General features: G+C 62.0%; 99 protein-coding genes, 1 tRNA gene and 4 pseudogenes (2 of these 104 running past the window's edge). 47 read left to right on the forward strand and 57 right to left on the reverse strand.

The features are described 5' to 3' along the window. On the reverse strand, nt 1-14 hold the start of the coding sequence (locus tag C8C99_RS07515) for a hypothetical protein (RefSeq protein ID WP_108625386.1). The gene continues 856 nt to the left of window position 1, outside the view; the window shows 14 of its 870 coding nt (coding positions 1-14); its start codon is at nt 12-14; its stop codon lies off the left edge, out of view. A gap of 299 nt (nt 15-313) precedes the next feature. Here C8C99_RS07515 and C8C99_RS07520 point away from each other — a divergent pair, with 299 nt between their 5' ends. Next, nucleotides 314-547, forward strand: a complete 234-nt coding sequence (locus tag C8C99_RS07520) for a hypothetical protein (RefSeq protein WP_124511455.1) — start codon at nt 314-316, stop codon at nt 545-547. Nucleotides 548-647: 100 nt separating this feature from the next. Beyond that, nucleotides 648-923, forward strand: coding sequence for an H-NS family nucleoid-associated regulatory protein (locus C8C99_RS07525; protein WP_108625388.1), 276 nt, complete (start codon nt 648-650; stop codon nt 921-923). Between the two features lie 755 nt (nt 924-1,678). Here C8C99_RS07525 and C8C99_RS07530 read toward each other — a convergent pair. The 4 genes from C8C99_RS07530 to C8C99_RS07545 form a co-directional block, all read right to left on the reverse strand. Next, nucleotides 1,679-2,653: a phage capsid protein gene (locus C8C99_RS07530; RefSeq protein WP_199226353.1), complete on the reverse strand. Its 975-nt coding sequence runs from the start codon at nt 2,651-2,653 to the stop codon at nt 1,679-1,681. A gap of 134 nt (nt 2,654-2,787) precedes the next feature. Continuing rightward, complete coding sequence (locus C8C99_RS07535) at nt 2,788-3,801, reverse strand: YqaJ viral recombinase family protein (protein ID WP_056419666.1); 1,014 nt, start codon at nt 3,799-3,801, stop codon at nt 2,788-2,790. Between the two features lie 165 nt (nt 3,802-3,966). Then, nucleotides 3,967-4,980 (reverse strand): DUF932 domain-containing protein, encoded by a 1,014-nt coding sequence (locus C8C99_RS07540; protein WP_108625389.1) that lies wholly within the window; start codon nt 4,978-4,980, stop codon nt 3,967-3,969. A 220-nt stretch (nt 4,981-5,200) separates the two neighbouring features. Further along, nucleotides 5,201-5,530 (reverse strand): hypothetical protein, encoded by a 330-nt coding sequence (locus C8C99_RS07545; protein ID WP_108625390.1) that lies wholly within the window; start codon nt 5,528-5,530, stop codon nt 5,201-5,203. A gap of 405 nt (nt 5,531-5,935) precedes the next feature. Between C8C99_RS07545 and C8C99_RS07550 the strand changes: the two genes are divergently transcribed. Beyond that, entirely contained in the window at nt 5,936-6,316 is a 381-nt protein-coding gene (locus C8C99_RS07550) for a hypothetical protein (protein ID WP_056419673.1), read from the forward strand. Nucleotides 6,317-6,429: 113 nt separating this feature from the next. On the opposite strand, the gene C8C99_RS07555 is transcribed toward C8C99_RS07550, so the two are convergent. After that, nucleotides 6,430-6,774 carry an H-NS family nucleoid-associated regulatory protein gene (locus C8C99_RS07555; RefSeq protein WP_158274163.1) on the reverse strand — a complete coding sequence of 115 codons (345 nt, stop codon included), beginning with the start codon at nt 6,772-6,774 and terminating at the stop codon, nt 6,430-6,432. Nucleotides 6,775-6,877: 103 nt separating this feature from the next. Next, entirely contained in the window at nt 6,878-7,894 is a 1,017-nt protein-coding gene (locus tag C8C99_RS07560) for a DNA-binding protein (protein ID WP_082493261.1), read from the reverse strand. 240 nt (nt 7,895-8,134) lie between these two features. Between C8C99_RS07560 and C8C99_RS07565 the strand changes: the two genes are divergently transcribed. The 3 genes from C8C99_RS07565 to C8C99_RS07575 all read left to right on the forward strand — a co-directional run bounded on the left by C8C99_RS07565 (nt 8,135) and on the right by C8C99_RS07575 (nt 9,756). Beyond that, the gene (locus C8C99_RS07565; RefSeq protein WP_056419922.1) at nt 8,135-8,533 is read left to right on the forward strand and encodes a YkvA family protein; all 399 of its coding nucleotides are present in this window, start codon (nt 8,135-8,137) and stop codon (nt 8,531-8,533) included. A gap of 225 nt (nt 8,534-8,758) precedes the next feature. Continuing rightward, entirely contained in the window at nt 8,759-9,130 is a 372-nt protein-coding gene (locus tag C8C99_RS07570; protein ID WP_056419676.1) for a DUF4148 domain-containing protein, read from the forward strand. 98 nt (nt 9,131-9,228) lie between these two features. Next, the gene (locus tag C8C99_RS07575) at nt 9,229-9,756 is read left to right on the forward strand and encodes a DUF4148 domain-containing protein (protein ID WP_056419680.1); all 528 of its coding nucleotides are present in this window, start codon (nt 9,229-9,231) and stop codon (nt 9,754-9,756) included. A 534-nt stretch (nt 9,757-10,290) separates the two neighbouring features. Here C8C99_RS07575 and C8C99_RS07585 read toward each other — a convergent pair. From C8C99_RS07585 to C8C99_RS07620, 7 genes are all read right to left on the reverse strand, one after another. Next, nucleotides 10,291-11,223, reverse strand: coding sequence for a cation diffusion facilitator family transporter (locus tag C8C99_RS07585; RefSeq protein WP_056419686.1), 933 nt, complete (start codon nt 11,221-11,223; stop codon nt 10,291-10,293). A 429-nt stretch (nt 11,224-11,652) separates the two neighbouring features. Beyond that, the gene (locus C8C99_RS07595) at nt 11,653-12,033 is read right to left on the reverse strand and encodes a hypothetical protein (RefSeq protein WP_056419692.1); all 381 of its coding nucleotides are present in this window, start codon (nt 12,031-12,033) and stop codon (nt 11,653-11,655) included. 60 nt (nt 12,034-12,093) lie between these two features. Continuing rightward, nucleotides 12,094-15,279, reverse strand: a complete 3,186-nt coding sequence (locus tag C8C99_RS07600) for a CusA/CzcA family heavy metal efflux RND transporter (protein WP_056419696.1) — start codon at nt 15,277-15,279, stop codon at nt 12,094-12,096. Nucleotides 15,280-15,294: 15 nt separating this feature from the next. Beyond that, a complete protein-coding gene (locus C8C99_RS07605) occupies nt 15,295-16,905 on the reverse strand; it encodes an efflux RND transporter periplasmic adaptor subunit (RefSeq protein WP_056419698.1) in 1,611 nt (536 codons plus the stop codon). A 2-nt stretch (nt 16,906-16,907) separates the two neighbouring features. After that, nucleotides 16,908-18,263 (reverse strand): TolC family protein, encoded by a 1,356-nt coding sequence (locus C8C99_RS07610; protein ID WP_056419702.1) that lies wholly within the window; start codon nt 18,261-18,263, stop codon nt 16,908-16,910. Between the two features lie 157 nt (nt 18,264-18,420). Further along, the gene (gene czcI / locus C8C99_RS07615) at nt 18,421-18,780 is read right to left on the reverse strand and encodes a cation efflux protein, CzcI family (RefSeq protein ID WP_056419705.1); all 360 of its coding nucleotides are present in this window, start codon (nt 18,778-18,780) and stop codon (nt 18,421-18,423) included. A 42-nt stretch (nt 18,781-18,822) separates the two neighbouring features. Beyond that, the gene (locus C8C99_RS07620) at nt 18,823-19,161 is read right to left on the reverse strand and encodes a DUF4148 domain-containing protein (RefSeq protein ID WP_056419708.1); all 339 of its coding nucleotides are present in this window, start codon (nt 19,159-19,161) and stop codon (nt 18,823-18,825) included. A gap of 157 nt (nt 19,162-19,318) precedes the next feature. Between C8C99_RS07620 and C8C99_RS07625 the strand changes: the two genes are divergently transcribed. Continuing rightward, complete coding sequence (locus C8C99_RS07625; RefSeq protein WP_056419925.1) at nt 19,319-20,005, forward strand: heavy metal response regulator transcription factor; 687 nt, start codon at nt 19,319-19,321, stop codon at nt 20,003-20,005. Beyond that, entirely contained in the window at nt 20,002-21,339 is a 1,338-nt protein-coding gene (locus C8C99_RS07630; RefSeq protein WP_082493263.1) for a heavy metal sensor histidine kinase, read from the forward strand. The genes C8C99_RS07625 and C8C99_RS07630 overlap by 4 nt, the downstream gene beginning before the upstream one ends. A gap of 3 nt (nt 21,340-21,342) precedes the next feature. Here the strand turns inward: C8C99_RS07630 and cadR are convergent, their stop codons facing one another. Together cadR and C8C99_RS23910 are read right to left on the reverse strand one after the other, a co-directional pair. Then, nucleotides 21,343-21,834: a Cd(II)/Pb(II)-responsive transcriptional regulator gene (gene cadR, locus C8C99_RS07635; protein WP_056419711.1), complete on the reverse strand. Its 492-nt coding sequence runs from the start codon at nt 21,832-21,834 to the stop codon at nt 21,343-21,345. Between the two features lie 90 nt (nt 21,835-21,924). Then, on the reverse strand, nt 21,925-22,062 hold the full coding sequence (locus tag C8C99_RS23910) for a hypothetical protein (RefSeq protein WP_158274164.1): 138 nt from the start codon (nt 22,060-22,062) through the stop codon (nt 21,925-21,927). A gap of 1 nt (nt 22,063) precedes the next feature. Between C8C99_RS23910 and C8C99_RS07640 the strand changes: the two genes are divergently transcribed. Further along, nucleotides 22,064-24,448, forward strand: a complete 2,385-nt coding sequence (locus C8C99_RS07640; RefSeq protein ID WP_056419714.1) for a heavy metal translocating P-type ATPase — start codon at nt 22,064-22,066, stop codon at nt 24,446-24,448. A 23-nt stretch (nt 24,449-24,471) separates the two neighbouring features. Here C8C99_RS07640 and C8C99_RS07645 read toward each other — a convergent pair whose 3' ends face one another. Continuing rightward, nucleotides 24,472-25,128 carry a thioredoxin domain-containing protein gene (locus C8C99_RS07645; protein WP_108625392.1) on the reverse strand — a complete coding sequence of 219 codons (657 nt, stop codon included), beginning with the start codon at nt 25,126-25,128 and terminating at the stop codon, nt 24,472-24,474. Next, complete coding sequence (locus tag C8C99_RS07650; protein ID WP_056419932.1) at nt 25,125-25,541, reverse strand: disulfide bond formation protein B; 417 nt, start codon at nt 25,539-25,541, stop codon at nt 25,125-25,127. The genes C8C99_RS07645 and C8C99_RS07650 overlap by 4 nt, the downstream gene beginning before the upstream one ends. Nucleotides 25,542-26,371: 830 nt before the next feature. Between C8C99_RS07650 and istA the strand changes: the two genes are divergently transcribed. The 3 genes and pseudogenes from istA to C8C99_RS24410 all read left to right on the forward strand — a co-directional run. After that, on the forward strand, nt 26,372-27,898 hold the full coding sequence (gene istA, locus C8C99_RS07655) for an IS21 family transposase (protein WP_108625393.1): 1,527 nt from the start codon (nt 26,372-26,374) through the stop codon (nt 27,896-27,898). After that, the gene (gene istB, locus C8C99_RS07660; protein WP_108625308.1) at nt 27,888-28,691 is read left to right on the forward strand and encodes an IS21-like element ISThsp10 family helper ATPase IstB; all 804 of its coding nucleotides are present in this window, start codon (nt 27,888-27,890) and stop codon (nt 28,689-28,691) included. Before istA ends, istB begins: the two co-directional genes overlap by 11 nt. A gap of 228 nt (nt 28,692-28,919) precedes the next feature. Beyond that, a pseudogene (locus C8C99_RS24410) lies at nt 28,920-29,111 on the forward strand (hypothetical protein); the annotation flags it as partial. 298 nt (nt 29,112-29,409) lie between these two features. Here the strand turns inward: C8C99_RS24410 and C8C99_RS24415 are convergent. From C8C99_RS24415 to C8C99_RS07690, 5 genes are all read right to left on the reverse strand, one after another. Continuing rightward, nucleotides 29,410-29,946, reverse strand: coding sequence for an MFS transporter (locus tag C8C99_RS24415; RefSeq protein WP_124514002.1), 537 nt, complete (start codon nt 29,944-29,946; stop codon nt 29,410-29,412). After that, the gene (locus C8C99_RS23825) at nt 29,928-30,428 is read right to left on the reverse strand and encodes a hypothetical protein (RefSeq protein ID WP_124514001.1); all 501 of its coding nucleotides are present in this window, start codon (nt 30,426-30,428) and stop codon (nt 29,928-29,930) included. Before C8C99_RS23825 ends, C8C99_RS24415 begins: the two co-directional genes overlap by 19 nt. Before the next feature lie 62 nt (nt 30,429-30,490). Continuing rightward, nucleotides 30,491-31,231: an SDR family NAD(P)-dependent oxidoreductase gene (locus C8C99_RS07680; RefSeq protein ID WP_056419724.1), complete on the reverse strand. Its 741-nt coding sequence runs from the start codon at nt 31,229-31,231 to the stop codon at nt 30,491-30,493. 169 nt (nt 31,232-31,400) lie between these two features. Further along, complete coding sequence (locus C8C99_RS07685) at nt 31,401-31,973, reverse strand: flavodoxin family protein (protein WP_056419935.1); 573 nt, start codon at nt 31,971-31,973, stop codon at nt 31,401-31,403. A gap of 14 nt (nt 31,974-31,987) precedes the next feature. Further along, nucleotides 31,988-32,872: an NmrA/HSCARG family protein gene (locus tag C8C99_RS07690; protein ID WP_056419726.1), complete on the reverse strand. Its 885-nt coding sequence runs from the start codon at nt 32,870-32,872 to the stop codon at nt 31,988-31,990. Between the two features lie 159 nt (nt 32,873-33,031). Here C8C99_RS07690 and C8C99_RS07695 point away from each other — a divergent pair, with 159 nt between their 5' ends. Continuing rightward, nucleotides 33,032-33,937, forward strand: coding sequence for a LysR family transcriptional regulator (locus tag C8C99_RS07695; protein ID WP_082493268.1), 906 nt, complete (start codon nt 33,032-33,034; stop codon nt 33,935-33,937). A 21-nt stretch (nt 33,938-33,958) separates the two neighbouring features. Here C8C99_RS07695 and C8C99_RS07700 read toward each other — a convergent pair. From C8C99_RS07700 to C8C99_RS07715, 4 genes and pseudogenes are all read right to left on the reverse strand, one after another. Then, nucleotides 33,959-34,426: pseudogene (locus C8C99_RS07700) on the reverse strand (IS3 family transposase); the annotation flags it as partial. A gap of 344 nt (nt 34,427-34,770) precedes the next feature. Continuing rightward, a complete protein-coding gene (locus tag C8C99_RS07705; protein WP_124514000.1) occupies nt 34,771-35,439 on the reverse strand; it encodes a hypothetical protein in 669 nt (222 codons plus the stop codon). Further along, entirely contained in the window at nt 35,436-36,563 is a 1,128-nt protein-coding gene (locus C8C99_RS07710) for a hypothetical protein (protein ID WP_056419734.1), read from the reverse strand. The genes C8C99_RS07705 and C8C99_RS07710 overlap by 4 nt, the downstream gene beginning before the upstream one ends. Further along, nucleotides 36,556-37,521: a hypothetical protein gene (locus tag C8C99_RS07715; protein WP_233247172.1), complete on the reverse strand. Its 966-nt coding sequence runs from the start codon at nt 37,519-37,521 to the stop codon at nt 36,556-36,558. The genes C8C99_RS07710 and C8C99_RS07715 overlap by 8 nt, the downstream gene beginning before the upstream one ends. Before the next feature lie 474 nt (nt 37,522-37,995). Between C8C99_RS07715 and C8C99_RS07720 the strand changes: the two genes are divergently transcribed. From C8C99_RS07720 to C8C99_RS07760, 12 genes and pseudogenes are all read left to right on the forward strand, one after another. Beyond that, the gene (locus C8C99_RS07720) at nt 37,996-39,102 is read left to right on the forward strand and encodes an IS5 family transposase (RefSeq protein WP_108625398.1); all 1,107 of its coding nucleotides are present in this window, start codon (nt 37,996-37,998) and stop codon (nt 39,100-39,102) included. Between the two features lie 257 nt (nt 39,103-39,359). Continuing rightward, nucleotides 39,360-39,557: a hypothetical protein gene (locus C8C99_RS24030; RefSeq protein WP_199226355.1), complete on the forward strand. Its 198-nt coding sequence runs from the start codon at nt 39,360-39,362 to the stop codon at nt 39,555-39,557. 586 nt (nt 39,558-40,143) lie between these two features. Next, nucleotides 40,144-40,839, forward strand: coding sequence for a MobA/MobL family protein (locus tag C8C99_RS07730; RefSeq protein ID WP_082493271.1), 696 nt, complete (start codon nt 40,144-40,146; stop codon nt 40,837-40,839). Nucleotides 40,840-41,150: 311 nt separating this feature from the next. Continuing rightward, a complete protein-coding gene (locus C8C99_RS07735) occupies nt 41,151-42,557 on the forward strand; it encodes an integrase arm-type DNA-binding domain-containing protein (protein WP_124513999.1) in 1,407 nt (468 codons plus the stop codon). A 3-nt stretch (nt 42,558-42,560) separates the two neighbouring features. Further along, nucleotides 42,561-43,694, forward strand: a complete 1,134-nt coding sequence (locus C8C99_RS23830) for a hypothetical protein (protein ID WP_146186019.1) — start codon at nt 42,561-42,563, stop codon at nt 43,692-43,694. Between the two features lie 312 nt (nt 43,695-44,006). Beyond that, nucleotides 44,007-44,300 carry a hypothetical protein gene (locus C8C99_RS07740; RefSeq protein ID WP_056419743.1) on the forward strand — a complete coding sequence of 98 codons (294 nt, stop codon included), beginning with the start codon at nt 44,007-44,009 and terminating at the stop codon, nt 44,298-44,300. 509 nt (nt 44,301-44,809) lie between these two features. After that, nucleotides 44,810-45,037, forward strand: coding sequence for an AlpA family transcriptional regulator (locus C8C99_RS07745; RefSeq protein ID WP_082493275.1), 228 nt, complete (start codon nt 44,810-44,812; stop codon nt 45,035-45,037). A gap of 2 nt (nt 45,038-45,039) precedes the next feature. Next, nucleotides 45,040-45,366 carry a hypothetical protein gene (locus tag C8C99_RS23835; RefSeq protein ID WP_146186020.1) on the forward strand — a complete coding sequence of 109 codons (327 nt, stop codon included), beginning with the start codon at nt 45,040-45,042 and terminating at the stop codon, nt 45,364-45,366. Beyond that, nucleotides 45,363-46,634 carry a DUF3987 domain-containing protein gene (locus C8C99_RS07750; RefSeq protein ID WP_082493278.1) on the forward strand — a complete coding sequence of 424 codons (1,272 nt, stop codon included), beginning with the start codon at nt 45,363-45,365 and terminating at the stop codon, nt 46,632-46,634. Before C8C99_RS23835 ends, C8C99_RS07750 begins: the two co-directional genes overlap by 4 nt. Nucleotides 46,635-47,431: 797 nt before the next feature. Then, a pseudogene (locus C8C99_RS24420) lies at nt 47,432-47,482 on the forward strand (hypothetical protein); the annotation flags it as partial. 82 nt (nt 47,483-47,564) lie between these two features. Next, nucleotides 47,565-47,738, forward strand: a complete 174-nt coding sequence (locus C8C99_RS24425) for a S24 family peptidase (protein WP_326938737.1) — start codon at nt 47,565-47,567, stop codon at nt 47,736-47,738. Nucleotides 47,739-47,743: 5 nt separating this feature from the next. Further along, nucleotides 47,744-49,115, forward strand: a pseudogene (locus tag C8C99_RS07760) (Y-family DNA polymerase). A gap of 60 nt (nt 49,116-49,175) precedes the next feature. Here C8C99_RS07760 and C8C99_RS07765 read toward each other — a convergent pair. Both C8C99_RS07765 and C8C99_RS07770 read right to left on the reverse strand, forming a co-directional pair. After that, the gene (locus C8C99_RS07765; RefSeq protein ID WP_233247174.1) at nt 49,176-50,468 is read right to left on the reverse strand and encodes an integrase; all 1,293 of its coding nucleotides are present in this window, start codon (nt 50,466-50,468) and stop codon (nt 49,176-49,178) included. A 358-nt stretch (nt 50,469-50,826) separates the two neighbouring features. Beyond that, nucleotides 50,827-51,891 (reverse strand): AI-2E family transporter, encoded by a 1,065-nt coding sequence (locus C8C99_RS07770; protein WP_108625400.1) that lies wholly within the window; start codon nt 51,889-51,891, stop codon nt 50,827-50,829. Between the two features lie 245 nt (nt 51,892-52,136). Here C8C99_RS07770 and C8C99_RS07775 point away from each other — a divergent pair, with 245 nt between their 5' ends. The 5 genes from C8C99_RS07775 to C8C99_RS07795 all read left to right on the forward strand — a co-directional run bounded on the left by C8C99_RS07775 (nt 52,137) and on the right by C8C99_RS07795 (nt 59,741). Next, on the forward strand, nt 52,137-55,016 hold the full coding sequence (locus C8C99_RS07775) for a 2-oxoglutarate dehydrogenase E1 component (RefSeq protein ID WP_056645209.1): 2,880 nt from the start codon (nt 52,137-52,139) through the stop codon (nt 55,014-55,016). A gap of 51 nt (nt 55,017-55,067) precedes the next feature. Then, complete coding sequence (odhB, locus tag C8C99_RS07780) at nt 55,068-56,342, forward strand: 2-oxoglutarate dehydrogenase complex dihydrolipoyllysine-residue succinyltransferase (protein WP_056645207.1); 1,275 nt, start codon at nt 55,068-55,070, stop codon at nt 56,340-56,342. A gap of 90 nt (nt 56,343-56,432) precedes the next feature. Next, entirely contained in the window at nt 56,433-57,860 is a 1,428-nt protein-coding gene (gene lpdA, locus C8C99_RS07785; RefSeq protein WP_056645205.1) for a dihydrolipoyl dehydrogenase, read from the forward strand. Between the two features lie 82 nt (nt 57,861-57,942). Further along, nucleotides 57,943-59,040, forward strand: a complete 1,098-nt coding sequence (zapE, locus tag C8C99_RS07790; RefSeq protein ID WP_108625401.1) for a cell division protein ZapE — start codon at nt 57,943-57,945, stop codon at nt 59,038-59,040. Further along, nucleotides 59,037-59,741, forward strand: a complete 705-nt coding sequence (locus C8C99_RS07795) for a hypothetical protein (RefSeq protein ID WP_108625402.1) — start codon at nt 59,037-59,039, stop codon at nt 59,739-59,741. Before zapE ends, C8C99_RS07795 begins: the two co-directional genes overlap by 4 nt. Nucleotides 59,742-59,871: 130 nt before the next feature. On the opposite strand, the gene C8C99_RS07800 is transcribed toward C8C99_RS07795, so the two are convergent. After that, on the reverse strand, nt 59,872-60,678 hold the full coding sequence (locus C8C99_RS07800; RefSeq protein ID WP_056645199.1) for a PP2C family serine/threonine-protein phosphatase: 807 nt from the start codon (nt 60,676-60,678) through the stop codon (nt 59,872-59,874). A 107-nt stretch (nt 60,679-60,785) separates the two neighbouring features. Between C8C99_RS07800 and C8C99_RS07805 the strand changes: the two genes are divergently transcribed. Both C8C99_RS07805 and C8C99_RS07810 read left to right on the forward strand, forming a co-directional pair. Beyond that, a complete protein-coding gene (locus tag C8C99_RS07805; protein ID WP_108625403.1) occupies nt 60,786-60,989 on the forward strand; it encodes a YdcH family protein in 204 nt (67 codons plus the stop codon). Beyond that, nucleotides 60,989-63,061 (forward strand): ATP-dependent DNA helicase, encoded by a 2,073-nt coding sequence (locus C8C99_RS07810; protein WP_108625404.1) that lies wholly within the window; start codon nt 60,989-60,991, stop codon nt 63,059-63,061. Before C8C99_RS07805 ends, C8C99_RS07810 begins: the two co-directional genes overlap by 1 nt. Here the strand turns inward: C8C99_RS07810 and C8C99_RS07815 are convergent. Continuing rightward, nucleotides 63,024-63,821 (reverse strand): outer membrane protein assembly factor BamD, encoded by a 798-nt coding sequence (locus tag C8C99_RS07815; RefSeq protein ID WP_056645196.1) that lies wholly within the window; start codon nt 63,819-63,821, stop codon nt 63,024-63,026. The two genes, C8C99_RS07810 and C8C99_RS07815, sit on opposite strands and share 38 nt — an antisense overlap. 208 nt (nt 63,822-64,029) lie before the next feature. Between C8C99_RS07815 and dnaE the strand changes: the two genes are divergently transcribed. From dnaE to clpA, 3 genes are all read left to right on the forward strand, one after another. Beyond that, nucleotides 64,030-67,563 carry a DNA polymerase III subunit alpha gene (dnaE, locus tag C8C99_RS07820; protein WP_056645944.1) on the forward strand — a complete coding sequence of 1,178 codons (3,534 nt, stop codon included), beginning with the start codon at nt 64,030-64,032 and terminating at the stop codon, nt 67,561-67,563. A 97-nt stretch (nt 67,564-67,660) separates the two neighbouring features. After that, nucleotides 67,661-68,029 carry an ATP-dependent Clp protease adapter ClpS gene (clpS, locus tag C8C99_RS07825; protein ID WP_056645192.1) on the forward strand — a complete coding sequence of 123 codons (369 nt, stop codon included), beginning with the start codon at nt 67,661-67,663 and terminating at the stop codon, nt 68,027-68,029. 57 nt (nt 68,030-68,086) lie between these two features. Next, nucleotides 68,087-70,435: an ATP-dependent Clp protease ATP-binding subunit ClpA gene (gene clpA, locus C8C99_RS07830; RefSeq protein ID WP_056645190.1), complete on the forward strand. Its 2,349-nt coding sequence runs from the start codon at nt 68,087-68,089 to the stop codon at nt 70,433-70,435. 147 nt (nt 70,436-70,582) lie between these two features. On the opposite strand, the gene C8C99_RS07835 is transcribed toward clpA, so the two are convergent. Beyond that, on the reverse strand, nt 70,583-72,757 hold the full coding sequence (locus C8C99_RS07835) for an AsmA family protein (RefSeq protein ID WP_108625405.1): 2,175 nt from the start codon (nt 72,755-72,757) through the stop codon (nt 70,583-70,585). A gap of 183 nt (nt 72,758-72,940) precedes the next feature. Here C8C99_RS07835 and C8C99_RS07840 point away from each other — a divergent pair, with 183 nt between their 5' ends. Further along, nucleotides 72,941-73,849 carry a pseudouridine synthase gene (locus C8C99_RS07840; protein ID WP_056645186.1) on the forward strand — a complete coding sequence of 303 codons (909 nt, stop codon included), beginning with the start codon at nt 72,941-72,943 and terminating at the stop codon, nt 73,847-73,849. Between the two features lie 198 nt (nt 73,850-74,047). Continuing rightward, on the forward strand, nt 74,048-76,096 hold the full coding sequence (locus C8C99_RS07845) for a Cache 3/Cache 2 fusion domain-containing protein (RefSeq protein WP_108625406.1): 2,049 nt from the start codon (nt 74,048-74,050) through the stop codon (nt 76,094-76,096). Between the two features lie 71 nt (nt 76,097-76,167). Here the strand turns inward: C8C99_RS07845 and C8C99_RS07850 are convergent. The 7 genes from C8C99_RS07850 to gabT form a co-directional block, all read right to left on the reverse strand. Further along, nucleotides 76,168-76,241, reverse strand: a tRNA-Gly gene (locus C8C99_RS07850). Nucleotides 76,242-76,418: 177 nt separating this feature from the next. Beyond that, complete coding sequence (locus C8C99_RS07855) at nt 76,419-77,909, reverse strand: NAD-dependent succinate-semialdehyde dehydrogenase (RefSeq protein WP_108625407.1); 1,491 nt, start codon at nt 77,907-77,909, stop codon at nt 76,419-76,421. A 190-nt stretch (nt 77,910-78,099) separates the two neighbouring features. After that, a complete protein-coding gene (locus tag C8C99_RS07860; protein ID WP_108625408.1) occupies nt 78,100-78,918 on the reverse strand; it encodes an ABC transporter permease in 819 nt (272 codons plus the stop codon). A gap of 32 nt (nt 78,919-78,950) precedes the next feature. Continuing rightward, entirely contained in the window at nt 78,951-80,210 is a 1,260-nt protein-coding gene (locus tag C8C99_RS07865; protein WP_108627076.1) for an ABC transporter permease, read from the reverse strand. 94 nt (nt 80,211-80,304) lie between these two features. Next, on the reverse strand, nt 80,305-81,339 hold the full coding sequence (locus tag C8C99_RS07870; RefSeq protein WP_108625409.1) for an ABC transporter substrate-binding protein: 1,035 nt from the start codon (nt 81,337-81,339) through the stop codon (nt 80,305-80,307). A gap of 52 nt (nt 81,340-81,391) precedes the next feature. Then, complete coding sequence (locus C8C99_RS07875) at nt 81,392-82,501, reverse strand: ABC transporter ATP-binding protein (protein ID WP_108625410.1); 1,110 nt, start codon at nt 82,499-82,501, stop codon at nt 81,392-81,394. A 29-nt stretch (nt 82,502-82,530) separates the two neighbouring features. Continuing rightward, complete coding sequence (gene gabT / locus C8C99_RS07880) at nt 82,531-83,823, reverse strand: 4-aminobutyrate--2-oxoglutarate transaminase (protein WP_108625411.1); 1,293 nt, start codon at nt 83,821-83,823, stop codon at nt 82,531-82,533. Between the two features lie 202 nt (nt 83,824-84,025). Between gabT and C8C99_RS07885 the strand changes: the two genes are divergently transcribed. Then, nucleotides 84,026-85,462, forward strand: coding sequence for a PLP-dependent aminotransferase family protein (locus C8C99_RS07885; RefSeq protein ID WP_108627077.1), 1,437 nt, complete (start codon nt 84,026-84,028; stop codon nt 85,460-85,462). A 114-nt stretch (nt 85,463-85,576) separates the two neighbouring features. Here C8C99_RS07885 and C8C99_RS07890 read toward each other — a convergent pair whose 3' ends face one another. From C8C99_RS07890 to C8C99_RS07930, 9 genes are all read right to left on the reverse strand, one after another. Continuing rightward, on the reverse strand, nt 85,577-86,251 hold the full coding sequence (locus tag C8C99_RS07890; protein ID WP_108625412.1) for a GntR family transcriptional regulator: 675 nt from the start codon (nt 86,249-86,251) through the stop codon (nt 85,577-85,579). Between the two features lie 65 nt (nt 86,252-86,316). Then, nucleotides 86,317-87,336 carry a TRAP transporter substrate-binding protein gene (locus tag C8C99_RS07895; RefSeq protein WP_056644204.1) on the reverse strand — a complete coding sequence of 340 codons (1,020 nt, stop codon included), beginning with the start codon at nt 87,334-87,336 and terminating at the stop codon, nt 86,317-86,319. A gap of 60 nt (nt 87,337-87,396) precedes the next feature. Continuing rightward, nucleotides 87,397-88,662, reverse strand: coding sequence for a TRAP transporter large permease (locus C8C99_RS07900; RefSeq protein ID WP_060985884.1), 1,266 nt, complete (start codon nt 88,660-88,662; stop codon nt 87,397-87,399). 38 nt (nt 88,663-88,700) lie between these two features. Next, the gene (locus C8C99_RS07905) at nt 88,701-89,336 is read right to left on the reverse strand and encodes a TRAP transporter small permease (RefSeq protein WP_056644208.1); all 636 of its coding nucleotides are present in this window, start codon (nt 89,334-89,336) and stop codon (nt 88,701-88,703) included. 150 nt (nt 89,337-89,486) lie between these two features. Then, complete coding sequence (locus C8C99_RS07910; protein ID WP_233247175.1) at nt 89,487-90,842, reverse strand: FAD/NAD(P)-binding oxidoreductase; 1,356 nt, start codon at nt 90,840-90,842, stop codon at nt 89,487-89,489. Next, nucleotides 90,839-91,099 (reverse strand): 2Fe-2S iron-sulfur cluster-binding protein, encoded by a 261-nt coding sequence (locus tag C8C99_RS07915; RefSeq protein ID WP_199226504.1) that lies wholly within the window; start codon nt 91,097-91,099, stop codon nt 90,839-90,841. Before C8C99_RS07915 ends, C8C99_RS07910 begins: the two co-directional genes overlap by 4 nt. 20 nt (nt 91,100-91,119) lie before the next feature. Further along, a complete protein-coding gene (locus C8C99_RS07920; RefSeq protein ID WP_056644214.1) occupies nt 91,120-92,235 on the reverse strand; it encodes an FAD-binding oxidoreductase in 1,116 nt (371 codons plus the stop codon). 27 nt (nt 92,236-92,262) lie between these two features. Beyond that, entirely contained in the window at nt 92,263-93,198 is a 936-nt protein-coding gene (locus tag C8C99_RS07925) for a 4-hydroxyproline epimerase (RefSeq protein ID WP_056644216.1), read from the reverse strand. A 40-nt stretch (nt 93,199-93,238) separates the two neighbouring features. Beyond that, on the reverse strand, nt 93,239-94,156 hold the full coding sequence (locus C8C99_RS07930; protein ID WP_056644218.1) for a dihydrodipicolinate synthase family protein: 918 nt from the start codon (nt 94,154-94,156) through the stop codon (nt 93,239-93,241). Nucleotides 94,157-94,445: 289 nt separating this feature from the next. On the opposite strand from C8C99_RS07930, the gene alaS reads away from it, so the two are divergent. Next, on the forward strand, nt 94,446-97,073 hold the full coding sequence (gene alaS / locus C8C99_RS07935) for an alanine--tRNA ligase (RefSeq protein ID WP_056644221.1): 2,628 nt from the start codon (nt 94,446-94,448) through the stop codon (nt 97,071-97,073). Between the two features lie 101 nt (nt 97,074-97,174). Next, a complete protein-coding gene (locus tag C8C99_RS07940; RefSeq protein ID WP_056644223.1) occupies nt 97,175-100,156 on the forward strand; it encodes an HD domain-containing phosphohydrolase in 2,982 nt (993 codons plus the stop codon). A gap of 131 nt (nt 100,157-100,287) precedes the next feature. Here the strand turns inward: C8C99_RS07940 and C8C99_RS07945 are convergent, their stop codons facing one another. The 5 genes from C8C99_RS07945 to C8C99_RS07965 form a co-directional block, all read right to left on the reverse strand. After that, nucleotides 100,288-101,343 (reverse strand): GGDEF domain-containing protein, encoded by a 1,056-nt coding sequence (locus tag C8C99_RS07945; protein WP_056644224.1) that lies wholly within the window; start codon nt 101,341-101,343, stop codon nt 100,288-100,290. 38 nt (nt 101,344-101,381) lie between these two features. Then, nucleotides 101,382-102,155 (reverse strand): tRNA (guanosine(46)-N7)-methyltransferase TrmB, encoded by a 774-nt coding sequence (gene trmB / locus C8C99_RS07950; RefSeq protein ID WP_056644226.1) that lies wholly within the window; start codon nt 102,153-102,155, stop codon nt 101,382-101,384. Then, the gene (gene gluQRS / locus C8C99_RS07955) at nt 102,152-103,165 is read right to left on the reverse strand and encodes a tRNA glutamyl-Q(34) synthetase GluQRS (RefSeq protein WP_056644228.1); all 1,014 of its coding nucleotides are present in this window, start codon (nt 103,163-103,165) and stop codon (nt 102,152-102,154) included. The genes trmB and gluQRS overlap by 4 nt, the downstream gene beginning before the upstream one ends. Further along, complete coding sequence (locus C8C99_RS07960) at nt 103,162-104,295, reverse strand: NAD(P)/FAD-dependent oxidoreductase (RefSeq protein WP_108625413.1); 1,134 nt, start codon at nt 104,293-104,295, stop codon at nt 103,162-103,164. The genes gluQRS and C8C99_RS07960 overlap by 4 nt, the downstream gene beginning before the upstream one ends. 96 nt (nt 104,296-104,391) lie before the next feature. Next, the gene (locus C8C99_RS07965; protein ID WP_056644234.1) at nt 104,392-105,330 is read right to left on the reverse strand and encodes a LysR family transcriptional regulator; all 939 of its coding nucleotides are present in this window, start codon (nt 105,328-105,330) and stop codon (nt 104,392-104,394) included. A gap of 104 nt (nt 105,331-105,434) precedes the next feature. Between C8C99_RS07965 and C8C99_RS07970 the strand changes: the two genes are divergently transcribed. From C8C99_RS07970 to C8C99_RS07990, 5 genes are all read left to right on the forward strand, one after another. Beyond that, a complete protein-coding gene (locus C8C99_RS07970) occupies nt 105,435-106,136 on the forward strand; it encodes a pirin family protein (protein ID WP_108625414.1) in 702 nt (233 codons plus the stop codon). Between the two features lie 40 nt (nt 106,137-106,176). Beyond that, complete coding sequence (locus C8C99_RS07975) at nt 106,177-106,590, forward strand: DoxX family protein (protein WP_056644238.1); 414 nt, start codon at nt 106,177-106,179, stop codon at nt 106,588-106,590. Nucleotides 106,591-106,722: 132 nt separating this feature from the next. Beyond that, the gene (locus C8C99_RS07980; RefSeq protein WP_108625415.1) at nt 106,723-107,277 is read left to right on the forward strand and encodes a flavodoxin family protein; all 555 of its coding nucleotides are present in this window, start codon (nt 106,723-106,725) and stop codon (nt 107,275-107,277) included. A gap of 59 nt (nt 107,278-107,336) precedes the next feature. Next, entirely contained in the window at nt 107,337-107,744 is a 408-nt protein-coding gene (locus tag C8C99_RS07985; protein ID WP_056644241.1) for an OsmC family protein, read from the forward strand. Further along, entirely contained in the window at nt 107,741-108,634 is an 894-nt protein-coding gene (locus C8C99_RS07990; RefSeq protein ID WP_108625416.1) for a pirin family protein, read from the forward strand. Before C8C99_RS07985 ends, C8C99_RS07990 begins: the two co-directional genes overlap by 4 nt. A gap of 60 nt (nt 108,635-108,694) precedes the next feature. Here C8C99_RS07990 and C8C99_RS07995 read toward each other — a convergent pair whose 3' ends face one another. The 4 genes from C8C99_RS07995 to C8C99_RS08010 form a co-directional block, all read right to left on the reverse strand. Then, nucleotides 108,695-109,471 carry a sulfurtransferase gene (locus tag C8C99_RS07995; protein WP_108627079.1) on the reverse strand — a complete coding sequence of 259 codons (777 nt, stop codon included), beginning with the start codon at nt 109,469-109,471 and terminating at the stop codon, nt 108,695-108,697. A gap of 85 nt (nt 109,472-109,556) precedes the next feature. Further along, nucleotides 109,557-110,411, reverse strand: a complete 855-nt coding sequence (locus C8C99_RS08000) for a MinD/ParA family protein (protein ID WP_015013942.1) — start codon at nt 110,409-110,411, stop codon at nt 109,557-109,559. A gap of 10 nt (nt 110,412-110,421) precedes the next feature. After that, nucleotides 110,422-111,195 carry a GGDEF domain-containing protein gene (locus tag C8C99_RS08005; RefSeq protein ID WP_108627080.1) on the reverse strand — a complete coding sequence of 258 codons (774 nt, stop codon included), beginning with the start codon at nt 111,193-111,195 and terminating at the stop codon, nt 110,422-110,424. Nucleotides 111,196-111,286: 91 nt separating this feature from the next. Beyond that, nucleotides 111,287-112,975, reverse strand: coding sequence for a SulP family inorganic anion transporter (locus tag C8C99_RS08010; RefSeq protein WP_108625417.1), 1,689 nt, complete (start codon nt 112,973-112,975; stop codon nt 111,287-111,289). Between the two features lie 170 nt (nt 112,976-113,145). On the opposite strand from C8C99_RS08010, the gene C8C99_RS08015 reads away from it, so the two are divergent. Then, nucleotides 113,146-113,637 (forward strand): BON domain-containing protein, encoded by a 492-nt coding sequence (locus C8C99_RS08015; protein ID WP_108625418.1) that lies wholly within the window; start codon nt 113,146-113,148, stop codon nt 113,635-113,637. Between the two features lie 56 nt (nt 113,638-113,693). Further along, nucleotides 113,694-114,795, forward strand: the 5' portion of a protein-coding gene (locus C8C99_RS08020) for a PLP-dependent transferase (RefSeq protein ID WP_056644252.1). It continues 137 nt past the right edge of the window; 1,102 of the gene's 1,239 nt are visible here — the first part of the coding sequence; the start codon lies at nt 113,694-113,696; its stop codon lies beyond the right edge, outside the window.

The following is a 114,795-nucleotide window of genomic DNA, read 5'->3' on the forward strand; positions in this document are numbered from 1 at the left end:
GGCGCAAGCCGCACCCTTCTTCTCATGGACTGCATAAAACTCCCTCTCTGTTAGTAAATGATATGTGATGCAAATGCATCAATTGAACGCCAACCAAAGACCATCGGTTGACCGATTGCTGAACGGGCAGGGATGGGGAAGTGGCTGCGAGATCTTTGCCGCAGCTCAGCCGCTACCGTGTGAGATGTTCCATATGGAGCGAGAACATCCCTGCCCGTGACCAGCTTCCCCCGTGGACCTGCACAAACTCCGTTGCCTTGGTACGATCCCAAGCGCACGCAACGAAGACCCCCACCAAGAACAGATCCCCTGAGTGAAGAACCTGAGCGCCTCCATCTCGATGAACCCGTCCACCGCCAGGAACTGCTGCGGCTACTGCCGGGCCACCAGCTACCACCGCGTGCTCGCACGCGATGACGCCGGAGTCATGCGCTACACCGAAGCCCTGCGTTGCACCGGTTGCGGCCGGGAATACGCCAACCTGCAGGTATGGCGCCAGGGCGACACCCAAGACGCCACGACTCCCCCCGTTGCAACTGCCAACTGAGCATTCCTGGGCTCCGGTTCGCGTAGAGTGCTTCCTGTGTCTAAAAGGTCCTCCTTGGACCCAATCACAACACCCCAGCACTCACTCCCAACGCACCCCCATGCCCAGCTACGCCGAACTCCTCGCCCAGAAAAAACTCCTCGACGAACAAATCGCCAACGCCAAGAAGGCCGAGTCCGAACAGGCCCTCCAAACCGTCCTGCAACTCGTTCAGGAATTCGGCTTCACGGCCCAACAGGTCTTCCCCTGGAAGCCCCAGCCCAAGAAGGTCGCTGCCAAGTACCGGGACCCCGACACCGGTGCCACCTGGTCCGGCCGAGGTAAGCCGCCCCAGTGGATTGCAGGCAAGGACCGCACGCCCTTTGTGATTGCCTGATCGGTACGGAATGGGAGCCAGCCAGTGCGGATGCACTGTCTGAGCTCCCGCCAGATCACTGGGGGCTCTGGCCTTTGCCGGGAGACAGTGCGATCGCTGAGAGGACCATCCCGCAGTCCAGGTTGCCCTCCAATGTACGCGCCGACCAAACAGCCCTAAACTCCGCAACCCGCACAGCCGCCTCATGGTGTGGATAGGCACCAGGAACCAGACGCTGGTTGTGCCCCAGTCCCCATCCAGGATGCACCCGGGTGTCCAAGACCAAGAGGCCAGAAGCCTCAGTGCACACTGCGTTGCCTGATCCTTCCCCCACCGGTCTCCAAGGCCCCTCCACCCCGACCACTAGCATCCATTGAGGCGGCGGGGAAGGCGGGCGAGGAGCTCCCCGCACCTCCCTGGCAATCGACTGCCACAGCAGCAGCACCAGGCCACCCCGGTGAACCGCGTCGTGACACAGCGCTAACAAGTCCGATGGTCCCTGCTCCCAAACCAGTTGAGCATGAAGCCCCGGCAGAAGCCGCTGCGCATGGCGCAACACCCCGGCCGCACTGGTCGCAGTAGGTACTGCCACCCGCTGGCCGGTGAGCAGGGCCACTGCCTGCTGCAGTACCACCGCCCCCGTGCGATGCGGTGGTGCTCTATGCCTCACCAGAATCCCCGGCAGCACCTTGGCGCCTGGTGCTGAATCCAGCCCACTGCGATAGCAAGGCACAGTCTCCATCACCAACCCCACCGCATAGCGCCGAACGAGCCCCTCAGGCAACCGCATGGGAAGCCCCTGGATCACCCGTTGCATTGGCGCGCATTCCGAGTGCTTCCTGCTTGCGATGCAGCTTGCCCCGCAGCGAGATCGGCGCAGGTGCTTGCGCTGCTCCACTATCTCCATCCGTATCGGAATCTGGATAGAACTCCTCGACGACCTCCACCCCTTCCTCTTCCGACTCCTCGAACTCCCCCAGCGCCAAACCCTGCCGTGCCGCTTCATCCAGTGCTGCCTGATCCAGCCCCAACGCCGCCTGCTGCTCCCGCTCCTGCCGTGCCAAAGCGACGACCTGGGCCAGGTTGCTTCCCGCTCTCAGCGTCAGATCCACGTAGTAGATCGGCGTGCGATGCGACAGCGTCGTGGACTTGCCCCGCAGCCGAAGCTCCAAGGGCAACCCGGCCAGCAACCCACCCGACACCGCAAACAGATACCGCAGCCGGGTCGACAGTGTCCGGATGCTGTTGAACCCCGTGGTTCGGAACACAAAGCTGCCCAACTCGTCGCCAGTCATACCCTCCATACCCGCTTCGGTACTCCCCTCAGCCTCTACCCGCACATGCAGTCGCCCATACGGCTTGCAGTTCCCGTCCTGCGCGAGCGCACACACCGCGGGCGAAGGACAGGGCAGGGACTGCATCCCTGACAGGGTCACCCGCTTGCAGCTTTCTCCATCTCCAACACACAGAGGTCGTCCCGTGGCCCGATCAAACATTGTGTAGTTCGCCCTGAGGCTCAGGTCCGGATTGTCAAACAGCAGCCGCACCGGAATGCTGCGCAGCTTGGCCCCCGGCTCCTTGCGCAACTGGGCATCCACCGGATGTGGCACCCACCCCTCCTTGTTCTGGACCTGGCTGGTCAGGGTGAACTCATCGTCCTTCTCCGGAAGACGGCGTCCCGCCTTCTCCACCACCCGCCCAATCGCAATGCGCCCGATCACGGGCGGTGTCAAAGCCAAACCTTTGAGCATGTGAATCTCCTTGTTGATTGTGAAAACACCCCCTAAAGCACAACGGGCCTCACCGTCACCGATGAAGCCCGTCAGGGGATGCGTTTATGAAAATGAATTGAATGAACCTGGACTCCGATATCCCCGGCCCACCTTCAGGTCTGCACCAAAAACCTCCGACTCCCCGGCTTCGGTACCGTGTAAGCCTTCACGATCTCCGGCTGCTCCTTGGCAAGCCGCGCCGTATCGAGCTGCGTCCCATCCCGGCTGCGTTTGAAACTCACCTCACCGTTCTCAAACACCGCCCGGCTCGAATCCCCCATACGCTGCTGAATCGTCTGCTTGAGCTGCGCTTCCAGGGCCGTGTTGGTCGCCAGCACCTCCCGCACCGCCAGCAGGTCAGAAAACACCGCCCCCATCACCAGGTCATGTTTGAGATTCAAGGTAAAGCCGGTGTCCCGGGGATACAGCGCCCGCAAAGCCCGGTCTGCCGAATCCGACCCATCGGCCGGAGGCGCCTGGCCCCGCTCCACATAACCCCAGAACTCCCGCTCCAGGGTGATGAGCTGAGCAATCAGCTCCTCATCCCGCTCGATGCGAAAGATCTGCAGCTCCTGGCCCCCGAGCAACACCGCCACGTCCGCAGCCTGTTTGCCCGTCACGGCCAACTGGTGCTGCACCTGCAACTGCACATACTCCGGCACCCCATCCCGCCAAAGCCAGGCCCCTTGAATGCCTGCGGTCTTGCACTCAAGCAACTGGACATCGGGTGCCCCAAGGACCTCCCGGTCGATATTGGCAAGCATCCATGGGTGCTCGGGATGCTGCAGCACCGCATTGATACGCCGCACCCGTTTGCCCGTACGGCGGGTGTAGTGCGCCGCCACAATGGGCTCTAGAAGAGCACCCCAGTACATCGGACTCAGATCGTCTGCACCCCCATCACCCGGCGGGACAGTGGGAGCACGACCGGTCTTCTCCATCCACAACTCCAGCATCGACTGGTAGGGATTGAGCCCCACCGCCGCCGCAGCATCCGAACTGCCAATGCCTCCTTTGCGGACCTGCAACCACTGATCGCGATCCAGGTCTTGGGTCTTGACCAGCCGAAGGGCAGGGCGGGGTTTGGTGGGAGATGAACCCACCGGTGAAACAACAGGTTGAACCATGCTGACTCCTTGAATGTGAAAAAAACGAATACCAGCACCGCCCCCAGAAAAACAAAGACCCCGGTCCACTGAAGGAGCCGGGGTCTATGCCGTTAAGGGCGATGGAGGTGAATGGATAAGGCGCGAGACAAAAAACAGGATGTGCCGCCAGAACGGCAGGCACCATCACGACGCCAACTGCAAGGCCTGCTCCAGAGCCCGCTGCTTGAGCGTGGCGCCCTGACCAAACCAGGCACTGTCCAGGCGGTATTCCTGACTGCGCGCCCGGCGCTCGTGGTCCACGAACTCGGTGATGGCGCACAAGAGGCCCCAGGCCGTGCCCTTGGCGGCAGCCAATTCCGCACCCCGGCCCTGGCCCTCGTACATGGCCTGCACCTTCTTGAGGGCGCGCTCATTGGTGAGACCTGCAGACGCATCGGCATGCCCATCCGTCTGGCACAGCACCTTGAGGAAGTAGTTCATGGACTCATGGCTCTTGACCCTGCGCTCAGACAAGGTCTTCATGCGGTACATGAAACCATCCCATTGCGAGACGGCAATGCCCAACTGCTTCTTGACCGCCTGCGCATCAAAGCTGGTGCTGTGGGGCACCTTGATCGCGCTCGATGTTCCGGACAGGGCAATGGAGAGGGTGTTGTTGCAGACCACACGCACGGTGGTGGGGGTGGCCGTGGTAGCCAAGGTCCCATCGCAGGACGTGGCCAACAGCAGATAGCCATTGACCACATCGTTGCCCTTGAGGGCTGAGGACTTGCCAGTGCGGGCCAGGGCCCAGAACTTGCGCCCAGCCTTCAGGACTCCGGCAGTCTCCAGCTCATAACCAGAGACTTCCGTCAGATCCCGATAGAACTCCAACACCTGCTTGGGCTGCACGACCTGGTAGCGGGCACTGACCACTGACAGGGGTGCCTTGGTATCACTGCGATAAAGCACCTTCTGATCGGTGAACTCCATGGGTTCGCCATAGAGGTCCGAGACAGAAGACGCAGCACTGGACCCGGAACCGGAACCAGCACCCGCCTGTGTAGCCATGTAGCGCACAGGGGTCTCTTGGATGGTCCAGTCCATGCCTGCTTCACGGGCCCAGACATCGATGGGTTGTTTGGCGGGCAGTTGCTGACCCAGGTTATGCCAGGGGGTCTCACCGACATAGGCCATGGTTTGAACGAGATGTGCCATTGAAATACTCCTTGTAGAAATGGAAGAGAGAACAAGAAAACAAAAAACCGACAACACGAAAACCACCCGCCCACGGCTGCGCCACTGCGCGACTCCAAAGAGCACACAGCTGGAACAAGGAACCGGGGCAGGGGAGTGAGAAAGGGAGAGGGAGAGAGAAACGGAAAGCCAAAGAAGCGCGAGGTCGAGGAACCAGTAGGACGACTACCGCCCATGCACCTCAGTCGCGCGGAGGACCAAAGGTGTGACCGCACTCCAGACAGCGGTAGTTGTCCAGGCAGTTCTGATCGACGGCTTCACCGATCTTGCTGCCGACCTCACAACCGATGGCGCCGCCAACCAGGCCACCGAGGGCGGCACCGGCGAGACCGCCCAGGACGGATCCTGCAGGACCGGCGAATGCGCCGAAAGTAGCGCCCAGTCGGGCACCGCGCAGCGCACTCGCTGCACCGCTGGCAGCTCCTGCGATAGCGCCGACAGCACAGCCGGCATTGCGACCGAGGTCGCGGGATTCCAATCGTGGGGATTGGCATTGGGGACAGGTGAGCATGGAAATCTCCTTGAAAGAACATGCGGGTGAAAGAACCAGAAAACCAAGATAGACAGACCAACAGGCAGCCCCAAAAAGCAAAAGCCCCGGGTGCGTGAACACACGGGGCTGAGAGGGCGCGAGATCGCAAAACCGAGAACCAGAAAGACAGAGAACTCCGACCAGGACGGCATAAAGCCCGGCAACTCGAGATGAGCTTGCCGGGCTTTATGGGCGTTGTGCGACTGCCAAGGGGCAGACGGTGGTCAGGTCACTGGGGTGATATGTGACTGAAGAAATTTAGGATCGGGTACCCGAATTGCATTGAGTCCCACGGGGCACAACCGGAAAGATGTCCGATATGTTTGCATCTGCCCCCCATCTTCTGAAGCAGAATCGTGGCCTCATCAACCCGTGGAGAAACGTATGAAACCAGAACTTGCCGGCTCTGTCAAAGTGACTTACTTACGGCGTGATCGAGATGAAGACGGGGAACTGATAGAGCTCAAGGAAGGGGAGGAGCAATACAGGGGTGAGACGTGTACAGACGTTGTTGATGCCTCCGACTTCGTTTGGGAGAGCGGTGCGGGGCCGCACCTTGACGAGGACGGTACATGGTCGGGTTCCGCGTTGTTCAAAGCGTATTGCGACGGCTATTGCGTCACCTGTGAGATCAATATCGCCACCAAGGATCGTCTGCCCAAAAAGCTCACATTGAACGTCGAGAGTGAAGCGCTGGTCGACTTTGTTTGGGTCGACCAACTCACCGTTGCGTTGGTCCCTACGTCTGGTGTCGGTGCGTTTTAGAAACTCGTCGAGTAGTGACGTCGGGTGAGGCTCCGCGATCGTGCTGGAAACTGGGGTGATCTCGGTTTTTGTGCCGGATCGGAAGGTTATGGAGAAATCTCTTTTTAGAACAACTACTTAGCGTTGCGCAAAGGTGTTCCGCGAGTTCGAAATTCTTCCAGCGTTTTCCCGCGCGCGATGGCTTCGTTCAACCAAGAGGGTCGCCGCCCCTTTCCTGCCCAAGTATTCCCAACTGCATCCTCGTACAGGACAGGTTTGCCGGCTGGGGGTCTCCCGGTCTCTGAGGTCAAAGATTGAATCTTTCTTGCGTTGGCAGTGGTTGCTTCGAACAGATCGGCTGGCTCCAATTCGAACTTGGCGATTACCTCTTTCAACAGTGGAATGATTTCCTCGGCTTCACGGACTTCGCTCATCGCCTCTTCAAGGCGTTTCTTCATTTGAGTGAGTGTCTTGGGCACTGGGATCTCCATAACGGAAGCTTGGACGCAACTTTCTCCATTGTGATGGGGAGCGCCGATGAGAGATAGACCGCCTCTGGCAGTCTTCAACACAGTCTTGCGGTCATGCGTTGGTGTGGCTTTGCGGCGCCTGCAACGTATCCAGGCGGCGCATCAGATCCGCCGTCAGCTGCTGGCGCGCCGCGTCAGCCGCGCTTGTTGCTGCGAGTTGCCGCTCCAGCTCCAGATTGCGCTGAGTGGCCTGAAGCAGATCCGCCTGCAGACGGGCGAGGTCTTGCTCTCGACTCAAGGCCTTCGCAGTCAAATCTTCAAGTTGCTGGGGTACTTCGGCAAGGCCGAGGGCAGTTTGCTGCGCCGCCTGCAGCTGCGTTTCCAGGCTCTGGAGTTGCGACCTGGCCTGACCCAACTCCCGCGCGAGTGCCTGGTTCTGCTGGTGGTCGTTGCGCATCTGCTGCTGATTGGCCGAGACAGCCGCATTGGCCTTAGTCAGTTCCGTCTGCAGGTACTGCAGTTGCTGCTCGTGCTGGCGTAGCTCGCGCTCGCGCTGCTCCTTGGACGCTTCGCGGAAATGCTCCAGAGCCTCCCTGGCATGGGTGTGCTTCTCTTCCAGGGACTGGCTGTGTGCTTGGGCACTCTCAAGCCGGGTCTGCAGCTGGGTCGTTTGCTCGACCAGTTGGGCCTGCTCGATCGCCTTGAGGGCCAACTCCCTGTTGGCGTGCTCGAGGGATTCGCGTTCCCTGGCCAACTCCAGTTGGGTCTGCTCCAGCTGCCGCCTGGCCGCGGCTGTTTCGCTCTTGGAGGTCTCCAGGCTGGCCTTGTACTGCGCTTCCTTGGCGTTGAACTCCTCCATCAGTGCAACGACCCTCGCATTGGCATCAAACTCCAACCTGGTGGACAGGCGGCCTACCAATTCCGCGAGCTCATCGCTGATGCTGATTTTCGGTGCCGTAGCGGCGGCTTCCTCGTCCTCGATTTCCTTGAGGTACCTGTGGATGGTCACCTTGGAGCCGGTATTGCCCAACTCGACGCGCACCGCATCGATGGACGGGTACTTGCCTTGGCTGATCAGCCTATCCCTGGCTCGCAGCACCTCAGACTTGTAGATTCCGGCTCTGGCCATGGCATCCTCCGATTTTTTCGTACCGTATTACATACCATGATATTACATACTGGGTGTGGCAATGAAAAATTGGGATTTCACGAAAAATTCAGACTAGTTAATAAGGGTTTATCTGTTGTGATCACTTCAAAGCCCGCAAAAATGGGGGGGCCGCAGCATGTAACGCGATGGGAGGGGTGGTTTTTCAGTTGCGCGGTCGCGCGTTAAAAATCAGACATGGGGCCGTGGCATGCTATCGATATGAGCATCACATGCGATCTAAGAACCTGGGCAAGGCGGATCAAACGCGATGGAGTGACGCTGTGGTTTGCAGGAAAGAATCCACGCACCCCCTGGTACGCAAAGGCCCTTGGAGTGTTTGTCGTGGCGTACGCGCTCAGCCCGATCGACCTGATTCCGGATTTCATACCAGTGCTGGGGTACTTGGATGATGTATTGCTGCTCCCCGGCCTGATATGGGTCGCTATCAAACTTTTGCCGGCGGACGTCCTGGCTGAATGCAGAACACAAGCCGATGAGTGGATGGCTTCCAAAGCAGCAAAGCCGACCAGCAAAGTCGGCGCAGTCGTTGTTGTACTACTGTGGCTCGCTGCCTGCTTGGGCGCCTGGTATTGGTGGAAGTCGGGCATGACTGGCTGAGGGACGGACTTGCGCGAATCGCCTCGGGAAGGCGCTTGTCCGCCGCAGGCTTTGCGGCATAGGCCTTTGTGAACCTCCGTGGCTACGCTTAGACACAGTGCTGTCAAAACTGTAATGCTGCGGTCAGCGGCATGTGGGTGCCGGATTTCTAGACTTGTCTCCGAGGTGCAAGAAGGTTGTGCCTCCTGAATTCCCACCCGGGCGTTCAGTGCTCAAGGAGACCCCATGAAAGCTCGTTTCGCCCTCATCGCATTCAGCCTGGCAGCCACTGCTACGGCGTCTTTCGCTTCGACCGCGTTTCACACCAGTCCTAGCCAGGAAGAAGGTGCCACTTTCGTGCCATCTCACCTGGGCCGCACCGTCAGCCGTGAAGACGTCCAGCAAAACGTGCTCGTTGCGCAGCAAAACGGTTCGTTGCACTGGATCAGCCGCGGCTACCCCGCCACCTATCCACTGGTCAAAGCACCGGTGTCAAACAAGAGCAGGCAACAGGTTCTGGATGAACTTCAAGCTGCTCAAAAGGGCCCCGCCACTACGAATGGCGTGCGCGACCTGGGCGGCGAGATCGGCTGGGTCGAAGCCCACCAGGCGCCGTGACCGGCTGAGGGCCCTCGGGCCTGGCACACGCAATGCAATCGACTCCGCCCATCCAAGGCACAAATTTTCGCTTCCAACCATTGACCTTAAGGACCAACATGAAACTCAAGACCACCCTCATCATCCTCGCGCTGAGCGCAGCCCCTGCATTCGCTTTCGATGCCAGCCATGGCGCCCAGTCCAAGACACGCGAGGAGGTCAAAGCCGAGCTCTCGCAAGCCCTGCGCAGCGGCGACATCATGGCCGGCGGGGAAATCGGCGCCAAAGTCAGTGAGCTCAACTCCGGTGGCTACCAGTTGAAGACCCCGGTGCTGGGCAAGACCCGGGACCAGGTGCGCGCGGAACTGGAGCAGGCTGTTCGCAGCGGTGACATGCTTGCCGCCGGGGAATCCGGATCACGGCTCAATGAACTGCAGCCCAACCTGTATCCGTCCAAGATGGCGCAAGCAGGCAAGACACGCGAGCAGGTCAAGGAGGAACTGGCAGAGGCTATCCACACCGGGGACCTGATGGCCGCCGGCGAGGACGGCCGCAAGCTCAATGAAATCTACCCTGGCCAATACCACCAGCACCACGCGGGCTCGACGGCCGCGCAATCGGGCCACTCCAATGGCCGCGATCTCTGAACATCAGATCCAGAGCCCAGTCGCGCTGGGCTGGCCCGCCCTCACGCTCCGTGGTGGTGGGCACCAGCGCCGTTCACTCGTGCACACCGGGTGCGACCGGTGAGGTATCTGAATCGGCCGACTTGAGCTCGCCTGTGCTCTAGTTCATCTCACGTTTGACGAGGGCTGCCGAGCAATCCCAAACCTTGACGTAGACCGGCTCTCCAGCAACCACGGCTACATCTGCAGGCAGACGCGCAACGGTCCAGCGCGACCGACCCACCTCTCTCCACTGAACAATGGCGAACCGCTCTTGCGCACGATCTAACTGATCGGCCTTGCACCGGCGCTTGTAGAACGCCAGGTCCTGAGCAGTGGCTTCAACCCTGCTGACTTTGCCCACGCGCCAACCCTCCGCCCACGGTAGGGAGTTTTCATACACGGGGGTGGCGCAGCCGGCGGCGAGCATGGCCACGACACACAGCGCTGGCAGGCGCCACCTGTTTGCCCAGCGCTGTGCAAAGCAGGAACGGAGGGTGGTCGTCCACGCGGAAATCACACGGGTGCTTTCCAGTGATCCGCACCAGCATTCGAAGTGCCGGCGGCAGCCGTACCGCAGGCTTGGGTTTCCAACTGAATGGTGGTGTGGGTGATCTCGAATTGCTTCGCCAGCAACTGGTTGACGGCGGCCAGCATGGTGCCAGGGTCTGCCGCTTGCGGGTTGTACACGACGTGAGCGCTCAGGCTGGTCTTGGCGCTGCTGACCGCCCAGACATGCAGTTCATGCAAGGACACCACCCCTGGCAGGTCCAGGAGCGCACGCTTGAGCTGAGGCAGATCGATGCCTTCGGGGACGCCTTCGAGCAGGATGTTGAGCGTCTCTTTCAGGAGGATCCAGGTGCGCGGCAGCACCCACAAGCCGATGGCCACGGCAATGACGGTGTCGACCCAGTTCCACCCTGTGAACAGAATGACCAGCGCCCCCACGATGACCCCAATCGAGCCGAGCAGGTCGCTCCAGACTTCAAGGTAGGCTCCTTTGACGTTGAGGCTGGAATCCTTGCCTGAGGACAGAAGGCGCATGCTCACGAGGTTGACGATCGTGCCCAGTACAGCGATCACCAGCACCCCAGTGGTCTGGACTGCCGGCGGGTTGCTCCAGCGTTGCCACGCCTCATAAAGGATGTACGCCGCAACGCCAAACAGGAGTAAGGCATTGAACGCGGCGGCCAGGATCTCAAATCGGTGGTAGCCAAAGGTGCGCCGGTCGTCGACATCCCGGCGCCCGACCCGAATGGCCGCCAGCGCAATGGCCAGCGCCGCCACGTCGGTGAACATGTGTGCGGCATCGGACAGCAGAGCCAGGCTGTTGAGCATGACGCCGCCAATGACCTCTGCCAGCATGAAACCGCCGGTGAGCATCAGCGCGTAGCGCAAAGCCTTTTCGTTTCCTGCCGCTGGCAAAGCGTGGTCGGAACCTTTTCCCATGGTCTGTCTCCTCAGATTCAGTCTGGTGATGTCATCGACCGCGTTCAGTCCGCGGTCCTCGTCCGGCCTTGGCGCTCAGTGACGTCGCCGGTGCCGAGGCTTACCCGTGGTCCGGCACTTCAAGCGCGTTATTTGCCGGTCCCTCAGTCTCTTGGCCAGTCGCCGGCTGTACTTGGTTCGAACGTCCATCGGGGGATGGCGCTTGAGCCACATGTGCCGCAGCCGCCAGAACACAAACACAGAGACCAACAAGCTGATCCAGATCCAGAACAGCTTGGCGAAAAGCCCACCCTGGGCCGCCTGCATTGACATGGATCGCTCCTTTTTGCCTCTAAGGGCAAGGACATGCACAGCGCCGAGGGGCGGTACGGACCCGCCACTGCGGTGTCGTTCGCATGGACTGGAGCGATGCTTCGGGCGGCGTTGGTGTTACTTCAGCGTGAAGCGGACCGAGGCGACCGACTTGCCGGCCTTCGAGACGGCGACCACGGCTTTGGTACCGGCGGGGACCTTGAAGCTACCCGCGGCTTCCAACTTGCCCTCACCGGCTTGGAGTTGAACCTCCTGCTTCTCGCTGCCGGCCAGCAGGGTGACCTTGGCGGTCATCCCCGCCACGGCAACGGGTTTTCCGTGGTCGCGCATGAAGAGCTGCAGCTTGTCGGCACTGGCGACGAATTCGTACTCGACGTCCTTGGCTTCCGCCACAGCACCACCATGCATCGGCTTGACGTCGTGGCCGTGGTTGTCAGCCGCGATGGCTGCGCCAGAGATCGATACCGTGAGGGCGAGAAAGAGGTGGGAGAGTTTCATGGCAGTTCCTTTGGGGTTGGAGAAATGGGAAGGTCCCGCGATCAGCGGGACCGCCTTTGACTACACAGGCTTCGGTGCGTCCGGGTGGGAGGGCTCGGCAGACACGTCCTCGGCTTCTTCATCGGGCCTGTGGGCCAGCCGGTAAAGAATCGGCAGCACGAGCAGCGTGAGCAGCGTGGATGAAAGAATTCCACCGATCACCACGGTGGCCAGAGGACGCTGGACTTCCGCGCCGGTGCCTGTGGCGATGGCCATGGGAATGAATCCCAGCGAGGCCACCAGGGCGGTCATCAGCACCGGGCGCAAGCGGGTCAGGGCGCCATCCCTGATCGCTTCGTCCAGGCCGACACCGCCTTCCCTCAGGCTGCGGATGTAGGAAATCATCACCAGGCCGTTGAGCACTGCCACCCCAGAGAGCGCGATGAAGCCAACGGCCGCGGAGATGGACATCGGAATGTCCCGAAGCCACAGCGCCAGGATGCCCCCTGTCAATGCGAATGGGATGCCGGTGAAGACCAGCAAACCGTCCTTGGCATTGCCGAACATCGCGAACAGCAGCACGAAGACCAGCAGCAGGGAGACCGGTACAACGATCTGCAGGCGCTTGGTGGCTGACTGCAGGTTCTCAAAGGTGCCACCCCAGCTCGTCCAGTAGCCGGTGGGGATCTTGATCTGCGCCAGGCCTTGCTCGGCCTCTGCAACGAACGAGCCCACATCCCGTCCGCGCACGTTGGTGCTCACGACAATGCGGCGCTTGCCGTTCTCTCGGCTGACCTGGTTGGGGCCGGGTGCCAGCTCGAACGATGCGACCTCACCCAATGGGATGAAATTCGTCTTGGCTTCCGTGCCACCGGCAGACCGCGGCAACGGTATGGGTAGCCGCTTCATGCCTTCCAGGTCATTGCGAAGCGCCTCAGGCAGGCGAACCAGGATGTCGAACCGGCGGTCCCCCTCGAACATGGTGCCGGCCTCACGACCACCGATGGCCGTGGCCACGGTGTCCTGGATGTCGGCAACGTTCAGCCCGTAGCGCGCTGCCTTCTGGCGGTCGATGTTCACCGTGAGCATCGGAAGGCCCGTCGTCTGCTCGACCTTGACCTCGGAGGAGCCCTGGATCTTTTGCAGCATGGCGGAGACTTCTTCAGCGGACTTGTTCAACACGTCCATGTCGTCACCGAAAATCTTCACGGCCACGTCACTGCGCACCCCTGAGATCAGCTCGTTGAATCGCAGCTGAATGGGCTGGGAGAACTCGTAGTTGTTGCCGGGGATCTTGCCAATGACTTCCTGGATCGCCGCGAGCAGCTCATCACGGGTCTTTCGAGGCTCGGGCCATTCATCCATCGGCTTGAGCATGATGTACCCGTCCGAAATGTTCGGCGGCATGGGGTCCGAAGCAATCTCCGCAGTACCGGTTCTGGCGAAGATGCGCTCGATTTCGGGGAACTTCGCTTTCAGCGTCTTTTCGATCTGCTGCTGCATCGCCACCGACTGGGAAAGGCTGGTGCCCGGAATGCGCAGTGCCTGGATCGCGAAGTCGCCTTCATTGAGGTTGGGTACAAACTCGCTGCCCATGCGGGTCGCGATCAGTCCGCACAGGACCACGGCAACCGCGGCAATGGTGAGAACCAGCGTTTTGGCGCCCATCACGCGATCAAGCATGGGGCCGTACAGGCGCTTGGCGTGGCCCAGCAAAAAGTTCTCCTTCTCGCTGACCCGATTGCCGATGAAGAGGGCCACAGCTGCCGGGATGAAGGTCACAGAAAGGATCATCGCGCCCACCAAAGCGGCAACCACCGTGAAGGCCATGGGGTGGAACATCTTCCCTTCCACGCCCGTCAGCGCGAAGATGGGCAGGTACACCACCATGATGATGAGCTGTCCGAACAGCAATGGGCGGCGCGACTCCTGGGATGCCAGGAACACTTCATGAAAGCGCTCGGCCCGCGTCAACGGCCGGCCGTGGTGCGCCTGCGCATGGGCGAGCCGCCGAACGCAGTTCTCCACGATCACCACAGCTCCGTCAATGATGATGCCGAAGTCCAGGGCCCCCAGGCTCATCAGGTTGGCACTCACCTTGTAGTGGACCATCCCGGTGAACGTGAAGAGCATCGACAAGGGGATGACCATTGCCGTGATGACTGCGGCCCGGATATTGCCCAGAAAGAGGAACAGGATCACGATCACCAGTACCGCGCCTTCCAGCAAGTTCTTCTTGACGGTATTGATGGCCTTGTCGACGAGCACGGTGCGGTCATAGACCGTCACCGCGTGCACGCCCTCTGGGAGGCTCTTGTTGACCTCCAGCATCTTCTTGTCCACTGCCTGCGAGACGGTCCGGCTGTTTTCTCCGATCAGCATGAACACCGTGCCGAGAACCACCTCGCGCCCGTTGTCGGTTGCGGCACCCGTTCGCAGCTCCCGGCCAATGCCCACGTCGGCCACGTCGCGCACGCGCACAGGAACACCGTTGGCACTGCTGAGGATCACGTTGCCGATGTCCTCCAGCGACTTGACCTGTCCAGGGGCGCGAATCAGGTACTGCTCGCCGCGCTTTTCGATATACCCAGCGCCCACGTTGCCGTTGTTGCGGTCCAGTGCCGTGACGACGTCTTGCAGCGTCACGCCCAGCGAGGCCAGTCGTTCCGGGATGGGGGCGATCTGGTACTCCTTGGCAAAGCCGCCAATGGAGTTGATTTCGGTCACGCCAGGAACGTTTCGCAGCTGCGGCTTGATGATCCAGTCCTGGATCTCGCGCAGGTCGGTCGGGGTGTAGGGACTGCCATCGGGCTTCTTGGCCCCATCCTTGGTTTCGACGGTCCACAGATAGATCTCGCCCAAACCGGTTGAGATGGGCCCCAGGGCTGGCGTGATGCCGGCGGGCAGCCGGTCTCTGGCTTCCTGGATGCGCTCATTGACCAACTGGCGCGCGAAATAGATGTCGGTTCCGTCTTTGAAGATGACGGTCACTTGCGACAGTCCGTACCGTGACAGCGACCTGGTCTGCTCCAGGTTCGGCAGGCCGGCCATGACTGTCTCGATGGGATACGTGACCCGCTGCTCGGTCTCCAGAGGCGAATAACCGGCGGCCTGGGTGTTGATCTGAACCTGGACGTTGGTGATGTCGGGGACCGCGTCGATGGGCAGCTTCTGGTAGCTGAAGACGCCCAGCGCCGCCATGCCCAGGGCCGCCAGCAGCACCAGCCATCGCTGCTCGATCGAGAATCGGATAAGTTTTTCAAACATGTATGGGCTCCGGGATCAGTGCGTGTGTTCGGCAGATCCCTTGCCGAGTTCGGACTTCACGACGAAGCTGCCTGTCGAGGCGTAGGGCATGCCGGGCTTGAGGCCCGACAGGACCTCGATGCGCTTGCCATCGCTTCGGCCCAGCTTCACAGGTTGGGCGATGAAGCCGCCGTCGACCTTGAGGAAGACCACGGGCTTTTCTCCGACGTTCTGGACTGCGTCGGCCGAGATGGTCACAGGCGCTGCCGTTTCTTCGGACACCACCTCGACGTTGACGAACAGGCCGGGGCGCCAGGCGCCCTTGGGGTTATCAAGAACGACGCGGGCCTTGGCGGTACGGGTCTGCTCACCGATCAACGCGCCCACGAAAGCGACAGTACCCGTGGCGGAGGCATCGAAGGCGGTGGCCTTGATGGTGACCTTCTCGCCCACCCGCACCGACGGCAGATCCTTTGCAGGAACATTGATCTCAGCCCACACCGTGGCAAGGTCCGAGATGGTGAACACCGCCGCATCTTCCTTGACGGCCTCGCCAAGACTCAGGTGCTTCTCGATGACGATGCCGTCAAAGGGCGCGCGCAGTTCGATACGGTTCAGTCCGGACTCGGACGAGGTGGACAGGCCCAGCGCACTGAGCTTCTGATTGGCGTTGGCAACAGCGACCTCCGCTTCGCTCAACGCCTGCCTGGCCTGCAGGTAGTCCTGTTCGGCGGAGACCTTCTGCTCCCACAGCTTCTTTTCCCGCTCGTAGGTGGTCTTGGCCAGCGCCAGGCGCTTTTGCGCCGTCTGCAGCTCGCTGCGCTGCTCCGAAGCGGTCGGGCTCGCAATGGCGGCCAGAACCTGCCCCTTTTTGACGACCTGGCCCAGGCTGGCGCTGACACTCTCCACCACACCCGCCAGACGGGGAACCACGTGCGATGTCCGGTCCTCGTTTAGCCGGATCTCGCCGGGCAAAAGCAGCGCCGTCTTGATGTTGGCTGCCGACGCAGAGTCCACCGTAATGGAGGCGGCCTTGATCTGGGCATCGGTCAGTTCGATCTTTCCCTCTTCCTTGCTCATCACGAACATGAAAGGTTCGGTGGCCGTCTGCGCAATGATCTCGATGTCGAACGCGTGGGGTTCGGCGACGATCTCGCGGCTGACCAGGCTGTCCTTTTCTGCGGCAAACGTCAGGTTTTGCTTGTCGTCTGTGGGGCGGGTCACTGTTGCCGTGACCGTTACCGTGTTCAGGGGGAGCGGCTTGTCCTTGTCGGACAGCCAGATCCGCAGCCGAGGCTCGCCACCGTCTTCGGACAGCAATGCTTCCAGGCTGAAGTCGCCTTCCTTGAACACTGTGCCACCGTGGGGGCCCTTGGCCTGGCTCTTTTCATGGTGCTCGCCATCGGCGTGGCCTTTGTCGTCGTCGTGGCCTTTTTCACCGCCTTTGCCGTGGTGTTCTCCATCACCGTGCCCCTTGGCCTCGGTATGGCTGCCGTGGCCGTGGCCATCGCCCTCGGCGGCGACTGCAGTGGGCTTGCCGCCGCCTTGTAGGATGAAGGCTCCTGCCCCGACCCCTAGCGCGAGGACAACGGCAATAGCGATGAGATGCTTTTTGCTGATGGAGGATGTGCTGATGTTCATTGTCATGCTCAGTTGTGCGTTGCGATCAATCCGGAAACCGTGCTGGCCCCAAGCAGGCGGTCGACATCCGCCGCCGCGCGGTGTGCCTCGCCCAGGGCTTTGAGGTACTGGGATTTGGCGGTGAAGTAGGTGCGCTGGGCATCGAGCACCTCCAGGAAGTTGAACTTTCCGTTCTCGAAGCCAATGGTGGCCGCGTCGTAGGCCGACTTCGCGCCGGGCAGAACGTCCTGTTGCAGCGACTGGATCTCCGCAGTGATGGTCGAAAGGCGTTCGCGCGCCTGCGCCACTTCGCTGTGCAGGCGTACCGTGGCCGCTTGCAACTCGTCGCGGGCCTTGTCCTCAAGCTTGAGAGCTTCCAGCAGGTTGCCCTGGTTGCGGTCAAACACAGGCAGAGGCACGGAGACACCAAACAGCAGGACGTTGCGTTGGGTCTCGTTGCTGCGCTGCATGCCGACGCTGACGGTGACATCGGGCACGCGCTTGCTTTGCTCCAGTGCAGTCAGGGCCTGGCGCCGATCCACCTCGATCCGCGCAAGGACAACGCCTGGCGAAGAAGAAATCAAGGGCTGAAGATCGGCGAGGGGCGGTACCGCGGGAAGGTGGTCGGCTTTGCCCTCGAGGACGGTGAACGGCGCGTTGATCTGTCCCAACAGCGCAAACAGGCGAGACAGTGCATTGCGTTGTTCGCTGGCTGCCTGTGCGAGCTCGACGCGAACGCCGGCTTCCGCAACGCGGGCCTTGGACTCTTCCACAGGTGATACCTTGCCAGCGGCTACGCGCTTGGCTACGGTATCCGTTGACGACTTGGCCAATGCCACGCTGTCTTTGGCGAGCGCCAATCGCTCCTGCGCCGTCAGGACGTCGAAGTAGGCTGCGGCCACATTGGCTCGCACGGTGGCCTTCAGCTCAGCGAGCTGGGCCTGTGCCTGCTCGCGTGATTTTTCGGCCGCCTTGGTACGCGCTGCGCGCTTTCCACCCAATTCCACGGGGAGGTTGAGTTGCCAGCTTTGCGTACGTGTTTTGGAGCGTGCGTCTTCCAGCGAATAGGCAAGCTCGGGATTGGGGCGTGAGTGCCCTTGAAGAATCTGCCCTTCTGTTGCCTCCAACTGGCGGGTAGCGGCAGCCACCTCTGGATTCCCGTCCAAGGCCAACTCGATGGCCTTGGCCAGCGACAGAGGCTCAGCGGGAGACACCGCGGCAGTCTGGGGCGCCTGTACTCCACCGACTGTGCCTTGCGACATGCCCTGAGAAGAGGCCCCGCCCGAGAAGGTCAGCAATATGGCCGCGGCACCTGCTGCGAGCCTGAATTTCGTGCGGCCGCCCCATGCGTGCGGCTTTCCTTGAAGGTAAATACCCTTGAACATCCGATTCTCCAGTGATTTCAAAACACGAGGGAATCGGCGGGGTGGCAACCGTGCAGCTGCCTGGCAACTCGTCAGTCAGTGCAGCCGCGACACGCACAACTGCAGCCGCCAAGGGGCGGTCACGACTGACTGAAAGAAGGAGAGATGCCCCCGCCGATCAGGCGAGGACGGGCCACTGTGGGCGGTCGGGAGGTGTGGGCGTTACAGCCGCCAGGCGCTCGCCCGACGGTGAGTCCACGCGGCTGTCATGGGAGACGCGATGTTTGGCGCAGGACCAGTTGAGGGCCCCGATGCCGGCACCATGGCAAACCGAGCAGTCGACATCGGACATGTCGGTGCCTTGGCTGGTCTTGTCGGCTTGGCCGACCCCGCTTTTGGCTTCGTGCTTGTGCTCGTGATGCCCAAGGTGCTGGGCCTGGTCGGTCGAGTTCTCGTGCATGCAATAAGCAGCCACCGCGGACCAGCTGAACTGGAACGGGAGCAATGCAAGCATAAAAACGACGATCAGGCGGCGCATTTTTTGAGTCTAGCACGCGGTCAAGAAGACTTCGTGTGCCGATCAGCCGCCCGCGCCGTACAGTTCCTGGTTGCGCTGCTTCTCAGCGGCTGACATGTTCAGGTACTCCTGCTGCACCTGCTCACGCGTCTTGGAGCCACCCGTTGCTTTGACAGGCAGTGCACCACCGCGAGACAAGATCGCCAGCGTACCGTCCTTGCGCGCGGCTTCTACAGACTGAAGCACTTCGCCACGGGACACGTTGCTTTGGACGTGGTCGGGATGGGTGGTCATTCCCACTTCGCCACCGGCTGGATGGTAGAGCGCCGAAGCAGATGCCAAGCCTGGGGCCGCAATGGCCAGGGCAATCAGGGAGAGTGCGAGGGGTTTGCGAACGGTCATGGTGTGGTCCCTTGATTCGAATGAGCCAGCGGCGATCTACCGCGGCTATGCCTTTCGACACAGGGGGTACTGTAAAAATCGGACCTCGACAAGGCGCCAACAGCCAGATGACAAATTCGTAATCTACGAACAGGCGGCATTCTTCGAGAATGGCACCATGAAAATTCTGCTCATTGAAGACGAGGTCAAGCTGGCCGAGTACCTGCGCAAGGGCCTCGGAGAGGTCGGTTATGTGGTGGACGTCGCCCATAACGGGGTGGACGGCCTACACATGGCCCTTGAAGGCGGCCACGATCTGCTGGTGCTGGACGCGATGCTCCCAGGGATCGACGGCTTCAGCCTGCTGACGGCCTTTCGCAAGACCAGGCAGACCCCTGTCTTGATGCTCACAGCCAGGGTCAGTGTCGAGGATCGGGTGCTCGGACTTCAGACGGGTGCGGATGACTATCTGGTCAAGCCCTTTGCGTTTTCTGAGTTGAGCGCCCGCATCCAGGTTCTGCTCAGGCGCACCCAAGGTGCGCGGGTCGCGGCAGAGCCCACGCAACTGCGTTTGGCCGACCTGGATGTCGACCTGGTGCGGCGCAAGGCGTCCCGAGGCGGTCAGCGCTTGGAGTTAACTGCCAAGGAGTTCCTGCTGTTGACCCTTTTTCTGAGAAGGAAGGGAGAAGTGCTGTCCCGCACGGAGATCGCCGAGCAGGTCTGGGACATGAACTTCGACAGCGATACCAACGTGGTGGAGGTCGCCATACGGCGCCTGCGTACCAAGATCGATGTGCCCTTTGACACCGCGCTTCTGCACACCATCCGCGGTATGGGGTACGTCATGGAAGAGCGCAACGGATGAAGGCCCTGATCCAACATCGCTCATTGCGCCAGCGGTTGTCGTGGTGGCTGGCACTTCAGAGCTTTGCCGGGCTCGGGCTGGTCTGTCTGGCCGTCTACCTGGTGACCGAATTCAACTTCCGAGATCGACAGGAGGAAACGCTGGCGCAAAAGGAAAACGTCATCCGGCACTTGCTGGTGGACGGCAAGGAGCACGGGGATTCGGAAGACCTTGCTCACAAGCTCGATGATTTCCTGGTAGGGCACGGAGATCTTTCGCTTGAAGTCGCGCAGGCCGATGGGGCCATCCTCTACGCCCATACCCGCAACCAGAATGCGAAGACGGTCTGGCGCCAGCGGCAGTTCGAAGTGGCACTGGCTTCGGGCCAGACGGCCTCAAAGAGTTTGCGCGTCCAGCTGTCGCTGGACATCCAGACCGACAACCAGTTGCTGCACCGTCTTGCAGTCACATTGCTGGTGGCAGCCATTGGCGGGGCCGTCGTGGTTTCGCTGGGCGGCTTCTCCCTGGTCAACCTGGGCCTGGCGCCCGTTCGAAGACTGGCCAGCCAGACGCGCGCCGTTTCGGCGGACAACCTCCACCAGCGGCTCGATGGCGCGGAGCAGCCCCTTGAACTCGTGCCGCTGATCGACCAGTTCAATGCACTCCTGGCTCGCATTGAAAAGGCCTACTCCCAGATGGAGGGCTTCAATGCGGACGTGGCGCACGAGTTGTGCACGCCTTTGGCCACGCTCATTGCCAACAATGAACTGGCGCTGCGGCGCCCCGAGCAAGCGGATATTCGCGAGGTGCTGGCGTCCAATCTGGAGGAGCTGCATCGCCTGACCGGTATCGTTAACGACATGTTGTTCCTGTCCCAGGCAGATCGGGGCGTGGGAGCGCGTCGCGCGCCCGTGGCTAGCCTGGCATCGGTGGCGGCCGACGTGCTGGACTACCACGAGGCAGCGCTGGCCGAGGCGGGTCTCACCGCGAAAGTGGTCGGCGATGCGCATGGCACCTTCGATGTGCCGTTGTTGCGCCGGGCATTGTCCAACCTGCTGGGAAACGCAACCCGCTACGCGAGCACCGGCTCCATCGTTCAGATCAACTTGAGAACTGGTGACGAGGACCGCGTGTTGATCAGCGTCACCAACTACGGCAACACCATCGATCCCGAAATACTTCCCCAGCTGTTTGACCGGTTTTTCCGGGCAGATCCTGCTCGCAGCCATGGGCAGAGCAACCACGGCCTGGGTCTGGCCATCGTGGGCGCGATTGCCCGCATGCACCAGGGCAAGCCGGTGGCCAAGTCAGAGAATGGGGTGACAAGTGTCGGGTTAGAAATTCGCGCTCACTGAAAATCAGCGTCGTTTGTTGGCCCGCTGCCTCGGAGCCACGCCAATATCATGATGAGCACCTGGCGGGTGGGCCTCGCTGGGCTGCATGTGATTGTGTTGAAGTGCCGCAGTGGCCAAGCCGCCCAAGATGCCGCACTCACCGGCGAGGTGGCCTGGTGAGCACTGCTGCTGCAAGCTGCGCAATTCCGACTCCAGTGCCTGGAGTTCCCGGATGCGAGACACCACGTGCCCGATGTGCTCCTGAAGAAGTGCGTCCACCGCGCCGCAGTTTTCATCCGGAGCGTCCTTGAAATGCAACAGCACCCTGATCTCATCGAGGGTCATATCCAGGCATCGGCAATGGCGGATGAAGGCCAGACGCTCGACATGACTGCTGTCGTAGACCCTGTAGTTGCTTTCTGTGCGCATCGCGATCGGCAGCAGGTTCTCGCGCTCGTAGTAGCGGATGGTCTCAGTCTGCGTGCCGGTGGCCTTGGCAAGTTCGCCGATTTTCATAAAGCGTCCTTTGCAAAATCTGGTTTCCGTAGGACAAGGCGGCGAGATTTGGGGAGTCGCTTGACTTTAAGGTCACTACAGGGTTTCCAATTAGGCCATGAAATCAGAAACCAGCACTTCCTCTAGCGTTAATGACACCTGCTGCTCCTCGGGCTGCTCCAGTACCGTTGCCTCGCCTCCTGCCGCCGCAAGCAGCCCAGGCAAAGGCACGCTGTTGCGCATCGCCACCATGGACTGCAGCGCCGAGGAGTCAGAGATCCGCCGGGCGCTGGAACCTCTAGAGGGAGTCCGGTCATTGGGCTTCCAACTGGGCGCGCGCACGCTGAAGATCGATGCAGAGGATGGTGTCTTGCCCTTGGCGCTGGATGCCATCCGCAAGGCGGGTTTCGATCCACAGCCGGTGTCTACTGCGGCACACACTCAGGGTGGCCAGGGCCGGGTGTTTCGCATAGCGACCATGGACTGCAGTGCCGAGGAGGCGGAGATTCGCCGGGCGCTGGAACCTCTGGGTGGAATCCGCTCCCTGGGTTTTCAGCTGGGCGCACGGACGCTGAAGATCGACGCAGAGGAAAGCACCTTCCCGTTGGCACTCGACGCTATCCGGAAAGCGGGCTTCGATCCGCAGCCTGTGGCCAGCTCCGAGGGTGGACAGGCGGGCGGAGCAGCCGACGACCACGACCATGGACATGGTTTTGCAGGTGGCATTACCCGGTTGGTGGCTGCGCTGGTGTTCGCGACTGGGGCAGAGGTCTTGTCGTTCTTTGCACCGGACCAAATGGTCTGGAAGGTGGCGGGCATGGCCATCGCCGCCGTGGCGATCTGGCTGGCGGGGATCGACACCTACAAAAAAGGCATTGCGGCACTTTTGCGCGGCAAGCTCAACATCAATGCGCTGATGTCGGTGGCAGTCACCGGGGCATTCCTGATCGGTCAGTGGCCCGAGGCCGCCATGGTGATGGCCCTGTATGCGATTGCCGAACTCATCGAGGCCAAGGCAGTGGACCGGGCCCGCAACGCCATCAAGGGCTTGCTGGAACTGGCGCCGGAAGAGGCACTGGTTCTGGGAGCAAATGGGTCGTGGTCTGCTACACCGGTGGCTTCGGTGGCCATTGGAGCAACCGTGCGCATCAAGCCAGGCGAGAGGGTGCCCCTGGACGGCAAGGTGACCAAGGGCAACGGGGCCATCAACCAGGCGCCGGTGACTGGAGAGAGCATTCCAGTGGACAAAGCGCCTGGCGACCAGGTGTTCGCAGGGACCATCAACGAAACTGGTGAACTGGAGTTTGAGGTTACTGCCTTGTCCAGCAACACCACCCTGGCCAGGATCATCCAGGCCGTGGAGCAGGCGCAGGGCACGCGTGCACCGACGCAGCGCTTCGTCGACCGCTTTGCCTCGATCTACACCCCGGCTGTCTTCGCCATTGCCGTGGCGGTAGCGGTGCTGACCCCTTTCCTGATGGGCCTGACCTGGCTGGAGGCGCTCTATAAGGCCTTGGTGCTGCTGGTGATCGCCTGTCCATGTGCTCTGGTCATTTCCACACCCGTCACAGTGGTCAGCGGATTGGCCGCGGGAGCGCGCCGCGGGATCCTGATCAAGGGCGGAACCTACCTGGAAGACGCCCGGCTCCTGAAGGCCGTTGCGCTGGACAAGACGGGCACCATCACCGAGGGCAAACCCAAGTTGGTGAAGTGGCAGGTGTGGGGTGCCGGCGATGAGTCCGCAATCCAGCTGATGGCGGCCAGCCTGGCGGCCCGATCCGATCACCCGGTCTCGAAGGCGATTGTTCAGGGCCTGGAGGCGCAAGGCCCAGAGGCTGAGAGCTTCAAGGCCTTGCCGGGGCGCGGTGTCGAGGGCTGGGTCAATGGTGCGCGCCTGGTGCTGGGCAATCACCGGCTGATTCACGAGCAGGGATTGTGCGGGCCGGAACTGGAGGCGGAGCTGGCCATCCACGAAAAGCAAGGTCGCACGGTCACCCTTCTTGCAGACGAATCGCGCGTCCTGGCGCTCTTCGCGGTAGCGGACACCATTCGCGAGACCTCAAAACAGGCCATCGCCGATCTCAAGGCACTGGGAGTGACTTCGGTCATGCTGACAGGCGATAACACGGCCACTGCAAAGGCCATCGCAGCGCAGGCCGGCATTGATGATGCCCGCGGAGATCTGCTGCCCGAAGCCAAGCTTGATGCTATCAAGGAGATGCAAAAGCGCTATGGCGCCACCGGTATGACCGGCGATGGCATCAATGACGCGCCGGCGCTGGCGCAGGCCGACATCGGCTTTGCCATGGGCGGTGCGGGAACCGACACAGCGATGGAAGCGGCCGACGTGGTCATCATGAACGATGACCTGCAGCGCGTCGCCGAGACCGTGCGCCTGTCCAAGCGCACCCATGCCGTTCTCTGGCAGAACATCACCTTGGCGCTGGGTATCAAGAGCGTTTTTCTGGTGATGGCGGTGGTGGGCACTGCGACCATGTGGATGGCCGTTTTTGCGGACATGGGGGCCAGCTTGCTGGTCGTGGGCAATGGACTGCGCCTGCTTCGCGGCACGCGGGTCGAGCCTGCCGCCAAGGCCCAGCCTGCGCAGCCCAAGGAGCATGCCCATTCCCACTAGCGATTACCCGGGACGCACGATGCCTATTTGCCCGCCTTGGAGACCTCCTGGGCTACCAGCTCAGCCAGTTGCTTGGCGCCAAAGCTGGGCAATGGCCGCCCATTCACAAAGAAGGTCGGGGTCTTGTCGACCTTGAGGGCAGTCAGGACCTGCACATCCTGCTGCAGCATCGCTTCCAGCGTGGGCGATGCCATGTCGGCCCGAGCTCTCGCCATGTCCAGACCTGCCTGCTCGGCCGCACTGTAGGCCAATGCCAGATTGGGACTTCCATGGTCTGCCCACTGTGGCTGTGCCGCCAGCAGGGACTCCAAGACCAGGAGGTACTTGTCCTGCCGCCGGGCGGACTCCAGCAGCTTGACCACCTCTCCCGAGCCCTGGTGAAACGGCGCATACCGAATGACCAACCGTACCCGGGTAGGATACTGCTTCATGAGATCTTTCACGACCGGATAGAAAGCGCGGCAGGTTTCACACGCGGGATCGAAGAATTCGACAATTGTCACGGGCGCCTCGCGGGGACCGATGACCGGCGAATGCATGCGCACCAGCCGCTCAGACTGCTCGGAGGCCTGCTGCTCTTGCTTGCTGTGCACACGGCTCTGGTAGAGACTCGCACCTACCCCGAAGGCGGCAAGTGCGACGCCCAGCACGAGGGCGATGATGTATTTGCGGTGGATCATTTTGCTGTTTTGCGCAGATAAAGGCAGAGTGAAACGGCGATAACAATGAACGCCGTCAAGGAAAGCCAGGGCAGTTCAATGCCATAGAAAAAGTCGAGCTTCTGATCGGCGCAGGACACTCCTACAGCGCATGGAACCCATGCCCTGGGAACCAGGCCTGCAGCCAGAAGGCTGTGGTACCCCGCTACGGCCGCGCCTGCAATCGCCAGGGGCAAGGCATAGACCGCTCCCCGGCGGTCATCGCTGTAAAAGGCCATGCCCAGCACCAATGCCAAGGGGAACATGGCAATGCGCTGATACCAACACAGCACGCAGGGGGCCATGCCCATCACCTCGCCGATGAACAGCGCGCAGCCAGTTGCCACAACAGCGGTCAACCAGGCGGCTAGAAGCAGCAATGAGGTCCTTTTCATCGGTGCCTCCATTGCATCCTCAGGGGAGTGCAGCAAGGGGGTGTCGCAGGACTACTTGCGGTGGTTTGCGGGCCAGGCGGCCCAATGGCTATGGACATGAAGAGATCCCGAAGGCATGCGTCAAGGCCGGCCCACAGGGGGCGGCACGCTTGGCAGGGATCGCAGTGGATTGCTGGGCGATACCCTGGTCAGGCCAGGGCGTGCCACTGAGGACGTTCGGGACGGCTGGCAGGCACTGGGGACCAGCGCGCTCTGATAGAAATGCCAAAGTGCTCCTGCCCGACGGCCGCGCAAACGCCGCGCCGCGCGGGCAGCGCCTCTGGACCCTGGGCGTGGCATGTGCCGCACTCCACTTCGATAGCGGCAGTGCCCATTCGAGCTGACTCCCGAGCCCGCTTCTCGTCGGCCGCAGCCAGGCCCATTTGGTGGTGTTCGCACAAGTGCCGTGCTGTCATGAGCGAAACCCCGTACTCCGGCGCGCTGTCGTGCGGCCCCACTGCAGCCCAGACCAATTGCAGCGGCAAAAGCACCAGCAAAAGAACAAGCAGTGGGGAGCGCATCCAGAAAATTGTACTGGCGTCTCGAACGCAGTCGGCACGCGCGCAAGCATGCAGGCGCGCCGGCCGTGCGGGCCACACGGCACGCCCGAGTGGGCGCTATGAACATAACAAACTTGTAATCCTGCGGTGCGCAAGCTGTCGGCATGCGCTCAGCAAACTGTCTGTTGATTTCCACGCAGAAGTGACCCACTAACCCCCGGGATTTCCATCCAAACCTGACCCACGTACTAACCCTAACCTGCTGCTTTGCTGAGCAGCAGGAGACCAGGAGTGATAGACGTGGCAACACTGAGTGTCATCAGGCGCTGGGCCCTGCGAGAGCAGCTGTCCATCCGGGAGATCGCCCGCCGCACGGGCCTCTCGCGCAACACCATCCGCAAGTACCTGCGCGTAGGCGAGGCCGAGCCGCACTATGCCAAGCGGGTCAGTCCATCCAAGCTCGATCCCTTCGCCTTGAAGCTCGCCGGCTGGCTCAAGACGGAAGCTGGCCGATCCCGCAAGCAGCGGCGCACCATCAAGCAGATGTACGTGGATCTGCAGGCGCTCGGTTATGGCGGCTCCTACAACCGTGTGGCGGCCTTTGCGCGCCTCTGGCACGAGCAGCGCCTTGTGGCACAGCAGACCACTGGCCGTGGCACCTTCGTTCCCCTGACCTTCGGTCCGGGTGAGGCCTTCCAGTTCGACTGGAGCGAGGACTGGGCTGTTCTCGCTGGCGTGCGCACCAAGCTGCAGGTAGCCCACTTCAAGCTCAGCCACAGCCGAGCGTTCTACCTGCGCGCCTACCCCCTGCAGACGCACGAGATGCTGTTCGATGCCCACAACCATGCATTCGTAGTCCTGGGTGGCGTGCCCCGCCGTGGCATCTACGACAACATGCGCACCGCTGTAGACCGGGTGCGCCGTGGCAAGGAGCGCGACGTCAATGCGCGCTTTGCGGCCATGGTCAGCCACTTCCTGTTCGAGGCCGAGTTCTGCAATCCCGCGTCGGGCTGGGAGAAGGGCCAGGTGGAGAAGAACGTGCGCGATGCCCGCCATCGCCTGTGGCAGGTGGTGCCGCCATTCCAAAGCCTGCCCGATCTCAATGCCTGGCTTGAAGAGCGCTGCGTGGCGCTGTGGCACGAGATCGAGCACGGCAAGCTGCCGGGCACCGTCGCGGATGTCTGGGCTCAAGAGAAGGCAACCTTGATGCCGATGCCCCGGCCCTTCGATGGCTTTGTGGAGCACACCAAGCGCATCTCACCCACCTGCTTGGTCCACTTCGAGCGCAATCGCTACAGCGTGCCGGCGCCGTATGCCAATCGGCCGGTGAGCCTGCGGGTCTACGCCGATCGCCTGGTGGTCGCCGCCGAAGGCCAGATCGTGTGCGAGCATCAGCGCCTGATCGAGCGTAACCACCACGGTACGGGTCAGACCGTGTACGACTGGCGCCACTACTTGGCGGTGCTGCAGCGCAAACCAGGAGCTTTGCGCAACGGCGCCCCATTCCTGGAGCTACCAGCGGCCTTCAAGCGACTGCAGGCCACCTTGCTCAAGCAACCCGGCGGCGACCGGGAGATGGTGGAGGTACTGGCACTGGTGCTGCACCACGATGAACAAGCTGTGCTCGCTGCAGTGGAGTTGGCACTGGAGTCAGGGGCTGCCAGCAAGACCCACATCCTGAACGTGCTCCACCGCCTGCTGGACGGTAAGCCCGCCCCAGCACCGGTCACATCGCCGCAGGCCCTCAAGCTGGCGGTGGAACCCCAAGCCAATGTGCTTCGTTACGACCAATTGAGGGAGGTGCGCTATGCGTCATGACCCTGCCATCGCTTCCATCGTGATCATGCTGCGCGAGCTCAAGATGCACGGCATGGCCCAGGCAGTTGCAGAACTGGCTGAGCAAGGTGCACCGGCCTTCGATGCGGCGCAGCCCATCCTGTCCCAACTGCTCAAGGCCGAGACCGCCGAGCGAGAGGTGCGCTCGGTGGCCTACCAATTGAAGGTGGCCAGGTTCCCGGCGTACCGGGACCTGGCTGGGTTTGACTTCGGCCACAGTGAGGTGAACGAGGCACTGGTACGCCAGCTGCACCGCTGCGAATTCTTGGAGAACGCCAACAACGTGGTGTTGGTGGGTGGCCCGGGTACGGGCAAGACCCACATCGCCACAGCCCTCGGGGTGCAAGCCATTGAGCACCATCACCGCAGGGTGCGGTTCTTCTCCACGGTGGAGCTGGTCAATGCACTGGAAGAGGAGAAGGCCCAGGGCAAGCCGGGGCAGATCGCGCACCGCCTAGCCTATGCCGATCTGGTGATCCTGGATGAACTGGGCTACCTGCCATTCAGCACGTCAGGAGGAGCCTTGCTGTTCCACCTGCTGTCCAAGCTGTACGAGCGCACCAGCGTTGTGATCACCACCAACCTGAGCTTCAGCGAATGGGCCAGTGTGTTCGGGGATGCCAAGATGACCACGGCACTGCTGGACCGACTCACGCATCACTGCCATATTCTGGAAACGGGTAACGACAGCTACAGGTTCAAGAACAGCTCCGCACAGCAACCACCACAGACCACCAAGAAGGAGAAGGCGACCAAGAACTTATCCACAACGTGAGCGTGAAGCTCACGAACCAGGGTGGGTCAAGATTCGATGGAAATGGTGGGTCAGCTTTGCGTGGAAATCAACATCGAGCGTCTTCTACTAGTCGAGGCCATCAGCATTAGCGTGCGATGCGTCGTCGCCCTCAGAAAAGCGTGGCCATCAGGCGCCGAATCCCGCCAACCTCACCCGATACGGCGGGAACGCGGCAGGCACGCCAAGGTACCAGTGCGTGAGCTCCCGGAAGATCTTCGCCTTCGGCGGGCCAGCGACGACGGGACAACACGCGACTTCACCGCAACCGAGGCGACGCTGATCTACAGGCGCACCAAAAACCTACGTGCCTTGCAACTGCTCCTGGGGCACTCCAAGCTTGAGTCGACCGTGAGAGCGGGACCGCTGCGCCCCTGCTGGCAGCCTAAAGACATCGATTGAAGCGCGTGGCCATGGCCGCTATGCGGTACATAGCGTGAGTTCGGCTATACGAATCGAACGGCAGCAAGCGCTGCAGAACCGGCGTCCGGCTTGGCTGCTACAGGCTGATCTCAGTCATTCGTCGATCGAGGCTGGAGTGACTGCTGTTGCCACAAGCCGTCGTGTGCCCTGAGCAACCGTCTTGGAAGTCAAGCGCAATGGTAATTTGGATCCCAAGTGGAGCCGTGCTTGGCAATGGCGTTACACAGCAGCAACGCCGTGAACGTCAGCATGACGACGCGGCAGCCCAGGCGCCTCGTCAGCAGTGCAATGACGGCGCCCCGACAGCTCCGAACAGCGCTGTGACCGTGATCGCTTGGCCAGCGGCGCCGTCGCTGATGCCCAGGTCGGTGGCCATCGCCGTCAGCAGGCTGATCGACAGGAATTCGGCCATCACTAGGCCGAACACGCCCAGCGTCAGCGATGCGATGGCGGGCCAGATTGAAGTGTCTGCAGCTGGCTTGGAAGGCGACTGCACGGGGTTGCCCGAGCAGGTAGAGCCACTGGACGAGGAAGACACTAAAACCCCTTCAAGAAGACGGGAGGCGATACCAAGCTTGGCAACCAGCCATTGCCAGAAAAGACCGGGATCGAAGACGGCTGCTTTCACAACCGCTTCACCCCGTGACCAAAAGCAGCTTGAGGATCTGCTGGGGAACATCGCCAAGCTCAGCCGCATTTGTAAGTTGTTTTTTGTGGTTTTCTGCGCAAAATGCTTCCAAAAAACCAACTTACAAACTGTCGAGCACAAGAAATGTGCGGTGCTGGAGCGCCTTGTTATGAGTTTCCACCACATGATGTACGATCTATTGTGTATTCAGTAATATTTTTTTCATCATTACCTTGATATACATACCTAAACACGACACCTTTAGATAAAGCGATCAACATATTTTCGCTTCCACACAGGCTTTGTGACATAACTGGAAAATAGATTGATTTTACTTCTTCTGGGTCCACTTCATTAGAGGATGCAGAGACTACCGTATTCAAGAAAGTGATTTGCAGTCCATTCTTTTTAACGCTTTCCAATCTCATTTCATCATTTATCATTTTTGGTGTTTTGCCATTTGACTCGGCAACCAAAGCATCAACAATGTCTTTAGCATCAATTTTTTCAATTTCTTTCGCACTTGTATTGAGTGTCGCAATACCTCTATAGGCTCCAAAAACAATGACCGCCAATAAAATAAATGCTGATAGTTTCTTAATCACAAAATAACCTCCAATATTCTCATAACTTGGCGATGGCAAAGTCAAGAGGCGGCGCACGTTCATCGCTACTACGCCGTCGAACGAGCGAGAAGACCGCTCGCTGCAACAACGTGATGAGGCCAAATTTATGCGTTGGCTGCGCCGTCCACCGTAAGTTCCGCTCCGTTGATCGACCGAGCCTGTGGACTGGCAACAAAGGCATACAGAGCGGCCAGCTCGTCGGGGTCCGCGTAACGCGGAATCGCCATGCGCTGCAACTGGAACTGCGCATGCTCGCCGTCCGCGGGATTCATGTCCGTGTCGGTTGAGCCCGGGTGGATGACATTGACCGTGATACTGCGGGAGCCGAGGTCGCGTGCCAGCCCTTTGGTGAGGCCGATCAATGCGGCTTTGCTTGCCGCATACAAGGTCATTCCGCCTCCCGGCACACGAGTCGCTAGGTTGCTGCCTGTGTTGATGATTCGGCCACCATTGCTCATGTAGGCGAGCGCCGCTTGCGTGGCGACGACAACCGCACGCAGGTTGACAGAAAGGGTCTCGTCAATATCCGCGAGGCTGGCGGATTCGATGGAGCCCGTGCGGAAGATCCCGGCGTTGTTGACCAGGATGTCGAGCCCTCCGAGTTCTGCCGCTGCGCGATCGACCGCTGCTTTCACTGAAGTCGGGTCGGCTGCGCTCATCGGGACCGTGACGGCATTGCGTCCGGTGCTGCGAATCGCCTTGGCAATCGCATCCGCTGCCGTGGCGGACTTCTCGTAGCCAATTGCGACATCGGCACCTTCAGACGCAAGGCGACGCGCGACCGCAGCTCCGATTCCACGGCTTGCGCCAGTGACAAAAGCACGTTTTCCAAGAAGTGTTTTCATGATTGCAAGTCCATTTATGTATCGAACGGTGCCTAATGTTGGCGAGCAGCCGAGTTGTGCCGTGCACAGACGCAATCCGTCCCGACCTGCTGGCCGGAACTCGATGCGGAGATTCCCGAATGGGGCTGGCCCTGCGGCTGAAGCCCCGGATCCTGAAAGGAGCGCCCTGTTACGCCTTGTGAGGCGACGTATTCGAGTAGCGCTTCGCAACGTCCCGAAGCCGTTCGCCAAAACGCCTGGCCGTCTCGATATCGCCTTCCAACATTTCGTCAACCCCCGCATCGACCGGTGTTGTGGCCATTGCGCCTGAAGATGAACCGACATAGTTCACGTCGTTGCGCAGAGCTGCCTTGGTATTGGAGGGCATCATGCCGGTGCCCACCCACAGGCCGCTGTGTTGCATGGCAAATGTCATGAAGTACTGCAAGGTGGACAGCTTGTCGCCGCTCATGCTTCCGCTGTTGGTGAAGCCTGCGAAGAGTTTGTCTTTCCATTTCTGGGCCATCCAGGCCGCCGAAGAGTCATCGGCAAATCGCTTGAACTGCCAACTCGCGCTACCCATATAAGTGGGTGAGCCCAGCACAATCAAATCCGCGGCAGCCAGCCCCATCCAGGCGGACTCAGGCAGAGTACCTTGCGCATCAATCTCCAGCAATGCGGCCTCCGCACCTTGGGCAACGGCCTGTGCCAATCGACGGGTATGGCCGTAGCCGGAATGGTAGACAACCACAATGGATGGCATGGTGTGTGTCGCCGTCATTGGGCAGCCCTCCAGCGCTCAGCCGTTTCCAGCGCATAGTCGCGGTAGCTCCGCAACGACGTGCCCAGTTCTTGCTGCATGCGCTCGACTGCACCAGCGGAGCCCACCTCGCCATCCATCTGCATGCGCGCCATCATCAGCCGCATGTCGTACGCCATCCAGGCGGGTGCAAAACTCCGGAACCGCGCTTCAAAAGGTCCGATGTCGTCACCCGCGTACCGGACGGTCTTGCCTAGCACATCGCTCCATACAGCTGCGGCAGTTTGACCCGACAACGCGATTGGCCCCACGACATCCAACACCTCCGTTGGCAAGGGTTCGCTTGCGGCGTCTCGGCGCAGCAGATGTCGCGCGGCAACTTCCGCCACGTCACGCGCGTCCACCATGGAAATGCCTGCACTGCCGATAGGCATGGGGTACACGCCCCGCTCCAGAACATCGGACTGAATCAAGGCATCGTCGTTCTGCATGAAGTAAGCGGGACGCAGAATGGTCGCGTGCATACCGAGCTGTCCGATCATGCGTTCCACCGTGTGCTTTCCAGTGAAATGCGGAACATCGGTGAAACGGTCGCAGTGCATGACAGACAGGTACACGATGCGTTCGATACCCGCTTCGCGCGCCAGGTTGAGCGCAATCAGTGCCTGGGTAATTTCGTCTGCGGCCACAGTGTTGAGCAAGAAAAGCGTTCTCGCGCCAGCCATGGCAGCGCGCATCGAATCCACGTCCTGGAAGTCTCCCTTGACCGCCGTAACGCCGGGTGGAAACTGTCGCTTCTCTGGTGTTCTGGAGAGGGCATGAACGTCTGCGCCTTGCGCGGCTAGCAGCGCTACCACATGTGAGCCGATAAGCCCCGTGCTGCCCGTAACGAGTATGGTCATTAAAGTTCCTTGAGTGTGTGCAATGGTTTCGTGAAGCGGGTCTACGGGCAGGCAAGGAAGCGATCCATGTGTGCTCGTTCGACCCGGCAACAAGCTGAATTGTTTATGGTTTAACCTTGCACAAATAGACTCGTTGTGTAGACACCGGCGTACCGAAATATGAACAATCAAAACTACTCGATCGACGATCTCCAGTGGTTCATCAAGATCGCGGAGGCAGGGAGCCTCTCAGGGGCTTCTCGCCAACTGGAGGTTCCCAAATCAACCTTGTCGCGCCGCCTGGCGCGCATGGAAACGGCAGCAGGGGTCAGCCTCGTCAAGCGCAATACCCGAGCCTTCGCATTGACCGACGCTGGCCAACGCCTGCTGGACGGAACAAGTCCGCTGATCCATAAATTGAACGCCGTCACCCATGACCTTCTTTCTCAGGATCAGACGCCAAGTGGTCGCGTTCGCCTAGCTGCGTCAGCGACATTTGGCAAAGTTGTGCTGCTTCCGCTGGTGACTGAGTACCTGTTCAAACACGAACATTTGGAACTGGATGTCAAGCTCAGCAACCGCCACGTCAACATCGTCGAAGAAGGCATTGATCTGGCGGTGCGCATTGGCGAACTTGCCGATTCCAGTCTGAAGGCCCGTGCCATAGGCACCGTACGTCCAGCTCTATTTGCAAGCCCCGCTTATGCGAACCAACATGGGTTGCCGGTGCATCCCGGTGAACTCAGTGCTCACGCTGGCCTGCTGCAGTCGAGGGAAGCCGCAGAAATCAAGCTGCATTCGCGAAGCAGAACCGCAAAAGGACTTTTGCGCTCACGTTTGATCATCGGCCCTTCCGACGCCTTGCTGGCGCCGACATTGGACGGACTGGGAATCGCCGTACTGCCCGAGTTCCAGGCAGCGCCGCTGGTCGCATCAGGTAAATTGGTCAGAGTGCTGGAGGGCTGGCAAATGTCCGCGCTGAAAGTCCAGCTTGTCTACCCCATGCAACGCCATCAATCGCCAACAGTTCGGGCACTGATGGCGTTTCTCGCGGAACAGATCCCCAAAAGGTTGAAGACACTGTAGATCTGAATCGCCCCGGCATTCCTAGACACCGTTGAGCCGTTGGGAATGTCGCTGTTCGAACTCTACAGGGGATAATCCTGCCGCCGATGAATGACGGCGCTGTGAGTTGTAGAACATTTCGATGTAGTTGAAGACGTCCGCTCTCGCATCATCACGGGTTGCATAGACCCGCCTGCGGATGCGTTCGCGCTTGAGCAGTTGGAAGAAGCTCTCGGCCACAGCGTTGTCGTGGCAGTTGCCACGCCGGCTCATGCTGCTGACTAGGTTGTGGTCGCGCAGAAAGGTCTGCCACTCGTGGCCGGTGAACTGACAGCCTTGATCGGAATGAACTATGACAGGTGCACGCGACTGGTGGGGCCATAGCGCCATCAGCAGTGCATCGAGGACCAGGCTCGTGTCAATGCGGCTGCCCATGGACCAGCCCACTACCTGGCGTGAGAACAGATCGACCACAACCGCTAGGTACAGCCAGCCTTCGTGGGTTCGGATACCCTCTTTCGCGAAGCCATTTGCCTGCACAAGCAAAAGCACATGTACGACGAATAAAAATCTCAGGCGCATCGTCTTCTCCCTCGAATAAGGCTATTGTTTGCAGCAATTGTCTTGGATGGCCGCACCGCTTCGCATGCGTACTCGTCGGCCTGCGCTTGCACTGGCAACGCAGGTTGCGTTGGTGCCGCCTGAATCTGACCTTGTTCGGTGAGTCCGGCGAATCGAAGCTCAGCTTCCTGACGCCGCCGTGAAACCACGCAGTCGGCGGCACCGTGAGTCGTTGCTTTAGGACACCCGCTTAACCGCCAGAGCAATATTTGGTTTGAACGCCCGGCCAATCGTCACAGCGGCAACGACGCTCGGACGATGGAAAGCAAATCCTCGCTTGGCTCCTGATCGAAACGGGCCACGCCGTTGTTCGTCAACAGCACCGTCAAGCGCTTGGGGCGCATGAACCGGATCTGAACCTTCTCGATAACATGCTTCTTACCGTGTACGAGTGCCTGGGTTGCCCCGAGAACGTCGACACTGCCCTTGATGACCGCTTTGGCCTGGACATTGGAGGCGAGTTCCATCGCTCCCAATTGCAGTGAATCCACGATCCCCACTTCGTTCAAGCGCCGCTGCACTTCGCTCGCCCAGTCCAGCACGTTGACCGAAAGCGGGCTGATCGCCAAAGCAAAGTCGGTTGCCTCCGCCAGCCGGCTGATCATGGTCTGAACGCCGCGGGGGGCGTCCACGAGTTCCAATCCTGGGCCGGCCACTGCCGCCTTGAATTCACAACTTCGGTATTCGACGCGGTGAAAACTCGCCTCCACCCCAAATGGGTCGGTAACGGTATCGTCGTACTCGATCTTCTCCACGAATCTGGCATCGAGAAAATCGTCTCTGACCCGATCCAGAACGAAGCCTTCGACCTGCTCTCCATCAAACGCCTTCACGCGAAGGCGTTTGGCCAGAACTCGCATAGAGATTGGCCATCGAGCCTTTAGCCAGCGATAGCGTTTCATGAAGTGGTCCCCGCTTCCGAATCCGCACCAGCACCCGCCGCCTCGGCGAGCAATTGCGCCAAGACGGTACGGGCAGTCTTCTCGATCATCGCGAGCAGGGTTGCCTTCTCCGCCTCGCTTACCGGGCGGATGTTCTTTGTATACGCGCCATTCTTGAACTTGAGCGCACCATGAATGGAGTAGCGAAACTTCTTGCCGGCCTGCCGATCCTCAAAGCCCGCGTCGCATTCGATGATCGCGTAGGGGTGGACGTTCTGCTTCGCGCGCCAAGTGATCGACGTGATGAAGAAGCCCTTGTCCTTCAGCTCTTGGTACATCTCGGAGGCGACCAGGTTTTCACCGCTGAGCGCCACGTTCTCGACCACGCCGAGCATCTTCTCTTCGGCCTCGTCAACGTCGTCACCGTCCATATCGAAGTCATCGTCCTCTTGCTCCGAGGTCGAATGGGCGACCCGCAGGCGTGAGACGGTCATCAATGGAAAGTCGGGTAACGACGAGATCAGCCGCGTGAAGAACGTCGTTCGCGCCTCAGCCGAGGTCAGGCCAGTCAGCTCAATCTCTTCGAGTTGCACAACGGCCTTCTTGTGAGCTTCAATTCGCTCCCGCAGCTTGTCGACCATGGCACGGGCGCGGTCGGTTGCCGGTATGCGGATCTCGGTGCGCTCCCCGACCTTGGTGAAAACCAACTCTGCATCTCGATCTTGGCGCTGCAGCAGCCGCGTCTTGGAGTAGTCAAACTCGGAGTAGGTCACGTTCATGACGAATTCGGATTCGCTCTTCTTGTGGGCGCGAACGACCTCCTGGACTTCGGCCTTTTGGTATTCGCTGACGATCTCCTTGAGCTCGTCTGGCGACAGTTCGGTGTTCAACGAGATCGTAGCCGTCTTTTCGCCCCGCTTCGAGGCCTCGCGCCGCTCCAGAATGCCGCACACATCCGCGTAGTCGTGTGGGAGCAGCGACAGGTACTGAACCAGCGCCTCTCTTGACTCGGCTGGCGAACTGAAGATGCCGCGGTCGCGCAGCAGCTCCAGCAAGACCGCTTCCGTCACCTTCTGCTTGGCGGAGAACAGCAGGTCGTGGATCTCTTTGTTCGTGGCGAAATACAGCTGCCCAGGATCACGCATAGTCCATCCCCAGATCGATCGAAGAGAACTCCGTGATGGCCTGCGTCATCTTCGTGTAGCCGATGGCGTTGACCTTCGCGGCCAGCTCAGTCGAGTGGCCGTCGTCGCCCAGGCTCTCGACGTAGCGCTGCTTGGCCTTTTGAAAGCGTGCAGCGGCTGCAGCATCCGAGGCCATGGACCGAATGTCCACCTTGGTCGCATCCTCCAGGACTTGGTAGTGGCGCAAGAAATCGAGAAGGTACATGAACTCCTCTTCGGTTTCTCCGGATCGGCGATAGAACACGATGACACCTCGCTGGGCGAGAGCAGGCCCATGTTTGTACTCGAACACGATCCAAGGCGATGTCAGCATCTCCAGCGTGGCCGCGCGTGCCTTCTCCGGCTGGAGATTGGCTCGTCCGTCCAATTGCGGATAGAAGAACTTGCAATGCTGCGCCGCCGGCAAGGCAGCTGGCCCAGCGGCGCCACGCAGTTGTCGAATGTCGTACCGAACGTTGTCGATCCAGTGCACGTCGCGCGGGCCCAAGACGAACAGCCGCGCACCCTTGGGCAGCAGCAGATCCTTGGGCGTGGCTGCGCTCAGCACAGACGAGAAGTCCTTGTCGTACTCACCGTCGTGGTTGTAGACGAAGAGCAGTCCGCAGACGTTCGGCGTCACGTTGCCATGCATGTAGAGGTCCCGCCAGCGCTCGCTCTTCTCTGCGCAGGCGATCTGCTTCGCGAGGCTGGCAATGGCCCCCTGCAAGGTCGCGGTAGTGATGGAGCCCTTTGCGTAGCTCTTCAGGTCGCAATGAACGAACGTCCTGCGCTGCGCATACGGCTCGTCGTAGTAGAAGACCACATCCGCCGGATGCGTGTCGACTCCATGAAGGACCTTGTCCTCACAGGGCCAGTTCTGATCTTCGGGGCCGACCTTTGTCCAGAAGAATTCTGAGAACACTTCATCAGACAGTTTCATAGCCATTAATGCGATCTTGCTCGTTTCTGACACTGAGCCTCCCTAAATACGGCTTCTTTACACTGTTTATAGATTATGGATGGAGCCGTGCTTTTGGTGGCCAGCGGTCACGGGAGGTCGTAGTTGTGTTCCTTGGCAAGTGCTAGCGCCCTTGCGCGGACGACTGCTTGAGGTCAGCCAGCGTGAGTTCGCTCACGTCAAGCCACCGTCTGCAACCGCTGCATTGCAGACAAAGCCTAGTATCGGTACTTTTCTGAGAATACCGTCTACGCTGTGGTGACTCGATGAGGAGACGCGATTCCCGAGCACGACAGGATTCACTTGTTGCCCGCAAAGTGGGTAAATCTTCAACGGCTGCAAGGATGCGCTCCTATACGCCTAACAGGCTGCTGAAATACTCCCCGCCAACCCTCTGCGCCTGCCACCGAGGCAGGACAATCGAGACATTCCCCCGAACCACCAGACAAGCCATCCATGCGCGGAGCCGACACCTTCACCGAGAGCCTGTTCACCATGCGCCATCTCGATGACTTCGTGCCCGCGGACCATCCTCTGCGCGTGATTCGCGTGATGGTCAACAAGGCGCTGGCAAACATGGATGGGCTGTTTGCCCAGATGTACGCAGCCGACATCAAAGGTGGACGCCCCAGCATCGCCCCTGAGAAGATGCTGCGCGCCATGCTCATTCAGGTGCTCTACAGCGTGCGCTCAGAACGCCAGCTCATGGAGCAAACCCAGTACAACCTGCTGTTTCGCTGGTTCATTGGCCTGGCCATGGACGATGCGGTCTGGGTGCCCACCGTCTTCAGCAAGAACCGCGAACGCCTGATCGAGCACGATGCGGTCATAGAGCTCTTCAACCAGATCGTGCAGCAAGCCCAGGAACAGGAGCTACTCTCGGGCGAACACTTCAGCGTGGACGGCACCCTGATCCAGGCCTGGGCGGGCCACAAGAGCTTTGTGCGCAAAGACCGCCAGGGCGACGACGATACCGATGCGGGCAACTTCAAAGACCAAAAGCGCAGCAACGACACCCATGAATCCACCACGGACGGGGACGCACGGCTGTACCGCAAGGGCAAAACGGCCAGCGAGTTGCGCTTCATGGGCCACACGCTCACCGACAACCGCCATGGGCCGGTGGTCAGTGCCGTGGTCACCCAGGCCGACGGGTATGCAGAGCGCGAAGCGGCCAAGGCCATGATCAACGATGCGCGACAGGCATTGCCCGGCGATGAGCCCATCACGATCACGCTGGGCGCGGACAAAGGCTACGACGCCAAGGAATTCATTGAAGCCCTGCAAGAGATGAACGTACTGCCCCATGTGGCGCAGAACAAATCAGGGCGCCAATCTGCGGTGCCCGAGGGAATAGCAGACAGCGAAGGCTACGCCATCTCGCAGCAAAAGAGAAAGCTGATCGAACAGGGCTTTGGCTGGGCCAAGACGGTGGGTCACATGCGCCAGGTGCTGGTGCGCGGGATCAAGAAAGTGGACCAGATGTTTGTGCTGACGATGGCGGGCTACAACCTCACGCGACTGCGCAGCCTGGGGCAAATCCGTCTGCAGGGGCGGGTGTGAGGGAAAAAGAGGCGGGAGATGGGCCGGGAAAGGCAAAAAACCGGCCTGATGGAGTGCTGAATTTCAAGATACGGAAACTTGGCGAAAAAACAGCGCCAGGGCCAAGGGAGGCAGGCCGCAGGTGGGGGAGTATTTCAGCAGCCTGCTAAGGCCTCAAAGTAGCGCTTGAGGACAGCTTCAGCATTTATGTCTTTTGCGACTCTCGTGGCCAGGCCCTTTGTGTCGGCAAAGCCCGGGAGCAGACTCTGTGGAAGGAAATGAATCTCGTCTTCAACAGAATGCGTGATGTGCAGACCATAGCCCTAGTACATCACCCGGAGCGCAATCAGGAGTTCAAACCAGGCTACGAGAAGCTACGTCAACCCAAAGACACCAAACTGGAATTGTTCGATCTCGCTTGGTACTTCAGCGCATATATCGTTGACGATGGAATGATTGACGACTTGGAGCTTTGATGGTGAGGAGTTTCGCCAACAACCTGCTCAACGTGCGTATGGAAACCTTTGCTCATTCAAAAGCTTAGGCCCTAGAAGGCATCCGAATCAGTACTCACGCCAGTATCTTACGGTGGTATTTTTTACATGCATCCATTGGCATGTAAGAGGCCAATACCTCGCCTGAATACACCTTGGTTCACTAGGTACTGGAATAGGTCATCAACATGGATGACCTCATTGCCATCACAGAGAGACTCATCACCCAATAGGGGCTCAAACAAATAGCCTTTGCTTGCTCTCATCTAGCGAATGCTTGTTCGCTGTATAACAGCCTATCAGTAATTTTTTACTGTGAACCTCCCTATGTTATGGATAAGAACAAGGTAGGGATAACAAGGTGCATGTAGGTACAGAACACTCATTCGACCAATGGTCGTGATATCACTGATTCAAATAGCACAGGAATAAACACGCGCACTTACCGTTTCTCAAATGATGCGTGAATCAAGCGCACCAGAGAGCACAGCCCTTCCTACTTGTTTACATCCAAAGCACGCCCCTTTGAGGGGCGTTTTTACTTTTGACCTCGAGAAAGGGTATTACCATGACATATCACCTCAGCGTGAAGACGGGAGGCAAGGGCGCTGCAGCGCGCCATGCAAAATACATCGGACGTCGCGGAGCCTTTGAGAGCAAAAGCGAAGACCTCGTGGACACATTCTCCGGCAACCTTCCCGGTTGGACCAGTGGCGATACCACCAAATTCTGGCAGACCGCCGACAAGTACGAGCGTAGCAACGCTGCCGTGTACCGCGAGTACGAGGGCGCGTTACCAGCCGAACTAACCCATACACAAATGCGCGAGGCTCTCGAGGAGTGGATGCAGCACGTCGCACCCAACAAGCCCTATGAAGTTGCCATCCATGAGCCCGTTGCCGCCCTTGGTGGAGTGCCACAACCGCATTTCCATGCGATGGTTTCGGATCGGGTACTCGATGGAATCGACCGCCCGGCGGAGCTGCATTTTCGACGTTACAACCCCAAGAAGCCGGAAGCAGGGGGCAGCAAAAAAGACAGCGGTGGCCGCACACCCTTGGCCTTGCGCAACGAGTTGAAGGAAACACGCAAAGCGTTTGCCGATCTCTTGAACCGGCATTTGACAGCGAATGGACATGACCCGCGGCTCGATCATCGAAGCCACCAGGAGCGAGGACTCTCCGCCGAGCCGGGGCGGCACCTCGGACCTGCCAGGGTCCAGCGACTGCGGGCGGCACAAGCGCAGTCTGCGACATCGCCATAGGCTCAAAACGCGAGATTTCTGCTGCCGGCAGCAGAAATTCCGTGTTTTTAGACACAGAGGCCTTCAATTTTCGCTCGAAGAACGCCGTGAGCCGAGGTGACTAAAAAGCTCTTGGCGGTCTTGGCTGCGCAAACTGCACCAGATCGATCTGCGCCTCACGTCCAAGGTTTTCCAAGAAGCGCCGTCACACGCCAAAGGACTAAAGGTAGGTGGATTGGTAGAACGGCGAACACCACCGCAAGCAACCTAGCTGCAGGTCGGCGGAGAAAAGCCTGCCGCCTCAGTGGTCCATCGGCATCTTGCAGCGTGCATTGAGCATCACGAGTCACTGTTCAACCAATCGCCACAATGGTAATGTGGGTTCAGATGATGTCCATTGGAATCCTAAAACGTCCAACCTGATCCAGTGTTCATTGGTAGAAAGGATGGAGCTCAGGTCCCTGGCAAAATCCGCTGCCCAACTCGTGGTGAAGGCGATCATGGCTCGGAAAGCGAAGGACTTAACTGCCCTTGAAGTGTCACGACTGACCTGCCAGGGTCACCATGCCGTGGGAGGCGTTGCTGGGCTGTATTTGTATGTCACGGGCTCTGGTGCGAGATCCTGGGTGCTGCGCATCATGATCGGCGACAGGCGGCGGCACATGGGCCTTGGGAGTTTTCCAGAAGTCACACTTGCGCAAGCCAGATCAAAAGCCCGTGAAGCCAAAGACTGGCTGGATCAAGGGGTCGATCCGATTGAGCGTCGGACCGCACTCATGACCTCTTTGAAAGCACAGCAGGTGCTACCCATGACGTTCGAGCAGGCAGCCAATGCCTACATCGCAACACGCGAGAGTGAATGGAAGAACCTCAAGCACCGCAGTCAGTGGTCTTCCACTCTCAAGACCTACGCATATCCTCATATTGGAAATACGGCAGTTCAGGACGTATCGACTGAGCAGGTACTGTCCATCCTCAAACCGATATGGACCACCAAAGCAGAGACAGCTTCGCGCCTTCGGGGGCGGATTGAAGCAGTACTGGATTGGACGACCATTGGGGGACAGCGTAGTGGCGACAATCCAGCTCGATGGAGAGGGCACCTAGACGCGTTGCTGCCTCGACCATCCAAAGCCCGGGAGATCCAACTCCACGGCGGACATCCGGTCACCAACATGCCAGAGTTCATGTGCAACCTCCGCCGTCGCCCAGGAACTGCAGCACGTGCCCTCGAGTTTTGCATTCTCACTGCAGTCCCTAGCGATTGGGTGCTCATGGCCCGATGGGGTGAGATTGATTTGAGAGCTGGTGTCTGGACGGTGCCCGCTGAGCGTGCGGCGTTGGATGAACCGTATCGAATCCCACTTAGTAGCAGTGCGATATCTGTACTGAAGTCAGAGGTGCTTCACATTCCGCCAGACACTCACTTGGTCTTTGCAAAGGACAAAGAATCATCCCTCTCAGAGGCGATACTGGTTGACGTATTGAAACGGTTGAGTCTGGAGCTCTATCCCGACGACTTCAGGCGCACTTTCCGAGACTGGGCTGTTAATAAGGCCCGGTACCCCCAGAAACTCGTAGATATTTCATTGGCGAGTGCTGCCAAGAGAAATGAAAAATCATTAAAACCTGATGACGTTGAATTGGGGCAGAGAAGGGAAATGATGAACGAATGGGACCAATTTATCATGCAAAAAGCGTCGAAGATCGCTTTTCCGTTTGCTTTGAGAGCCTTTTGATCTATGAGCTCAGCCTATAAAGATGCCTCTAGTCGCTTAGAAAACATCGCTGGAAAATTCGGCTTGGCCCCTAAAAAGGTGCTCGCCAATTTATTGGAGCACGGTTTCAAGTTTTATGTTCAGATTCCGAGTGACCTTGTTGCGGTAGCTGTTAATAAACAGATCTTCGATGGCCATGGTGTGGATAACCGGCAAGCGTATGCAGTGCTGAATCACATCAGGCCATTCGTTCTGAAGTCAGCTCGGATGCTTGAGATTGATGCCGCAGGATTGCTGAACGCCAAGGATTTTTGGTGCACGGATTTTGCAATCGCTCTTCAACTCGAGGCGAAGCGCTGGGCTGCCTGCGATATTTTTTCAAGTTCATCTGAAACTGGCCGCCGCCTCACATTGGGTGGTGCAAATATCATTTTGCAACTCCGCCCATCCTCTGAAGAGTATTTTGGGGAGCGTTACAGTGATCTCCGGACTGCGGAGCCAATTCAGATAACCATTGATAATCTTCATGTGCATCCAGAGAAGGTGGGTGATGCGGAAGCTTTATTGCATGTTGACGGCAAAGAAGTCGATCCTCTATTGGATTTGAGTGCGCCTCACTTTTCAGAGGCTTTGATCGTACTGTGGGATATTTTTAGGGAGACCTGGTTCCTTCGAGACCTAACAGTTCAGGAAGTCCGTGATTGGAAACGCTCAGCCATCGTTGAATTGAAAGCCAGGTCGGAAGTTTTTAATTCGGCAAATTCAAGTGAAACAGCATTAAAATTTATTACTCCCCGTGACCTTGATTTGTATAAACGAAAGTGGACGGATGGCGTTGTAAAGCCCGCCGAGAACGGCGAGATTGATCCTCGTTTCGATTGTCTATTAAAAGCCTCGGATCATTTTTGGAAGCCGTATTTTGAAAAATCCGCTAAAAGCAATGGGCAAGTAAAAATTAAGAAAGTGAGCCAGGAAAATATTGCTCAGTACATTCGGGATTCCAATGGTGAGCTGTTTACTCAGGTTGAGAGTAAAGTGGCGGCTATGATTATTAATCCTTTTCCTGATCTTGCAAAGCGGAAGAGTCGCAAGAAGTCTTTGGAGGTAATCAAGCAGAATAAAACAATATTTGGTCCTAAGGTGCTGTCCGATTTATGATGCCTGTATTGCCAGAAATTTTCTGATCTCATCAGCCTCGCAGTGGAAAATTGTGGTTGAGCGCAATGTCTGCAACTCCATTGTCAATGTTCTGCCTAAACGACAAACAGACCAAGAGCCTATTGAGCCAAAACTGATGAATTCGCGTGAGAGGGTCTTTACACCACGCGCCGAGACGAGACTTGATGTGCTCGATTAGGATCATGCCGACCTCACATGCCGATTGGGGCTAGCGCCGAGTTCGCCTCGTTTTGATGTCCTGTTGTTGCCTGCCGACGTACTCCCCGCATCTGTCGTACCGAGGCGCGCGGCGTGTTCTACACATTGGGCAAAGTCCAACAGCTTGCGAAGTGTTCCAGGGATCTTGACGAGGTCACGGTGGCGAGCCTTGCTATGCCCGGACTTGTTATTGATCAATTGAAACGCGCGTTCGACTTTGAAACCGATGGGGGCGTTGACCAGCACAGATTGTCTTGGATTTGCGGTTCGCGCGCTTGTGTGCTGCATCTTGCGCTTGCCGTACTGTTTGACTGCATGCCCGTTGACTTCGATGCCCTACTGGTCATCGCGCTAGCTCATTCCCTGCTGGTTCACGTCGGCCACTAAATCTGTAGGTCTCCACGCACAAACACATGCGCTTGTGTCACGTCCTTGAAGTTGGCCGCTTTACTCACAGCCGAGCATGAGCCCCAAGCCCGGGTCTCCCCTTGTGCGCCTGCTATTTCTGAGATCCCAGTGGCTGCCCTATTGGTCAGGTACTTCGTTGGGGACTCGTCGGATTCAATTGCTTAGATTGCTTCTTCGTCACATCTCACCCGGGGTGCCAGAGTTGTGCAATTCCCCCTTGGTGACAAGCCTGACCGGGGTCATTGAGCGCATGCGGTCCTCTATGTATGACTAGCCGTTTGCTGACCTCTTCAGCTCATCTCCTCGTTATATGGCGGCAGAGATCTTTAGTTGCCAGGAAAGCAGAGTAAGAACCAAGAAGTTGTATGCCCGGCTCGTAGGCTTACGTGGCCTATGCTCACAGTGCTGGTATTTTATACAGTGAAAATTCCGAAGATGACGCTAAGTTGAGCTTTGGCGACCATTGAGTCTCTTTGAAAGGAGTCGCAATGACCACAACAACTTCCGGCATCTGCCGGTTAAACGAGCTAAAGGCTCTCACCGGCTTAGGCCGTTCCACGATCTATGCCAAGGGAAACCCCCGCAGTCGTCAGTATGACGAGAAGTTCCCGCGGAGAGTGCGCTTGGGGACCGCCAATAGCCGATCTGTTGGCTGGCCTCGGGCAGAGGTTCTCGCGTGGCTTGATCTGACGGCTACAACGCGACGTGTGGTGTGACTATGCACAAACCGCAAACCCCTAACGCGCTAGTTACTAGACGCTACATCACGACCGCCGACAATCAGGTCTTTGAACCTGGGCCGTATCCCGTTGAGCAATTTCCAGATCTCTTACGTGAAGTCTTAATTGAAATTTCCCAACGGCGGGGCTTGAAGCCCCAGCTTATCGGAGGAGCACTCCTTGCTGCTTGCGCCGCTGCGCATCAACCTGCCATCAAGGTGCAAGGGTCCAATGCCCAAACTGTCGGATTGAACTTGAGTGTCCTGACAATCGGGATTCGCGGAGCGGGTAAGACGACCGTCGATGATTTGCTTTTTTTTTCCTGAGAGAGTATCAGAGTGAGCAAGATAAAATTCATGAAAAGGCGTTGAAGACGCACGAAATTAAAATTCGAATTCATAAAATAAAGGTTCGCTTAATCGATAAATTCATTAATCAATGCGTCAATCAAGGTAAGGACTATGATGATTATGAAAGAGATCAGGAGGAACTCCAGGAAAAAGAGCCGCGACTGCCAAAGGAGGAAAATGTATTAATTCAGGATGCAACTCTTGCTGGAATTCTTGAGGTTTTGAACAAAGGAATTCCTGTAACTACCATCAGTATTGCGGAGGCAGAGAGATTTTTTTCTGGTAAATCCAAAGGAGACTTGGCGACGCTCAATGATCTTCACGATCCTTCCTCACATATGTCTGTTCTTCGGAAGGGATGTAAAATGGTATTTGAGGAGCCTGTCGTAACTCAAAACTACTCGATCCAACATGATGCAGTAAAAAAGTACATTCAGCGGTCTCGTGAAATGGGCAATGTTGGGCGTGCCCTCATTTGTGAAATTTCCGAGATCCCTGAGACAGTTGCAGAATCCAATGCTCCCTTTAAGGCTCTGCCATTGCTTCAGGCCAAGCTAGCAGATTTTTTAAGTATTGGAATGAGGAGAAGGCATGATGATAATTTTAAATTTGATGTTATCATGACTTCTCCGAGCGCCGACATGATGTTTGTTGAGTATTTCGCAAAGCTGCGTGAGTCCATCAAACCGGGAGGGCGCTTTAGCGATGTTGATGATGCTGTCGCGAAGATGAGAGCTAATGCCCTAAAAATCGCAGGGATTTTTCATCTGATGGGGGGAAAAACTGGATTCATCGAAGGCGACACCATGAAAGCAGCGCTCCACGTTTGTACTTGGTATCTGCTCGAGTTCCAACGCCTCTTTGGCCGAATCGGTGAACTGAGCGACGAGCAAACCTACGCACGAGTGCTTGAGGAATGGCTATGGGCTCGCTTCAAAGTAAAAAGGGCCATGTTCAACGTCAGAGTGGGGGAGGTCAGGGACATGGGGCCTAATTGTTTCAGGCCACCGAAGCGAGAGAATTTGGACTTGGCGATCCGCGCGCTGGAAAAGAAAGGTGTTGTTGAGGTGCAGGATATTAGGGGGGAAATGCAATTGAAAATTAATCGCGAGTATTTTCTGACAAATCCAGCCCCTGGCAATGTGCTGAATCTGATGAAGGATTTTGCTTACTTGGACAGTCCGAACGGACGGTATGGCCTTGGATCCAGAAGTTACCAGCCGCCGACGATTGGGAGGGGCTGATATGTGGGTAGGGGCAACTGTAGATGGTTGCCTCCTTCCCTCGGTGCTCTTCAGCCTAGGATTGAGTTGCAATGGACCGCAGTTGTTGCTGGCGATGCCGACGATGACACTCCCAAAGCCGCCTTGTCAGGCGGCTTTGTCATTGTGGGGCGCTCATCTTTTCTATCGCTCTAAGTATGGAGGCAATGTTGCGTCCGATGGCTCACCAAGCGTCCTTGCGAAGCTAGTTGATGCTGCGCCCGCCGAGGTGTTGATAGCAACGCACGAGTGTCCCGCGTGCACGACCCGGTCCAGATTCAATAGCAGCCAACAGGGTGCGATCAGATAAAGGGAAAGGGTCTCAGGCCACTGATAGGTTAGGCTGAGATGGAACTGGCTGAAAACACAGTGTTTCTGTATACTGGATAAACAATCAGTATTTCATCCAGCCTTATCCGGAGCATGCCATGACCGTCCAGCAAAAGTACCGCCAGTACAGTACGCCTCCTCGCGTGTCTTCGCCCACATGGCTGCGAAAGGTCTGGGGCTGGCTGTGAGCATTGGCCATACGGTGTGGCAGATGCATCGGGCCGACATCCACGTGAACTCGTGGATGGGTCCGCGACAGTGTTCAGTCTGTGCGGGATCCGCATCGACTTGGCCAGGACTGACTCATGTAAGGTGAGGTTCCATGGCCACTGGTAGGCCGGGGGGCTGACTCCAGCGTTCCGATATTGGTCGGCGATTTGCGTCCTAGCTCCGTCCAGGCCGGGTTCCCATCGCCCGCAGAAGACAATATGGTTCAGCGTGTGGATCTGATGGCCGAACTGATTAAACATCCACAAGCCAGCTTCCTGCTGCGCATCCGTGGGGAGTCCATGCGTGATGTCGGCATCTTTGACGGGGACGTGGTGTTGGTAGATCGCGCCATCACCCCCCCGCTCTGGTCATGTGGTCGTCGCTGTTGTCGAAAACGAATTCGTCTGCAAAACCTTGCAGATAAGGGCAGGGCGCATCAAACTCAAAGCCGCCAACCCCACGTACCCCGACCTCGTTCCCAAAGAAAGCCAGACTGTTCAGGTGTGGGGCGTCGTGGTAGCCGCCATCAAACAGTTCAAGGCCTGACCAACGTGTACGCCCTGATCGATGGCAATAATTTCTACGTGTCCTGCGAACGCGTATTCAGACCGGACCTTAACGACCGTCCCGTCGTGGTGCTGTCCAACAATGACGGCTGCGCCATCGCCCGCAGCAACGAAGCCAAAGCGCTGGGTATCAAGATGGGGGCCCCCTGGTTCCAGATCAAACATCTGGAAGAAGAAGCTGGTCTGGTAGCCCCGTCAGCCAACTTCTCTCTCTACGGAGATATGAGCGACCGCATGATGAGTCTCGTGGCGGGATTAGGCCACCAGCAGGAGGTCTATTCCATCGACGAGAGCTTTATCGATCTCGCAGGCATTCGGGGAGACATGATCCGAAGAAGCCGACTCATCAGGCAGAGGCTATTGCAATGGACCGGCATCCCCACCTGCATCGGTATCGGCCCCACAAAAACCCTGGCCAAACTGGCCAACCACATCGCCAAAACTGCCGAACGCAAACCCGGTGTCTATCCCGAGCGCTTTCCAGGTCATGGTCCAGACGGCTCCATCGCCCAGATTTGCCACCTGGGGATACTCAGTGACGACGACAAACGAACCTTGTTCGAACGCACCGCTGTGACTGAAGTCTGAGGGGGTGAGGCCACAAATCGGCAGACAGTTGAAAGACATCGACATCGCCACCGTTCAAGATCTGGTGCAACTCGACCCAGTGGTGGTTGCCAGACGTTGGTCAGTAGTTCTGGAACGCACCGTGCGAGAGCTGCAAGGCATACTCTGCATAGACTTGGAAAACGCCCCCTTGCCTATACAGCAGATCGCCTGCACCCGCAGCTTCGGTCACCCTGTGACTGAACAGGCAGAACTGGCGCAGGCGATTACAGAGTTCGCGTCGCGTGCTGCTGAAAAGCTCCGGCGCCAAAAGCAGCAGGCCAGCCAGATTCTCACCTTCGTGAGAACCAGCCCGTTCAGGCGTCAGGACGATCAGTACTCCCGTTCCATAGTGTTGCCACTGGTGCGTCCCACGTAGGACACCGGTGTGCTGGTCAACGCCGCATTGGAAACCCTCAAGGCCATCTACCGCCCAGGCTTCAACTACGCAAAAGCCGGAGTATTCCTGTTGGACCTCATGCCGGAAGGATTTGTGCAGGGTGAATTGGCCTGGGGTGAGCCTTCATCCGCAACGGGCCGAGTCACCAAAGACCGCAGTCGGGTGATGAGTGCTATCGACAACCTGAACACCCGCTATGGCCGAGGAACTGTCAAACTGGCAAGTGGTGGTATCGAACATGGCCGCTTGCTCCAACTAGGCGCCGTACAACCCAGCTGGAAGATGAAGCAGGAGAGGCGCACGCCGCGCTACACCACCCACTGGCAGGAGTTGGCTGTCGTTACAGGCTGACTGACCTGCTTCGGTCCGGACGAATCAATTCCGCCAGAAGGCAGGACCGCGGGTAGTCCTTCATGCGGAACTACCCTCAGGTGCATCCAGTAGGCGGAACAATGTTTCCAGCGCTTGCCGCTTCTCTTCCATATAGTCATGCCCGTCATAGTGACGGTTCTGTACCCCGCTGATACCGTGCGACTGCAAGCGGCCACGATCATCTGAGCTGATACGAGCGCGGGCAAGAATGGTCTCCACACCCGAACGAATACGCTTTGCTTGGAAGTCGGCCAGCGTGGTGGCATCGACTGCCCACGCGCTCAGTGTGGTCGCGGCAAGGTGAGTAACGCCTTTGTCGGTGCTCAAGGCATAGGTGCCTTGTGGCTCGCACTCCTGCAGCGCAGCCGCGGCTTGAGGGATCAGCGGCACCGTATGTGGGCGGGGAGGCTTGCCAGGTCTACCCTTGCCATCGAAGAGCATGATGCTTTCAGCCGTTACGTTTTCCGTACGCAGTTTCACCAGTTGCGCGATGCGTTGCCCACCAGTTAAAAGATGTAGCCTCAGGACCGCACCCTGAAATCCTGGCAGGAGCTTGATGGCTTGCCAGTAGGAACGAAGCTCCTCAGTTGTCAGGGGGCGCTTGTCAGCCTTGTTGGCGCTTTCGTCGGGTTCTGTGTCTGCCGCAGGGTTGTGGGTGACGTTGTAGCTTTTGAACTTCACCGGAATGCTGGGTTTGGAGCGTGCAGCCTTCGCTGTCTGGTATGCAGCCCTGATATAGCTGCGCAGCTTATTACTGGTGCGAGCTTTTCCCTGCTCAATTACCCGGCGCATCATGTCTGCTATCTGTTCTACAGTCACTTCATTGGCAGGCAGGGCAGCGATCTTGGGCCATGCCTCCAGCACATGCAGCTTGAAGATGCTTCGGGCGTCACTGTGCGAATCGCGTTCCAGGGCTTTCAGGTGGTCGCAGTAGTCGGTGAGCAACGCCTCCAATGTGAACTTTGCCGCTTCCAGCTTTGCTGCTTTGGCCTTGTCCTTCGCCTCCTGTGCGGCTGCCTTCACGCCAGCAAATCCGCCGTTGGCCATGTTGGCATGATGCTGCTCTGCTAGAGACTCTGCGGCACGCATTGCCGCCAAGACAGAAAACCCCTTGCCTGTCGGCTTCAAGCTTTTGGGCGGCGCACTCGGGTCGTATATCCCGATCACTTCGCGAGCGGTCTTGCCGTTGATCGTGACGCGCCAGTAGAAGGTGACGGCACCAGATGCTAGTTTTCGTACCTCCAACGATCCTGACGGGATCACTTTGCCCATTTTCAGGAACTGCCCTGGCGACAGTTCGTTGATACTTTGTCCGCTGGTTTTCGTAGCCATGATCTAAGTCCGTTTGCCACCCTGGTGACAGTCTGGTGACAGTCTGGTGACAGTTTGAGCGTGAATGGTATCACCCACTAACGGACTGATTTGGACAATAAATCTATTAAAAACAAAGGTTTATGGTGCTGGTGACAGTCCAGCAATGTCCATTGTTGTCTAGCTTTTAGGGACTTTTAATCCGTTGGTCACAAGTTCGAATCTTGTACGTCCTACCACCCGATTCAAAATGCGCTCGTGAGTGCGTTTGCTGCCAAAAGCCTCCCTCGGGAGGCTTTTGTTTTTGGCGGTGAGGTCGGAGCCAGTCCTGGGCCGTCATGTCTCGTGACTGGCGTGCTTGGCCAAGGCCCAGCGGATATCAGTGGGTGGGGGCGTTCGTCTCAGCCGGTGGTGCGAAAAGGTCCCAGCTGGCCATGAACAAGGCCGCTATCACGGGCCCGATCACAAACCCAGTCAGGCCGAACAAGGCCATGCCGCCCAGGGTGGAGATCAGTACGATGTAGTCGGGCATCTTGGTGTCCTTGCCCACCAGGATGGGGCGCAAGATGTTGTCGACGAGCCCGATCACGAAGACGCCAAACGCCGTCAACACCACTCCCTGCCACACGGCGCCGGTTGCCAGAAAGTAGATGGCCACCGGCACCCAGATCAGCCCGGCACCCACGGCCGGCAGCAGCGACAGGAAGGCCATGAGGACTCCCCACAGCACCGGCCCCTGGATGCCCAAGACCCAGAAAATCATGCCGCCCAGTGCGCCCTGAGAGGCGGCCACTACGATGTTGCCTTTGACCGTGGCCCGGATCACGGTGGTGAACTTGGTGACCAGTTGGCGCTTATGGGTCTCTTCCAGAGGGGTAGCCTGACCGATGCGCACCGCCAGACTAGCGCCGTCGCGCAGCAGGAAGAACAGCAGATACAGCATGATGCCGAAACTGACGATGAACTCCAGCGTGTTTTGCCCGATGCTGAGCGCCTGGGTCGCCACAAATTGACTGGCCTGCACGGCAAAGGATGAAAGTTTTTGTTGCAGCTCTACCGCGCTAGTGAGCTGCAGGCGGTCGAGCAGACCGGCGGCCCAGGCTGGCAACGCCGCTATGACTTGTTGCAGGTAAAGCCCAAAATTGATCTGTCCGGAGCGCACCCGTTCATAGATTGCTGTGGCCTCCTGAATCAACGATACCGTGATGGCGGCCATGGGCAAGATCACCACCACCAAGCACAATCCGAGTGTGCACAACGCAGCCAGCGTGGGCCGTTTGGGCATTTTTTTTAGCAGTTTGCGGTGCAGGGGGGCAAAAAGAATCGCAAGGATGACGCCCCAGAAAACGGCGCCGTGGAACTGCCACAGGATGGCACCGAATGCGACGGTGACAAGGGCTAGCAGCAGCAAAAAGGCTTTGTTCTGAAGGTGGTGGTGCGGCATGTAATGAGCGTTGCAACGGGATACCCAGAATGTACGCGAGGCGCTGATCAGCGCTGCCTTTTTGCGCTGCGCGGCAATGGCCTGTATCCACGCTTTTGGGGGTGGACTTCCGTTCGGTGGCACAATACCGGCCGTACCAAGGCCCTTCCCCAGCCACAGTCGCATCCGCCAACCGGTTCAGCCGTGTCGCGGAAGGTTTCTCAACCAGCTAATGCTTTCCCAAGGAAAGCGGAGGTCAGCGGAATATGAGCGATACGACATCCGTCTATCAAGCCTACCAAGGCAATACTTACCTCTTCGGCGGCAATGCGCCCTATGTCGAAGAGATGTACGAAAACTACCTGGCTAATCCCGGTAGCGTCCCCGACACGTGGCGCGAGTACTTTGATGCGCTGCAGCACGTTCCCGCTGTGGATGGCAGCAACGCCAAAGACGTTCCGCACCTGCCCGTCATCAATGCCTTTGCCGAGCGCGCCAAGCAAGGCGGCACCAAGGTCGTGGTTGCCACCGGCGCTGATTCTGAACTGGGCCGCAAGCGCACCGCCGTTCAGCAGCTGATCGCCGCTTACCGCAACGTGGGCCAGCGTTGGGCCGATCTGGATCCCCTCAAGCGCACGGAGCGTCCCGCGATTCCTGAGCTGGAACCCTCGTTCTACGGCTTCAGCGACGCTGACCAGGAAACCGTGTTCAACACCAGCAACACGTTCTTCGGCAAGGAGTCGATGACGCTGCGTGAGCTGATCAATGCGCTGCGTGAAACGTACTGCGGCTCCATCGGCGCCGAATACATGTATGCCACCGACCAGAACCAGAAGCGCTGGTGGCAGGAAAAGCTGGAAAAGATCCGCAGCAAGCCCAGCTTTGGTGCCGACAAGAAAAAGCAAATCCTTGATCGCTTGACGGCTGCTGAAGGCCTCGAGCGCTTTTTGCACACCAAGTACGTGGGCCAGAAGCGCTTTTCTCTGGAAGGCGGCGAGAGCTTCATCGCTGCAATGGACGAGCTCATCCAGTCTGCTGGCGCGAAGGGCGTGCAGGAGATCGTGATCGGCATGGCCCACCGTGGCCGCTTGAACGTGCTCGTCAACTCGCTGGGCAAGATGCCCAAAGACCTGTTCGCAGAGTTCGATCACACCGCCCCCGAAGACCTGCCTGCAGGTGACGTGAAGTACCACCAGGGCTTCAGCTCGGACGTGACCACCCCTGGCGGCCCCGTTCACCTGTCGCTGGCGTTCAACCCTTCGCACCTGGAAATCGTCAATCCTGTGGTCGAAGGCTCGGTGCGCGCGCGCATGGACCGTCGTGCTGACCCCCATGGCAAGCAGGTTCTGCCTGTGCTGGTGCACGGCGATGCCGCCTTTGCAGGCCAGGGTGTCAACCAGGAAACCCTGGCGCTGGCCCAGACCCGTGGCTACTACACGGGTGGCACGGTGCACATCATCATCAACAACCAGATCGGGTTCACGACGTCTGACCCGCGCGACACCCGCTCCACGCTGTACTGCACCGACATCGTGAAGATGATCGAGTCGCCTGTGCTGCACGTGAACGGTGATGATCCAGAGGCTGTGGTGCTGGCCACCCAGCTGGCTCTTGAATTCCGCATGGAGTTCAAGAAGGACGTGGTGGTGGACATCATCTGCTTCCGCAAACTGGGCCACAACGAGCAGGACACCCCGGCGCTGACCCAGCCGCTGATGTACAAGAAGATTGGTGCGCACCCTGGTACGCGCAAGCTGTATGCCGACAAACTGGCCACGCAGGGCTTGGGCGAATCGCTGGGCGATGACATGGTGAAGGCCTACCGCGCAGCCATGGACGCGGGCAAGCACACGGTTGACCCGGTGCTGACCAACTTCAAGAGCAAGTACGCGGTGGATTGGAGCCCGTTCCTGGGCAAGAAGTGGACGGACGCTGGCGACACGGCCATTCCCCTGGCTGAGTGGAAGCGCCTGGCTGAGAAGATCACGACCATCCCGGAAAGCGTCACACCTCACCAACTGGTCAAGAAGGTGTACGACGACCGTGCGGCCATGGGCCGTGGCGACATCCCGGTGGACTGGGGCATGGGCGAGCACATGGCTTTTGCCTCGCTGGTGGCCAGCGGCTATCCCGTGCGCCTGTCTGGCGAAGACTGTGGCCGCGGCACGTTCACGCACCGTCATTCGGTGATTCATGATCAAAAGCGGGAAAAGTGGGACATCGGCACCTACACGCCCCTGCAGAACGTGGCTGAGAACCAGGCTCCGTTTGTTGTCATCGACTCCATCCTGTCGGAGGAAGCGGTGCTGGGCTTTGAGTATGGCTATGCATCGAACGACCCCAACACCCTGGTGATCTGGGAAGCGCAGTTCGGCGACTTCGCAAACGGTGCACAGGTCGTTATCGACCAGTTCATTGCCTCCGGCGAAGTGAAGTGGGGTCGCGTCAACGGCATCACCCTGATGCTGCCCCACGGCTACGAAGGCCAGGGCCCAGAGCACAGCTCGGCCCGTCTGGAGCGTTTCATGCAGCTGGCAGCTGACGCCAACATGCAGATCGTGCAGCCCACCACGGCCAGCCAGATCTTCCATGTGCTGCGCCGCCAGATGGTGCGTGATCTGCGCAAGCCGCTGATCATCATGACGCCCAAGTCGCTGCTGCGTAACAAGGATGCCACCTCGCCGCTGTCCGAATTCACCAAGGGCAGCTTCCAGACGGTGATTCCCGAGCAGGACGAGGCCATCGTGAAGAAGGCCGCCAAGGTCAAGCGCGTGATCGCCTGCTCTGGCAAGGTGTATTACGACTTGGTCAAAAAGCGTGCCGAGAAGGAAGTCGATGATGTGGTGATCCTGCGCGTTGAGCAGCTCTACCCCTTCCCGCACAAGGCGTTTGCGGCCGAACTGAAGAAGTACCCCAATGCCACCGATGTGGTGTGGTGCCAGGACGAGCCACAGAACCAGGGCGCCTGGTTCTTCGTGCAGCACTACATCCACGAGAACATGCTCGACGGCCAGAAGCTGGGCTACTCCGGCCGCGCTGCTTCGGCATCGCCAGCCGTGGGTTACTCGCACCTGCACCAGGAACAACAAAAGGCGCTGGTGGACGGCGCGTTTGCCAAGCTCAAGGGTTTTGTCCTGACCAAGTAAGGCCAGCTGCGACCCGACAACAGAACAAAACCCCATTCCGAAAGAATTGATATGGCTATCGTAGAAGTCAAAGTCCCCCAGCTGTCCGAATCCGTGGCCGAAGCCACCATGCTGACCTGGAAGAAAAAGGCCGGTGAGGCCGTCGCCGTCGACGAAATCCTCATCGAGATTGAAACCGACAAGGTTGTGCTCGAAGTGCCCGCTCCGTCGGCGGGCGTGCTGGCCGAAATCATCCAGGGCGATGGCGCCACGGTGGTGGCCGAGCAGCTGATCGCCAAGATCGACACCGAAGGCAAGGCGGGTGCGGCTGCTCCTGCTGCCGCCCCCGCGGCCGCAGCGCCCGCTGCCGCAGCGGCGCCTGCTGCTGCAGCCCAACCTGCCGCTGGCGGTTCGAAGGGTGATGTGGCCATGCCTGCGGCCGCCAAGCTGCTGGCCGACAACAACCTGTCTGTCTCGGCCGTGGCCGGTTCGGGCAAGGATGGTCGTGTGACCAAGGGCGACGTGCTGGCCGCTGTGGCCGGTGGCGCCAAGGCCGCCGTGGCAGCGCCCAGCGTGATCCCCACCGGCGTGCCTACGAAGGCACTGCCCCAGGTGGCAGCGCCCGCTGGCAAGGAAGACCTGAGCGGCCGCCCCGAACAGCGCGTTCCCATGAGCCGTTTGCGCGCCCGCGTGGCCGAGCGCCTGCTCCAGTCGCAATCGACCAACGCCATCCTGACCACGTTCAACGAAGTGAACATGGCCCCGGTGATGGACCTGCGCAAGAAGTTCCAGGACAGCTTCACCAAGGAACACGGCACCAAGCTGGGCTTCATGTCCTTCTTCGTGAAGGCTGCCGTGCATGCCCTCAAGAAGTACCCTGTGTTGAACGCGTCGGTGGACGGCAACGACATCGTCTACCACGGCTATTTCGACATCGGTATCGCCGTGGGCTCGCCCCGTGGCCTGGTGGTGCCCATCTTGCGCAATGCCGACCAGATGAGCTTCGCCGACATCGAAAAGAAGATCGCCGAGTTCGGCAAGAAGGCGGCAGAAGGCAAGCTGGGCATTGAAGAAATGACCGGCGGCACGTTCTCGATCTCCAATGGCGGCACCTTTGGTTCGATGATGTCCACCCCGATCATCAACCCTCCACAGTCGGCCATTCTGGGCGTGCACGCCACCAAGGACCGCGCCATGGTCGAGAACGGGCAGGTCGTGGTGCGCCCGATGAACTACCTGGCCATGTCCTATGACCACCGCATCATCGACGGCCGCGAAGCCGTGCTGGGCCTGGTGGCGATGAAGGACGCGCTGGAAGACCCATCGCGTCTGCTGTTCGACATCTGATCCCCTGACTGCATCGACCCACCCGCGTGGCCCGACCTCTGGTCCTGCCCGCCGGTGGGTCTTTCTCCAACTGACTGAACGAGATTTCCCATGAGCAAACAATTTGATGTGATCGTCATCGGCGGCGGCCCTGGTGGCTACATTGCCGCCATTCGCGCGGCCCAGCTGGGCTTCAACGTGGCCTGTATTGATGAGTGGAAGAACGACAAGGGCGGCCCTGCACCCGGCGGCACCTGCACCAACGTGGGCTGCATCCCCTCCAAGGCGCTGCTGCAGTCGTCCGAGCATTTCGAGCATGCCAACAAGCACTTTGCGGAGCACGGCATCACCGCCACCGGCGTCAAGATGGACGTGGCCAAGATGATCGCCCGCAAGGACACCGTCGTGAAGCAGAACAACGACGGCATCCTGTACCTGTTCAAGAAGAACAAGGTCAGCTTTTTCCACGGTCGTGGGTCGTTCGTCAAAGCGGCTGAAGGCGGCTACGAAATCAAGGTGGCTGGCGCCGCCGACGAAACGCTGACCGGCAAGCAGATCATTATCGCCACGGGCTCCAACGCCCGTGCGCTGCCTGGCACGCCGTTCGACGAAGAACTGGTGCTGTCCAACGACGGCGCGCTGCGCGTGGGTGCGGTGCCCAAGAAGCTCGGCCTGATCGGCTCGGGTGTGATCGGCCTGGAAATGGGCTCCGTGTGGCGCCGCCTCGGCGCTGAAGTCACCATTCTCGAAGGCCTGCCCACGTTCCTGGGTGCCGTGGACGAACAGATTGCCAAGGAAGCCAAGAAGGCGTTCGACAAGCAGGGGCTGAAGATCGAACTGGGTGTGAAGGTCGGCGAGATCAAGACTGGCAAGAAGGGCGTTTCCATCGCTTACACCAACGCCAAGGGCGAAGCCCAGTCGCTGGATGTGGACAAGCTCATCGTCTCCATCGGCCGCGTGCCCAACACCATCGGCCTGAACACCGAAGCCGTGGGCCTGGCCCTGGACGAGCGCGGCGCCATCGTGGTGGATGCCGACTGCAAGACCAACCTGCCCGGCGTCTGGGCGGTGGGCGACGTGGTGCGCGGCCCCATGCTGGCGCACAAGGCTGAGGAAGAGGGCGTTGCCGTGGCCGAGCGCATTGCCGGCCAGCATGGCCATGTCAACTTCAACACCATCCCCTGGGTCATCTACACCAGCCCCGAGATCGCATGGGTGGGCCGCACCGAGCAGCAGCTCAAGGCCGACGGCGTCAAGTACAAGGCCGGTAGCTTCCCGTTCCTGGCCAATGGCCGCGCACGGGCGCTGGGTGACACCACCGGCATGGTCAAGATGCTGGCCGATGCCGAAACGGATGAAATCCTGGGCGTGCACATCGTGGGCCCACAGGCCAGCGAGTTGATCTCCGAAGCCGTGGTGGCCATGGAGTTCAAGGCGAGCAGCGAAGACATCGCGCGCATCTGCCATGCGCACCCCAGCTTGAGCGAAGCCACCAAGGAAGCGGCGCTGGCTGTGGACAAGCGCACGCTCAATTTCTGATATTTGGATATCAATCGGCTGCAAGTGCATGATTTTCATGTGCTTGCAGCTATCAATTTTGTAGTATCAGAGCATCCGTAACGTGACCGTCAAACAGGCTTACCTGGCCGAGCTGGCCGCCAAAGGCTACCAAAGCGACCCCGCCCAGCTGCGTGCAGTGGATGCCCTGCAGCGCTGTGCTGACGAGTGGGCCCAGTACAAGGCACGACGCTCCAACGCGATCAAGAAGCTGATCAACCGCCCGGAGATTCCGCGGGGCGTCTACATGTACGGCGGCGTGGGGCGGGGCAAGAGCTTTTTGATGGAGTGCTTTTTTGATGCTGTGCCCCTGAAGCGCAAGGTGCGCCTGCACTTTCACGAATTCATGCGTGAAGTACATCGCGAACTTGCAGCCCTTCAGGGCACGGTCAATCCGCTGGACGTTTTGGGCGAGCGCATCGCCAAACGCTACAAGCTCATTTGTTTTGATGAGTTCCATGTGGCGGACATCACGGACGCGATGATCCTGCATCGGTTGCTGGTGGCGTTGTTCGACAACGGCGTCGGCTTTGTGACCACTTCCAATTTCAAGCCTGACGACCTTTACCCCGGTGGCTTGCATCGCGACCGCATTCTGCCTGCGATTGACCTGCTCAACCAGCGGCTCGAAGTGGTCAACGTGGACAACGGCACAGACTACCGCCGACGGACGCTGGAACATGTGAAGCTGTATCACACGCCGCTGGGCTCGGAAGCGGACGCCGAGATGAACCAGGCGTTCGATCAACTGGCCGAAGTGCATGACGAAGACCCGGTACTGCATATCGAGGCGCGCGAGATCCGGGCCCGTCGCAAGGCCGGGGGCGTGGTGTGGTTCGACTTCAAGACCCTGTGTGGTGGCCCTCGGTCGCAAAACGACTACCTGGAAATTGCGACGCAGTTCCACACGGTGTTGCTGTCCGATGTCCCCTATATGCCAGTGAGCATGGCATCGCCTGCGCGGCGGTTTACCTGGCTGGTGGATGTGTTGTACGACCGCCGAGTCAAGCTCATTCTGTCGGCAGCGGTGCCGCCTGAGCAGCTGTACACCGAAGGGCCTCTGGCTCACGAGTTTCCTCGCACCGTGTCCCGTCTCAACGAGATGCAGTCCAAGGAGTTTCTGGCGCTGGAGCGTCGCACTGTGGATACGGGGCTGACATGAGCAGATCCGATGGGCGGTGGGTTGCGCTTGCGTGGGTGCTGGCCGCCGTCATGGCGCCTGTGGTGGTGGCTCCTGCAAGGGCTGCAACCGCACCAGGAGAAGAGTCTGTATCCGCGCCTTCGGCCGCCGCCGCGCACCGCAAGGCAGAGCATGGCCGCATAGCGCACGAACGCGAGGTACTGACAGCTCGGCGCCAGCAAGAAGAGGCCGTGTGCTACCAGCGCTTTGCGGTGGAAGATTGCTTGCGCGGCGTGCGTGCGAAGGTGCGAGAGGCGCAAGACCGATTGCGCGCGCAGGAAATTGAGCTCAATGATGCAGAGCGCCGTGAGAAGGCGGCGCTGCGTCTGCGGGCCATCGAAGAAAAGCAGGCGACCGTGCCGCCAGCAGGCAAACGCGCCGATGCGCAGGTCCGCAAACCAGCCGCCGACCCGGATGCTGCCAAGGTGCAGCGGGATCAGGACGCACACCAGCGCGCGAAGCAACAAAACAGCCGTGCACAGACCCAGGCCAATGAACAGGCCGCCCGCGCCACCGCGATGGCCGACCGCGCTGCCCAGTCGCGCGCCAAACATGCCCAGGCGCTGCAAGCTGCCGAGGAACGCCGTGCACGGGTCGAAAAATCTCAAGCCGATGCGATGGCCCAAGGCCGCAAACCTTCGGCGCCCTTGCCAGTACCTGCGGCCTCTGCGCCGCTGCACTGAGCCATTGAGAACCGCTGGGCCGGGCGATGAAAGGCCCACTGGCTGTCTGTAGGGTGGGTCTATCTACTGGCTGCCTGATGGACCCCCGCACACCCATCGACGCTCCCGATGGGGGAGGGTTGCCTAACCCTCAGGGTCGGCCCATATCCAGCGGTGTCAGGCGTGCAATCTTCTTCTCTTCGGCCAGCGCCTCGATTTTGACGACGACGAGGGACAGGTTGTCGCCGCCTCCGCGCGCCCGAGAGCGGGCCTTTTCAATCAAAAATTCCGTGGCTTCGCGGGGCGATAGCGAATCGACTACCGACGCCAGTTCGGTGGGAGAAAAGTAGTGCCACACCCCGTCGCTGCAGGCCAGCAAGACATCGCCCGGTTGCAGCTGCGGAATGATGTGGGTGGTAATGGGCGGGTCGCTCTCGGTGCCAAGGCAGCCGACCAGAATGTTGGAGTGAGGATGGTTGTTGGCCTCAGCCTCTGTCAGCTCACCCCGGTCCACCAGCGCTTGCACGTAGGAGTGGTCGCTGGTGCGAAACGCGAGTCGGGGACCTTGAAAGTGGTAGATGCGCGAGTCGCCTGCATGGACCCAATGGCAGTCGCCTCGGGGGTTGATGAGAAATGCGGCGATGGTGCTGTGCGGTTCCTGCTCTGCCGAAATCGCCGTCAGTCGAATGACGATGTGGGCCTCTTCCACCATGTTCTTGAGCATTGCCACCGGGTCATCGGTGTCGGGGGAATAGCGTTCGAACAATTGCCGTGCCGTCATCATGACCTGGTCCGAGGCCTTGCGCCCCCCGCTGCGGCCACCCATTCCGTCGGCGACCACTCCCAGAACACAGCCGTTGTGCCGTTCGTGAGAGATCAGTGCCACCTGGTCTTGCTGGTATTCGCGGTCACCCTTGTGGATGCCGGTGGAGGCGATGAGGCGAAACGCTTTGGTCATGCTGCAGATTGTGGGGGCGCCTACGCGAACGCCTGTCGTGGAAAGCGGGCCAAGCGCGTATTATCCGCCCGCCTGTGGCATTTTTGCCATGTCTGCGGCCTCCTGCCTTGAAACCCAGCCTGCACTCCCCCCACCGTCAGTTGATCGAGCTACGCATGGAGCATGCCGATCTTGACGCGTTGATCGACCGGTGTACGCCCGACGTGGCGCCTGACGAACTCACCCTGCGTCGACTCAAAAAGCGACGTCTCGTGCTGCGCGACGCGCTTGAGCGGCTTGAGCAGCAGCTGCAACCCCAAGAGCCTGCCTGATGTCGTTGGTGGCCATGGTGCCGGAGGTCTTTGCCCCCGATGGCGTACTGGCTCGGGCAGATGGGCATTTTCAACCGCGTGATGGCCAGACCCAGATGGCCGTTGCAGTGGCGCACACCATTGCCGAGGGTGGGGCACTGGTGGTGGAAGCGGGCACGGGAGTGGGCAAGACCTATGCGTATCTGGTTCCGGCCTTGCTGAGTGGCGAGCGGGTGCTTTTGTCCACGGCGACCAAGGCCTTGCAAGACCAGCTGTTTGCGCGAGATCTGCCTCGCTTGGCGCAGATCCTGGGGCTGCCCGTTCGGATGGCCCTGCTCAAGGGGCGCGCCAGTTACTTGTGCCTGCATCGCATGGAGCAGGCGCGGCTGGATGTCCAGGCCCAGGACCGTGGAGTGGTGCGTGTGCTGGCCAAGGTGGAAGGCTGGTCGCGCCATACCGTGTCCGGCGATCTGGCGGAGCTGACAGGACTGGATGAACGCTCCCCCGTGATTCCGCTGGTCACTTCGACGCGTGAGAATTGCCTGGGCTCACCGTGCCCCCGGTTTCGCGAATGTCACGTCCATCGTGCGCGGCGCGAGGCGTTGGCGGCCGACATCGTGGTCATCAATCACCATCTGTTCTTTGCTGATGTGGCGGTGCGCGAATCGGGCATGGCCGAGTTGCTGCCCACGGTGCGTGTGGTGGTCTTCGACGAGGCCCACCAGATCAATGAGACAGGCGTGCAGTTTTTAGGTGCGCAGATTTCCACGGGTCAATGGGCGGACTTTGCCCGTGACCTGCTGATGGCAGGGTTGCAACATGCGCGGGGCCTGGCTGACTGGGCAGGTCTTGCGCAGCGTGTGGAGTTGTCTGCGCGGGACCTGCGTCTGGCGGTGGGCGTGGCAGCGGTCAATGGCGGGGGCAGCGTTTCAGGGGCGAGCAGGCTGCGCTGGACAGACGAGATACCCGAGGGGGTATCAGGCTCTGCGTGGCAGGCCGCGCTGCGCGCTGTGGCATCTGCGTGTGCGCAGGCCCTGGAGGCACTGGACACCGTGAGCGAAATGGCACCTGATCTGGAGCGCCTGTACGAGCGCGGTAACGCACTGTTGGCCAGGATGGCGCGGTTTTCGGGCCCTTGCCAGGCCGATGGAGTTCGCTGGCTGGATGTGGGCAGCCAGTTGCGCTTGATCGAGTCCCCGCTGGACATTGCTGATGCCATGCGCACACGGATTCTGGCGTCGCCCGCAGAGGCCTCGCAGGGAGATGCCTGGCCCGAGGACACTTCCGCAGGCGTTGGTCGGGCGTGGATTTTTACCTCGGCCACCCTGGGTGACGATGAAGCTTTGACCTGGTTCACCGAACGTTCCGGGCTGCAGGATGTGCGCATCCTGCGCGTGACCAGCCCATTTGATTACGCTCGGCAGGCTGCACTCTATGTGCCGCGCGAGTTGCCGTCGCCTGCCGACCCGTCCCACAGCCGCAGCGTGGCTGATTGGGTTGCCTCTGCCGCCGAGCCATTGGCGGGGCGTACGCTGGTGCTCACGACCACATTGAAGGCCTTGCGCACCATCGGTGATGCGCTCAAAGCGCGGTGGCAAGGTTCGGGTGCACTGGAAGTGCTGGTGCAGGGCGACTGGCCCAAGCGGCGCCTGATGGAGCGTTTTCGCGAGGGGGCGTCGCACGGCCGCCCGGGCTGTGTGCTGGTGGCGTCGGCCTCGTTCTGGGAGGGTTTTGATGTGCCGGGCGATGCTCTGCAGCTGGTGGTGATCGACAAGCTGCCGTTTCCGCCGCCGGGAGATCCCCTGGTGGAGGCACGTACGCAGCGCATCGAAAAGGCGGGGGGCAAAGCGTTCAAGTCCTATGCACTGCCGGAGGCGGCGGTAGCGCTCAAGCAAGGTGCGGGCCGCTTGATCCGGCATGAAACGGACCGGGGCATTCTGGTGGTGGGCGACACGCGCCTTGTCACCATGGGTTATGGCAAGCGCTTGCTGGCCGCTTTGCCACCGATGCGGCGGCTGGAATCGCCTGAGGCGTTTGAGGCTGCGCTGCTGGCGCTCACCAGACCTTCCACCATGGATCCGACTTGCCCTTGACGCCGCCACTCAGATAGGCGCTTTGCGGGTAGGACTTGTCCATCACGCGGCGCGCATCGTCCCGCAGCTGGGTCATCCCCAAGGCGTCGTACGACTGGATCAAGATGTACAGCGCCTCTTCGAGCGCGGGAACACCTTGGTAGTCGGCCAATGCCACTTGCGCACGGCCAATGGCGGCCACGTAGGCGCCGCGCTCAAAGTAGTACCGTGCCACATGTACTTCGTATTGGGCCAGCGAATTGACGATGTAGGTCATGCGTTGGCGAGAGTCCTGCGCATAGCGGGATTCGGGAAAGCGTGTGACCAATTCACTGAACGCTTCAAACGAGTCCTTGGCGGCCTTCTGGTCGCGCTCGGACAGATCCTGGCGTGAGATGAACGAGAAAAGGCCCAGGTTATCGTTGAAGTTGACCAGGCCCTTCAGGTACAGCGCATAGTCCAGTGCAGGGCTGGCGGGGTGCAGCTTCATGAAGCGGTCCAGCGTCGCGACGGCCTGTGCCTTTTCGCCCGCCTTGTAGTGGGCATAGGCTTTGTCGATCTGGGCTTGCTGGGCCAGTGGGGTACCTGCTGCACGGCCCTCCAGCTTTTCCAGCAGCGGAACGGCCTTGTCATAGGCCCCGCTGTTCATTTCGTCCTGGGCTTCGGAGTGGATGCGATTGGGGCTCCAGCCCGCCGTTTTATCGACCGTGGTGCTGGAGCAGCCAGCCAGCAGACCGGCCAGCAGCAAGGCGGAAACAAGGGGCAGTGGGGCACGCAGCATCGCAAGCAGCTTTCAGCAAAGAAGGAAAAAGGTGCGCAAGAAGGGGCTCAGGGGCTCTGCAGCGGGGGTGTGCGCCTGACGCACTCGACACGGCAGCCCTCACTGTCATTCTGGGCACGAAAAAGCATTGTACTGGGGCGCCCGCGGTCTGACGGTACAGCGGCCCGGGCAGTCACAGGTGGGCCGCCGGGGTTTCTACAATGCCTGCATGTTTGTTCATTTGCGCCTGCACACCGAGTTCTCCGTCGTTGACGGTACCAATCGTATCGATGAGGTGGCCAAAGCCGCTGCCAAGGACGGCCAGCCTGCGCTGGCCATCACCGATCTCAACAATCTCTTTGGCGCGATCAAGTTTTACAAGGAGGCCCGAGGCAAGGGGGTCAAGCCCATCTTGGGCGCCGAGATCTTTGTTGAAGGCGAGGCGGGTGCTGCTCCCTCACGTCTGATTGTTCTGGTGCAAAACCGCCAAGGTTATTTGAACCTGTCGGAACTGCTGGCCCGGGCCTGGACCCGTAACGTCGCCAAAAACCTCGCGCTGAGCACCTGGACCTGGCTGGAGGAGCTGTCGGAGGGCTTGATCGCCCTGTCTGGCGCCCAGGCGGGCCCAGTGGGTCAGGCGCTGATGAAGGGGGACGAGTCGGGTGCGGCCGATATCGCGCTGCGTTTGGCGGGCATTTTTCCGCACCGGTTCTATGTTGAGCTGCAAAGGGCCGGCCGAGGCGACGACGAAGCCCATGTGGTGGCCGCAGCGCAGCTCGCAGCCCGGCTGAACCTGCCGGTGGTGGCAACCCACCCTGTGCAGTTTGCCGAGCCTGATGATTACGAGGCGCACGAGGCGCGCATCTGTATCGCCGAGGGGGAAATCCTGGCCAACCCGCGCCGGGTGCGCAAGTTCACTCGCGACCAGTATTTCAAGTCTTCCGCCGAGATGGAGGCCTTGTTTGCCGATCTGCCATCGGCCATCGCCAATACGGTCGAGATTGCGCAGCGCTGCAATCTGACCCTGGTGCTTGGCAAGCCGCAGTTGCCGGATTTTCCGACGCCCAACGGCATGCCCATTGACGAGTATTTCCGCTATGCCTCTTTCGAGGGGCTAGAGGATCGCCTGAAACACCTCTTTCCTCGCGAGGCCGAGCGCGAAAGCCAGCGTCCACGGTATGTGGAGCGTCTGGAGTTCGAGCTGGGCACCATTCTCAAGATGGGGTTTCCTGGCTACTTCCTGATCGTGGGTGACTTTATTCAGTGGGCCAAGCTGAACGGCTGCCCGGTGGGGCCGGGTCGTGGGTCGGGCGCCGGCTCGCTGGTTGCGTATGCGTTGAAGATCACCGATCTGGACCCGTTGCAATACAACCTGCTGTTCGAGCGCTTCCTGAACCCAGAACGGGTATCGATGCCCGACTTCGACATCGATTTCTGCCAGTCCAACCGCGACCGGGTGATTGACTACGTCAAGGAAAAGTACGGCAAGAATGCCGTGAGCCAGATCGCCACCTTCGGCACCATGGCCGCCAAGGCCGCGATCCGCGATGTCGGCCGGGTGATGGACATGAGCTACACCTTCTGTGATGGCATCTCCAAGCTCGTGCCTGGCAAGCCTGGCATGTCCTACACCCTGGCCTACCCACCCGAGGTGAAAAAGGAAGGCGACAAGAACAACTACGCGCTGGAACTGGAGCCCATGCTCTACGAGCGTGTGCGCAAGGAAGAAGACGTCAAGACCGTCATCGAGATGGCGCAGAAGCTTGAAGGCATGACACGCAACATCGGCATGCATGCCGGGGGTGTATTGATTGCGCCGGGCAAGCTCACCGATTTTTGTCCGCTCTACCAGCAGCCGGGCAGCGAGTCTGCCGTGAGCCAGTATGACAAGGACGACGTGGAAGCCATCGGCTTGGTGAAGTTCGACTTCTTGGGCTTGGCCACGCTCACCATCCTGGAGATTGCGCGCGAGTTCATCATCCAGCGCCACAAGGGGCAGGAGAACTTTGCGTTCGAGAACATACCGCTCGACGATGGGCCCACCTACCGGCTGTTCTCCGAGGGCAAGACGGAGGCCGTGTTCCAGTTTGAAAGCCGCGGCATGCAGGGCATGTTGAAAGAGGCGCGTCCAAGCCGGCTGGAGGACTTGATTGCCCTGAATGCGTTGTACCGGCCAGGGCCCATGGACCTGATCCCCAGCTTTGTGAATCGCAAGCATGGCAAGGAAGTGGTGGAGTACCCCCACCCGCTGGTCGAACCCGTGTTGGCTGAGACCTACGGGATCATGGTGTACCAGGAGCAGGTGATGCAGACCGCCCAGGTACTGGGCGGCTACAGCTTGGGTGGCGCAGACATGCTGCGGCGCGCCATGGGCAAGAAGAAGGCCGAGGAGATGGCCGAACACCGCGCCATCTTCCGCAAGGGGGCGGCAGAAAAGGGCATCAGCCAGGAAAAAGCCGACGAAGTGTTCGACTTGATGGAGAAGTTCGCGGGCTATGGCTTCAACAAGTCGCACGCTGCTGCTTACTCTTTGCTGGCTTACCACACTGGTTGGCTCAAGGTGCACTACACGGCCGAGTTCTTCTGCGCCAACATGACCGTGGAAATGGATGACACCGACAAGCTCAAGGTGTTGTTCGAAGACGCGCAAAAGATGGGTCTGTCGTTCGAGCCGCCGGATGTGAACCGGGGCTTCTATCGGTTCGAGCCGGTCACCGACAAGATCATCCGATATGGCCTAGGGGCTGTGAAGGGTACGGGTCAGCAGGCGATTGAAGCCATCGTCGCCGCCCGGGAAGGGCGTGGCGAAGGGCCGCAGGGATCCACCACGGGGCCTTTCAAGAGCCTGTTTGATTTTTGTGTGCGTGTGGACAAGGCCCGCATGAACAAGCGCACAGTGGAAGCGCTGATCAAAGCGGGCGCCTTTGATTCCATCCACCTCAACCGGGCGGCCCTGGTGGCCTCCATTGATCGGGCCTTCGACTTTGCCGCCGCCACGCTGGCCAATGTGAACCAGGGTGGTTTGTTCGACATGATGGGCGATGACGCCCATGGCTCGAGCACCCAGGAGCCGGATCTGGTGGACGCAACCCCTTGGGGCATCAAGGAGCGGCTCACGCTCGAAAAAACCGCCGTGGGGTTCTACCTGTCCGGTCACCTGTTCGACGAGGTGGCCACCGAGGTGCGCCGTTTTGTGCGCACGCAGATTGATGAACTGCTCGACAGCCGCGAGCCCCAGGTGCTGGCCGGCATCATCAGCGACTTTCGTGTCATCAACGGGCAGCGCGGCCGGTTGGGTCTGTTCAAGCTGGATGACAAGTCTGCCGTGATCGAGGCTTCTGCCGATGAGGCATTGCTGAACACCTACCGCAATCAGCTCAAGGAGGACGAGTTTGTGGTGATGATGGGGCGGCTGCAGCTGGACCACTTCAGCGGAGGCTTGCGTGTGAAGGTGCAGCAGGTGTGGGACCTGGCGGGAGCGCGTTGCCGGTTTGGCAAATACCTGCATGTAGCGGTGGCCGACAAGGCGCCAGACGTGCCGCGCCTGGTGCGCGAATTTCCGCCGTTGCGTGAAGAAATCGCCGAAGGAGAACTGGTGCACGGACTGCGCGTGCGCATGGGCGTGCGTTGCCTGTCAGATGACGCGGTCGCAGTGGCGGAGTTGCAACTGGGCGAGAACGCACGTTTTTACCCCAGCGATGCCGCTCTGGCCGCATGGACGGCGCAGGTAGGTGCAGGCGCTGCCACTGTGGTCTACGAGTGATGGATTGCCCGGCGCAAGTTTCTGTACGCCATGGGTTGAAAAATACCTGTTCAACAACCAGCTTCTCCAGCAGCAGCCTCCCGTGCGGGTCGCTAGAATGATTTTCATGGCAACAAAACCACCTTCACCCCCCACCGCGCCGCCGGCGACAAGGCCTGCGCGGGATGATGGCGGTTCGGTCGTGCTCGAGAGGCGCACCCAAAAGACCCAGCCGCCACAGATGTATCAGGTGGTTATGCTCAACGACGACTACACCCCCATGGAGTTTGTCATCGTGGTGCTGCAGGAATTCTTCAGCAAAGACCGCGAAACGGCCACCCAGATCATGTTGAAGATCCACCTTGACGGTAAAGGCGTTTGCGGCGTTTATTCGCGCGACGTTGCCGCCACCAAGGTAGAACAAGTGCTTGACGCCGCCCTCAAAGCGGGCCACCCACTGCAATGTGTCAGTGAGCCTGTTGAATAACAGGTTTTTGATCCCGATCTACAGTTATCCCTTCCACGCAAGCACAAAGGAGTTCACATGATTGCCCAGGAACTGGAAGTCAGCTTGCACATGGCCTTTGTTGAGGCCCGCCAGCAGCGCCACGAGTTCATCACCGTGGAGCATCTGTTGCTTGCATTGCTCGATAACCCCAGCGCAGCGGAGGTGCTGCGCGCATGTTCGGCCAACATTGATGATCTGCGTTCATCATTGGCCAACTTCATTAAAGACAATACCCCCCAGGTTGCAGGATCTGACGAGGTGGACACGCAACCCACACTGGGATTCCAGCGCGTGATCCAGCGCGCGATCATGCACGTGCAATCCACGGGCAACGGCAAGAAAGAGGTCACGGGCGCCAACGTGCTTGTGGCCATCTTTGGCGAGAAGGATTCGCACGCCGTGTACTACCTGCACCAGCAGGGCGTCACGCGCCTCGACGTGGTCAACTTCATCGCCCACGGCATCAAGAAAGGTGAGCCCCCAGAACCCGCGAAGGCCGAAAACCAGGCTGAAGGCGAAGAGGGCGGTGGCGGCGAGCGCAACGAAAAGGCGTCGCCTCTCGAGCAGTTCACCCAGAACCTGAACCAGGCTGCCAAGGACGGCAAGATTGATCCGCTGATCGGGCGCCACTACGAAGTAGAGCGCACGATCCAGATCCTGTGCCGTCGCCGCAAGAACAACCCGCTGTTGGTGGGTGAAGCTGGCGTGGGCAAGACGGCGATTGCCGAAGGTCTGGCTTGGCGCATCACCCAGAACGACGTGCCCGAGATCCTGGCCGAGGCCACGGTGTATTCGCTCGACATGGGCGCGCTGCTGGCGGGTACCAAGTACCGGGGTGATTTCGAGCAGCGCCTCAAGGGCGTGCTCAAGTCCCTCAAGGACAAGCCCAATGCCATCCTTTTCATCGACGAGATCCACACCCTGATCGGTGCAGGCGCTGCGTCAGGTGGCACGCTGGACGCGTCCAACCTGCTCAAGCCGGCGCTTTCCAGCGGGCAGCTCAAATGCATTGGCGCGACCACATTCACGGAATACCGCGGCATTTTTGAGAAGGATGCTGCCCTGTCCCGCCGCTTCCAGAAGGTGGACGTGGTCGAGCCGAGCGTGGCTGAAACCATCGATATCCTCAAGGGCCTGAAGTCGCGTTTTGAAGAGCACCACAGCGTCAAGTACGCTGCGGCTGCCCTGCAGGCGGCTGCTGAGCTGAGTGCCAAGTACATCAACGACCGTCACCTGCCTGACAAGGCCATCGACGTGATCGATGAGGCCGGCGCCGCCCAGCGCATCATGGTGCCGAGCAAGCGCAAGAAGACCATTGGCAAGGCCGAGATCGAAGAAATCGTGGCCAAGATAGCGCGCATTCCGCCTGCCAATGTCTCCAACGACGACCGCGGCAAGCTGCAGACGCTGGAACGCGATCTCAAGAGCGTGGTGTTTGGCCAAGACAAGGCTCTGGAAGTGCTTGCCAGTTCGGTGAAGATGGCGCGCTCGGGCCTGGGCAAGGGCGACAAGCCGATCGGTTCGTTCCTGTTCAGCGGCCCCACGGGCGTCGGCAAGACCGAAGCCGCCAAGCAGCTCGCCTATATCATGGGCATCGAGCTGATCCGCTTCGACATGTCTGAGTACATGGAGCGCCATGCGGTCAGCCGTCTGATTGGCGCGCCGCCCGGCTATGTGGGCTTTGACCAGGGCGGCCTGCTGACCGAAGCCATCACGAAGAAGCCGCACGCGGTGCTGCTGCTCGACGAGATCGAGAAGGCGCATCCGGACATCTTCAATGTGCTGCTGCAGGTCATGGACCATGGCACGCTGACGGACAACAACGGCCGAAAGGCTGACTTCCGCAACGTGCTCATCATCATGACCACAAATGCTGGCGCCGAGACCATGAACAAGGCGACGATCGGCTTCACCAACCCGCGGCAGGCGGGCGACGAAATGGGCGATATCAAGCGCCTGTTCACGCCCGAGTTCCGCAACCGGCTGGACGCCATCGTCAACTTCAAGGCGCTCGACGAGCAGATCATCCTGCGCGTGGTGGACAAGTTCCTGCTGCAGCTGGAGACCCAACTGGCCGAGAAGAAGGTGGAGGTCACCTTTACCGACACGCTGCGCAAGCACCTGGCCAAGAAGGGCTTCGATCCACTCATGGGTGCGCGCCCGATGCAGCGCTTGATCCAGGACACCATCCGCCGCGCATTGGCCGACGAACTGCTGTTTGGTCGCCTCACCGAAGGGGGCCGCCTGACAGTGGATATCGAAATGAAGAAGGACGACAAGGGCGTGGAAACATCCGAGGTGCTGCTCGACATTCAGCCCTTGCCCAAAAAAGAGCGCTCTGCCAAGTCGGAACCTGCTGAGCCCGAAGAGGCCACCGCAGACTGATCTTCGCTTCGCTGCAAGGCAGCAAGAAGCCCACGGTGAAAGCCGTGGGCTTTTTTATTGGCGACGGTCATGCGGCGGGGCATCACTGGGGCATGAGGGGTACTCCATGAGACTGCTGCGCGACCCTCGGGAGGATCAAGACAGGCTCTAGCGTGAAGGCGCGCGTGCTGCGGGCGTGCCCGCTGGCCCTGCCCGGACCGGTTGCGTGGCCTGTGCGAGCAAGGGCGCACACTGAGCATCGTCGTCGGCGCCGGGTACCGTCACAGGTACCAAGGCCAGGGCTGCGGGCGCGGCCACGGCAGCGGCAATCGCTGCGCCGGCACGCAACAGCAGGGGGCCAGGCTCCACGCCCACCTGGGGTTTGCCCAAAGTGCCGCGCACATACAGCGGAGTGCGCAGGGAAAAGAATTTCCATTGCAGCGAGGAGGGTTTGACACTCAGGTTCAGGCGTTCCTGTGCCAGGTCGATGGTGCCGGTGACATCCACCACTGCCTCGTTGGTGCTCAGCTTGGCGGTGCGGACAGTGGCAACGCCTTCGCGCACAGCCAGGTCGGCCACCGCGCAACGCAACTGCACTTCCTTGTCATCACCAAACAGTTTGCCCACCACGATGCTGCCGACGTTGAGGGCTGCGCGGTCCAGCAGTTCGCGGCTCAGGGTGCCGTCGCGTACATACAGCCGGGCTTCCCCGGTGCTGGTGCCTAGCCACTGCGCCACCGAGCTGCCCTTGCCATTGAGTGCCAGGGCGCCATCGAGTCGTCCCAGGCTTTTGCGTGTGAGTTCCACTTCAGGAAACAGCGACGCGAGCCGCAGGTTTTGCACGCGGGTGTCCATGCGTACCGTGAGCGGCCGGTTGCGGCTGTCCAACACCAGTTTCGAGTCGATCTGACCTTTGGCCACGCCAAAGTGCAGGGGCTCGAGACGCAACACGGCATCTTCCAACCGCGCGTGCACGCTCAGGTCTTCCAGCGGCAAGCTGTTGGGTCTTACCACGCGCTGCCCTGCGAACTTCAGGTCCATGTCCATGGCATTCCATCGGTCGGTTGCAAACGCGGCGTCTGGCAACACTTTGCCGTTGCGGCCTGCCTGCTGGGCCGTCGCAGTGGTAGCCGTGCCAAGCACCGGGCCCAGGTCCACGAGGCGCAACTGGTTGGAGGTGATGTCGCCCGACAGTTTGCCCCGCGGCGCACCCGACACAAAGCGCAGGGTGCCATGCAGATCGCTCTGGCCTACGGTGCCGGTGAAGTCGCGGTAGTCCCACACAGCCCGGCCCGGCTGCAGGCTGCCTAGTAGTCGCCCCCGGGTTTGAAACGCCGGCGTGTTCGGTAGGACCAAGCCTGTGAGCGCATACAGATCCGCCATGCTGGCACCTTTGAGCATGACCTGAAAATCCATGCCTGACAGCGCGCCTGGATTGGCCAGAACGCCTTCCACGGCTGTCTCCACGCTGCCCGCCTTGGTCGTGAACTGCAGCGGGTAATTCACCTCCTTGTCGCGCAGCGTGAGCACGCGGCCCGCCTTCCCCTCGCCTTGGACGCGTGCCTTCCCCAAGGTGCCCTTGAAATCGAAGCGCACACCATAGGCAGAGGGACTGGCTGCGTCGGCCGTGGCGGACGCCGGAAAGGCCGTTTCTTGTGGGGCGGCGGCTTGTGGCCTATCGTTCAGCGTATCGACGTGCGCGGTCAGGTCAAGGTCCCGGGCTGCGTCGGCATAGGCCAACTGCCCTTTGCGAACCAACAGCTGGTCGATGCGGAATGTCCACCGCGGCATGGTGTCGTCGCGCGTCCGCGGGGGGGGCAGCGTCCAGTTGTTGGAGCCGTCGCGCAGACGGGCGAGGGCGATGTCCGGGCCAGTAAGTTCCAGGGAATCAATGACCACTTCCCGCGCCAAAAGGGGCCAGAGCTTGAGCGATGCACGCGCCATGTCGGCACGCGCCGTGGGGCGGGCCGCTGCGGCCTTGGCAGGGCGAACAAACCCCGGTGGGTCCTGCATGACCAGTTGGGTGCCTTCCAATGTGATGCCTGGCACCCAGCGGTGCCAGCTCTCTTCAAGAGGCTGTGGCCAGCGCCATGAGGCCGATAGATTGCCTTCCACCGCAAACTGCCGGCCCGTCGCCTCGCTGATGGTTTGGCTGAGCCACGGTTTGGCGCGGTTCCAGTCCCACTGGCTCACTGCTATCACGCCGATCAGCAGCAACCCCACAATGGCTGCGAGAAGCGTCCATCCCACGCGCACCCAGCGATGGCCTCGCCGTAGTTGGGACGCGGCAGGCAAGGCAGCCGCTGCTGATTTGTTGTGGTGATCGATCTGGGACTCTGTCATGGAGTGGTCATGCTAGCCCCGCACAACGCGGCTTTGGGCACCACGCGACTCTTTGGCGCGCTTGTCCTACAACGCCGGCCTGTGTGGCGTCCGCGATGTGTCTTTGGGTTGGTGTGAAACACCGGCCGGAGTCGACCGTGGGCCTATCGCGATACTGATCCAACCCCCTAGAATCCGCGCACCATGCACAACCCTCGCCATCCCCACGTACTGCCTGTGCGCGATGGAGTCAGCCCCAGTTGCGTGGTGCTGCCGACGCATGGGCAGGGCAGCATGCTGGATTTTTTGGCAGAACGGCTGCCTGCGGTGCCCCGCGATGAATGGTGCCAGCGCATGGAGGCTGGCGATGTGATCGACGAGCGCGGACAGGCCGTGCTGCCTGTGCGGCCGTTTGAGGGGGGACTGCGCCTCTACTACTACCGCAGCCTGTCGGCCGAGCCCACCTTGCCGTTCAGCGAAACCGTGGTGTATCAGGACGAGCATCTGGTGGTGGCGGACAAACCGCACTTCATGCCGGTCACGCCCTCTGGCCGGTATCTGCACAACACGCTGCTGGTGCGCCTCAAACGCCGTCTGGGGCTGCCAGAGCTGTCGCCGCTGCACCGGATCGACCGCGATACCGCTGGCTTGGTGATGCTGTCGGTACACCAAGCCACGCGCGGTGCGTACCAGGCGCTGTTCCGCGACCGACAGATCATCAAGCGCTACGAGGCTGTTGCGCCCTGGCGTGCCGACCTGGTCTTCCCGCGCGACCATCGCAGTCGCGTGGAGGAGAGCCCGCAGTTTTTTCGCATGCAAGAGGCACCGGGCGAACCCAACAGCCACACGCATATGCAGGTGCTGGAGACCGACGGTGACTGGGCACGGTATCTGTTGTCGCCCGTCACCGGCAAGCGGCACCAATTGCGGGTGCACATGGCCGCCCTGGGGCTGCCATTGCGCAACGACGCTTTCTATCCCGTTGTCAATGACCCGCCCGATGGCGATTATTCGCGGCCCCTGCAATTGCTGGCCCGGTCTCTCGAGTTTGTGGACCCCGTCACTGGTGAGCACCGCGTGTTTGCAAGCAGGCAGTCGCTGCACCTGCCCTGAACACGCTCGCAACCCTGTCGCTATCGGTCAGGGCCTTTCTGCGGCTCGTGAACAGGGCTGTTGCAAGGTGGAAATGGCAAGGGTTTTCCCTATGCTTGAAAAGGCCATTGCACTCGCGATGGTTTTGTTTTTGCGCGAGATCGGGTACTTTGGTTCTTTCATATGCACGCCGATGCATAAATTACAGAAAAGCACCAGATGATTTCCTCAAGCACCCGCTATTCCATCGCCTTCAAACTCTCCTTGGCGGCGTTGCTCAGTCTGTTGGTGGTTTTGCTGGCCACGATGGGCATCGTCAGTGCCTTGCTCTGGAACGATTTCGGCCGTCTGGCACGTGGTGATGCCACGCAGTACGTGGCCCAGGTGCGCACGCTGGTGCAAACCTTCGACGAAACGGCGCAGGAGCAAGCCAAGCGTGACTTCAGCTTGTTCAAGGCGAATTTCCCGGGCCGGTTCACCGTCGCTGAATCAGCCGGGGCCGACGGCAAGTCAGAAGCAGTGCTGTCGTTCCGGGGGGCTGCCGTCAATGGTGATTTTGAAGTGGTGGACCGCTTCTCCAAGGACAGCATGGGCGCCGTGGCCACGATTTTTGCGCGCACGGGAGACGATTTCATTCGCGTGACCACGTCCCTCAAAAAGCAGGATGGCGAGCGCGCGTACAAGACCCTGCTGGACCGCAAGCACCCCGCCTACGCCCTTGTGAACGAGGGCAAAACCTACATCGGCCGAGCCGGTCTGTTTGGCCGTGAGTACATGACCGTGTACGAGCCCATCCGCGAGGGCAATCGCACCATTGGTATCTTGTTCATCGGGTCTGACATGGGAGCCATTCTGGGCAAGCTCGACACCGTGATGGCGGGACAAAAGCTGTTTGCTACGGGGGCCGTGTATGCGGTCAATCTCTCATCGGGCCCCGCGCGGGGCACTGTTTTTGGATTGCCTGGTGCTGGCAAATCGCTGAAGCTGGATGACAAGGACGACAACGCCAAGGCATGGATGGCGTCGCTGGCTGCAGTTGAGCCGTCGGGCGATCTGGAGTCCCGTTGGTCACCCCGTCGCAATGGCGAGAGCGATACCGCCACCCGCTACGTGGCGGTCGAACACTACAAACCCTGGAGCTGGGTGATCGTTGCCGAGGCACCTTTGTCAGAGATGATGAGTGAAGCGCGCGGTGTGCTGACCTGGCTTTGGCTGGGTGTCGTTGTGGCACTCACGCTGCTCACGGTCGTGTTGTTGGTCGCAACGCGCCGGCTGGTGGGGGCCCCCGTGCAGCAGCTGAGCAAAGCCCTCGGCTATCTGGCACAGGGGGATCTCGCGCACGCGGTTTCCGTTCAGTCCCGCGATGAAATCGGTTCTCTGGCCCAGGCCATGGAAGGTTTTCGGGTCCGGTTGGTGGAGAGCCTGGGCACGGTGCGCACCAGTGCCGACAGCGTATCGGCGGCCAGTACGGAGATTGCGCAGGGCAATCAGGATCTGTCGGGACGGACAGAGGGCCAGGCCAGCGCCCTGGAGCAGACAGCGGCCAGCATGGAGCAGCTGGGCGCCACCATCCGCCACAACGCTGACAGTGCGGGCCGGGCCAATCAGCTGGCCGTGGGGGCCAGCCGGGTCGCACAGCAGGGCGGAGAGGTGGTTTCCAAGGTGGTTCGCACCATGCAGGACATCCACACCAGCAGCCAAAAGATCGCCGACATCATTGGCGTGATCGACGGGATCGCCTTTCAGACCAACATCCTGGCGCTCAATGCTGCTGTCGAAGCGGCCCGTGCGGGAGAGCAGGGCCGCGGCTTTGCGGTGGTGGCGGCCGAGGTGCGCAACCTGGCTCAGCGCACGGCGGCAGAGGCCAAGTCCATCAAGGAGCTGATTGGCGCCAGCAGTGCCATGGTGCAGCAGGGCTCGGCGCTGGCGGACGAGGCGGGCACCACCATGCAGGAGGTGGTCAGTGCCATCCGGCGCGTGGCGGACATGGTCTCTGAGATCAGTGCGGCCAGTAACGAGCAAACCGCAGGCGTCGGCCAGGTGGGGGAGGCAGTCACGCAGCTCGACCAGACGACCCAGCAGAACGCTGCGTTGGTAGAGGAAATGGCCGCCGCTGCCAGCAGCCTGCGGGTGCAGGCCGAGCAGATGGTGACTGCGATTGCTCGATTCAATCTGGGGCAGGATGCATCCTCAGCGCACACACATGCGCCCGCATCGCCACATGCCATGGGGCTATCGCCCACGGCACCGCCAAAGCTACAGGGCTAGGGTGCCTCTGCACGAAGGCATCCGCCCATGAAAAAACCTGCCATGCATTGCTGCCTGGCAGGTTTTGTATTTGGAGCGGGTGATGGGAATCGAACCCACGTTATTTGCTTGGGAAGCAAGAGTCCTACCATTGAACGACACCCGCGCAGCCTTGGATTATAGGCAGCATCTTGGGCGCCGCTTTTCCCCGCCCGGCCGTTGGTTCAAAAATCCGGCAGATCAAGAATCTGTTGAGTGCTGCCGGGTATTTGAGTGATTTTGGCTGGTAGTGCTTATCCAGTATGCGCTAGCAGCTATCAAAAAATGAGTTGATCGGAGTGGCTCATTTCTGGATGTCCCCCAGGCACAGGTACTTGATCTCCACGTAGTCGTCCATGCCGTGGTGCGACCCTTCGCGGCCCAGGCCCGACTGCTTGACTCCGCCAAAGGGCACGTGCTCGGTGGCGAGGATGCCGACATTGGCGCCGACCATGCCGTATTCGAGCGCTTCGGTCACGCGGAAGATGCGGCCCACGTCGCGGCTGTAAAAGTAGCTGGCCAAGCCGAACTCGGTGTTATTGGCAGCATCGATGGCTTCTTGCTCGGTCTTGAACTTGAACACGGGGGCGAAGGGGCCAAACGTTTCTTCGCGCGCACATAGCATGTCGGCCGTGGCGTTGGCCACCACCGTGGGCTCAAAGAACTGGCCCGAACCCAGGCTGGTCAGACGCTGGCCGCCGGCCACCACCTGGCCGCCCTTGGCGAGTGCATCGTCCACATGGCGCTGCACCTTGGTGAGTGCAGCTTCCTCGATCAGCGGACCCTGGTTCACACCGGCCTCGAAGCCGTTGCCCACCTTGGCCGTCTTGACCTTGGCCGCGAACTTGGCCACGAACTCGTCGTACACGCCTTCCTGCACATAGAAGCGGTTGGTGCACACGCAGGTCTGGCCCGCGTTGCGGTACTTGCTGGCAAAGGCGCCTTCTACAGCGCTGTCCACATCGGCATCATCGAACACGATGAAGGGTGCGTTGCCGCCCAGCTCCAGCGACATCTTCTTGACCGTGGGCGCCGACTGCGCCATCAGGATGCGGCCCACCTCGGTGCTGCCGGTGAAGCTGATGTGGCGCACCACGTCGCTCGCGCACAGCACCTTGCCGATGGCGATGGAGTTGTCGCAGTCGGCGGGCAGGATGTTGAACACGCCAGCCGGGATGCCTGCGCGGATCGCCAGTTCGGCCGCAGCCAGGGCGGTGAGGGGCGTGAGCTCGGCGGGCTTGATGACCACGGGGCAGCCTGCGGCCAATGCGGGTGCGACCTTGCGGGTGATCATGGCCAGCGGGAAGTTCCACGGCGTGATGGCCGCGCACACGCCGATGGGCTGCTTGAGCACCAGAAGGCGGCGGTTGTTGTCGAACTGGGGCAGGGTCTCGCCGTTGATGCGCTTGGCTTCTTCGGCAAACCACTCGACGAAGCTCGCGCCGTAGGCGACCTCGCCCTTGGCTTCTGGCAGAGGCTTGCCCTGCTCGGCCGTCATGATGCGGCCCAGGTCGTCTTGGTTGGCCATGAGCAGGTCAAACCACTTGCGCAGGATGATGCTGCGCTCCTTGGCGGTCTTGGTCTTCCAGGGGCCCCAGGCGGCGTTGGCTGCGGCAATGGCGGCCTCCGCATCGGCCGGGCCCAGGTTGGCCACGTCGGCCAGCTTGAGGCCCGTGGCCGGGTCGTTCACGTCAAAGCGGCTGTTGCCCGCCACCCACTGGCCGTTGATGAGACCGTCGGTTTTGAGCAGTGTGGGATCGTTGAGCAGGGCGAGGGGCGATGTCTTCATGTCCATGGGAGTGCTTCCGGGATAGGTGACGAAACAGAGAGCGAGCAGAAAAGGGAAGGGGGGCAGGGGCGGCGGTGGGCTGGCGCGTGTCTAGCCAAAGGCTAGCATGGGCAGGGCTGTAGCCTGCGTCGCCAAAGTGGCACCGGCAACAGGGGCATGGTGCGGGCGCGTGCAAGGTTGAACGCACCCTGCGCTGTCATGCGCGCCGGCCCCGCAGCCACTCCAGCGCCAGCAGCAGGCTGGTGGTGAACAGGATGAGCAGCGTTGCCACCGCCGCAATGGTGGGCGAAATGTTCTCGCGGATGCCGGTGAACATCTGGCGCGGCAGCGTGGCCTGCTCTGCACCCGCCAGGAACAGCGTGACCACCACTTCGTCGAACGAGGTGGCAAACGCAAACAATGCGCCCGAGATCACGCCCGGTGCAATCACCGGCAGCGTCACGCGAAAGAAGGTGTTCAGCGGAGTCTCGCCCAGGCTCAGCGACGCGCGCACCAGGTTGTGGTTGAAGCCCGCCAGCGTGGCCAGCACGGTGGTCAGCACGAACGGTGCGCCCAGCGCTGCGTGCACGATGATGAGGCCCACGTAGCTATCGGCGAGACCTAGCGGCGCAAAGTACAGGTAGGTGGCCACCCCCACCACGATGATGGGCACCACCATGGGAGCAATCAGGACCGCCATGAGCAGCCCCTTGAAGCGGAAGTCCGCCCGCGACAGGCCCACGGCGGCGAGGGTGCCCAGCACGGTGGCAATCAGCGTGGCTGCAGGCGCCACGATGAAGCTGTTGCGCGTGGCACGGGCCCATTCGGCCGACTCGAACAGGTTGCGGTACCACTTGAGCGACCAGCCGGGGATGGGGTAGGCGAGGAAGGAGCTCTCGGAGAACGACAGCGGCACCATCACCAGAATGGGCGCCAGCAGGAACACCAGCACGGCCACGCAAAGAGCGCGCACGGCCCACCAGCCGAGCTTGTCGGTCAGGCTGGCGTACAGGGGGAATTGAGGAAGGCGAAACATGGTGAGCTACTTTCTTTTGCTTCAGTGCGCGATCAGCCCAGACTCAATTCGGCCTTGCCAATGCGGCGGTACACGCCATACAGCAGCAAGGTAGCGGCCAGCAGCAGGGCGCCCAGCGCGCAGGCCATGCCCCAGTTCACTTCCACATTGGTATAGCGGGCGATGTAGTAGCTCAGCATCTGGTCGTCGGCCCCGCCCAGCAGTGCGGGCGTGACGTAATAGCCAATGGCCAGGATGAACACCAGCAGCGCACCCGCGCCAATGCCGGGGTAGGTTTGCGGCACATACACCCGAAAGAACGCGGCGATGGGCGAGCTGCCCAGCGACACTGCCGCGCGCAGGTAGGTGGGCGGCACGCTCTTCATCACGCTGTACAGCGGCAGGATCATGAAGGGCAGCAGGATGTGCACCATGGCAATCACCACGCCCGTTCGGTTGAACAGCAGCGCCAAAGGTTGCTCAATGAGGCCCAGGCCCATGAGGCCGCGGTTGACCAGGCCTTCGGACTGCAGCAGCACGATCCATGCGGCCACGCGCACCAGGATGGAGGTCCAGAACGGCACCAGCACCAGGATCATCAGCACATTGGCTGAGCGGGCGGGCAGCGATGCCAACCACCAGGCCAGCGGGTAGCCAACCAGCAGGCACACCAGCGTGACTACGAGGCTGATGTGGAACGTGCGCAGCAGGATGCCGCCAAAGGCGCGCTGCTCTTCGGGCATGCGCTCGACCTGGCCCAGCGCGTCGCGCTGCAGGTCCACCGAGGCGAGCAGGTAGTCGGGTGTCCAGCGGGCACCGTTCTTTGCAATGGCCCGCCAGAACGGTGCCTCGCCCCAGCGGGTGTCCGCGCCCAGCAGGCGCTCCTTGATGGCGTCGGCAGAGCCTTCAAAGGGCAGGTCGCGGTACGCCCCCATCACCATGGAGCGTGCGCCCGGCACCTCGGAGTTGAGCCGACGCGCCAGGGCGCCAGCGTCCGAGCGGTCGGGCAGACGGGCGAGATCGCCCACCAGCGCGGCGTAAGCCGCAGCCGGTGGTGCGTCGCGCCGGTCCCAGCCGTCCAGGGCGCGCATGGTGCCCGGCAGCGCGTTGGCCACCTCGGGGTTCTCTACCGCGCGCTGCAGCAGCGCGGCAATGGGCACCAGCAGCGTGAGCAGCAAGAACACCAGCAAGGGCAGCGTGAGGCTGAACGCCCGCCATTTGCGCCGCACCTCGGCGCGGGCCAGGGCTTTGCGCAGCGCGCCGGGGGCGTGGCTGTCCTGTGCGCGGAGCGGGGCCAATTCAGGGGCGTTCATGGCGATCACGCCGGAGGGGGCTTGCATGGTGGTGGGCTCTGTCTGCTGCGGGTGCGGGCTCATGGCTCAGGCGGGCGGGGCGGGCGCAGGCTGATTACTGCGTGGCCCAGGCGGCAAAGCGCTTTTCCAGCGCCTCGCCCTGGTCGGCCCAGAAGCCCACGCTGAACTGCAGAGCTTCCTTGGCATTGGTGGCCGAGGTGGGCAGGTCGTCCAGCACCTTCTTGTCCAGCGAGGCCAGGGCCTTGGTGTTGGCGGGGCCGTAGGCAATGTTCTGTGCGTAGGCGGCCTGCTGCGGGGTCTGCATGGTGAAGGCGATGAACTTCACGGCCGCATCCTTGTTGGGCGTGCCCTTGGGGACGGCCCAGTAGTCCAGGTCGTAGATGCCGCCGGGCCAGTAGATCTTGAGGTTGCGGCCTTCGCGGTTGGCGGCGTCGATGCGGCCGTTGAACACCGTGGTCAGCGCCACATCGCCTGCCACCAGGAACTGGGGCGCCTGGGCGCCGGCTTCCCACCACTGGATGCTGGGCTTCAGTTCAGTCAGCTTCTTGAAGGCGCGGTCGGCACCGTCCTTGGTGGCCAGCACCTTGTACACATCGGCAGGCTTCACGCCATCGGCCAGCAGCGCGAATTCGAGGTTGTAGCGCGCGCCCTTGCGCATGCCGCGCTTGCCGGGGATCTTCTTGGTGTCCCAGAAATCGGCCCAGCTGGTGGGCGGGGTCTTGAGCTTGTCGCCGTTGTAGGCCATGACGGTAGACCACACAAAGATGCCCACGGCGCATTCATTCACCGCAGCGGGCAGCAGGTCTGCCTTGGGCACGATCTTGCTGTAGTCCAGCTTTTCATACAGGCCTTCGTCGCAGCCGCGCGCGGCGTCGGGCGATTCGACTTCGACCACGTCCCAGGTCACCTTCTTGGCCTCGACCATGGCCTTGACCTTGGCCTGCTCGCCGTTGTATTCCACCGCCACGATCTTGTTGCCCGCCTTTTCATAGGGCTCGTAGAACGCCTTCTTCTGTGCGTTGGCGTTGGCACCGCCGAAGTTGACGACGGTGAGTTGCTGCTGCGCCAGGCTGGGCAGGGCCAGGCAGGCAGACAGGGCAGCGCAGGCGATCAGGCTCTTGTTTTTCATGGTGCGGATTCCTTGGGGTTGAGGGAAGGGGACGGGGAACAAAAAAACGGGTTCAGTGAACGGTGGGCACGGCGTAGATGCGCACGGACTCGGTGGGGAACTCCAGCAGCACCGCATCGCCGGTTTCGGGGTGCGGGTTGGCGTCCGCGCGGGTCAGTGGCAGCTTGACGGTGGCCTGCGCCTGGCCGGCGCCGATGTCGCACATCAGGCGCAGGTGGTCGCCGTAGTAGATGGCGCGGGCCACGGTGGCGCGCAGGGCTGGGCCTTGGGGCGCGGCGCTGGCGGCATGCAGCGCAATGCGCTCGGGGCGGATGCAGGCCTCGGCCGGTGCGCCGGGTGCGAGGTGGTTCACATTGAGGCCGGGCAGGCGCTGGCCATCGGGCAACTGCAGCGCCCACGCCGTACTGCTGCCTTGCAGGGTGCCGGTGATGACGGTGCTGTCGCCCACAAAGCCCGCCACAAAGCGGTTGGACGGGGTCTCGTACAGCGCCTCCACATCGGCCAGCTGCTGGATGACACCTTCGTTGAACACGGCCACGCGGTCGCTCATGGTCAGGGCTTCGCCCTGGTCATGGGTCACGTACACAAAGGTCACGCCCAGTTGGCGGTGCAGTTCTTTCAGCTCGATCTGCATGTGCTCGCGCAGCTGCTTGTCCAGGGCGCCAAGGGGCTCGTCCATCAGCACGAGCTGGGGGTTGAACACCAGGGCGCGGGCCAGCGCCACGCGCTGCTGCTGGCCGCCCGACAGGCGCGCGGGCAGGCGGTCGGCCATGCCGGTCAGGCGCACCATGTCCAGCGCCTTCTTCACGCGTTCTGCCTGCTCGGCCTTGGGCACCTTGCGCACGGTGAGCGGGTAGGCCACGTTCTGCCCCACCGTGAGGTGCGGGAACAGCGCGTAGTTCTGGAACACCATGCCAAAGTTGCGCTTGTGCGGCGGCGTGCGCGTGATCTGCTTGCCGTCCAGAAGGATGTCGCCAGCGGTGGGTGACTCAAACCCCGCCAGCATCATCAACGTGGTGGTCTTGCCCGAGCCCGAGGGCCCCAGCAGGCTCAGAAACTCGCCGCGCTGGATGTCCAGGTCCAGCGCGCGCACCACAAGCTGCTCGCCGTCGTAGGTTTTTTGCACGCCGCTGAAGCGGACCAGGGGTTCTGCGTGGTTCATGGTGATGGGGCAATCAAGGGAGAAGGGGTTCAGCCCACAGCCGCGAAGCTGTCGGCCAGGATGGCCAGGCCTTCGTGCAGCAGTTCGTCCGATGCAGTCAGGGGCACCAGGATACGGATCACGTTGCCGTAGGTTCCGCAAGACAACAGGATGAGCCCGCGCCGTGCAGCTTCGGCAACGACCTTCTTGGTCAGTGCGGCGTCGGGGCGGTGCACGTCGCCGTTTTCAAACAACTCGATGGCGACCATGGCACCCAGGCCGCGCACGTCGCCGATGGCGGGTACTTTGGCGGCCATTGCTTTCAGGGCACTGACCAGCAGCGCGCCCATGTCCTGGCTGCGGGCCAACAGGTTTTCCTGCTCGAACGCGTCGATCACGGCCAGGGCCGCAGCGCAAGCCACGGGGCTGCCGGCATAGGTGCCGCCCAGGCCACCGGCCGCTGGAGCATCGATGACATCGGCACGGCCCACCACGCCCGAGAGGGGGAAGCCGCCCGCCAGAGACTTGGCGGTGGTGATGAGGTCGGGTGCCACCGGCCATTGCTCGCACGCAAACCAGGTGCCTGTGCGGCCCGCGCCGGTTTGCACTTCGTCGGCAATCAGCAGGATGCCGTAGCGGTCTGCAAGGGCCTTGAGGCCGGTGATGAATTCGGGTGGGGCCACGTAGAAGCCGCCTTCGCCCTGCACGGGCTCGACGATGAAGGCTGCCACTCGCTCGGGCTCGATGTCGTTCTTGAAGATCAGCTCCACCGAGTGCAGGGCTTGCTCTACGCTCACGCCGTGCAACGGGTTGGGGAACAGGGCATGGAACATCTCGCCAGGGAAGGGACCGAACCCAATCTTGTAGGGCGCGACCTTGCCCGTGAGACCCAGCGTGAGGTTGGTGCGGCCGTGGTAGCCGCCCGTGAAGGCGATCACGCCGGGGCGCTTGGTGTAGGCGCGGGCGATCTTGATGGCGTTTTCCACGGCCTCGGCACCGGTGGTCAGCAGCAGGCTCTTCTTGGCAAAGGCGCCCGGGGCCAGGGTGTTCAGGCGCTCACACACTTCCACGTAGGGCTCATACGCAATCACCTGGAAGCAGGTGTGGGTGTACAGGTCCAGCTGGGCCTTGACGGCGGCGATCACGCCGGCGTGCAGGTGGCCGGTGTTGAGCACAGCGATGCCACCGGCAAAGTCGATGAAGCGGCGGCCCTCCACATCCCACAGCTCGGCGTTGCGGGCTTTCTGGATGAAGAGGTCATGGGCCTGGCCCACGCCCCGGGCCACGGCGGCGTGGCGGCGGGTGAGGAGGGCGGCGTTGGTGAAGTGGCGGTCTTGCTGCATGGTGTGGGCGATTGGGGTAAGGGACGAAGAAGAGGATGAAAACCAGGAATGGGGCGAATTCTGGAAGTCGCGCCGCGACCCGTCCATGTACAGCGCAGCGCTGTTTGGCGCGCACTGTGCAGGTCTAGAATCCTGTACAGGCAATCCCTGATTTGGTGTGCGCCAAGCCAGTGCACAATTCGCCCCCTTTTTTGCTCTCCTGATGCTCACTCTCAGCCCGGATCTCCAGACACCTCTGGTCAGCCAGATCGTCGATGGTCTGCGGGGGCTCATTGCGGGGCAGGTGCTCAAGCCGGGCAGCAAACTCCCGTCCATCCGTGCTTTTGCCGTCGCGCACGGCGTGAGCGTATTCACCGTGGTCGAGGCGTATGACCGCCTGGTGGCGCAAGGCTGGCTGGTGTCGCGGGCCAATGCGGGCTTCTTTGTGAAGCGGCGGGGCGATGAGGGGGCTGCGCCCGGCACTGGTGCACCCGAGCGGGCGGTGCCCCGTTTTGATGCGCGCTGGTACCTCAAGCAAATTTTTGAAAACCGCAACCTGCCCATGAAACCGGGCTGTGGCTGGCTGCCGCACGACTGGCTGTTTGGCGATGCGGTCAAACGCAGCATGCGCCAGCTGTCCTCCGACGGTCCCGAGCTGGACGGCTACGGCCTGCCCCATGGCCACATGGCGCTGCGCATGGTGGTGGCCGAGTCGCTGGCGGAGCACCACCTAGCGGTGGACGCCGAGCAGGTGCTGCTGACCCAGGGCTCCAGCCAGGCGCTGGACCTGGTGGCGCGGCGGCTGGTTAAGCCCGGCGATGTGGTGCTGGTGGACGACCCCGGTTATCCCAACCTGCTGTTCATGCTGCGCTTCGCGGGCGCCCGGGTGGTGGGGGTGCCGCGCACCGCCACCGGCTACGATCTGCCCGCACTGGAGGCCCTGCTGGCCGAGCACCAGCCCACGGTGTTCTTCACCCAGCCGCGCCTGCAAAGCCCCACCTGCTCGTTGGCATCGGTGGCGCACCTGCACCGGCTGCTCCAGCTGGCTGAGCAGCATCGCTTCATGCTGGTCGAGAACGACATCTATGCCGACATGGACCCGGGTGTACGCCCCTCGCTGGCCAGCCTGGACCAGCTCAATCGCGTGATCTATCTGGGCAGCTTTTCCAAGACGATCTCGCCCAACCTGCGTACCGGCTTTCTGGCGGCGCGGCGCGATCTGCTCGACGAGCTGGTGCAGCTCAAGATGATCTCGGGCCTGACGTCATCAGAGATCACCGAGCGCATCACCTTTGGCGTGGTGACCGATGGCCGCTGGCGCAAGCACCTCAAGTCCCTGCGAGAGCGCCTGGCCGAGGCGCACCGCACGGTGGGGCGGCGCTTGCTGAACCTGGGGTTTGAGCTGTTCCACGAGCCGGAGGCGGGCATGTACCTGTGGGCGCGCCACCCCGACCTGCCCGACAGTGCCGAGCTGTCGAAAGAGGCCACGGGCGCGGGCATCATGCTCGGCCCCGGTCAGCTGTTTCTGGTGGAGCCGCGCCCCACGGGCTGGCTGCGCTTTAACGTGGCGTTCAGCCAGGACGAGCGGATGTGGCGCTTTCTGGAGCAGCGCATCGAAATGGGCCAGCAGGTGGCGGAACAGGGCAATTCACTGCCCTGAGAATGCGATTTCTAGCGTTTTTGGCGCCATGCGCTAGTGCAATATGGCTTGTTTGCTATCAAATGGATAGTATTTGAGCCATCCCCCCTGGGTTGAAGCGGTCTGGCGTGGAGGCTATCGGTCGATGATGCGCCGTGCAAACCGCTCCAGGTATTCCATCAACTGCTCCGCACCCGCCACCGCCTGGGCCTCATCGCCGCTGGCAATGCCCTGGGCCAGCTGCATGTGGGCGCGGGCGCCTTCCGACACTTCGCCTTCGTGCTGGTAGGCGTACCAGAAGCGGCGGCACTGCACGATGAGCGGTTGCACGCATTTGACGGCGGAATGGTTCTGGCTGGCCTGGTGGGTGACGAGGTCCAGCTCATGGTCGGCCAGCATGTAGTCGTCCAGGTGGCCGCGCGCTGCGGCTTGCACCATGTTTTCGGCGCAGCGCACGATGGCCTCGCGCTGCGGCGCGGTGGCGCGGCGTGCAGCGTTGGAGGCCAGCAGCCGTTCCAGCACGCGGCGCGTCTGGATCACGTCCAGGTGGTCGGCCAGGTCGATGTGCGACACCAGCAGACCGCGCCGGGGCTGTTGCACGATGAGCCCGATGGACACCATGCGCAGCAGCGCCTCGCGCACCGGGGTGCGGCCCAGGCCCGTGCGCTCGGCGATCTCGGCCTCCACCACCGGGCTGCCGGGCTGCAGCTGCAGCGTGGAGATCATGGACTCGATGGCGTCGTAGGCCACGTCCGCCGCGCGCCGCTTGGGCGCGGGGTCTTTTGGGGGGGCGGGGCGGCGGAGTGTCATCGGTCGTGAAGGACGTTGCGGAGGCCGCATCTTATGGGATGCGGCCCTTGTGGCCCTGCGGTCTGTCAGAGGCTCGCTCCCACCTTGCGCAGCTCGGCAATCTGCGGTGCCTTGGGCAGCCACAGCTTGTCGAATTCCTGGATGACGCCGTCGGGGTTGAACGACGATGCCGTCTTGAACGCGATGGACGTGCCCTTGAATTTCTCGATCAGCCCGGCCTCGGTGGTCACGATGTCGTTGATCTGTGCGTCGAGCGACTGGGCCACCAGCTTGCGGATGATGTCCTTGTCCTTGGCGTCCAGCCCTTGCCAGATGCGGCCGGAGACCAGCGGAGCAAACGGCATGAAAAGCGCATTCATCTGCAGCAGCGTCTTGGCCACCTTGTCAAAGCGCTGGTTCCACGAGAACTCGATGTCGGCCTCCAGCCCGTCCACCTGGCCGTTGCTCATCGCATCGAACACCTGGGGCGTGGGGATGGGCGTGGGGGCAGCGCCCAGCATTTGATAGAAGTCGCGATACACGGGCGTGGGGTTGATGCGAAGCTTCATGCCCTTGATGTCGGTGGGCACGGTGATGTCCTTGGTGGAGAACACGGCGCGCATGCCGGTGATGCCCCAGCCCAGGCCAATGGTGCCGGTCTCGCGCGGCAGCACCTCCAGCAGTTTGGTGGCGGCGGGGTGTTTGACCAGCTTGGCCACGGCGGGCGTGGAGCGCACGAGGTAGGGCGCGTTGATGGCCGCGATGCTCGACACCCGCGAGCCCAGTTCGGCGGCCTGGATCCACCCCATGTCCAGCGCGCCGGACTGCAACTGCTGCATCATCGCCGCCTCGTTGCCCAGCTGGCCCGAGTGGAAGACCGTGACGCTCAGGCGGCCATCGGTTTCCTTCTTCAGCGCCTCGCCAAACTGCAGCGCGGCGCGGTTCCAGGAGTGGCCAGCGGGTGTGATCAGGCCCAGGCGGAACTCCTTGGCGTCGGCGGCCCGCACCAGGGCTGGAAAGCCCAGCCCTGTGACGGCGGCTGCGGCCACGGCGTGGCGCTGGATGAAGTGGCGGCGGGAGACTGGGCGGGCAGGCTGGGTCGTCATGGTGAACTCCGTGTGAAAGAACGTTGGGAGGGGGACGGATCTGTCGGACGGCATGCCCCGCTACTTGAGCAGGCCGAGCGACAGGCTGGGGAACAGCGACAGCATCACCAGCGCCACGCAGCTGATGATGAAAAACGGCAGGGTCACGATGAACATCTTTCCGGGCTTGGCTCCGGTGACGGCCGACGCGACAAAAAAGCTCAGGCCCACGGGCGGGGTCATCAGCCCCAGCACCAGATTGACGACGATCACCACGCCAAAATGGCGCGGGTCGATGTGATAAACCTCGGTGGCAATCGGCAGCAGGATGGGCGCGGTCATGATGAGACCGGGGATGCCGTCGATCACCGTGCCGATGACCAGCAGGATGACGTTGGTGAGCAGCAGGAAGGTGACCGGGTCGTGCGCCACCGTCTGCACCCAGGCGGCCACCATCTGCGGCACCTTGCCGTAGATCAGCAGCCACGAGAACACGGCCGCTGCGGCCACCAGGAACAGCACGATGGCCGAGTAAATGGCCGAACGCAGAAGGATGGCCGGCATGGCGCTGAAGCGGAATTCCTTCGTCACATACCGGCCCACCAGGGCCGAGACCAGCGCGCCCACGGCGGCCGATTCGGTGGGGTTGGCCACGCCACTCAGGATGGATCCGACGATGATGATGGGGATGAGTAGCGTGGGGCTGGCCTGCACCACGGTGCGTGCGCGCTGGGCCAGCGTGCGCTTTTCGCTGCGCGGGTAGTTGTAGACAAAACCCATGAGCGCGATCACGACAAAGAACAGCAGCGTGAGCAGCACGCCGGGCAGGATGCCTGCAATCAGCATGTCGCCCACGGCCACCTGGGCCAGCACGCTGTAGACCACAAACATCACCGAGGGCGGGATGATCGGCCCGAGCATGCCGCCATACACCGTGAGGCCCGCCGCAAAGGTCTTGTCGTAGCCCTGCTTCTCCATCTCGGGCACCATGACCTGCGACATGATGGCCACCTGCGCAGTGGCCGAGCCGATGATGGAAGACACCAGCATGTTGGCCAGGATGTTCACGTAGGCCAGGCCCCCTTTGACGGAGCCGATGAAGGCCATGGACAGGTCCACCAGTCGCCGCGTGATGCCGCCGCTGTTCATGATCTCGCCGATCAGGATGAACAGCGGGATGGCGATGAGGCCATAGCTGTCTACCCCGCCAAACATCTGCATGGGGAAGGACTGGAACAGCACCGGGCTGCCGATGCTGAGGATGTACACCGCGCCCGACAGGCACAGGCACACGCCGATGGGCACACCCACCATCAAGGCGGCGAGGAAGAACAGGGTGGTGATCATGGTCGGGGCTCGGGTGGGTTTGCAGGGGTGGATGGCGTTCAGTTCACGGCGTCGGCGTTGACCACGTCAAAGCCCGCGTGCTGCACACGCTCTGCGGCGCCCATGTCTTCCAGCAGGTTGGCCAGCGCATGCACGCTGAAGGTGGCCGAGAAGATCGGCAGGATCAGCTGCAGCACCCAGGTGGGCCAGTTCAGCGTCTGGGTGCGCTCGGTGTAGAGGAAGTTGAAGCTCTCGGCCGCAAACTCCTTGGCGTCAAAGCCGTAGCGCGCAATGCCGATGGGGTCCATCCACACCCAGCACATCACCAGCATGGCTAGGCCAAACAGCAGCACGCCGGATGTGGCCACCACTTTGAACGCCTTGGCACCCCGCGCGCCGAGGTGGTCGGTCAGCATGGTCACGGCAAAGTCCATGCGCAGCCGCGTCATGACCGAGGCGCCCACAAAGGTCAGCCAGACCACCGTGTAGACCGCTGCTTCGTCCACCCAGTAAATGGGCATCCCGGTGTAGCGCGTGACCACGTTGAGCAGGATCAGCAGTACCAGCAAGGTCATGAGGGCGGTAAGCAGGTGCCGCTCAACGCGCAGAACCTGCGTGGACAAAGTCAGCACCCAGCGGATGGGGGCACGCGGCGATAAAGCTTGCGGGGCAGGGGGGTTGTGGGGCGTGGGCATGGTGGGGGGCTGGGGAGCAGGGCTTGCCGTTGGAAAATGAAGTTGTGTGATTTTTAATATCTGACAAATATATTTAAAAGCAAGATAGATGCCTGCGGGGTACGGGTAAGCCCTGAAAAGGGTGGCGAGGGAAAACTGACGGTGTGCCCGTCAGCTCAACGGGGTGAAGGGGTCGTCGGTGGGTGCGGTGTTGCAGGCAGCCAGCGTGCCTATGCGCGCTGGCGCCAACAGGTGCCGTGGGGGCGAGGGTGTCCAGCCAAACAGGTGCTGCGTGGCTGCGCCGCAGATGCGGCCTTGGCAGGCGCCCATGCCGCAGCGTGTGTGGAGCTTGGCGTCGATCCAGCCCTGGCGCTCGGTCAGCGCGGCGTAGGGCACGTCCTCGCAGCGGCACACCAAGGTGTCGGGCTGCGCCAGTGTCTTGAGCGCTTCGTTCAGTGGAAAAGAAGCCTGCAGCACCTGCGCAAAGCCTTCCCACCGCGCCAGCTGCGGGCGCAGCGCCTGGGCGTGTGGCACCTGTCCTGCCGCGGCATGCCCTGCCATGGTGCCCTGGACCAGTGCACGTTCGCTCCCGCCAAAGCCGGTGCATTCGCCCGCAGCGAATACCCCGGGCACGCTGGTGTGCATTTGCGTATCCACAGCCAGGCCCTGGCCGCCGCTCAGTGGTCCACCCAGGTCGCAGCCCAGCATCTGCCCGAGGTGGGTATTGGGCACTAACCCGAACCCGCAGGCCACGCGGTCGCAGGCCAGGGTCTCTTCGGCGCGTTGGCTTTTGCGCAGTCTTACGGTTTGCACCTGCGTGGTGCCTTGGACTTCCAGCACATGCGTACTGGCGCGCAAGCGGGGGTGAAGCAGCGTCAGGGCCTGCGCCGCCTTCGTGGGCCAGCGCGGCAGTTGCGCCGCAAAGCCAGCGAGCGCGCGCCACGGCGCTTGCTCGGCCACGCGCACCACGGTGGCGCCCGCTTGGGTGGCGGTGGCAGCAGCGGCCAGCAGCAGCGGGCCTGTGCCGGCGATGACGATGCGCTGGCCCCGCACGTCGAGCCCCGCCTTGATGAGGGCCTGCAATGCGCCCGCACCCGTCACTCCGGGCAGCGTCCAACCTGGAAAAGGCAGCAGCAGCTCGCGGGCTCCGGTGCACAACACGATGCGCTGGCTGTGCTGGGTCCAGCCTCGGTCCGCGTCTTCCAGCAGCAGGGCCGAGGCCTTGTCGCCGGGTTGCGGGTCACCCAGGCCCACCACGCGGGTGCCGGTCAGCAGGCGGACGTTGGTGTGCCGGGTCAGTGCCGCGCGGTTCTGTTGCGCCAGGGCGGGCAAGACCACTTGGGGACCATCGCGCCAGATTTGCCCGCCGGGCAGCGGGTTGTCGTCCACGATGGTGATCGATGCACCGCTGGGCGCGGCCGCGAGGGCCGCAGCCATCCCTGCAGGGCCTGCGCCGATGATGAGGATGTCGCAGCGCTCGTGCGCCGAGTGTGGCTCGGTCATCGGTTGGGTCACGGGCTGGTTCATAGCGTGGCGTTCCCTGGGGCTGTGCCGACATCGGTGTGTATCGACATGCCTTCGGTGCAGACCGTCTGGCACGCCAGGTGGGTACGGCCATGGATGCGGACCCTGCATTCGTGGCACACGCCCATGCCACACAGCGGCGCCCGCGCCGCGCCAGTGACGGAGGTGCGCGTGGTGCCGGGTGTTTGCTGTGCCAGCGCGGCGGCGACGCTGGTCCCTGCAGGCACCTGCAGGGGCGCGCCATTCACGACGATGTGCACCAGGGCGGAGGCGGGGGCGGTCATGGTGTGCTCAGGCCCGCAAAGCGGGCAGGTGCGTAGGGCGCGGGGTTGATCGCTGGCGTGCCCCCGGAGATCTGCGCTGCCAGCAACTGTGCGGTGGCCGGTGCGGTGGTCACGCCCAGCCCTTCATGCCCCACGGCCAGCCACAGGTGCGGGTGTTCGGGGTGCCCACCGATCAGCGGCAGGCTGTCGGGTGTGGCGGCGCGAAAGCCCGTCCAGGTGCGGATGGCGTTGAGGTCTGCCAGGCCCGGCAGGTAGTCGAGCGCACGTTGCAGCATGCGCGCCATCACGGTGTTGTTGACGGTAGGGTCGGTGGTGTCGAACTCGCGCGACGAGCCGATCAGCAACTGCCCCGTGGGCCGGGGCTGCACGTTGAAGGCCACCGAGGTGCCGTCGCTGTGGTGGGCGCTGGTGATGTAGCCGAGTTCCACCAATTGGTGGCGCACGGTGCCCGGGTAGCGGTCGGTGATGACGAGGTGGCCCTTTTTGGGGCGCAGCGGCAGGCCGGGGCACAGCTGCGGGGCGTGAATGCCGCTGGCCAGCACGATGGCGCCTGCGCTGCGCTGGCTGCCGTCGCGCAGGGTGACGGTCTGGCCGTCGATCTGCGTGGCTTCGGCCTGTTCGACCACCACGGTTCCATGCGCTGCAGCCTGGGCCACCAACCACTGGGCGGCACGCGGGGCATAGACCACGCTATCGCCTTTCACCTTCAGCGCGCCCGCCAGACCGGTGCGCAGCGCGGGTTCTGCGCGGGCGAGGGCGCCGGCATCCAGCATCTCGCAGGCCACGTCTTGTGCTTGCAGAGTAGCGCGCTTGGCGTGCGCGGCTTGCAGTTCTTCCTCATTGGCGGCCAGCCAGAGCGTGCCGCAGGCGGTGAAGGCGCAGCCCGCATCAATCTGCGGTGCCCAGGTGTGCCAGAGGTCCAGCGACGATTTGCTGAGCGCCAGTTCGGCGGGGTTGTCATCCATCACCACCAGATGCCCCATGCCCGCAGCCGTGGCACCGCCGAGGCGCGCATCGATGATCCGCACCGACAAACCAACCTGTGCAAGCGCATGGGCACAGGCCGCGCCGACGATACCAGCGCCAATCACAAGGACATCGGTGGTTTGCATGGAGCCTGTGCGGTGGGAAAACGCGGTTTACAGCCGGATGCCCCAGCCGAACGGGTCGCTGTCTTCGATCAGCAGCGTGGCCTCCGCGCTCATGTGGGCGCGGCCACGCAAGGTGGGTATGACCTTGCCATCGCCTTGCAGCGTGTAGCTGGCTTCGAACTGGCTACCGATGATGCTGGCTTGGCGCCAGGGGGTAGCCGGTGCCAGCTTGCCGTCGGCCGCCAAGCAGGCCACCTTGGCGCTGGTGCCAGTGCCGCAGGGGGAGCGGTCGTAGGCCTTGCCGGGGCACAGCACGTAGTTGCGGCTGTCGGCATTGTCGTCGTCAGCAAAGAGTTCGATGTGGTCAATCTCGCCGCCGTTGTCGCCGCGAATGCCCTGGTCCCTCAGGGCCTGCTGCACGGCGCAGGTGTAGTGCATCAGCGCGTCCAGGTTGTCGCTGGCCACGCGCTGGCCGTGGTCCGAGATCAAAAAGAACCAGTTACCGCCCCAGGCCACGTCGCCCACCACGCGGCCGTAGCCGGGCACCTCGACGGCCAATGCGTGGTGCAGCCGGTAGGCCAGCACGTTGCGCACGCTGACCGAACCATCGGTGTGCAAGGTTGTGGTGACGGTGCCCACGGGCGTTTCGATGCGGTGTTCTCCAGGCTGGATACGGCCCAGGTAGGCCAGTGACGCCACCAGCCCGATGGTGCCGTGGCCACACATGCCCAGGTAGCCGCTGTTGTTGAAGAAGATCACACCCGCTGCGTTGGCCGGGTCTTGCGGTGCGCACAGCAGCGCGCCCACCACCACATCGCTGCCACGTGGCTCCAGCACGGCGGCAGCGCGCCAGGCATCGTGGCGCTCGGCCAGCAACGCGCGCCGCTCGGCCATGGTGCCAGTGCCCAGGTCCGGAAAACCGCCAATGACAAGCCGGGTCGGCTCGCCGCCGGTGTGGGAGTCGATCACTTGGATGCGTTGCATGGTGTTCTGGTCGTGGTGGGCAGAGGAGTAGCCTAGTCTGTCATGCGACGGATTGGTACTGGGTGGGACGCGTTGCCAAGGCCTTGCGTACCACGCTCTCGACAAACGCGCGCTCTTCACCCACCAGCGGCAGGCGGGGGCGGCGCATGTGTTCGGTGCCCACGCCCACCAGTGCGTCGATGAGCTTGAGGTTTTGAACCAGTTTGTTCGATACATCCAGGTGCAGCATGGGCGTCATCCACTGGTACAGCGGCAGCGCCTCGGCAAATTTGCCTGCCTTCATCAGGTCGTACAGTGCCACGGTCTCGCGCGGGAAGGCGCAGCCCACACCGGCCAGCAGGCCGTCGCAGCCCAAGGCCAGGCCTTCGTAGGCCAGGTCATCCACGCCCAGGAAGAGCTGGTAGCGGTCGCCCACGGTATTGCGCAGGTCGGTGATGCGGCGGATGTCGCCCGTGCTTTCCTTGATGGCGGCAATCCATTCGCAATCGGCCAGCTCGACCATGTGCTCGGGCTTCAGGTCCACGCGGTAGGCGACAGGGTTGTTGTAGACCATCAAGGGGCGCTGGGCAGCGCCCGCCATGGCGCGCACGTTGGCCATGGCCTCGCGGGCGTCGGCCACGTAGATCACCGAGGGCATGACCATGTAGCCCGCCACGCCCAGCTGGTTGCCGCCGTCGATGTAGCGCAGCGCCTCCCGGGTGCTGGTTTCGGACACGTTGGCCAGCACGGGCACACGGCCGTCAGCGGCTTCGAGCGCGATCTGTGCAACCTTCAGCTTTTCTTCCAGGCTCAGCGTACTGGCTTCGCCCAGGGAGCCGCAGGTCACCAGGCCATGGATCCCGTTGCGGATCTGGAAGTCAATGTGGCGGGCCGTGCCTTCGGCGTCGATGGACTCGTCGGCGTGGAACTTGGTGGTGATGGCGGGGAAGATGCCTTGCCAGCGGGGTTGTGGGTTCACAGGGTGCTCCTTGGGTGCGGTGGGCGATGAAGTTATTAATATATTAACAAGATATTTAAACCATGCAAACGAATTTTTGGGCAAACACAACCGATGGCCAGGTGAACAAGGGGCAGGGGCGGGCATGGAACATCGCAAACCGTAGGCCGCCAATTGCTGTCGCGGCGCCGCAACGGCCTAAGGCCTGCAAACCTATAATGAAAGGTTGGTCCCCATAGGGGCAGCGACAGGCAGCGCACAGGCGCGGGTCCTGCGGTCTGCCTGCTCCGTGCAACCACTCCACAACACCATGAGCACTCCCACTTTTTCTGTCGCTGACATCCGCAAGTCCTTCCTGGACTTCTTCGTCTCCAAGGGCCACACCGTTGTGGCGTCCAGCCCCCTAGTGCCCGGCAACGATCCCACGCTGATGTTCACGAACTCGGGCATGGTGCAGTTCAAGGACGTATTCCTGGGTACCGACAAGCGTTCGTACAACCGCGCGGTGTCCGTGCAGGCCTGCCTGCGTGCCGGTGGCAAGCACAATGACCTGGAGAACGTGGGCTACACCGCACGCCACCACACGTTCTTTGAAATGCTGGGCAACTGGTCGTTTGGCGACTACTTCAAGCGCGAGTCGCTCAAGTGGGCCTGGGAGCTGCTGACCGAGGTCTACAAGCTGCCTCCGGAGCGCCTGCTGGCCACGGTGTACCAGGAAGACGACGAGGCCTACGACATCTGGACCAAGGAAATCGGCCTGCCGCCCGAACGCGTGATCCGCATCGGTGACAACAAGGGCGGCCGCTACAAGTCCGACAACTTCTGGATGATGGCCGACACCGGCCCCTGCGGTCCGTGCAGCGAAATCTTCTATGACCACGGCCCGCACATCGCAGGCGGCCCTCCTGGCAGCCCTGACGAAGACGGCGACCGCTTCATCGAGATCTGGAACAACGTGTTCATGCAGTTCGACATGGACGAAACCGGTGCCGTAACGCCGCTGCCAGCGCCCTGCGTGGACACCGGTATGGGCCTGGAGCGCTTGGCAGCCATCCTGCAACACGTGCACAGCAACTACGAGATCGACCTGTTTGATGCGCTGATCAAGGCCGCTGGCCGCGAGACCGGCGTGGCCGACCTCAACAACAAGAGCCTGCGCGTGATTGCCGACCACATCCGCGCCACCGCGTTCCTGGTGAGCGACGGTGTGATCCCCAGCAACGAAGGCCGTGGCTACGTGCAGCGCCGCATCGTGCGCCGCGCCATCCGCCACGGGTACAAGCTGGGCAAGAAGACCCCGTTCTTCCACAAGCTGGTGGCTGACCTGGTCCGCCTGATGGGCGATGCCTATCCGTCGCTGCGCGAGCAGGAGCAGCGCATCACCGACGTGCTGAAGGTGGAGGAAGAGCGATTCTTCGAGACGCTGGCCAACGGCATGGAAATCCTGGATGCGGCCCTCGACGGCGGCGCCAAGGTGCTGCCCGGCGACGTGGCCTTCAAGCTGCACGACACCTACGGCTTCCCGCTGGACCTGACCAACGACGTGTGCCGCGAACGCGACGTGGAAGTCGACGAAGCCGGTTTCAAGGTGGCCATGGAAAAGCAGAAGGCCCAGGCCCGCGCTGCTGGCAAGTTCAAGATGGACAAGGCACTGGAATACACCGGTGCAGCCAACCAGTTCACGGGCTATGAACATCTCGCAGAGACTGCAAAAATCATAGCAATCTATGTAGATGGTACTAGCGCTGCGGCGCTAAAAGCTGGCCAAAACGGCGTGGTGGTGCTCGACACGACCCCCTTCTATGCCGAAAGCGGTGGCCAGGTGGGCGACGAAGGCACCATCACCAGTGGCTCCGCCCGTTTTGCGGTGGGCGACACGCTCAAGATCAAGGCCGATGTGTTTGGCCACCACGGCACGCTGGAAGAGGGCACGCTGAACGTGGGCGACACGGTGCAGGCGCAGGTCAACACCGCCGTGCGCGCCGCCACCATGCGCAACCACTCGGTGACGCACATCATGCACAAGGCCCTGCGCGAAGTGCTGGGCAGCCACGTGCAGCAAAAGGGCAGCTTGGTCAACGCCGACCGCACGCGGTTTGACTTTACGCACAACGGCGCAGTGACTGCCGTCGAGATCCGAGAGATTGAGCGCCGCGTCAACGAAGAAATCCTGGCCAATCTGCCCACGCAGGCGCGCGTGATGGACATCGAATCGGCCCAGAAGACCGGCGCCATGATGCTGTTTGGCGAGAAGTACGGCGAAACCGTGCGCGTGCTGGACATCGGCTCCAGCCGCGAGCTGTGCGGCGGTACGCACGTGCAGCGCACGGGCGACATCGGCCTGTTCAAGGTGGTGGGCGAAGGCGGCGTGGCCGCAGGCATCCGCCGTATCGAAGCCGTGACAGGCGCCAACGCCTTGGCGTACCTGCAGAACCTGGAAGACACCGTGAACCAGGCTGCCAGCACCCTCAAGGCGCCGGTGGCCGAGCTCAACGGCCGCATCAGCCAGGCGCTCGACAACGCCCGCGCGCTCGAAAAGGAAGTGGCGGCCCTCAAGGGCAAGCTGGCCTCCAGCCAGGGTGATGAGCTGGTGAACCAAGCGGTGGAAGTGAAGGGCCTGAAGGTGCTGGCCGCCGCGTTGCCGGGTGCCGACGCCAAGACTCTGCGCGACACCATGGACAAGCTCAAGGACAAGCTCAAGACCGCTGCCATCGTGCTGGCTGCGGTGGATGGCGACAAGGTGCAGATTGCTGCAGGCGTCACTGCCGACAGCGTGGGCAAGCTCAAGGCCGGCGAGCTGGTCAACTTTGTGGCCCAGCAAGTGGGCGGCAAGGGTGGCGGCAAGCCCGACATGGCCATGGCCGGCGGCACCGATGCCTCCAAGCTGCCTGCAGCGCTGGCCTCGGTGACGGGCTGGATCACGCAGCAACTGGGCTGATGCCTGGGGTTGCCACAGCGGCCCACGCCGCTGTGGTGTGGCAGCCATGGCTGCCAAAAAGAGGGTGACGGAACGCGGGCTTTCACCCTACAGTGCAGCGCATGGACACCTTGCGCGACAGCCCCCGAGACCCGCCGCCGTCCGCTGTTCTCCGGGGCGGTGCGGCGGCTTCCGTGGGGCAAGACACTCACCTGCCGTGGTGGCGCCGCATCACGATCCCGTTTGAGGTCCTGATCGCGACCGTGGTTGTCACCGCCATGCTGCTGCTCACCGCGCTGCTGGTGTACCAGGTCAGTACCAGTGCTCGCCAGGCCATCATCTCGGCGTCGGACGAGAGTGCGCAGCGCATCAGCCAGCTCATCGCCGAACGGGTGCACCGCATCGTGGACCCGGCCGACGCCACCATTCGCCTGCTGGCGTTCGACCCGGTGGCCTCGGCGTCCACCTTGCCCGCGCGGCTGCGGCGCCTGCCCGTGCTGGCTCGGCTGCTGGAGCAGAACCCGTTGCTGTCGGCAGTGTTCATCGGTTACCCGGACGGGCAGTTCTTGTTGGTACGACCGGTGCGCAACGATGCCTTGCGCCTGCGGCTGGACGCACCGCTCAAAACCGCCTACCTGGTGCAGTCCATGGCCCGCGAACGCGGCGGGGCGGGCATGGTGGGGCGCTGGAGTTATTACGACGCTGACTTGCGGTCGATCGACTCGGCCGTCCGTCCCGAATACCGTTACGACCCCCGCACCCGGCCCTGGTACGCCGAGGCGCTGGAGCAGAACACCCAGATCCTGACAGCGCCCTACGTTTTTTTCACCACGCAGGAGGTCGGCATCACCCTGAGCCAGCCCAGTGAGGACGGGCGGGCCGTGATGGGCCTGGACGTGGCCCTGACCGACCTGGGGCACGAGATCAGCGGGCTGCGCCTGATGCCCCGCACCGAGATCGCCGTGGTGGACAAGGACCGACGCGTGCTGGCCTACCCTGACATGTCGCGCGTGCTCATGAGCGACGGCAATGCGCCCGGCCTGCGGCTGCGTGCCATGGATGACCTGGGCGTGCCCAGCCTGCTGGCGCTGCAGGCGCTGGGCCTGAAGGACGGCGAGTCCCGCCGCCTGCAGGCGGGTGGCGAGGAATGGCTGGGCCGGTCGCTGCCGTTGGCGTCCATGCGCTGGCAGGGGCTGCAGATTCTGATGGCGATCCCCACCAAGGAACTGCTGGCCGAGGTGAACAACAACCTGCGCCAGCAGGTGTGGCTGTCGGTGTCGCTCATCGGCCTGATGTTGCCTTTGGGCTGGCTGGCGGGCCGGCGCGTGGGGCGCAGTCTGTTCGGACTGGCGTCGCAGGCACGGGCGCTGGCCCGGTTTGATTTCCGGCGGCCAGAGCGCCGGGTATCGCCCGTGCGCGAGGTGCGTGACCTGGGGCAGGTGATGGACCGTATGTCCTACACCATCCAGGAGTTTCTGCACATCACCCACCACATCAGCGCCGAGTCGCGCACCGACCTGATGCTGTCGAGCGTGCTGTACGAGCTGGTGCGTGCCACCAGTTGCACGGGGGGTGCGGTGTACCTGGTGGACCCACAACGCGCCGGTCTGTTGCGCGCGGCCCGCCATTGTGAAGACCCGGAACAGCAGTCGCGCTACCCCGAGCACCTGGCCATGGTGCATTTCATCAACCCCACCGAGCCGCAACCGGGCGACCAGCACGAGGACGACGACGAGACCGAGCCCGCACGCGTGTTGCGGGTGCAGCTGCGCACCCGCGATGGACAGCCCCTGGGCCTGCTGGTACTGCGGTATGTCGCTGACCAGATGCAGGACGACGCGCATTTCCGGGCGTTTGTCGAGAAGCTCTCGGGCACGCTGTCGGTCGCCATTGAGACCCGCAGCCTGATCGAAGGGCAGAAGAAGCTGCTGGACGCCGTCATCCGCCTGCTGGCCGATGCGATCGACGCCAAGAGCCCCTACACCGGTGGTCACTGCGAGCGCGTGCCCGAGCTGGCCGAGGCGCTGATGGAGCGCATGTGTGCGGCCAAGGAGGGGCCGTTTGCGCAGGTCACCATGACCGATGCCGAACGCTACGAGTTCCGCCTGGGCGCCTGGCTGCACGACTGCGGCAAGGTCACCAGCCCCGAGCACATCATCGACAAGGCCACCAAACTGGAGACGCTCTACAACCGCATTCACGAGGTGCGCATGCGCTTTGAGGTGCTGTGGCGCGACGCGGAGCTGGACTACTGGAAGCAGCACGTGTCGGGGGTAGACCCGGTGCGCCTGCAGCGCGAACTGCTGCAACGGCGCGAGCAGCTGCAGGACGATTTTGCCTTTGTGGCCCGCTGCAACGTGGGCGGCGAGTTCATGGCCGGGGCCGACATGGCCCGCCTCAAGGCCGTGGGGCGCCAACTGTGGCAACGGCATTTTGACGACCGCCTGGGCCTGTCGGCCGCCGAGAAGTTGCGGCTGGCTGCTGTGCCCGCGCGCCCGCTGCCGGCCAATGAACCTCTGCTGGCAGACCGGCCCGAACATGTCGTGCCCTGGGGGCTGCGCAAACCACCGGTGGAGGCGGGCAATCCGGCCAACCACTGGGGCTTCGACATGGCGCTGCCGCCCTGCGAAGCGAACCTGGGCGAACTGCACAACCTGTCCATCGAGCGGGGCACGCTCACGGCCGAAGACCGGTTCAAGATCAATGACCACATCGTGCAGACCATCATCATGCTCAGCGGCCTGCCGTTTCCGCCACACCTGGCACGCGTGCCGGCGATTGCCGGGTCACACCACGAAAAGCTGGATGGCACCGGCTACCCCCGACGCCTGAAGGCGGCTGAGCTGACGCTGGCCGACCGTGTGATGACACTGGCCGATATCTTTGAGGCGCTGACTGCGGCCGACCGGCCCTACAAGCCGCCCAAGACCCTGTCCGAGTCGCTCAAGATCATGACCCACATGGTGCGCGAGCGGCACATCGATGCCGAGGTGTTCCGCTTTTTTCTGACCAGTGGCGTGTGGCGCGACTACGCAGAGCGCTTTCTGGCGCCTGCGCAGCGCGATGAGGTCAACGTGGCGGCGATCCTGGAGTCGCTGGGCTGAGAAGAGGTGTGAACCAACCTGCCATGCCCGCTCGGCCGTCCCAGATTGAATAACGCCGTCCGAGGCCTCGCAGCCTCGCCCACGTACCGGCGGCGGTTGACGCCTCGGCGGGGTCACCACTCGCGGTGGGGTCAGAACAGTTCGACGTCGTCGTTGGCCACTTTGGTGGCCAGTTGGCCGCTGGCGACCAGGGCGTCATAGAAGCAGACCTGGTTGCGGCCGTGTTCCTTGGCGTAGTACAGCGCCTGGTCGGCCTGGCCCAGGATTTCCACGGGCGAGCCGCGCGTGGTGCCCACAAAACCCAGGCTCACCGTGACCTGGCCCACCTGCGGGAAGTGGTACTCCTGCACGGCCAGCCGGAAGCGGTTGAACACCTTGTGGGCGGTGCTCAGCGTGGTGGAGCGCAGCAGCACCACAAACTCTTCGCCGCCAAAACGGAAGATGCGGTCGTGGCTGCGGAACGAGCTGCGCAGGATGTTGGCGATGAGGATCAGCACCTCGTCGCCATACAAGTGGCCGAAGCGGTCGTTGACCTGTTTGAAGTGGTCGATGTCCACCACCGCCAGCCATTGCTGCACAGGCTCGTTGTCGCTGGCGCCGGCGCCTTCATCGGCCGCAAAGGACTCGGTGACCGCGCCCGAGCGGCTGGCCAGCCCGCTCATGGTGTAGCGGGAGAACTGCTCGTCAAACGTCTTGCGATTGAACAGGCCGGTGAGCGCGTCTCGCTCGCTGTAGTCGAGCAGGCTCTGGTAGTTCTGGTACACCTGAAACACGCCCATCAGCACGTCCAGCTTGTGGGCCGAGAACGGGCGCGACTGCGTGATCTCCAGGCAGGTGCTGACCTTGTCGTGCATCCACACAGGCAGCCACAGCATGTAGCGGCCCCGACGGGGCGAAGCCAGGGCGCTCTCGCCATGGTTGTCCACGCAGTCCCGCAAGGCGGGGTACTGGTCCAGAGGCTCGCGGCGGGGGTCTGCCGCGGCTTCGGAGTCGGTGGAGACCAGCTGGCCGTTGTCTACCCAGGTGCGGGGGCGCACATGGGGCACGCCGCCGTCCGTGAACAGCTCCAGGGCCCTGACCTCGATGATGCTGCTGAGCTTTTGCACCGTGGACAGCACCGACACCTCCAGCCGCAGGTGGTCGCGGTGGCCGGTCATCTCCACCAGGTTTTGGAGGATGGGCTTCATGGGGGCGGTCTGGCGGGCCGGTCGGGGCATGTCGGTGGTCAGTTGCGGCGCACGAAGACCACGTCCCAGACGCCATGACCCAGCCGCAGGCCGCGGTTCTCGAATTTGGTCAGGGGGCGATAGTCGGGCTGGGGTGCAAAGCCGGTGGCGGTGTTTTGCAGCAAGGGCTCGGCGCTGAGCACCTGCAGCATCTGGTCGGCATAGGGTTGCCAGTCGGTGGCGCAATGCAGGTAGCCACCAAGCTTGAGGCGGTCGGCCAGCTTGGCCACCAGTGGTGGCTGGATGAGGCGGCGCTTGTTGTGCTTCTTCTTGTGCCAGGGGTCCGGGAAGAAGATGTGCACGCCGTCCAGGCTGCCCTCAGGCAGCATGTGGTCGATGACCTCCACCGCGTCGTGCTGCAGGATGCGGATATTGGTCAGTTCCTGCTCGCCGATGCGCTTGAGCAAGGCTCCCACACCGGGTTCGTGCACTTCACAGCACAGAAAATTGTCGTCGGGCCGTACGCGGGCGATGTGGGCCGTGGCCTCGCCCATGCCAAAGCCGATCTCCAGCACCAGCGGCGCGCTGCGGCCAAAGGCGGCGGGGGCGTCCAGGGGGGCGGGGGAGTAGGGCAGCACAAAACGTGGGCCAAAGTCTTCAAAGGCCTTGGCCTGCCCCGTGGTGGTGCGGCCGGCGCGGCGCACAAAGCTCTTGATGGTTTTGGGGTGGGTCACACCGGCGGGAGCAGTGCCCTGCACGGTGGGCGCTGTGGGTGTGGTGGCTGCGGCGGGCGCAGCACTGGTGGGGGCGGTAGCTGTTGTCAATTCGGTCACGGTGGGCCATTGTAGTTTCGTCGCCACGCCGCCACCCAGTGTGTCAGTGCGTCGGCAATGCAAATGTTGTGCAGATTTGCCACAGCGGGCAGGCCCAGTGCCAGCGCGGCCTGTGACAGGGCCTGCAGGGAGTGCTGCAGGTCCAGCGCCTGCGCGCCGTTTTGTTTGGAGAGCTTTTCGCCGTTGTCGCCACACACCAAGGGGGTGTGCAGGTAGCGCGGCGTGGGCAGCCCCAGGGCCTGCTGCAGCAGGATCTGGCGGGGCGTGTTGTCCGCCAGGTCTTCACCCCGGACCACATCGGTGATGCCCTGGTCGGCGTCGTCCACCACCACGGCCAGTTGGTAGGCCCATAGCCCGTCTGCGCGGCGCAGCACAAAGTCGCCCACGGCAGTCGCGACCTGTTGCTGCTGATGGCCCAGGCGGCGGTCCTCCCACTGGAGCACTCCGTCTGCTACTGAATATGTAGCACCCCGGGCATGATCCACTAGCGCAATCGGCTGTTTTGGCTTGAAGTCGGAGACATTGAAGCGCCAGGAGCGCCCCGTGCGGCCGTGCAGACCTCGGCGGCAGGTTCCCGGGTAGGGCAGCGCGGCATGTCGCTCGCGGGCATGGCCCTGTGCGGCATGGGCGTCCTCGATGTCCTTGCGTGAACAGGCGCAGGGGTAGGCATTGCCCTGCGCGACCAGCTGGTCCAGCGCGTGCTGGTACAGCCCGCTGCGCGCTGACTGCCACTGGGGCGGTGCATCGGGGTGCAGGCCACAGGTGGCCAGTTGCTGCAGGATGAAGGCATCGGCCCCCGGCACGCAGCGGGGCTGGTCCACATCCTCGATGCGCACCAGCCACCGACCGTTGTGTGCGCGTGCATCCAGCCAGCTGGCCAGCGCGGCCACCAGAGAGCCCGCATGCAGCGGGCCCGTGGGGGAGGGGGCAAACCGCCCCACATAGCGCCCCTCAGCGCGTGCTGCGGGGCTGCCCTCATCGTGCGGCGTTGCGCCCACGCCCCCCGTCATGCCACGGCAAGTGCCAGTTCCAGGCCAGACACAAAGGCGTCTTCCAGCCGGTGGCCCAGGCACCAGTCTCCGCAGGCACCCAGCCCGGCCTTGGCGTCCCACAGGTGGCTCTTGCCCAGGGGGTGGGTGGTTTGGGCATAGCGCCAGCGGCGGGTGTCGGCGTGCGCGGGCTCGGCACGGATGCCGGTGACCTCGGCAAATGCCTTGAGCAGCTTGGCCTGCACACGGGCTTCGTCGTCTTCGAGGTGCTCTGCCGACCAGGCGGGGCTGGCCTGCACCGTCCAGCGCTCCACCACGTTGCGGCCGGGCTTGGAGGACTCGCGTGCCAGCCAGGCAATGCGGTGGTGGGTGCTGCGCGCGGCGTTCCACTGGGGGCCCAGTGTTGTCAGGCCAGGGCGAACCGCCTGGGGGTAGGCGAGCATCAGGGTCCAGCAGGGAGCGATGGCCACCTTGGACATGGCGTCGGCCAGCGGGGTGTCCAGCCCCGAGCCGGAAATCAAGGCCTGCGCGGGCACCGAGGGCTGGGCCAGCAGCACCGCGTCAAAGCCCGCATACACATGCTGCTCGCCGCCAGCGCCTTCAGTGCGCAACTGCCAGCCCGGCGCGTTCACGGCGTCGGGTTCGATGCGCGTGACGCGGGTGTGGGTGACGAGCTGGCCTGCCTGGGCCAGGGGTTCGGCCCAGGTGGCCACCAGCGATTGCATGCCCGGGCTGGCCACCCAATGGGCCTCGCGGTGGGGCAGGCCCACGGCGGCCACGCGGCCTGCGGCGTCCAGCACCTGGACCGAATTGGCGCTCCAGCGCTTGCAGATGCCGGGCACGGTGTCGATGGCACGGGCAAAACGCGGGTCGCGCACCGTGAAATATTGGGCGCCTGCATCAAAGTTGCCAAACGGGCTGTCGATGGTGGAGGTGCGGCCGCCAGCCTGGTTCGATTTCTCGAACACCGTCACGCGGTGGCCGGCCTGCACCAGGGTGCGGGCGCAGGCAATGCCTGCCATGCCCGCGCCGATGATGGCGAAGTGGCGCTGGGGTTTGCCGGAGGGGGTGGCGGGAGCTGCGGGGGCTGAGGATTCGGCGGCGCTGGTGCGTCGGAGCCGTTTGGCGGGGAGGGGATCAGGTTTGCTCATGGGGGCCTTTCGGTGACGGTCGGCAAAAGAAATGCGATGCAAAACCAACAGGAACCACTCTACACGCGGTGCAGGCCTGTGCGCACTTGATCGGGGTCAGAAATGATGGTGGTTTTCCAGCAGAGCGCGGCGTGTGGTGGGGCTTTGGAGCTGGTTCAGCCACCACTGCAGCGCGCGGCCCGGTGCGGTGAAGCCCGGGCCGCCCCAGGCGTAGTGCACGCGCACGTTGCGTTCAGGGCGGGCCACGCGGCGCGCTACCAGCCGCCCGGCCTCCAGGTAGGGGCGCACCATGGGTTCGGGCAAGAAGCCGCCACCCAGGCCGCGCAACTGCACGCGCACCTTGGCCTGCATGGTGTCCACCGTCAGCACGTCCTGCCCGCCCAGCAGGCCCATGGTGGCGCCGCCGCGCGTGGCCGAATCGGCCACGGCCACGGCACGGTGTTCGAGGAGCATGGCGTCAGAGATGGGTTCGGGCGCCGTGGCCAGCGGGTGGTGGGGCGCCACCACATAGATGAAGAGCACTTCGCCCAGCGTGCCCTGCTGCAGTCCCGCCACGCTGGTGCCCGCCACTGACACGCCAATGGCCAGGTCGGCCCGGCCGGAGGTCAGAGCCTCCAGCGTGCCGGTCATGATGCCGTCGCGCAGTTTCAGGCGCGTGGGGGGCTTCATGGCGTAGAACGCATCCACCAGCTCCAGCAGGGTGTGGGGCGAGATGATGCCGTCGATGGAGAGTGTGAGCTGCGGCTCCCAGCCCGTGGCAACGCGGCGCACACGGTGGGCCACGGCGTCGATGTCCTGCAGCAGGCGTGCGCCTTCGCGCAGCAGTTCCACCCCGGCCTCGGTGGGACGGGCCTGGCGTGCGCTGCGGTCAAACAGCAGCACGTCGAGCGCGTCTTCGATCTGGCGCACGCGGTAGGTGAGCGCGCTGGGCACCAGGCCCAGTTGCCGCGCGGCGGCGGCAAAGCTGCCGGCCTCGGCAATCACCTGCAACATGGTCAGCGCATCGGGGGTGAGGACATCGCGGGCGTTTTGCATGGTGGTGCCATGTTAATTCAGATTATTTGAACATTCCCATCAATCCGCCTGTGCCTGCTGCGGGCGTCGCAGTCCTACAGTTGAGTCTTGAAAGGAGCACTCACATGCTGACTGTTCGTAAATCGCAAGACCGGGGCCACGCCGACCATGGCTGGCTCAATTCCTTCCACAGCTTCTCGTTCGCCGGGTACTACGACCCCGCCCACATGGGCTTTGGCAATCTGCGTGTCATCAACGAAGACCGCATTGCACCGGGCACCGGGTTTGGCACCCATGGGCACCGCGACATGGAAATCATCAGCTACGTGCTGTCGGGCGAACTGGCCCACAAGGACAGCATGGGCAACATCAAGGGCATCCCGCCCGGTGACGTGCAGCGCATGAGCGCAGGCACCGGCGTGCAGCACAGCGAGTTCAACCACGCTGCGGGCCAGACGACGCATTTCCTGCAGATCTGGATCGAGCCCAATGTGCGTGGCATCCCGCCGAGCTACGAGCAAAAGACCTTTGCCGAGGCGGAAAAGCGCGGCGCCCTGCGCCTGGTGGCGTCGCCCGATGGCGCCCAGGGCTCGGTCAAGATCCATGCCGATGCGGCCTTGTATGCAGGCCTGCTGAATGGGGACGAGTCCGTCAACCTGGCGCTGAACCCGGCCCGCAAGACCTATGTGCACCTGGTGCGCGGTGCGCTGACCGCCAACGGCCAGGCCCTATCGGGCGGCGATGCGCTGCTGATGGAAAAAGAAACCACCTTGTCGTTGACCGATGGCCACGACGCCGAGGTGCTGGTGTTTGACCTGGCCGCCTGATCTTTACTTCGTAACCACTTTCACTCAGGAGTTCTCCGCCATGTTCACATCCCTGCAAAACCCTCTGGCCCTGGCATCGCGTCTGCTGCTGGCCGCCCTGTTCCTGCCTGCGGGCATCAGCAAGCTCACCGGCTTTGCCGGTACCGTGGGCTACATCACTTCGGTGGGCCTGCCCATGCCCACGGTGGCGGCAGCCATTGCGGCGGCTGTTGAAGTGCTGGGCAGCCTGGCGCTGATCTTTGGCGTGGGCACCCGGTTTGCTGCCCTGGCTCTGGCGTTCTTCACTCTGGTGGCCAGCTTCTTCTTCCATGCCTACTGGAACCTGCCCGCCGACAAGCAAATGATGCAGCAGCTCTTGTTCTTCAAGAACGTGGGCGTGACCGGCGGCCTGCTGGCCCTGGCAGCGTTTGGTGCCGGCGCCTGGAGCCTGGACGCACGTAGCTCGGACCGCTGATCGCACTCGCGTGAATATCGCGTGAATGAATGGGCCTGCAGCCCGCGGGGCTGCGGGTTCTGGCATTCAATTCGCCCTGGCTGATTGTTTTCCCTTTCCTTGTTCCCCTATCGTTTCAACAGGAGTTTTCTCATGGCACAGATCGCAGTTGTCTATCACTCGGGTTATGGGCACACGCAACGCCTGGCGCAGGCCGTGGCCGAGGGCGCAGGCGCCCAGCTGGTCGCCATTGATGCAGACGGCAATTTGCCCGAAGGCGGTTGGGAAACGCTGGCCGCGGCCAGCGCCATCATCTTTGGCTCGCCCACCTACATGGCCGGCCCCAGCTGGCAGTTCAAGAAATTTGCTGACGCCTCGTCCAAGCCCTGGTTCAGCCAGGCCTGGAAGGACAAGCTGTTCGCAGGCTTTACCAACAGTGCCAGCACTAACGGCGACAAGCAGATCACGCTGGACTACCTGTTCCACCTGGCCATGCAGCACGGTGGCATCTGGGTGGGCAACGGCATGATGCCCGCCAACTCCAAGGCGGCCACGCGCAACGATGTGAACTGGATCGGCTCGTTCAGCGGCGCCATGTCCCAGTCGCCGTCCGACGCCTCGGCCGCCGAGATGTTCCCTGGCGACCTGGAGACGGGCAAGCAGTTCGGCCAGCGTGTGGCCGACGTGGCCCGCCGCCTCGACCGTTAAGGCGAAGTCCCCTTTTGGCGCTACAGTGGCGCGCCCCAATACAACCAGGAGAACACCCCATGGCAGTTGAATTGCGGCGCGTCCCCGGCGCGCCCATGGCCCAGACCGTGCACATCCGTGCGCACGACCTCGTGGCCGATGGCAGTGTGGAAGAGGGCGGCACCGACAGCGGCCCCAGCCCGCACGACCTGTATGACGCTGCCCTGGGGGCCTGCAAGGCGCTCACGGTGTTGTGGTACGCGCGCCGCAAGGGCCTGCCGGTGGACGATGTGCAGACCGTGGTCGAGCGCGACGCATCGGCCGAACGCACGGGGGTCTACCGCCTCGCGACCCGGCTGCAGGTCAGCGGTGACCTCACCGATGCCCAGATCGCCGAGCTGGAAACCGTGGCGCAGAAATGCCCTGTGCACAAGCTGATGACCACGGTGACGACCGAGATCAGCACTTCGTTGGAGCGTGCATCATGAGCGATACCCCCAGCTTTCTGCCCCTCACGGGCCATGCCAAGGACCTGGGCGGCGGTTTCACCGTGCGCCGCCTGCTGCCCGCTGTGCAGCGCAAGGCCGTGGGGCCCTTCCTGTTCTTCGACCACTTCGGTCCGGTGACCGTCGCTCCGGGCGACAGCCACGACGTGCGGCCCCATCCGCACATTGGCCTGGCGACGGTGACCTACCTGTTCTCGGGCGCCATCATGCACCGCGACAGCCTGGGCTACGTGCAGCAGATCGAGCCCGGCGCCATCAATTGGATGACGGCGGGGCGGGGCATCGTGCACTCCGAGCGCCGCCCGGAGAGCCTGGCAAACCAGCCGTATGTGAACCACGGCATCCAGCTGTGGGCTGCGCTGCCAGTGGCCCACGAAGAAGCCGACCCCTCGTTTGTACACACGCCTGCTGCGGCCATCCCGGAGGTGCAGGTGTATGGGGCCAGCGTGCGGGTGCTGATCGGCGAGGCATTTGGTCAGACCTCGCCGGTGGCCACGTATTCGCGCACCTTGTACCTGGACGTGCAGCTGCCCGCTGGCGCCACCCTGGAGATCCCGGCACTGGTGCCCGAGCTGGCGGTGTACACCGTCGATGCCCCCGTGGCGCTGAACGGCGATGAGGTGCCTGCGCACATTCTGGCCGTGGCGGAACCCGGCCAGCCCCTGCGTTTGACGGCGGGTGAGAGCGCCGTGCGCCTGATGGTGATTGGCGGTGAGCCGCTGGATGCGCCGCGTCACATGTGGTGGAACTTTGTCTCCAGCCGCAAGGACCGCATCGTGCAGGCAGCCAGCGACTGGGAGGCACAAGCGATGGGCCAGGTGCCGGGCGAGGTGGAATGGATTCCCCTGCCGGAGCACCGCTTCAAAGCATGATCAAAGCTTGATATTTAGATAAAAATGGGCTGTAGCGCTAGTGAATCAAGCGCTGGCAGCTCATGATTTGATAGCGGTTTCTGCGGCCGCTGCGGGAGCATCGGTGGCAAGCCCCGTGTCCAGCACGCGGCGCTCGTCGAACACAAAACACCCGCCGTGGTAGTGCGCGCCATCCGTCAGCTCAAAGTACTTCAGGATGCCGCCTTCCAGCTGGTAGACATGCGACAGGCCTTCCTCGCGCATGAGAATGGCGGCCTTTTCGCAGCGGATGCCGCCGGTGCAGAAGCTCACCACCGTCTTGTCCTGCAGCTCGTTCCGGTGCGCTCGCAAGGCGGGGGGGAACTCGGTGAACTTGTCGATGCGCCAGTCGATGGCGTTGTCGAACGTGCCCGCGTCCACCTCAAAGGCGTTGCGGGTGTCGAGCGTGACGACTTCGCGACCTTCGTCGTCGTGCCCCTGGTCCAGCCAGCGGCGCAGTGTGGCCGGGTCTACCGAGGGCGCACGGCCTGCGGCGGGGCGGATGGTGGGGTGGTCCATGCGGATGATCTCGCGCTTGACCTTGACCAGCATCTTGCGAAACGGCACTGTGGCCGACCAGCTCTCCTTGGGTTCCAGGTCGGCAAAGCGGCTATCGGTGCGCAGCTGTGCGACAAAACCCCGCACGGCGTCTGCCGGGCCCGCCAAAAAGAAGTTGATGCCTTCCTCCGCCAGCAGGATGGTGCCCTTGAGCTGGGCGCCCACCGCACGCTCATGCAGCACCTCGCGCAGCGCGGCGGCGTCGGGCAGCGGCACAAACTTGTAGCAGGAGATGTTGAGGACGGTGTCGGTAGTGTTCACGGCAGTAAAAATGCACAAAGGCCCGCTGGCGGGCCTGTGGGTCACGGTGGCCGGGCTGCGCATTACGCTGCCAGGCGTGTTCGGGTCAGGCCGCGGGTGACAGCAGCGTGGACTCGATCTTGTTGGCCAGCTGGGCAATAGCCAGCGCAGCAGGGCAGCCGGGGGTTTGCAGCAGCAGCAACTGGCGCCGCATCACGGCGTCGCGCACCGAAGGGTCGGCCGGGATGTCGCCCATGTGGATCAGGCGCATGGGCCGGCCGGATTCGGTGCTCACAAAGCGGTCGAGCACCTGCTGCAGCTGGCTGGTGATGGCACGGCCGTCACCTGGGCGTGCGGCCTGGTTGATGACCATGCGTACATGCTGGCGCTTTTGCTGCATGGCCAGCACCTTGATGGCGGCATAGGCGTCGGTGAGCGAGGTGGGCTCGGGCGTGGCCACGATCAGCACCTCGGAGGCCAGCGACACAGAGAAAAGCACCACGTCGGAGATACCAGCGCCAGTGTCGAGCAGCACCACGTCGTAGCGGGGCGTGAGTGCCTGGATCACGTTCAGGAACTGGTTGCGCACTTCGGGCGTGAGGCGCGAATACTCCACCATGCCCGAGCCAGCCAGCAGCACATCAAAGCCACCAGGGGCGGCGATCACGGCGTCGTCCAGCGCGGCCTTGCCGGTGAACACATCGTGCAGGGTGATTTTTGGGTGCAGGTTCAGCACCACATCCAGGTTGGCCAGGCCCAGGTCGGCGTCGAGCACCAGCACGCGCTGGCCCCGGCGGGTGAGGGCCGCAGCCAGGTTGGCCGATACAAAAGTCTTGCCGACGCCCCCTTTGCCGCTGGTCACCGCAATGATGCGGGCGCCAGAAGCGGCCGAGGCCAGGGGGGCGGCAGGGCCTGCAGGGGCTGCAGGCGTTGTGGGTTGGGGGGACAGCGCGTCGCTCATCATCTAACTTTCAGTAGGCGCTGCCTGTTGGGTTGGGGTCCAGTGGAGGCAGATCGCCCCAACCCGAGGGGGTGTAGAGCGGGCCAAACAACAGGCTTTTCTCTTCGGCACTGACGGTGCTGTCGGGTTGTTCCTCGATGCTGACACGGTTGCGGCCCGACGCCTTGGCCTGGTAGAGCTGGTGGTCGGCCCGGTCGGTCCAGAGCAGGGTGGTGGAGCGGATCCACTGCATGGCAAAAGCGCCACCAATGCTCACCGTCACGTTCAATTCCACCGTCGGGGAGATGCGGATGGCCGTATTGGCCACCGCGCGCCGGATGCGCTCTGCCACGACCCGGCCAAAGGCAGCCTGGCAGGCGGGAAGCACCACAGCAAATTCTTCGCCGCCGTAGCGAGCCAGGGTGTCCATCGGGCGCACACAGGCGCTGAGCGTGCGGCCCACCGACTGCAGCACCACGTCACCGGCCAGGTGGCCATGGGTGTCGTTCACTTTTTTGAAGTGGTCAATGTCCAGCATCAGCAGCAGGGCGGCTTCGCCCGAGCGGGTGACGCGGTCGATCTCGCGTTCCAGCACGGCGCGAAAGTGCCTGCGGTTGGCCAAGCCTGTGAGGGGGTCTTTGAGAGACAGCTCGCACAGGCCGTCAATCAGGCCTTGCAAGTACAGCGAGGGCACCTCGCGGTGCAGTGCTGCCTCGCTGCCGCCGGCCTGAGCCACCAGAGCGTGGGCAGTATCCAGGCGAAGGTCGCGCAGATCTACCAGATGAGAGGCCGCAGAATCAGACACAAATGGGAACAAGAAAAGTTGGGCAAGTGTACCAGCGCGCCAGCAAGAACAGGGCCAACGCAAGGCGCGCGCTGCGTCGTTGAAATGCGGTCTATGCCCTGGGCACGGGCTCCGGAAGCTGCTGCAGTGCCACCAGCGCCTCGGCGTCAGTGCGGTACATGGCAAGGCCCGGGCGCAGCTCCAGCAGTCCGGCCTGGCGCAGCACCTGCTCTACCGGCAGCTTCAGTCCGCTCAGGTGCAAAGTGCCGCCCCGCAGCTCCATCTGAGCCAGCAGTTGGGCAAAGGTTTCCACGCCGGTCACGTCGATGCGGTTGATGGGCTGCGACAGCAGGCACAGGTGCACCACCTCGGGGTGGGCGGCCAGGTGTTCGGTCACGCGCCGCTCCAGGGCGCTGGCGGAGGCAAAGTCCAGCTCCGCGTCCATGCGCAGCGCCAGCAACCGGGGGGCCAGTGGTGGCAACTGCCACAGGTGCCGGTCGCGCAGGCTGCCGTCAGGGTGCAGACCCACCTCAATGATGCGCGGGTGCAGGCGCTGGTATAAAAAATGGCTCAGATTCATCAGCAGGCCCACCAGCACGCCCCAGTACATGCGGGGTGCGGTGGCCAGGGTCAGGGCAAAGGTGACGCCGCCGATCACCGCCTCCACCCGCGACACGCGCCATAGCCGCAGCAGGGTGCCCGGCTTGATGAGGCTGGTGACGGCGGTGACCACCACCGCCGCCAGCACCGACTGCGGCACGTGGTACAGCGCGGGCGTGAGCCACAGCAGCACGACCAGCACCAGACTGATGGCGAACAGCGTGGCCCAGCCCGTCTTGGCGCCCGCATAGAGGTTGATGGCCGAGCGCGAGAACGATGCGCTGGTGGCAAAGCTGCCGCACAGGCCGCTGCTGATCTTGGCCAGGCCCTGGCCGATCAGATCCTGGTTTTCGTTCAATTGCTCCTTGGAGCGCTGGCTCTCCACCTTGGCGCTCGATGCGGTTTCGAGAAAGCTCACCAGCGTCACGACCAGCACCGGCATGACCAGTGCGCTGAAGCTGGACCAGGGCAGGGCGCCCGGCCAATAGGGGGCTGGCAAGCCCGAGGGCAACGCGCCCACCACCGCGCCCCCAGCGTCGGCGTAGCCCAGGGCCCAGCTCAAGGCGCCTGCCGCACCCACCACCACAATCGCGGCCGGAAACTGCGGCAGCCAGCGGCGCGCCAGCATCAGCAAGGCAAGGCTGCCCAGGCCGAAGCCCGCCGCCATCAGGTCAAACAGTCCGGGCGACGGCGTAGATAGCAGTGCGCCCCAGTCGGCGGCCCGCAGCCCGGTCAGTGCCGCGAGCTGCGATCCCAGGATGAGCAGTGCCGCCGCTTGCGTAAACCCGTTGAGCACGGGCGAGGTCACGAGATTGAGCAACCAGCCAAAGCGTGCCATGCCCATCACCATCTGCAGCAGCCCTGACAGCAGCGCCATCCAGGCTGCCAGTGCCACCCATTGCGCGCTGCCAGGCTCAGCCAGTCCGGTGAGCGAAGCGCCGATCAGCAGGCTGGTCAGCGCGGTGGGGCCCACTCCCAGCCGGGTGGAGGAGCTGAACAGCACGGCGACCAGCGCCGGAATCAGCGATGCGTAGATGCCGGTGACCAGCGGCATGCCTGCCAGTGCGGCATAGGCCACGCCCTGTGGCACCAGCATCAGGCCCACCGTCATGCCTGCCCAGAACTCGCCCTTGAGCAGGTGCCGGTCGGGGCGGGGCCATTTCAGAAACGGAAGCCAACGTGCGAGCGATTGCGGGGTCATGCTGCCGATTGTCGCGCGCCGCCGGGGGCGGCGAGTGACGGGCGAAGGGACAGGGCAGAGATTGCGGGTTCAGGCGCCCCCGTCCTACAGACACTTCGGTGGTGTCCGACCCGCAGCCCCAAAGCGGCTACCTACAGTTTGCACCTGTACCAACCGCAAGGAGTGACTGCATGAATTCCCATAATCTGATCGACCGACCCACCCATCGCATTGCCAGCATCCTGGCTGTGAGTGCACTGGCCCTGGGATTGGCAGCCTGCAGCAAGACCGAGGAGCCTACAGTGGGGCAGCGTCTGGACTCTGCCGTCGAAAAGACCGAGCAGGCAGCTGCCGACGCCCGCGTGAAGGCCGAGGGCGCCATGCAGAAGGCAGAGACCAAGATGGAGCAGGGCGCTGCCAACGCAGAAGCCACCGCCAAGGATGCTGCCAATACGGCCAAGGGCGCGTTGGACGACGCCACCATCACCGCCCAGGTGAATGCCGGCCTGGCCAAAGACCCCGATTTGAGTGCACTCAAGATCAACGTGGATACGGTCAATGGCAAGGTCACGCTCAACGGCCCCGCACCCTCCACGGTGGCCCGGGACCGCGCCGAAACCATCGCCAAAGGCGTGAGCGGCGTGACCTCGGTGAACAACCAACTGGTCGTGACGGCGGGTTGATACCCCGCTGACCGCCCCACTGCGGCGCCCGGGTTCGCTCCCGGTGCCGCGCTACCATGGCTGGCATGAAAGACCACGACATTGATCTTGCCACCCGCATCGTCCACCACGACTACCAGCCTCCGGCCGGGTTTGTAGCCCCTCAAACGGGGGTGTACAAGGCCTCCACGGTCATCTTCCCCAATGTCGCGGCCATGCGCTCGCGCGAGTGGAAGGACAAGAGCGGCTACACCTACGGGCTGCACGGCACGCCCACTACCTTCATTCTTGAAGAACGACTGTGCGCGCTGGAAGGCGGCCTGCAGTGCGTGCTGGTGCCCAGCGGCCTGGCCGCCATTGCCAATGTGGGGCTCGCCCTGCTCCAGCCTGGGGACGAGGTGCTGATCCCGGACAACGCCTATGGCCCCGGCAAAGACCTCGCCAACGGCGAGCTGGCGCGGTTCGGTATCACCCACGTGTTCTACGATCCGCTGGACCCTGCCGATCTTGCGGCCCGTATCACCCCGGCCACCCGGCTGGTCTGGCTGGAGGCCCCGGGTTCGGTCAGCATGGAGTTCCCCGACCTGTGCGAGCAGGTACGCATCTGCCGCGCGCGTGGCGTGACGACCGCGCTGGACAACACCTGGGGTGCGGGCCTTGCGTTTGCACCGTTTGACCTTACCGGCGATGGCAGCCTGGGTGTGGACATTTCGGCCCACGCGCTCACCAAGTACCCCAGTGGCGGAGGTGACGTGCTCATGGGCAGCGTCATTACGCGCGACCTGGGCCTGCATACGAAGATCAAGCTCACGCACATGCGGCTGGGCCTGGGGGTGGGGGCCAACGACGCCGAGGCCGTGCTGCGTGCGCTGCCCAGCATCGGGCTGCGCTACCGCGCCCATGATGAGGCTGCCCGCAGCCTCGCGCGCTGGTTGCAGCAGCAGCCAGCCGTCGTGCAGGTGCTGCACCCCGCACTGGAAGGCGCACCCGGCCATGCGCACTGGAAGGCCCTCTGTGGTGCAGCGCAGGGCGGCCAGGGGCTTGCAGCCGGCCTGTTCAGTGTGATGATCGACGCCCGTTACACGCAGCAGCAGGTGGATGCGTTCTGCGACGGCCTGCGACTGTTCAAGCTGGGCTACAGCTGGGGCGGCCCCATGAGCTTGGTCGTGCCCTACAACA

It is taken from the genome of Acidovorax sp. 107 (assembly GCF_003058055.1).
Taxonomy (GTDB): Bacteria; Pseudomonadota; Gammaproteobacteria; order Burkholderiales; family Burkholderiaceae_C; genus Acidovorax.

What these genes read in the sequence shown, in the direction of transcription:
- C8C99_RS07800 (WP_056645199.1), bottom strand. Translation starts at nt 60,678, where the DNA reads ATGACCAAAGCGTTTCGCCTCATCGCCTCCACCGGCATCCACAAGGGT.
- C8C99_RS07575 (WP_056419680.1), top strand. Translation starts at nt 9,229, where the DNA reads ATGAAACTCAAGACCACCCTCATCATCCTCGCGCTGAGCGCAGCCCCT.
- C8C99_RS07680 (WP_056419724.1), bottom strand. Translation starts at nt 31,231, where the DNA reads ATGAAAACACTTCTTGGAAAACGTGCTTTTGTCACTGGCGCAAGCCGT.
- C8C99_RS07920 (WP_056644214.1), bottom strand. Translation starts at nt 92,235, where the DNA reads ATGCAAACCACCGATGTCCTTGTGATTGGCGCTGGTATCGTCGGCGCG.
- C8C99_RS07685 (WP_056419935.1), bottom strand. Translation starts at nt 31,973, where the DNA reads ATGCCATCCATTGTGGTTGTCTACCATTCCGGCTACGGCCATACCCGT.
- C8C99_RS23830 (WP_146186019.1), top strand. Translation starts at nt 42,561, where the DNA reads ATGAGCTCAGCCTATAAAGATGCCTCTAGTCGCTTAGAAAACATCGCT.
- C8C99_RS07840 (WP_056645186.1), top strand. Translation starts at nt 72,941, where the DNA reads ATGCACAACCCTCGCCATCCCCACGTACTGCCTGTGCGCGATGGAGTC.
- C8C99_RS07695 (WP_082493268.1), top strand. Translation starts at nt 33,032, where the DNA reads ATGAACAATCAAAACTACTCGATCGACGATCTCCAGTGGTTCATCAAG.
- dnaE (WP_056645944.1), top strand. Translation starts at nt 64,030, where the DNA reads ATGTTTGTTCATTTGCGCCTGCACACCGAGTTCTCCGTCGTTGACGGT.
- C8C99_RS07705 (WP_124514000.1), bottom strand. Translation starts at nt 35,439, where the DNA reads ATGAAACGCTATCGCTGGCTAAAGGCTCGATGGCCAATCTCTATGCGA.
- C8C99_RS07570 (WP_056419676.1), top strand. Translation starts at nt 8,759, where the DNA reads ATGAAAGCTCGTTTCGCCCTCATCGCATTCAGCCTGGCAGCCACTGCT.
- C8C99_RS07595 (WP_056419692.1), bottom strand. Translation starts at nt 12,033, where the DNA reads ATGAAACTCTCCCACCTCTTTCTCGCCCTCACGGTATCGATCTCTGGC.
- C8C99_RS07765 (WP_233247174.1), bottom strand. Translation starts at nt 50,468, where the DNA reads ATGGCTACGAAAACCAGCGGACAAAGTATCAACGAACTGTCGCCAGGG.
- C8C99_RS07610 (WP_056419702.1), bottom strand. Translation starts at nt 18,263, where the DNA reads ATGTTCAAGGGTATTTACCTTCAAGGAAAGCCGCACGCATGGGGCGGC.
- C8C99_RS07550 (WP_056419673.1), top strand. Translation starts at nt 5,936, where the DNA reads ATGAAACCAGAACTTGCCGGCTCTGTCAAAGTGACTTACTTACGGCGT.
- C8C99_RS07795 (WP_108625402.1), top strand. Translation starts at nt 59,037, where the DNA reads ATGAGCAGATCCGATGGGCGGTGGGTTGCGCTTGCGTGGGTGCTGGCC.
- C8C99_RS24030 (WP_199226355.1), top strand. Translation starts at nt 39,360, where the DNA reads ATGAATCTCGTCTTCAACAGAATGCGTGATGTGCAGACCATAGCCCTA.
- C8C99_RS07585 (WP_056419686.1), bottom strand. Translation starts at nt 11,223, where the DNA reads ATGGGAAAAGGTTCCGACCACGCTTTGCCAGCGGCAGGAAACGAAAAG.
- C8C99_RS07845 (WP_108625406.1), top strand. Translation starts at nt 74,048, where the DNA reads ATGATTTCCTCAAGCACCCGCTATTCCATCGCCTTCAAACTCTCCTTG.
- C8C99_RS07985 (WP_056644241.1), top strand. Translation starts at nt 107,337, where the DNA reads ATGGCAGTTGAATTGCGGCGCGTCCCCGGCGCGCCCATGGCCCAGACC.
- C8C99_RS07990 (WP_108625416.1), top strand. Translation starts at nt 107,741, where the DNA reads ATGAGCGATACCCCCAGCTTTCTGCCCCTCACGGGCCATGCCAAGGAC.
- istB (WP_108625308.1), top strand. Translation starts at nt 27,888, where the DNA reads ATGCGTCATGACCCTGCCATCGCTTCCATCGTGATCATGCTGCGCGAG.
- C8C99_RS07975 (WP_056644238.1), top strand. Translation starts at nt 106,177, where the DNA reads ATGTTCACATCCCTGCAAAACCCTCTGGCCCTGGCATCGCGTCTGCTG.
- C8C99_RS07855 (WP_108625407.1), bottom strand. Translation starts at nt 77,909, where the DNA reads ATGGACATGAAGACATCGCCCCTCGCCCTGCTCAACGATCCCACACTG.
- clpA (WP_056645190.1), top strand. Translation starts at nt 68,087, where the DNA reads ATGATTGCCCAGGAACTGGAAGTCAGCTTGCACATGGCCTTTGTTGAG.
- C8C99_RS07945 (WP_056644224.1), bottom strand. Translation starts at nt 101,343, where the DNA reads ATGAAGCCCATCCTCCAAAACCTGGTGGAGATGACCGGCCACCGCGAC.
- C8C99_RS07770 (WP_108625400.1), bottom strand. Translation starts at nt 51,891, where the DNA reads ATGCCGCACCACCACCTTCAGAACAAAGCCTTTTTGCTGCTGCTAGCC.
- odhB (WP_056645207.1), top strand. Translation starts at nt 55,068, where the DNA reads ATGGCTATCGTAGAAGTCAAAGTCCCCCAGCTGTCCGAATCCGTGGCC.
- C8C99_RS07865 (WP_108627076.1), bottom strand. Translation starts at nt 80,210, where the DNA reads ATGAACGCCCCTGAATTGGCCCCGCTCCGCGCACAGGACAGCCACGCC.
- C8C99_RS07745 (WP_082493275.1), top strand. Translation starts at nt 44,810, where the DNA reads ATGACCACAACAACTTCCGGCATCTGCCGGTTAAACGAGCTAAAGGCT.
- C8C99_RS07625 (WP_056419925.1), top strand. Translation starts at nt 19,319, where the DNA reads ATGAAAATTCTGCTCATTGAAGACGAGGTCAAGCTGGCCGAGTACCTG.
- C8C99_RS07605 (WP_056419698.1), bottom strand. Translation starts at nt 16,905, where the DNA reads ATGACAATGAACATCAGCACATCCTCCATCAGCAAAAAGCATCTCATC.
- C8C99_RS07960 (WP_108625413.1), bottom strand. Translation starts at nt 104,295, where the DNA reads ATGAGCAAACCTGATCCCCTCCCCGCCAAACGGCTCCGACGCACCAGC.
- C8C99_RS07875 (WP_108625410.1), bottom strand. Translation starts at nt 82,501, where the DNA reads ATGAACCACGCAGAACCCCTGGTCCGCTTCAGCGGCGTGCAAAAAACC.
- C8C99_RS07870 (WP_108625409.1), bottom strand. Translation starts at nt 81,339, where the DNA reads ATGAAAAACAAGAGCCTGATCGCCTGCGCTGCCCTGTCTGCCTGCCTG.
- C8C99_RS07600 (WP_056419696.1), bottom strand. Translation starts at nt 15,279, where the DNA reads ATGTTTGAAAAACTTATCCGATTCTCGATCGAGCAGCGATGGCTGGTG.
- C8C99_RS07970 (WP_108625414.1), top strand. Translation starts at nt 105,435, where the DNA reads ATGCTGACTGTTCGTAAATCGCAAGACCGGGGCCACGCCGACCATGGC.
- C8C99_RS07885 (WP_108627077.1), top strand. Translation starts at nt 84,026, where the DNA reads ATGCTCACTCTCAGCCCGGATCTCCAGACACCTCTGGTCAGCCAGATC.
- C8C99_RS07965 (WP_056644234.1), bottom strand. Translation starts at nt 105,330, where the DNA reads ATGCAAAACGCCCGCGATGTCCTCACCCCCGATGCGCTGACCATGTTG.
- gluQRS (WP_056644228.1), bottom strand. Translation starts at nt 103,165, where the DNA reads ATGACGGGGGGCGTGGGCGCAACGCCGCACGATGAGGGCAGCCCCGCA.
- C8C99_RS07905 (WP_056644208.1), bottom strand. Translation starts at nt 89,336, where the DNA reads ATGCCCACGCCCCACAACCCCCCTGCCCCGCAAGCTTTATCGCCGCGT.
- C8C99_RS07630 (WP_082493263.1), top strand. Translation starts at nt 20,002, where the DNA reads ATGAAGGCCCTGATCCAACATCGCTCATTGCGCCAGCGGTTGTCGTGG.
- C8C99_RS07910 (WP_233247175.1), bottom strand. Translation starts at nt 90,842, where the DNA reads ATGAACCAGCCCGTGACCCAACCGATGACCGAGCCACACTCGGCGCAC.
- clpS (WP_056645192.1), top strand. Translation starts at nt 67,661, where the DNA reads ATGATTTTCATGGCAACAAAACCACCTTCACCCCCCACCGCGCCGCCG.
- C8C99_RS07540 (WP_108625389.1), bottom strand. Translation starts at nt 4,980, where the DNA reads ATGGCACATCTCGTTCAAACCATGGCCTATGTCGGTGAGACCCCCTGG.
- C8C99_RS07640 (WP_056419714.1), top strand. Translation starts at nt 22,064, where the DNA reads ATGGACTGCAGCGCCGAGGAGTCAGAGATCCGCCGGGCGCTGGAACCT.
- C8C99_RS07895 (WP_056644204.1), bottom strand. Translation starts at nt 87,336, where the DNA reads ATGACGACCCAGCCTGCCCGCCCAGTCTCCCGCCGCCACTTCATCCAG.
- C8C99_RS07530 (WP_199226353.1), bottom strand. Translation starts at nt 2,653, where the DNA reads ATGCTCAAAGGTTTGGCTTTGACACCGCCCGTGATCGGGCGCATTGCG.
- C8C99_RS08015 (WP_108625418.1), top strand. Translation starts at nt 113,146, where the DNA reads ATGAATTCCCATAATCTGATCGACCGACCCACCCATCGCATTGCCAGC.
- C8C99_RS07560 (WP_082493261.1), bottom strand. Translation starts at nt 7,894, where the DNA reads ATGGCCAGAGCCGGAATCTACAAGTCTGAGGTGCTGCGAGCCAGGGAT.
- C8C99_RS07980 (WP_108625415.1), top strand. Translation starts at nt 106,723, where the DNA reads ATGGCACAGATCGCAGTTGTCTATCACTCGGGTTATGGGCACACGCAA.
- gabT (WP_108625411.1), bottom strand. Translation starts at nt 83,823, where the DNA reads ATGCAGCAAGACCGCCACTTCACCAACGCCGCCCTCCTCACCCGCCGC.
- C8C99_RS07925 (WP_056644216.1), bottom strand. Translation starts at nt 93,198, where the DNA reads ATGCAACGCATCCAAGTGATCGACTCCCACACCGGCGGCGAGCCGACC.
- C8C99_RS07690 (WP_056419726.1), bottom strand. Translation starts at nt 32,872, where the DNA reads ATGACCATACTCGTTACGGGCAGCACGGGGCTTATCGGCTCACATGTG.
- alaS (WP_056644221.1), top strand. Translation starts at nt 94,446, where the DNA reads ATGAGCACTCCCACTTTTTCTGTCGCTGACATCCGCAAGTCCTTCCTG.
- C8C99_RS07545 (WP_108625390.1), bottom strand. Translation starts at nt 5,530, where the DNA reads ATGCTCACCTGTCCCCAATGCCAATCCCCACGATTGGAATCCCGCGAC.
- C8C99_RS08000 (WP_015013942.1), bottom strand. Translation starts at nt 110,411, where the DNA reads ATGAGCGACGCGCTGTCCCCCCAACCCACAACGCCTGCAGCCCCTGCA.
- C8C99_RS07815 (WP_056645196.1), bottom strand. Translation starts at nt 63,821, where the DNA reads ATGCTGCGTGCCCCACTGCCCCTTGTTTCCGCCTTGCTGCTGGCCGGT.
- C8C99_RS07730 (WP_082493271.1), top strand. Translation starts at nt 40,144, where the DNA reads ATGACATATCACCTCAGCGTGAAGACGGGAGGCAAGGGCGCTGCAGCG.
- C8C99_RS23835 (WP_146186020.1), top strand. Translation starts at nt 45,040, where the DNA reads ATGCACAAACCGCAAACCCCTAACGCGCTAGTTACTAGACGCTACATC.
- C8C99_RS07710 (WP_056419734.1), bottom strand. Translation starts at nt 36,563, where the DNA reads ATGCGTGATCCTGGGCAGCTGTATTTCGCCACGAACAAAGAGATCCAC.
- C8C99_RS07940 (WP_056644223.1), top strand. Translation starts at nt 97,175, where the DNA reads ATGGACACCTTGCGCGACAGCCCCCGAGACCCGCCGCCGTCCGCTGTT.
- C8C99_RS07720 (WP_108625398.1), top strand. Translation starts at nt 37,996, where the DNA reads ATGCGCGGAGCCGACACCTTCACCGAGAGCCTGTTCACCATGCGCCAT.
- cadR (WP_056419711.1), bottom strand. Translation starts at nt 21,834, where the DNA reads ATGAAAATCGGCGAACTTGCCAAGGCCACCGGCACGCAGACTGAGACC.
- C8C99_RS07525 (WP_108625388.1), top strand. Translation starts at nt 648, where the DNA reads ATGCCCAGCTACGCCGAACTCCTCGCCCAGAAAAAACTCCTCGACGAA.
- C8C99_RS07775 (WP_056645209.1), top strand. Translation starts at nt 52,137, where the DNA reads ATGAGCGATACGACATCCGTCTATCAAGCCTACCAAGGCAATACTTAC.
- C8C99_RS07535 (WP_056419666.1), bottom strand. Translation starts at nt 3,801, where the DNA reads ATGGTTCAACCTGTTGTTTCACCGGTGGGTTCATCTCCCACCAAACCC.
- C8C99_RS23825 (WP_124514001.1), bottom strand. Translation starts at nt 30,428, where the DNA reads ATGAACGTGCGCCGCCTCTTGACTTTGCCATCGCCAAGTTATGAGAAT.
- C8C99_RS07620 (WP_056419708.1), bottom strand. Translation starts at nt 19,161, where the DNA reads ATGACCGTTCGCAAACCCCTCGCACTCTCCCTGATTGCCCTGGCCATT.
- C8C99_RS07715 (WP_233247172.1), bottom strand. Translation starts at nt 37,521, where the DNA reads ATGAAACTGTCTGATGAAGTGTTCTCAGAATTCTTCTGGACAAAGGTC.
- czcI (WP_056419705.1), bottom strand. Translation starts at nt 18,780, where the DNA reads ATGCGCCGCCTGATCGTCGTTTTTATGCTTGCATTGCTCCCGTTCCAG.
- C8C99_RS07900 (WP_060985884.1), bottom strand. Translation starts at nt 88,662, where the DNA reads ATGATCACCACCCTGTTCTTCCTCGCCGCCTTGATGGTGGGTGTGCCC.
- C8C99_RS07565 (WP_056419922.1), top strand. Translation starts at nt 8,135, where the DNA reads ATGAGCATCACATGCGATCTAAGAACCTGGGCAAGGCGGATCAAACGC.
- C8C99_RS08010 (WP_108625417.1), bottom strand. Translation starts at nt 112,975, where the DNA reads ATGACCCCGCAATCGCTCGCACGTTGGCTTCCGTTTCTGAAATGGCCC.
- C8C99_RS24415 (WP_124514002.1), bottom strand. Translation starts at nt 29,946, where the DNA reads ATGTGGTGGAAACTCATAACAAGGCGCTCCAGCACCGCACATTTCTTG.
- C8C99_RS07860 (WP_108625408.1), bottom strand. Translation starts at nt 78,918, where the DNA reads ATGTTTCGCCTTCCTCAATTCCCCCTGTACGCCAGCCTGACCGACAAG.
- C8C99_RS07890 (WP_108625412.1), bottom strand. Translation starts at nt 86,251, where the DNA reads ATGACACTCCGCCGCCCCGCCCCCCCAAAAGACCCCGCGCCCAAGCGG.
- C8C99_RS07810 (WP_108625404.1), top strand. Translation starts at nt 60,989, where the DNA reads ATGTCGTTGGTGGCCATGGTGCCGGAGGTCTTTGCCCCCGATGGCGTA.
- C8C99_RS07835 (WP_108625405.1), bottom strand. Translation starts at nt 72,757, where the DNA reads ATGACAGAGTCCCAGATCGATCACCACAACAAATCAGCAGCGGCTGCC.
- C8C99_RS07645 (WP_108625392.1), bottom strand. Translation starts at nt 25,128, where the DNA reads ATGATCCACCGCAAATACATCATCGCCCTCGTGCTGGGCGTCGCACTT.
- C8C99_RS07650 (WP_056419932.1), bottom strand. Translation starts at nt 25,541, where the DNA reads ATGAAAAGGACCTCATTGCTGCTTCTAGCCGCCTGGTTGACCGCTGTT.
- lpdA (WP_056645205.1), top strand. Translation starts at nt 56,433, where the DNA reads ATGAGCAAACAATTTGATGTGATCGTCATCGGCGGCGGCCCTGGTGGC.